Source organism: Aliiroseovarius crassostreae, assembly GCF_001307765.1.
In the GTDB taxonomy this organism is placed as follows: Bacteria; Pseudomonadota; Alphaproteobacteria; order Rhodobacterales; family Rhodobacteraceae; genus Aliiroseovarius; species Aliiroseovarius crassostreae.
In genome coordinates, this window is record NZ_LKBA01000006.1 from 453,958 (window position 1) to 568,437 (window position 114,480).

At 58.5% G+C, this 114,480-nt stretch carries 109 protein-coding genes, 4 pseudogenes and 1 riboswitch (2 of these 114 cut by a window edge); of the genes and pseudogenes, 54 read left to right on the plus strand and 59 right to left on the minus strand.

Annotation, left to right across the window (positions count from 1 at the left end; genetic code table 11):
• On the plus strand, window positions 1-284 hold the 3' portion of the coding sequence (locus AKJ29_RS08580) for an HPP family protein (RefSeq protein ID WP_055189865.1). Its footprint begins 862 nt before the window's first position; 284 of the gene's 1,146 nt are visible here — the last part of the coding sequence; the start codon falls outside the window, past its left edge; it ends in the stop codon at window positions 282-284.
• 175 nt (window positions 285-459) lie between these two features.
• Here the strand turns inward: AKJ29_RS08580 and AKJ29_RS20005 are convergent, their stop codons facing one another.
• Window positions 460-627, minus strand: coding sequence for a hypothetical protein (locus tag AKJ29_RS20005; RefSeq protein ID WP_235477370.1), 168 nt, complete (start codon window positions 625-627; stop codon window positions 460-462).
• 365 nt (window positions 628-992) lie between these two features.
• On the opposite strand from AKJ29_RS20005, the gene AKJ29_RS08590 reads away from it, so the two are divergent.
• From AKJ29_RS08590 to AKJ29_RS08600, 3 genes are all read left to right on the plus strand, one after another.
• Complete coding sequence (locus AKJ29_RS08590; protein WP_055189870.1) at window positions 993-1,457, plus strand: c-type cytochrome; 465 nt, start codon at window positions 993-995, stop codon at window positions 1,455-1,457.
• A gap of 202 nt (window positions 1,458-1,659) precedes the next feature.
• Complete coding sequence (locus AKJ29_RS08595; RefSeq protein WP_055189872.1) at window positions 1,660-3,333, plus strand: cytochrome c oxidase subunit I; 1,674 nt, start codon at window positions 1,660-1,662, stop codon at window positions 3,331-3,333.
• A 189-nt stretch (window positions 3,334-3,522) separates the two neighbouring features.
• Window positions 3,523-4,026: a DUF2244 domain-containing protein gene (locus tag AKJ29_RS08600; protein WP_055189874.1), complete on the plus strand. Its 504-nt coding sequence runs from the start codon at window positions 3,523-3,525 to the stop codon at window positions 4,024-4,026.
• 48 nt (window positions 4,027-4,074) lie between these two features.
• Here the strand turns inward: AKJ29_RS08600 and AKJ29_RS08605 are convergent, their stop codons facing one another.
• The gene (locus AKJ29_RS08605) at window positions 4,075-4,533 is read right to left on the minus strand and encodes a GatB/YqeY domain-containing protein (protein ID WP_055189876.1); all 459 of its coding nucleotides are present in this window, start codon (window positions 4,531-4,533) and stop codon (window positions 4,075-4,077) included.
• A gap of 190 nt (window positions 4,534-4,723) precedes the next feature.
• Between AKJ29_RS08605 and carA the strand changes: the two genes are divergently transcribed.
• Entirely contained in the window at window positions 4,724-5,887 is a 1,164-nt protein-coding gene (carA, locus tag AKJ29_RS08610) for a glutamine-hydrolyzing carbamoyl-phosphate synthase small subunit (RefSeq protein WP_055189878.1), read from the plus strand.
• Window positions 5,888-6,112: 225 nt separating this feature from the next.
• Complete coding sequence (locus tag AKJ29_RS08615; protein WP_055189880.1) at window positions 6,113-7,996, plus strand: glycosyltransferase family 2 protein; 1,884 nt, start codon at window positions 6,113-6,115, stop codon at window positions 7,994-7,996.
• A gap of 73 nt (window positions 7,997-8,069) precedes the next feature.
• Here AKJ29_RS08615 and AKJ29_RS08620 read toward each other — a convergent pair whose 3' ends face one another.
• Complete coding sequence (locus tag AKJ29_RS08620; protein ID WP_409360024.1) at window positions 8,070-8,708, minus strand: GntR family transcriptional regulator; 639 nt, start codon at window positions 8,706-8,708, stop codon at window positions 8,070-8,072.
• Between the two features lie 154 nt (window positions 8,709-8,862).
• On the opposite strand from AKJ29_RS08620, the gene AKJ29_RS08625 reads away from it, so the two are divergent.
• From AKJ29_RS08625 to AKJ29_RS08635, 3 genes are all read left to right on the plus strand, one after another.
• Entirely contained in the window at window positions 8,863-9,510 is a 648-nt protein-coding gene (locus AKJ29_RS08625) for a pyrimidine 5'-nucleotidase (protein ID WP_055189883.1), read from the plus strand.
• A gap of 7 nt (window positions 9,511-9,517) precedes the next feature.
• Complete coding sequence (locus tag AKJ29_RS08630) at window positions 9,518-10,717, plus strand: FAD-dependent monooxygenase (protein WP_055189885.1); 1,200 nt, start codon at window positions 9,518-9,520, stop codon at window positions 10,715-10,717.
• 161 nt (window positions 10,718-10,878) lie between these two features.
• Entirely contained in the window at window positions 10,879-11,079 is a 201-nt protein-coding gene (locus AKJ29_RS08635; protein WP_055189887.1) for a hypothetical protein, read from the plus strand.
• 234 nt (window positions 11,080-11,313) lie between these two features.
• On the opposite strand, the gene AKJ29_RS08640 is transcribed toward AKJ29_RS08635, so the two are convergent.
• On the minus strand, window positions 11,314-11,688 hold the full coding sequence (locus AKJ29_RS08640; RefSeq protein WP_409360025.1) for a hypothetical protein: 375 nt from the start codon (window positions 11,686-11,688) through the stop codon (window positions 11,314-11,316).
• A gap of 672 nt (window positions 11,689-12,360) precedes the next feature.
• Between AKJ29_RS08640 and AKJ29_RS19255 the strand changes: the two genes are divergently transcribed.
• Window positions 12,361-12,798, plus strand: coding sequence for a hypothetical protein (locus tag AKJ29_RS19255; protein ID WP_139231437.1), 438 nt, complete (start codon window positions 12,361-12,363; stop codon window positions 12,796-12,798).
• 143 nt (window positions 12,799-12,941) lie between these two features.
• Here the strand turns inward: AKJ29_RS19255 and AKJ29_RS18685 are convergent.
• Window positions 12,942-13,638 (minus strand): annotated as a pseudogene (locus AKJ29_RS18685) (IS5 family transposase).
• Window positions 13,639-13,865: 227 nt separating this feature from the next.
• On the opposite strand from AKJ29_RS18685, the gene AKJ29_RS08650 reads away from it, so the two are divergent.
• A complete protein-coding gene (locus AKJ29_RS08650) occupies window positions 13,866-14,192 on the plus strand; it encodes an ArsR/SmtB family transcription factor (protein ID WP_055189894.1) in 327 nt (108 codons plus the stop codon).
• On the opposite strand, the gene AKJ29_RS08655 is transcribed toward AKJ29_RS08650, so the two are convergent.
• Both AKJ29_RS08655 and AKJ29_RS08660 read right to left on the minus strand, forming a co-directional pair.
• On the minus strand, window positions 14,189-14,644 hold the full coding sequence (locus AKJ29_RS08655; RefSeq protein ID WP_055189896.1) for an Lrp/AsnC family transcriptional regulator: 456 nt from the start codon (window positions 14,642-14,644) through the stop codon (window positions 14,189-14,191). The genes AKJ29_RS08650 and AKJ29_RS08655 overlap by 4 nt on opposite strands.
• Window positions 14,641-15,096, minus strand: a complete 456-nt coding sequence (locus tag AKJ29_RS08660) for an Lrp/AsnC family transcriptional regulator (protein WP_055189898.1) — start codon at window positions 15,094-15,096, stop codon at window positions 14,641-14,643. Before AKJ29_RS08660 ends, AKJ29_RS08655 begins: the two co-directional genes overlap by 4 nt.
• Here AKJ29_RS08660 and ilvC point away from each other — a divergent pair.
• On the plus strand, window positions 15,095-16,261 hold the full coding sequence (ilvC, locus tag AKJ29_RS08665) for a ketol-acid reductoisomerase (protein WP_261172603.1): 1,167 nt from the start codon (window positions 15,095-15,097) through the stop codon (window positions 16,259-16,261). The genes AKJ29_RS08660 and ilvC overlap by 2 nt on opposite strands.
• A gap of 71 nt (window positions 16,262-16,332) precedes the next feature.
• Here ilvC and AKJ29_RS08670 read toward each other — a convergent pair whose 3' ends face one another.
• The gene (locus AKJ29_RS08670) at window positions 16,333-16,707 is read right to left on the minus strand and encodes an SRPBCC domain-containing protein (RefSeq protein WP_161805389.1); all 375 of its coding nucleotides are present in this window, start codon (window positions 16,705-16,707) and stop codon (window positions 16,333-16,335) included.
• Window positions 16,708-16,888: 181 nt separating this feature from the next.
• Here AKJ29_RS08670 and AKJ29_RS08675 point away from each other — a divergent pair, with 181 nt between their 5' ends.
• Window positions 16,889-17,809, plus strand: coding sequence for a DMT family transporter (locus AKJ29_RS08675; RefSeq protein WP_055189903.1), 921 nt, complete (start codon window positions 16,889-16,891; stop codon window positions 17,807-17,809).
• A gap of 92 nt (window positions 17,810-17,901) precedes the next feature.
• Here the strand turns inward: AKJ29_RS08675 and glmM are convergent, their stop codons facing one another.
• The 8 genes from glmM to AKJ29_RS08715 all read right to left on the minus strand — a co-directional run bounded on the left by glmM (window position 17,902) and on the right by AKJ29_RS08715 (window position 28,596).
• The gene (glmM, locus tag AKJ29_RS08680) at window positions 17,902-19,248 is read right to left on the minus strand and encodes a phosphoglucosamine mutase (RefSeq protein ID WP_055189905.1); all 1,347 of its coding nucleotides are present in this window, start codon (window positions 19,246-19,248) and stop codon (window positions 17,902-17,904) included.
• Window positions 19,245-20,225 carry a dihydropteroate synthase gene (folP, locus tag AKJ29_RS08685; RefSeq protein WP_055190525.1) on the minus strand — a complete coding sequence of 327 codons (981 nt, stop codon included), beginning with the start codon at window positions 20,223-20,225 and terminating at the stop codon, window positions 19,245-19,247. The genes glmM and folP overlap by 4 nt, the downstream gene beginning before the upstream one ends.
• A gap of 26 nt (window positions 20,226-20,251) precedes the next feature.
• On the minus strand, window positions 20,252-21,121 hold the full coding sequence (locus tag AKJ29_RS08690; protein WP_055189907.1) for a dihydroneopterin aldolase: 870 nt from the start codon (window positions 21,119-21,121) through the stop codon (window positions 20,252-20,254).
• Window positions 21,122-21,235: 114 nt separating this feature from the next.
• Window positions 21,236-21,979, minus strand: coding sequence for a cell wall hydrolase (locus AKJ29_RS08695; protein WP_409360021.1), 744 nt, complete (start codon window positions 21,977-21,979; stop codon window positions 21,236-21,238).
• Window positions 21,980-22,110: 131 nt separating this feature from the next.
• Entirely contained in the window at window positions 22,111-24,660 is a 2,550-nt protein-coding gene (gene ppdK, locus AKJ29_RS08700; RefSeq protein WP_055189909.1) for a pyruvate, phosphate dikinase, read from the minus strand.
• 172 nt (window positions 24,661-24,832) lie between these two features.
• A complete protein-coding gene (glyS, locus tag AKJ29_RS08705) occupies window positions 24,833-27,148 on the minus strand; it encodes a glycine--tRNA ligase subunit beta (RefSeq protein WP_055189911.1) in 2,316 nt (771 codons plus the stop codon).
• A gap of 14 nt (window positions 27,149-27,162) precedes the next feature.
• Window positions 27,163-27,630 carry a DUF6446 family protein gene (locus AKJ29_RS08710; RefSeq protein WP_055189912.1) on the minus strand — a complete coding sequence of 156 codons (468 nt, stop codon included), beginning with the start codon at window positions 27,628-27,630 and terminating at the stop codon, window positions 27,163-27,165.
• A 27-nt stretch (window positions 27,631-27,657) separates the two neighbouring features.
• The gene (locus tag AKJ29_RS08715; protein ID WP_055189914.1) at window positions 27,658-28,596 is read right to left on the minus strand and encodes a glycine--tRNA ligase subunit alpha; all 939 of its coding nucleotides are present in this window, start codon (window positions 28,594-28,596) and stop codon (window positions 27,658-27,660) included.
• 195 nt (window positions 28,597-28,791) lie between these two features.
• Between AKJ29_RS08715 and AKJ29_RS08720 the strand changes: the two genes are divergently transcribed.
• Window positions 28,792-30,609, plus strand: a complete 1,818-nt coding sequence (locus AKJ29_RS08720; RefSeq protein ID WP_074963780.1) for a serine protease — start codon at window positions 28,792-28,794, stop codon at window positions 30,607-30,609.
• Between the two features lie 191 nt (window positions 30,610-30,800).
• On the opposite strand, the gene AKJ29_RS08725 is transcribed toward AKJ29_RS08720, so the two are convergent.
• From AKJ29_RS08725 to ftsY, 7 genes are all read right to left on the minus strand, one after another.
• Entirely contained in the window at window positions 30,801-32,414 is a 1,614-nt protein-coding gene (locus tag AKJ29_RS08725) for a 5-guanidino-2-oxopentanoate decarboxylase (protein ID WP_074963779.1), read from the minus strand.
• A 33-nt stretch (window positions 32,415-32,447) separates the two neighbouring features.
• The gene (locus AKJ29_RS08730) at window positions 32,448-33,896 is read right to left on the minus strand and encodes a TrkH family potassium uptake protein (RefSeq protein ID WP_055189916.1); all 1,449 of its coding nucleotides are present in this window, start codon (window positions 33,894-33,896) and stop codon (window positions 32,448-32,450) included.
• 303 nt (window positions 33,897-34,199) lie between these two features.
• Window positions 34,200-35,306, minus strand: a complete 1,107-nt coding sequence (gene folE2, locus AKJ29_RS08735) for a GTP cyclohydrolase FolE2 (protein WP_055189918.1) — start codon at window positions 35,304-35,306, stop codon at window positions 34,200-34,202.
• A gap of 82 nt (window positions 35,307-35,388) precedes the next feature.
• The gene (gene metZ, locus AKJ29_RS08740) at window positions 35,389-36,567 is read right to left on the minus strand and encodes an O-succinylhomoserine sulfhydrylase (protein ID WP_055189920.1); all 1,179 of its coding nucleotides are present in this window, start codon (window positions 36,565-36,567) and stop codon (window positions 35,389-35,391) included.
• 64 nt (window positions 36,568-36,631) lie between these two features.
• Window positions 36,632-36,711: riboswitch (SAM riboswitch) on the minus strand.
• A 92-nt stretch (window positions 36,712-36,803) separates the two neighbouring features.
• Window positions 36,804-37,418 carry an inner membrane-spanning protein YciB gene (locus AKJ29_RS08745; protein ID WP_055189922.1) on the minus strand — a complete coding sequence of 205 codons (615 nt, stop codon included), beginning with the start codon at window positions 37,416-37,418 and terminating at the stop codon, window positions 36,804-36,806.
• Between the two features lie 102 nt (window positions 37,419-37,520).
• Window positions 37,521-38,423, minus strand: coding sequence for an EamA family transporter (locus AKJ29_RS08750; protein ID WP_055189924.1), 903 nt, complete (start codon window positions 38,421-38,423; stop codon window positions 37,521-37,523).
• Between the two features lie 57 nt (window positions 38,424-38,480).
• On the minus strand, window positions 38,481-39,674 hold the full coding sequence (ftsY, locus tag AKJ29_RS08755) for a signal recognition particle-docking protein FtsY (protein WP_055189926.1): 1,194 nt from the start codon (window positions 39,672-39,674) through the stop codon (window positions 38,481-38,483).
• A gap of 116 nt (window positions 39,675-39,790) precedes the next feature.
• On the opposite strand from ftsY, the gene AKJ29_RS08760 reads away from it, so the two are divergent.
• Complete coding sequence (locus AKJ29_RS08760) at window positions 39,791-40,540, plus strand: BUD32 family EKC/KEOPS complex subunit (RefSeq protein ID WP_055189928.1); 750 nt, start codon at window positions 39,791-39,793, stop codon at window positions 40,538-40,540.
• Between the two features lie 60 nt (window positions 40,541-40,600).
• On the opposite strand, the gene AKJ29_RS08765 is transcribed toward AKJ29_RS08760, so the two are convergent.
• Entirely contained in the window at window positions 40,601-41,236 is a 636-nt protein-coding gene (locus AKJ29_RS08765; RefSeq protein WP_139231459.1) for a lysoplasmalogenase family protein, read from the minus strand.
• 171 nt (window positions 41,237-41,407) lie between these two features.
• Window positions 41,408-43,093, minus strand: a complete 1,686-nt coding sequence (locus tag AKJ29_RS08770) for an NAD(P)H-dependent oxidoreductase subunit E (RefSeq protein ID WP_055189932.1) — start codon at window positions 43,091-43,093, stop codon at window positions 41,408-41,410.
• Between the two features lie 218 nt (window positions 43,094-43,311).
• Between AKJ29_RS08770 and AKJ29_RS08775 the strand changes: the two genes are divergently transcribed.
• From AKJ29_RS08775 to dtd, 8 genes are all read left to right on the plus strand, one after another.
• The gene (locus AKJ29_RS08775; RefSeq protein WP_055190534.1) at window positions 43,312-44,364 is read left to right on the plus strand and encodes an alkane 1-monooxygenase; all 1,053 of its coding nucleotides are present in this window, start codon (window positions 43,312-43,314) and stop codon (window positions 44,362-44,364) included.
• A gap of 504 nt (window positions 44,365-44,868) precedes the next feature.
• Entirely contained in the window at window positions 44,869-45,777 is a 909-nt protein-coding gene (locus AKJ29_RS08780) for a 5-bromo-4-chloroindolyl phosphate hydrolysis family protein (RefSeq protein ID WP_055189935.1), read from the plus strand.
• A 27-nt stretch (window positions 45,778-45,804) separates the two neighbouring features.
• Window positions 45,805-46,962, plus strand: coding sequence for a toxic anion resistance protein (locus tag AKJ29_RS08785; RefSeq protein WP_055189937.1), 1,158 nt, complete (start codon window positions 45,805-45,807; stop codon window positions 46,960-46,962).
• Window position 46,963: 1 nt separating this feature from the next.
• Window positions 46,964-47,998, plus strand: coding sequence for a DUF2927 domain-containing protein (locus tag AKJ29_RS08790; RefSeq protein ID WP_055189939.1), 1,035 nt, complete (start codon window positions 46,964-46,966; stop codon window positions 47,996-47,998).
• A gap of 70 nt (window positions 47,999-48,068) precedes the next feature.
• A complete protein-coding gene (locus tag AKJ29_RS08795; protein ID WP_055189942.1) occupies window positions 48,069-49,244 on the plus strand; it encodes an SPFH domain-containing protein in 1,176 nt (391 codons plus the stop codon).
• A gap of 197 nt (window positions 49,245-49,441) precedes the next feature.
• On the plus strand, window positions 49,442-50,569 hold the full coding sequence (locus AKJ29_RS08800; protein ID WP_055189943.1) for a TFIIB-type zinc ribbon-containing protein: 1,128 nt from the start codon (window positions 49,442-49,444) through the stop codon (window positions 50,567-50,569).
• Between the two features lie 7 nt (window positions 50,570-50,576).
• Entirely contained in the window at window positions 50,577-51,245 is a 669-nt protein-coding gene (locus AKJ29_RS08805; protein ID WP_055189945.1) for a nitroreductase, read from the plus strand.
• A gap of 133 nt (window positions 51,246-51,378) precedes the next feature.
• On the plus strand, window positions 51,379-51,816 hold the full coding sequence (gene dtd / locus AKJ29_RS08810; RefSeq protein ID WP_055189947.1) for a D-aminoacyl-tRNA deacylase: 438 nt from the start codon (window positions 51,379-51,381) through the stop codon (window positions 51,814-51,816).
• A 54-nt stretch (window positions 51,817-51,870) separates the two neighbouring features.
• Here the strand turns inward: dtd and AKJ29_RS08815 are convergent, their stop codons facing one another.
• Entirely contained in the window at window positions 51,871-52,272 is a 402-nt protein-coding gene (locus tag AKJ29_RS08815; RefSeq protein WP_235477402.1) for a hypothetical protein, read from the minus strand.
• Here AKJ29_RS08815 and AKJ29_RS18690 point away from each other — a divergent pair.
• Window positions 52,266-53,024: pseudogene (locus tag AKJ29_RS18690) on the plus strand (IS5 family transposase). The gene AKJ29_RS08815 and the pseudogene AKJ29_RS18690 overlap by 7 nt on opposite strands.
• 186 nt (window positions 53,025-53,210) lie before the next feature.
• Here AKJ29_RS18690 and AKJ29_RS18695 read toward each other — a convergent pair.
• From AKJ29_RS18695 to AKJ29_RS08845, 4 genes are all read right to left on the minus strand, one after another.
• On the minus strand, window positions 53,211-54,131 hold the full coding sequence (locus tag AKJ29_RS18695) for an extensin-like domain-containing protein (protein WP_074963824.1): 921 nt from the start codon (window positions 54,129-54,131) through the stop codon (window positions 53,211-53,213).
• Complete coding sequence (locus tag AKJ29_RS08835) at window positions 54,128-55,069, minus strand: prephenate/arogenate dehydrogenase family protein (protein WP_055189953.1); 942 nt, start codon at window positions 55,067-55,069, stop codon at window positions 54,128-54,130. Before AKJ29_RS08835 ends, AKJ29_RS18695 begins: the two co-directional genes overlap by 4 nt.
• Window positions 55,066-56,202 (minus strand): histidinol-phosphate transaminase, encoded by a 1,137-nt coding sequence (hisC, locus tag AKJ29_RS08840; protein ID WP_055189954.1) that lies wholly within the window; start codon window positions 56,200-56,202, stop codon window positions 55,066-55,068. Before hisC ends, AKJ29_RS08835 begins: the two co-directional genes overlap by 4 nt.
• 330 nt (window positions 56,203-56,532) lie before the next feature.
• The gene (locus tag AKJ29_RS08845; protein WP_074963825.1) at window positions 56,533-57,012 is read right to left on the minus strand and encodes a MarR family winged helix-turn-helix transcriptional regulator; all 480 of its coding nucleotides are present in this window, start codon (window positions 57,010-57,012) and stop codon (window positions 56,533-56,535) included.
• 87 nt (window positions 57,013-57,099) lie between these two features.
• On the opposite strand from AKJ29_RS08845, the gene AKJ29_RS08850 reads away from it, so the two are divergent.
• Window positions 57,100-57,414 (plus strand): DnaJ family domain-containing protein, encoded by a 315-nt coding sequence (locus AKJ29_RS08850; RefSeq protein WP_055189956.1) that lies wholly within the window; start codon window positions 57,100-57,102, stop codon window positions 57,412-57,414.
• A gap of 164 nt (window positions 57,415-57,578) precedes the next feature.
• On the opposite strand, the gene rpsD is transcribed toward AKJ29_RS08850, so the two are convergent.
• The 7 genes from rpsD to AKJ29_RS08885 form a co-directional block, all read right to left on the minus strand.
• Entirely contained in the window at window positions 57,579-58,199 is a 621-nt protein-coding gene (gene rpsD, locus AKJ29_RS08855; protein WP_055189957.1) for a 30S ribosomal protein S4, read from the minus strand.
• Between the two features lie 389 nt (window positions 58,200-58,588).
• A complete protein-coding gene (locus AKJ29_RS08860; protein WP_055189959.1) occupies window positions 58,589-59,023 on the minus strand; it encodes a hypothetical protein in 435 nt (144 codons plus the stop codon).
• A 134-nt stretch (window positions 59,024-59,157) separates the two neighbouring features.
• Window positions 59,158-60,219, minus strand: coding sequence for a Hint domain-containing protein (locus AKJ29_RS08865; protein ID WP_055189961.1), 1,062 nt, complete (start codon window positions 60,217-60,219; stop codon window positions 59,158-59,160).
• 197 nt (window positions 60,220-60,416) lie between these two features.
• Window positions 60,417-61,469 (minus strand): lipid A-modifier LpxR family protein, encoded by a 1,053-nt coding sequence (locus AKJ29_RS08870; RefSeq protein WP_055189963.1) that lies wholly within the window; start codon window positions 61,467-61,469, stop codon window positions 60,417-60,419.
• Between the two features lie 212 nt (window positions 61,470-61,681).
• Entirely contained in the window at window positions 61,682-62,488 is an 807-nt protein-coding gene (locus AKJ29_RS08875) for a metal ABC transporter permease (protein WP_055189965.1), read from the minus strand.
• Window positions 62,485-63,318, minus strand: coding sequence for an ATP-binding cassette domain-containing protein (locus AKJ29_RS08880; RefSeq protein WP_055189967.1), 834 nt, complete (start codon window positions 63,316-63,318; stop codon window positions 62,485-62,487). The genes AKJ29_RS08875 and AKJ29_RS08880 overlap by 4 nt, the downstream gene beginning before the upstream one ends.
• On the minus strand, window positions 63,315-63,794 hold the full coding sequence (locus AKJ29_RS08885; protein ID WP_055190540.1) for a transcriptional repressor: 480 nt from the start codon (window positions 63,792-63,794) through the stop codon (window positions 63,315-63,317). The genes AKJ29_RS08880 and AKJ29_RS08885 overlap by 4 nt, the downstream gene beginning before the upstream one ends.
• 149 nt (window positions 63,795-63,943) lie before the next feature.
• Between AKJ29_RS08885 and AKJ29_RS08890 the strand changes: the two genes are divergently transcribed.
• Entirely contained in the window at window positions 63,944-64,888 is a 945-nt protein-coding gene (locus AKJ29_RS08890; RefSeq protein WP_055189969.1) for a zinc ABC transporter substrate-binding protein, read from the plus strand.
• Window positions 64,889-65,003: 115 nt separating this feature from the next.
• Here the strand turns inward: AKJ29_RS08890 and AKJ29_RS08895 are convergent.
• Window positions 65,004-66,216 (minus strand): annotated as a pseudogene (locus AKJ29_RS08895) (IS5 family transposase).
• 355 nt (window positions 66,217-66,571) lie between these two features.
• Between AKJ29_RS08895 and AKJ29_RS08900 the strand changes: the two are divergent.
• Together AKJ29_RS08900 and AKJ29_RS08905 are read left to right on the plus strand one after the other, a co-directional pair.
• Window positions 66,572-67,039 carry an EF-hand domain-containing protein gene (locus AKJ29_RS08900; protein WP_055189974.1) on the plus strand — a complete coding sequence of 156 codons (468 nt, stop codon included), beginning with the start codon at window positions 66,572-66,574 and terminating at the stop codon, window positions 67,037-67,039.
• A 106-nt stretch (window positions 67,040-67,145) separates the two neighbouring features.
• A complete protein-coding gene (locus AKJ29_RS08905; RefSeq protein WP_055189976.1) occupies window positions 67,146-67,766 on the plus strand; it encodes a TIGR02466 family protein in 621 nt (206 codons plus the stop codon).
• An 86-nt stretch (window positions 67,767-67,852) separates the two neighbouring features.
• On the opposite strand, the gene AKJ29_RS08910 is transcribed toward AKJ29_RS08905, so the two are convergent.
• The 4 genes from AKJ29_RS08910 to AKJ29_RS08925 all read right to left on the minus strand — a co-directional run bounded on the left by AKJ29_RS08910 (window position 67,853) and on the right by AKJ29_RS08925 (window position 71,933).
• Window positions 67,853-68,491 (minus strand): response regulator, encoded by a 639-nt coding sequence (locus tag AKJ29_RS08910; protein ID WP_055189978.1) that lies wholly within the window; start codon window positions 68,489-68,491, stop codon window positions 67,853-67,855.
• Window positions 68,463-69,887 (minus strand): sensor histidine kinase, encoded by a 1,425-nt coding sequence (locus AKJ29_RS08915; protein ID WP_055189980.1) that lies wholly within the window; start codon window positions 69,885-69,887, stop codon window positions 68,463-68,465. Before AKJ29_RS08915 ends, AKJ29_RS08910 begins: the two co-directional genes overlap by 29 nt.
• A gap of 571 nt (window positions 69,888-70,458) precedes the next feature.
• Complete coding sequence (locus AKJ29_RS08920) at window positions 70,459-70,977, minus strand: VOC family protein (protein WP_217642141.1); 519 nt, start codon at window positions 70,975-70,977, stop codon at window positions 70,459-70,461.
• A 35-nt stretch (window positions 70,978-71,012) separates the two neighbouring features.
• Window positions 71,013-71,933, minus strand: coding sequence for a LysR family transcriptional regulator (locus AKJ29_RS08925; RefSeq protein WP_055189984.1), 921 nt, complete (start codon window positions 71,931-71,933; stop codon window positions 71,013-71,015).
• A gap of 169 nt (window positions 71,934-72,102) precedes the next feature.
• Between AKJ29_RS08925 and AKJ29_RS08930 the strand changes: the two genes are divergently transcribed.
• From AKJ29_RS08930 to AKJ29_RS09010, 17 genes are all read left to right on the plus strand, one after another.
• Complete coding sequence (locus tag AKJ29_RS08930; RefSeq protein WP_055189986.1) at window positions 72,103-73,116, plus strand: TRAP transporter substrate-binding protein; 1,014 nt, start codon at window positions 72,103-72,105, stop codon at window positions 73,114-73,116.
• Between the two features lie 74 nt (window positions 73,117-73,190).
• Window positions 73,191-73,739 carry a TRAP transporter small permease gene (locus AKJ29_RS08935; protein WP_055189988.1) on the plus strand — a complete coding sequence of 183 codons (549 nt, stop codon included), beginning with the start codon at window positions 73,191-73,193 and terminating at the stop codon, window positions 73,737-73,739.
• A 23-nt stretch (window positions 73,740-73,762) separates the two neighbouring features.
• Complete coding sequence (locus AKJ29_RS08940; RefSeq protein ID WP_055189990.1) at window positions 73,763-75,103, plus strand: TRAP transporter large permease; 1,341 nt, start codon at window positions 73,763-73,765, stop codon at window positions 75,101-75,103.
• 15 nt (window positions 75,104-75,118) lie between these two features.
• Window positions 75,119-75,628, plus strand: a complete 510-nt coding sequence (locus tag AKJ29_RS08945) for a universal stress protein (RefSeq protein WP_055189992.1) — start codon at window positions 75,119-75,121, stop codon at window positions 75,626-75,628.
• Window positions 75,629-75,640: 12 nt separating this feature from the next.
• Window positions 75,641-76,027 (plus strand): nuclear transport factor 2 family protein, encoded by a 387-nt coding sequence (locus tag AKJ29_RS08950; RefSeq protein WP_055189994.1) that lies wholly within the window; start codon window positions 75,641-75,643, stop codon window positions 76,025-76,027.
• 86 nt (window positions 76,028-76,113) lie between these two features.
• Window positions 76,114-77,520 carry an NAD(P)/FAD-dependent oxidoreductase gene (locus AKJ29_RS08955; protein WP_055190542.1) on the plus strand — a complete coding sequence of 469 codons (1,407 nt, stop codon included), beginning with the start codon at window positions 76,114-76,116 and terminating at the stop codon, window positions 77,518-77,520.
• A gap of 180 nt (window positions 77,521-77,700) precedes the next feature.
• Window positions 77,701-79,473 carry a sulfoacetaldehyde acetyltransferase gene (gene xsc / locus AKJ29_RS08960; RefSeq protein ID WP_055189996.1) on the plus strand — a complete coding sequence of 591 codons (1,773 nt, stop codon included), beginning with the start codon at window positions 77,701-77,703 and terminating at the stop codon, window positions 79,471-79,473.
• A gap of 107 nt (window positions 79,474-79,580) precedes the next feature.
• Entirely contained in the window at window positions 79,581-80,621 is a 1,041-nt protein-coding gene (locus AKJ29_RS08965) for a YeiH family protein (RefSeq protein ID WP_055190544.1), read from the plus strand.
• 26 nt (window positions 80,622-80,647) lie between these two features.
• Complete coding sequence (pta, locus tag AKJ29_RS08970) at window positions 80,648-81,679, plus strand: phosphate acetyltransferase (protein ID WP_055189998.1); 1,032 nt, start codon at window positions 80,648-80,650, stop codon at window positions 81,677-81,679.
• Window positions 81,676-82,041 carry a cupin domain-containing protein gene (locus tag AKJ29_RS08975; RefSeq protein ID WP_055190000.1) on the plus strand — a complete coding sequence of 122 codons (366 nt, stop codon included), beginning with the start codon at window positions 81,676-81,678 and terminating at the stop codon, window positions 82,039-82,041. Before pta ends, AKJ29_RS08975 begins: the two co-directional genes overlap by 4 nt.
• A gap of 1,266 nt (window positions 82,042-83,307) precedes the next feature.
• On the plus strand, window positions 83,308-84,027 hold the full coding sequence (locus AKJ29_RS08980; RefSeq protein ID WP_055190002.1) for an alanyl-tRNA editing protein: 720 nt from the start codon (window positions 83,308-83,310) through the stop codon (window positions 84,025-84,027).
• 46 nt (window positions 84,028-84,073) lie between these two features.
• On the plus strand, window positions 84,074-85,219 hold the full coding sequence (locus AKJ29_RS08985; protein WP_055190004.1) for a fatty acid desaturase: 1,146 nt from the start codon (window positions 84,074-84,076) through the stop codon (window positions 85,217-85,219).
• A complete protein-coding gene (locus AKJ29_RS08990) occupies window positions 85,216-86,952 on the plus strand; it encodes an alpha-isopropylmalate synthase regulatory domain-containing protein (RefSeq protein ID WP_055190006.1) in 1,737 nt (578 codons plus the stop codon). Before AKJ29_RS08985 ends, AKJ29_RS08990 begins: the two co-directional genes overlap by 4 nt.
• The gene (locus AKJ29_RS08995; protein WP_161805390.1) at window positions 86,945-87,685 is read left to right on the plus strand and encodes a 2OG-Fe dioxygenase family protein; all 741 of its coding nucleotides are present in this window, start codon (window positions 86,945-86,947) and stop codon (window positions 87,683-87,685) included. The genes AKJ29_RS08990 and AKJ29_RS08995 overlap by 8 nt, the downstream gene beginning before the upstream one ends.
• Window positions 87,686-87,717: 32 nt before the next feature.
• A complete protein-coding gene (locus AKJ29_RS09000) occupies window positions 87,718-88,614 on the plus strand; it encodes a DMT family transporter (protein ID WP_161805391.1) in 897 nt (298 codons plus the stop codon).
• A 297-nt stretch (window positions 88,615-88,911) separates the two neighbouring features.
• The gene (locus AKJ29_RS09005; RefSeq protein ID WP_055190012.1) at window positions 88,912-89,550 is read left to right on the plus strand and encodes an O-methyltransferase; all 639 of its coding nucleotides are present in this window, start codon (window positions 88,912-88,914) and stop codon (window positions 89,548-89,550) included.
• A 314-nt stretch (window positions 89,551-89,864) separates the two neighbouring features.
• Window positions 89,865-90,764, plus strand: a complete 900-nt coding sequence (locus tag AKJ29_RS09010; RefSeq protein WP_055190014.1) for a helix-turn-helix transcriptional regulator — start codon at window positions 89,865-89,867, stop codon at window positions 90,762-90,764.
• A 31-nt stretch (window positions 90,765-90,795) separates the two neighbouring features.
• On the opposite strand, the gene AKJ29_RS09015 is transcribed toward AKJ29_RS09010, so the two are convergent.
• Window positions 90,796-91,479 (minus strand): hypothetical protein, encoded by a 684-nt coding sequence (locus tag AKJ29_RS09015; protein ID WP_055190017.1) that lies wholly within the window; start codon window positions 91,477-91,479, stop codon window positions 90,796-90,798.
• Window positions 91,480-91,645: 166 nt separating this feature from the next.
• Between AKJ29_RS09015 and AKJ29_RS09020 the strand changes: the two genes are divergently transcribed.
• Window positions 91,646-91,822, plus strand: coding sequence for a helix-turn-helix domain-containing protein (locus tag AKJ29_RS09020; RefSeq protein ID WP_055190019.1), 177 nt, complete (start codon window positions 91,646-91,648; stop codon window positions 91,820-91,822).
• Between the two features lie 127 nt (window positions 91,823-91,949).
• On the opposite strand, the gene AKJ29_RS09025 is transcribed toward AKJ29_RS09020, so the two are convergent.
• Window positions 91,950-94,205 carry an adenosylcobalamin-dependent ribonucleoside-diphosphate reductase gene (locus tag AKJ29_RS09025; protein WP_055190021.1) on the minus strand — a complete coding sequence of 752 codons (2,256 nt, stop codon included), beginning with the start codon at window positions 94,203-94,205 and terminating at the stop codon, window positions 91,950-91,952.
• A gap of 206 nt (window positions 94,206-94,411) precedes the next feature.
• Between AKJ29_RS09025 and AKJ29_RS09035 the strand changes: the two genes are divergently transcribed.
• From AKJ29_RS09035 to AKJ29_RS19265, 4 genes are all read left to right on the plus strand, one after another.
• Complete coding sequence (locus AKJ29_RS09035) at window positions 94,412-94,840, plus strand: DUF1489 family protein (RefSeq protein ID WP_055190026.1); 429 nt, start codon at window positions 94,412-94,414, stop codon at window positions 94,838-94,840.
• A 140-nt stretch (window positions 94,841-94,980) separates the two neighbouring features.
• Window positions 94,981-95,856, plus strand: coding sequence for a branched-chain amino acid aminotransferase (locus AKJ29_RS09040; protein ID WP_055190028.1), 876 nt, complete (start codon window positions 94,981-94,983; stop codon window positions 95,854-95,856).
• A gap of 128 nt (window positions 95,857-95,984) precedes the next feature.
• Window positions 95,985-96,440 (plus strand): universal stress protein, encoded by a 456-nt coding sequence (locus AKJ29_RS09045; protein WP_055190029.1) that lies wholly within the window; start codon window positions 95,985-95,987, stop codon window positions 96,438-96,440.
• 104 nt (window positions 96,441-96,544) lie between these two features.
• Window positions 96,545-96,727 (plus strand): hypothetical protein, encoded by a 183-nt coding sequence (locus AKJ29_RS19265; protein ID WP_139231482.1) that lies wholly within the window; start codon window positions 96,545-96,547, stop codon window positions 96,725-96,727.
• Window positions 96,728-96,838: 111 nt separating this feature from the next.
• On the opposite strand, the pseudogene AKJ29_RS20545 reads toward AKJ29_RS19265, so the two are convergent.
• The 11 genes and pseudogenes from AKJ29_RS20545 to AKJ29_RS09105 all read right to left on the minus strand — a co-directional run bounded on the left by AKJ29_RS20545 (window position 96,839) and on the right by AKJ29_RS09105 (window position 106,840).
• Window positions 96,839-97,513: pseudogene (locus AKJ29_RS20545) on the minus strand (integrase core domain-containing protein).
• Between the two features lie 243 nt (window positions 97,514-97,756).
• Window positions 97,757-98,527, minus strand: a complete 771-nt coding sequence (locus AKJ29_RS09060) for a TIGR02186 family protein (RefSeq protein WP_055190034.1) — start codon at window positions 98,525-98,527, stop codon at window positions 97,757-97,759.
• Entirely contained in the window at window positions 98,524-99,441 is a 918-nt protein-coding gene (locus AKJ29_RS09065) for a sulfite exporter TauE/SafE family protein (protein WP_055190036.1), read from the minus strand. Before AKJ29_RS09065 ends, AKJ29_RS09060 begins: the two co-directional genes overlap by 4 nt.
• Window positions 99,442-99,481: 40 nt before the next feature.
• Complete coding sequence (locus AKJ29_RS09070) at window positions 99,482-100,306, minus strand: purine-nucleoside phosphorylase (RefSeq protein ID WP_055190038.1); 825 nt, start codon at window positions 100,304-100,306, stop codon at window positions 99,482-99,484.
• Complete coding sequence (locus AKJ29_RS09075) at window positions 100,290-101,255, minus strand: ABC transporter permease (RefSeq protein WP_055190040.1); 966 nt, start codon at window positions 101,253-101,255, stop codon at window positions 100,290-100,292. The genes AKJ29_RS09070 and AKJ29_RS09075 overlap by 17 nt, the downstream gene beginning before the upstream one ends.
• 3 nt (window positions 101,256-101,258) lie before the next feature.
• Window positions 101,259-102,356, minus strand: a complete 1,098-nt coding sequence (locus tag AKJ29_RS09080) for an ABC transporter permease (RefSeq protein WP_055190042.1) — start codon at window positions 102,354-102,356, stop codon at window positions 101,259-101,261.
• Between the two features lie 3 nt (window positions 102,357-102,359).
• Window positions 102,360-103,988: an ABC transporter ATP-binding protein gene (locus AKJ29_RS09085; protein WP_055190044.1), complete on the minus strand. Its 1,629-nt coding sequence runs from the start codon at window positions 103,986-103,988 to the stop codon at window positions 102,360-102,362.
• Window positions 103,989-103,990: 2 nt separating this feature from the next.
• The gene (locus AKJ29_RS09090) at window positions 103,991-105,004 is read right to left on the minus strand and encodes a BMP family lipoprotein (protein ID WP_055190046.1); all 1,014 of its coding nucleotides are present in this window, start codon (window positions 105,002-105,004) and stop codon (window positions 103,991-103,993) included.
• Window positions 105,005-105,195: 191 nt separating this feature from the next.
• Complete coding sequence (locus AKJ29_RS09095; RefSeq protein ID WP_055190048.1) at window positions 105,196-105,630, minus strand: GNAT family N-acetyltransferase; 435 nt, start codon at window positions 105,628-105,630, stop codon at window positions 105,196-105,198.
• Window positions 105,631-105,633: 3 nt separating this feature from the next.
• Complete coding sequence (gene tsaB, locus AKJ29_RS09100) at window positions 105,634-106,287, minus strand: tRNA (adenosine(37)-N6)-threonylcarbamoyltransferase complex dimerization subunit type 1 TsaB (protein ID WP_055190050.1); 654 nt, start codon at window positions 106,285-106,287, stop codon at window positions 105,634-105,636.
• A complete protein-coding gene (locus tag AKJ29_RS09105) occupies window positions 106,277-106,840 on the minus strand; it encodes a NifU family protein (protein ID WP_055190052.1) in 564 nt (187 codons plus the stop codon). Before AKJ29_RS09105 ends, tsaB begins: the two co-directional genes overlap by 11 nt.
• A gap of 461 nt (window positions 106,841-107,301) precedes the next feature.
• Here AKJ29_RS09105 and AKJ29_RS09110 point away from each other — a divergent pair, with 461 nt between their 5' ends.
• The 4 genes from AKJ29_RS09110 to AKJ29_RS09125 all read left to right on the plus strand — a co-directional run bounded on the left by AKJ29_RS09110 (window position 107,302) and on the right by AKJ29_RS09125 (window position 111,455).
• Entirely contained in the window at window positions 107,302-108,123 is an 822-nt protein-coding gene (locus AKJ29_RS09110) for a TIGR00282 family metallophosphoesterase (protein ID WP_055190054.1), read from the plus strand.
• Window positions 108,095-109,057, plus strand: a complete 963-nt coding sequence (locus AKJ29_RS09115) for a DMT family transporter (RefSeq protein WP_235477372.1) — start codon at window positions 108,095-108,097, stop codon at window positions 109,055-109,057. The genes AKJ29_RS09110 and AKJ29_RS09115 overlap by 29 nt, the downstream gene beginning before the upstream one ends.
• 80 nt (window positions 109,058-109,137) lie before the next feature.
• Window positions 109,138-110,919 (plus strand): SLC13 family permease, encoded by a 1,782-nt coding sequence (locus AKJ29_RS09120; RefSeq protein WP_055190058.1) that lies wholly within the window; start codon window positions 109,138-109,140, stop codon window positions 110,917-110,919.
• Window positions 110,919-111,455, plus strand: coding sequence for a hypothetical protein (locus AKJ29_RS09125; protein ID WP_055190060.1), 537 nt, complete (start codon window positions 110,919-110,921; stop codon window positions 111,453-111,455). Before AKJ29_RS09120 ends, AKJ29_RS09125 begins: the two co-directional genes overlap by 1 nt.
• 467 nt (window positions 111,456-111,922) lie before the next feature.
• On the opposite strand, the gene AKJ29_RS20550 is transcribed toward AKJ29_RS09125, so the two are convergent.
• The 4 genes from AKJ29_RS20550 to AKJ29_RS09145 all read right to left on the minus strand — a co-directional run.
• Window positions 111,923-112,165, minus strand: coding sequence for a transposase (locus AKJ29_RS20550; protein ID WP_161805392.1), 243 nt, complete (start codon window positions 112,163-112,165; stop codon window positions 111,923-111,925).
• A 68-nt stretch (window positions 112,166-112,233) separates the two neighbouring features.
• Window positions 112,234-112,506 (minus strand): SDR family NAD(P)-dependent oxidoreductase, encoded by a 273-nt coding sequence (locus AKJ29_RS09135; protein WP_055190062.1) that lies wholly within the window; start codon window positions 112,504-112,506, stop codon window positions 112,234-112,236.
• Window positions 112,507-112,569: 63 nt separating this feature from the next.
• Entirely contained in the window at window positions 112,570-114,108 is a 1,539-nt protein-coding gene (locus tag AKJ29_RS09140; RefSeq protein ID WP_055190063.1) for an ATP-dependent DNA helicase, read from the minus strand.
• Between the two features lie 113 nt (window positions 114,109-114,221).
• A protein-coding gene (locus AKJ29_RS09145; RefSeq protein ID WP_055190065.1) for an acyl-homoserine-lactone synthase crosses the window boundary here: on the minus strand, window positions 114,222-114,480 show its final stretch. Its footprint extends 392 nt past the window's final position; the window shows 259 of its 651 coding nt (coding positions 393-651); its start codon lies beyond the right edge, outside the window; it ends in the stop codon at window positions 114,222-114,224.

Below are 114,480 nucleotides of genomic sequence, written 5' to 3' on the forward strand. Positions count from 1 at the left end.
TCCACCAGGCACGGCAGGATGCGCTTCGACCCGATCACAGATATTTGCCAGCGCTCCGGCGTCTTTTGGATCGCAACCAGCCAAAACAGGTCCGGGCAAAGGACATCATGAGCGTCATCACCGCCAACGCAACCCCGGCGACACCTATCGGGGCGCTTCTTGCTTTGATGGCGGATGGGGACACCGATGCCGTTCCTGTGCTGGATCAGGGAAAAATTGTTGGAATTGTCACCCGGACAGACCTGATTTCCGCCTTGGCACGGTGTATCGTTCGCACAGCTTAACCCGCAACCTTTGACGTGTGTGTAGGGGGGGAGAGGCGAGCGGGAGCATATTCAGGAAAGAGCCGACAGAATCGGTTTGTTCCTTATTTTGATCCTTGGGCGGTTGGTCATCTTGCGGCTGCTCCCTGCGCGCCTGATCGCGTGTTTGGCCAGATCTTCCACCTCTCTTCTCATCTTATTTTTCGCCTTCCTCTTCGGCAAGTCCGCCTGCTTCACGGGTAACAGGATCAGCCGCAGTCACAATCTCGGGATCAATCACCTGAGGGAAAAGACACCGGCGGAAAACAATCGGCAGTGCCGCTGGCTCTGTAGGCAAATGAAACCCATCATCTTCTTTTCCCAAAAAAGAACGTAAGACTTTGTTTTAAAGCGTTTCGATTTATTATTGAGGCACAATAATGAGGTGAAACGCTCGAAGCCTACTGATGTTCGGGCGTTTCGAAATCAACTTGTGTTTCAAGTTAATCCGAAACGCTTTAATCTATTTTACTCCGCCGTAAACATTTCCATTCTTCCCGAGAAACATCCGCCGCTCAGCCCTGCAGGCCCCGTGGTGAATTTCCTTTGCGTGTTAAGGGCTTCGGCGAAAAGACACCATTACAATCAGTCATAGATCTGCCCCTTTCATTTCGGCCGAATTTGCGGCAAAATCTGCTTGGAAATAATGTCACGTGCAATAGCGTGGTTCTGTCAAACACGAGGACAAACATGAAAAAAGCTCTTACTTCCGCCGCTCTCCTTTTCGCTCTGACCGGAGCTGCCCAAGCCGAAGGTGATGCGGCCGCTGGCGAAAAAGACTTCAAGAAATGCAAAGCCTGTCACGCCATTGTCAGCCCAGAGGGCGACGTGATCTTCAAAGGCGGCAAAACCGGCCCGAACCTCTATGGTGTCGTGGGGCGTCAGGTCGCATCGGCAGAAGGCTTTAAATACAGCGCTTCAATCGCTGCTCTGGGTGAAACCGGCGCAGTCTGGACCGAAGAATTGCTGGTCACCTATGTCATGAATCCGAAAGGCTTCCTGCAAGAGCAACTGGGTGATGACAAAGCCAAGTCGAAAATGACCTTCAAGTGGAAAAAGCCGGAAAACATCATTGCTTACCTGGCAAGCGTGGCCCCGGCGATGGAAACCCCGGCTGGAGAAGCGGCCGAGGGCGAATCGACCGCCACCAACTAAGGCTGGCCCCTCAGACGGGCGCTGTTTGGCGCCGCCAACCGCACAGAATATGCGTCCCGGCAGGCTAATCCCCTGTCGGGACGTTTTTTTTACCCTGCCGCCTGCATCACATTGTTGCGCGCAGCCCCCTTCCTATACTAAACACGTTAAAAAACAGACGGGATGACTCCCCGTCAAAATCTAACCCGTAGGGAGGGTATCTATGGCGGACGCAGCCATTTCGAGCCATGACCACCACGATGATCGTGGGTTCTTTACCCGGTGGTTCATGTCCACCAACCACAAGGATATCGGCATCCTTTACCTGTTTCTGGCAGGTCTCACCGGCCTGATTTCGGTCAGCTTCACCGTTTACATGCGGATGGAACTGATGGAGCCGGGCGTTCAATACATGTGTATGGAAGGCGCGCGCTTCTTTGCTGACGCATCCGCCGAATGCACCCCGAACGGACACCTTTGGAACGTGATGATCACCTATCACGGCGTTCTGATGATGTTCTTTGTGGTGATCCCCGCCCTGTTCGGTGGTTTCGGCAACTACTTCATGCCGCTGCAGATTGGTGCACCGGACATGGCGTTCCCGCGGATGAACAACCTGTCCTTCTGGCTTTACGCGACCGGTGTGGCACTTGGCGTGGCCTCGCTGCTTGCGCCTGGTGGCAATGACCAGTTGGGGTCAGGCGTGGGCTGGGTGCTTTACCCGCCGCTGTCCACGACCGAGGGCGGATACTCGATGGATCTGGCCATTTTCGCGGTGCACGTTTCCGGTGCCTCCTCGATCCTTGGCGCGATCAACATCATCACCACCTTCCTCAATATGCGCGCACCGGGCATGACGCTTTTCAAAGTACCGCTGTTTGCCTGGTCGGTTTTTGTCACCGCCTGGCTGATCCTTCTGTCGCTGCCGGTTCTGGCGGGCGCGATCACCATGCTCTTGGTCGACCGCAACTTTGGCGGCACCTTCTTTGACCCGAGCGGTGGTGGAGACCCGATCCTTTACCAGCACATCCTGTGGTTCTTCGGTCACCCGGAAGTGTATATCGTGATCCTGCCCGGTTTTGGCCTGATCAGCCACGTCATCGGCACCTTCTCCCGCAAACCGATATTCGGCTATCTGCCGATGGTCTGGGCGCTGATTGCCATTGGCGTGATCGGGTTCGTGGTCTGGGCCCACCACATGTACACCGTCGGCTTGTCGCTGACACAGCAGAGCTACTTCATGCTGGCCACCATGGTGATCGCAGTTCCGACCGGCGTTAAGATCTTCTCGTGGATTGCGACCATGTGGGGTGGTTCGATTGAGTTCAAGACACCGATGCTGTTTGCCTTCGGCTTCCTGTTCCTGTTCACCATTGGCGGCGTGACCGGCGTGGTGCTGTCGCAGGCAGGTGTGGATCGTCTGTATCACGACACCTATTACGTGGTTGCCCACTTCCACTACACCATGTCGATGGGCGCGGCCTTCTGTATCTTTGCCGGTATCTATTACTGGATGGCAAAGATGTCGGGCCGTCAGTACCCGGAATGGGCTGGCAAGCTGCATTTCTGGCTGTTCTTCATCGGGGTGAACCTGACCTTCTTCCCGCAGCACTTCCTGGGTCGTCAGGGCATGCCGCGCCGCTATATCGACTATCCGGAGGCCTTCGCCTACTGGAACAAGATCAGCTCGATCGGCGCAATGATCTCATTCCTGTCCTTCCTGTTCTTCATCGGCATCGTGTTCTACACCCTGCTGGCGGGCCGTCGCGAAACGCGCCCGAACTACTGGAACGAATATGCGGATACGCTGGAATTCACCCTGCCCAGCCCGCCGCCGGAACACACCTTTGAAATCCTGCCGAAGCAGGAAGAGTGGGATAAGGGCCACTCGCACTAAGGTGAGAAACAAGAAAAGGCCCGGGCAAGTCCCGGGCCTTTTCTTTTGGGTCGGGGAGCAAGGGGGCGCTGCCCCCGTCCTTCGGACTCCCCCAGGGTATTTTCCACCAGAAAATAAGGAGGGGGGCTGTCTCCTGTCCCGGGTGAACACCGAAACACTGTCAAAGGGCATGAATGTCGAGGACCACAAATGCCATATGAGTGGATAAAGCCAAAGGAAATGGGCTCTCCGCGGGCAGAGCTGCATCTCTGGCCTTACCGGTCACTGTCACGGCGCGGGTTCGTCTGGGTGATCTCAGCGGTTTGTTTCGGGTTTGCGCTCCCGCTATTGGGGCTTCTGGGTCATCCCAGCCTATGGTTATTCCTGCCCATTTTGCTGGGCACGGTTGGTGGCCTTTGGTTTTTCATTGATCGTTCTTACCGGGACGGTGAGATTTTGGAGGAACTGAAGATCTGGCCCGACCGGATCACCCTGACCCGCGATGGGCCAGGTGGCGCCCATGCCGAATGGGAGGCCAACCCCTATTGGGTGACGGTAGAGATGCACCCCAAGGCGGGGCCGGTGAAGAATTATATCACCTTGAAGGGCAATGAGCGCGAGGTGGAGATTGGCGCGTTTTTGTCGGAGGGCGAACGGCCACAACTTTACACCGAACTGGTTCAGACCCTGCGGGGTGTGAAATCTGCGCAATAAAAAACCCCGCAAGACATGCGGGGTTTCCAAATGGGGTCGAACAGGTGCTCAGCCCAGCTTGTCTTTGACCATGGGGCCGACCCGACCGAAATCCATCTGGCCGGTGTATTTGGCCTTGAGTTCGCCCATCACCTTGCCCATGTCGCGGATGCTCTCGGCCCCCACGGCGGTAATGGCCGCAGCAACGGCGGCTTCGGTTTCTGCTGCATCCAATTGTTTTGGCAGGAAATCCTCGATGATCTCGATCTCGCCACGTTCTTTTTCAGCAAGTTCCAGCCGGCCGCCTTCTTCATAGGCGCGCGCGCTTTCCTGTCGCTGCTTCACCATCTTGCCGAGGATCGCCAGCACGTCAGCGTCCGAGGTCTGTCCCTCCTCGCCCCCTCCTCGCAGGGCAATATCACGATCTTTGATCGCTGCATTGATCAGGCGCAGGGTCGACAGCCGCACGGCGTCTTTGTCTTTCATCGCCGTTTTCAGGGCGTCATTGATACGGGCACGCATGTCCATGTCCTTTGGTCCGTTGTTGGTCCGAAGTCTGAATGTATCGAAAACCGCATTTTCAGGCAACACCCAACATATTGCGTCAGGCCTTTGAAATAAGGGAAAATATGTTTTTTCAAGACTCGGCATCTCCCCCTTGACCCATCCGGCTCCTCCCCTTAGGTTCGCGCCAATTTGGCCTGCCGGAGTCGAGAAAATGTCAGCTGCCCCCCAACCAGAAACCGCCACCCCCACCGCCTGTCTTGCCCTTGCCGATGGCACCATCTTTTACGGGATGGGCTTCGGGGCCACCGGCGTGACGACCGCCGAGCTGTGCTTCAACACCGCTATGACCGGGTATCAGGAAATCATGACCGACCCGTCTTATGCAGGCCAGGTTGTCACCTTTACCTTCCCGCATATCGGCAACACGGGCACCAATGTCGAAGATGACGAAACGGGCGATCCGGTTGCCGCTGGCATGGTGGTGAAGTGGGATCCCACCGATCCTTCGAACTGGCGCAACACCGAAGAGCTGACCCTGTGGCTGGAGAAACGCGGCCGCATTGGCATTGGTGGGGTGGATACCCGCCGCCTGACCCGCGCCATTCGTCAGCAGGGCGCACCGCATGTGGCCATCGCCCATGACCCCAACGGCACGTTTGACGCCGAAGCCCTTGTGGCCGAAGCGCGGGCTTTTTCGGGTCTTGAAGGGCTCGACCTGGCCAAGGATGTGACCTGTGCACAAAGCTACAAATGGGACGAAATGCGTTGGGCCTGGCCGGACGGTTTTCCCAAGCAGGAAAACCCGCGCCACAAGGTTGTGGCCCTCGACTTTGGCGCCAAACGCAACATTCTGCGCTGCCTTGCCTCGGCGGGCTGCGATGTGACCGTGCTGCCGGCCACCGCCACCGCTGAAGAGGTGCTGGCCCTCAATCCCGATGGGGTCTTCCTGTCAAACGGCCCCGGCGACCCCGCAGCCACCGGCGAATATGCGGTGCCCATGATCCGCGAAATCCTGGAAACCGACTTGCCGGTTTTCGGAATTTGCCTTGGACACCAGATGCTTGCACTGGCACTGGGCGCACAGACCATCAAGATGAACCACGGCCATCACGGTGCCAACCACCCGGTCAAGGAACATGAGACTGGCAAGGTAGAGATCACCTCGATGAACCACGGTTTTGCGGTCAACGCTGACACCCTGCCGGACGGGGTTGTGGAAACCCATGTCTCCCTGTTTGACGGGTCAAATTGCGGCATCAAGATCGAAGGCCGCCCGGTCTTTTCGGTGCAGCACCACCCCGAGGCCAGCCCCGGCCCAATGGACAGCTATTATCTGTTTGAACGGTTCGCATCGGCGATGGATGCCCGCAAATAAGCCAGCCGTTAAGTAAACGGCCGCGTTATAATTCCTAAAGCCCGCTCAGCAATGCGCGGGCTTTTTTGGTTAACGCCAATCAACTCGCCAATTATGGGTAAGGTTAACCGGGCGTTAACCATTTTCTACGCATGGTGACCGGATATACCTCCAAATCCGGCTCCCATGTCCGCAACACCGCTTCGCCTAATTCAGAACCATGACACATCGCCGCCAGCCCCGGCGATGACGGATGCACAGCACCCGCAGCGCAAGCAATTGGGACAGGTGCTGCTGGATATGGGCGCGCTTTCGAAAGAAAACCTCGAGATCGCAACCGCCTTGCAGCGCACGCAGGATGTGCGGCTGGGTGATATCCTGCTGGCTCACGGCTTCGTGCGCCGAGTCGACCTCTACGCGGCACTTGCGCGCCAGTATGGGTGCAGCATCGCCGATCTGCACCGGCACCCCCCGGATGTGCGGCTTATCGACGATCTCAGCGCAGATTTCTGCATTCGAAACCGCGTGGTGCCGTGGAAAAATGTTGGCGGTGGAACTGTCGTCATTTGTTCACGACCCGATGAATTTGAGGCCCTGCAGAAAGAGTTTCCCGCGCATTGGGGGCGCAGCTTTCTGGCCATTGCCCCGGAAGAGGACATCCTCGACAGCCTTGTGACCATGCGCCATCGCGCCCTGACCCAGCGCGCCGAAACCCGCGTGGCTGGACATGAAAGCTGCCGGGGCTGGAACCCCCGCACCGTTATCCGCTATGCAGCTCTCTTTCTGGCCATCCTGTGTGGCCTTTTCTTTTATTCCACCCTTGTTGGATTTTCGGTTCTGGTGAGCTGGGCCGTGTTCACCCTGCTGATGAATTCGGCGCTGAAACTGACCGCCAGCATTTTGTACTGGCGACGACAGAAAATCCCGGTGGATGATTTTGCTAGATCGGCAGATCTGCCCAGGCCTCATCGCCTGCCGATGATTTCGATCATGGTGCCGCTTTACAAGGAACGCGAAATCGCCGGACGGTTGGTTAAACGTCTGGAACGGATCATCTATCCCCGCGAATTGCTGGAAATCTGCCTGGTTGTCGAAGAAGATGACACCCTGACACAGAACACGCTGGCACAGGCAGATCTGCCGCGTTGGATGCGTCAGGTCATCGTGCCGCGTGGCGTGGTGAAAACCAAACCACGCGCCCTGAACTTTGCGCTCGATTTCTGTCGCGGGTCCGTCATTGGCGTCTATGACGCCGAGGATGCCCCCGCCGCAGATCAATTGCTGAAAGTGGCCCAGCGGTTTTCAGATCGTGGTCCGGAAGTGGCCTGCCTGCAGGGAAAGCTGGATTTCTACAATGCCCGCACAAACTGGCTAAGTCGTTGTTTTACTGTAGAGTATGCAAGCTGGTGGCGACTGGTCCTGCCGGGGATCGAACAAATCGGCTTTGCCATTCCCCTGGGCGGGACAACGTTGTTTTTCCGCAGACGCGCCCTGGAAGAGCTGGGCGGGTGGGATGCCCATAACGTCACCGAAGACGCGGATCTGGGCGTGCGCCTCGCACGTCATGGATATCGCACGGAACTGATTGATACCGTTACCGAAGAAGAGGCGAATTGCCGGGCCTGGCCCTGGATCAAACAACGCTCACGCTGGATCAAAGGGTATGCCATGACCTATGGGGTGCATATGCGCCATCCCGCGCGGCTCCTGTCTGATCTCGGGCTTTGGAAATTCATCGGCTTTCAATTGATTTTTCTCGGATCGCTGTCCGGGGTGTTGCTGGCCCCCCTGCTCTGGACCTTCTGGGCCTTCCCGCTGGGCCTGCCCCATCCCTTGCGCGACGTGATGCCCGATACCCTTCTGGCTCTGCTGGGGATCAGTTTTGCGGCTGCGGAACTCTTGACCATAGCCATCGGCATTCAGGCCGTGAGCGGCCCCAAACACAAATGGTTGCGAGGCTGGGTGCCCACCCTGCATTTCTACTATCCGCTTGCATCCATTGCCGCATTGAAAGGTTTTATCGAGATCGTCACCCACCCGTTTTACTGGGACAAGACCCAGCACGGGAAGTTTGACACGCCGGCCACAGCCACCATTTCAGAAAGTTCCGCAAAACCGGTTCGGGTTTGACCCGCGGCGGGACATTTCCAGCTGCACGACCAGGTTCAAAGCGGTGCTGCGCTTCAGGTTTGCCCTGTCCCCGTCATACGCCGTCTTGCGCGGAATCCAATTTGAGCCGGGTTTCAAACGCCTTGGAAATATGGGTTTTCAGCGCAGCACGGGCGGCCTCCCGGTCGCGGGCCTCTATTGCGGTCACAATCGCATCATGCTCAGCAATTGCCACTTCGCTGCGCCCCTCTGCCGCCAGAGACGTGGTGGCCAGCAGCGCCATGGTGCGATGCACGAGGTCAAGCTGTTGCACGAGATAGCGATTATGGGACGCGAGGTGCAGGCGCTTGTGGAACCGGCGATTGGAGCGAGCCAGGGCCGCCGGATCATCCAGACGCGCCCGATCGTCCTCAACCATTTCGCGCAACACGCGGATTTCTTCCGGTGCGGCGTGCTGGGCGGCAAGTGATGCGGCCAGGCCCTCAAGCTCGGCCCGCACAACATAGAGTTCAGCCAGTTGGTTATGCGTGAGGGACGCGACAATCAGGCTGCGCCCATCACGGGTCAGAAGCGATTGTGTTTCAAGCCGTTGCAAGGCTTCGCGAATGGGGGTGCGGGACACGCCGAACCGATCCGCCAGTTCGCTTTCAACCAGCCGATCGCCGGGTTTGTAAACCCCGACATCAATTGCCTCAAGGATCAGCTCGTAGGCATCTTTGTGCCCTGATTTCACGTCTGCCACCTGTTCCTCCCGGATCCATCTTCGCGCAAGTTATGCACAGCGAAGCGCCACAAAGCAAACCCCAAGCCGTCACATCTCGTCGCAGATGCGTCCTGATCGCGTTTCCCACCTTTCCCCCATCGGACCGAGAGGATAGATTTGCACCATGGTAGCTGATCAGTTTTCGCATATCTCGGAGTGGGTGTTCGACCTCGACAACACGCTCTACCCCCCTTCGGTCCGGCTGTTTGACCAGATCGAGCAGCGGATGACGGATTGGGTCATGCGAGAGCTTGGCGTGTCCCGCGACAAGGCCAACCACCTGCGGCAGACCTATTGGCGCGATCACGGAACAACCCTTGCGGGCCTGATGAGAGAGCATGATGTGGACCCGGCCCCCTATCTGACCGAAGTGCATGATATCTCCTTCGACGCGCTGGAGCCGGACCCGGCGCTGGCGGCTCGGATCAAATCACTGCCCGGGCGGCGAATTGTCTATACCAACGGTTCAGCCCCCTACGCAGAACGTGTGCTTGAGGCGCGCGGCCTGTCCGGGCTGTTTGACGCAATCTATGGGGTGGAGCATGCGGATTTCCATCCAAAGCCGGACCGTGCCGCATTCGAGGCAGTGTTTGCACGGGATGGGATCACACCTCGACAGGCGGCTATGTTCGAGGATGATCCTCGCAATCTGGCAGTGCCACATGATCTGGGAATGCGCACCGTGCATGTGGCGCCCGACGCAGTCCCCGCCCAGCATATCCACCATCACACCCATGATCTTGCGGGATTTCTATCCCACCTGACAAGTTGAGGCTCTTATGACCGATTACAACGTGGATCTTTTCATTTCCGGCGGTGGGATCGCCGGGCAGGTCACGGCCTGCGCCTTTGCCGCAGCCGGATTTTCAGTGCTGCTTGCGGATCCTTTTGTGCCGGTCACTACGGCAGATGAAGAAAAATCCGACCTGCGCTCCACCGCGTTTTTACAGCCGGCACGTGGGCTGTTTGACCGGATCGGCCTGTGGGACGTGCTTGCGCCGCATGCCAAACCGCTGGACCAACTGGCCGTGATCGACACGGTGGGGTGGCCTCCGGAAATTCGGGACCGCCGTGTGTTTCAGTCCGCGGATATGAGCAACGACCCTTTCGGATGGAACCTGATGAACTGGGTCGTGCGGCGCGAAATCTGGGGATATCTGCAGGATCAGCCTGATATCACCGCGCTTTATGGTCACGGGTTCAAATCAATCGTGAACCGTTCGGAGGAGGCGATTGTCACGCTGGACAATGGCGCGCGGGTGCGTGCCCGGATGGCGGTGGCGGCCGATGGCAAATTCTCTCCCCTACGAGAGACCGCCGGGATCACCGTCAGCACCACACGTTATGGTCAGAAATCCCTCGCCTTCACGGTTACGCATGACGTGCCGCATGACAATATCTCAACCGAAATCTACAACGAGGGCGGCCCTTTCACGATTGTGCCATTGCCTGACATAGACGGGCGCAATGCCTCGGCCATTGTCTGGATGAACAAGGGGCCGCGTGCGGTCGAACTGATGCAGATGCCGGTGCAGGAGTTTGAAGAGGTGATGTTTCATCGCTCCACCGGGCTGCTGGGGCGCATGCGGCTTGAGGGGAACCGCTCAGTCTGGCCGATCATTACACAGACCGCTGATCAACTGACTGCGGGGCGGGTAGCAGTGATCGCCGAAGCCGCACATGCATTGCCGCCGATCGGAGCTCAGGGGTTGAATACATCGCTGAATGATGTGATCGCCCTGCTGGATCTGGCACAAGCCCGCCCGACGGGGCTGGGTGATTCCGCAATGATGGCGGCCTATGACAAGGCAAGGAGCGCTGACATTGCCAGACGCGCCCGCGCCATTGACCTGTTCAACCGCGTCACCCGTTCTGGAGACGGGACCATGCAGGCGGTTCGCCTGATGGGCCTCAAGGCAGTGCACGATGTCGCTCCGATGCGAAAAACCATTATGAGAGCGGGGCTTGGCCCGAGATAGAAGCCCTCTTTTCGACATCCCCCTGTTGAACCTTCACCGGGGAAGCATCGAAGGACGGGCTACCAGCCATGCGACCATATGGCACAATTTGAAAATACAGCATTCCCTTTCGTGAACAGCTGCAGCATAAGGCGGCAAGCAAAATTCTAGGAGAAACGCACATGGCTGCCGAACTGACCCCCGAACAAAAAGCTGCCGATGCCAAGGCAGAAAAAATGGCCTGGGGTATCTGCGCCCTGGTCATTGTTGCGCTTGCAGGGGGGTTCCTGACCCTTGGCCTGCCCGGTGTAGGTCTGGTTGCGCTTGGGTTGGTTGCCGTGATCTATGTCCTGCTGATCATGATGGCTGGTGGCAAAGGCTGACCAACCGGAAATGGCATTAAGAAAGGCGCGCTCACCCGACGCAAGCCTCTTACCAAAAGTGTTGCAAGATGTCCGTTCTCGGGAGAATGTCAGGCCCCCGACGAAAAATGTTGAAACTTCACTTCGGTTGGTCGGCATACGGCCAACCCACCTATTAGAACCCTATATTGAGGACCTTACAGTCTTGGAGTGATGCAACAAGCTGCATCCCTTCTCGAATATATTTTCGATATATTACCAGCCACTATTTCTCCAGTGGAAGGGATCGTGCGCATCATCGGGAATGTCGATGCGATAGCTCTCTTGGTTTTCAATGAGGTAATCCCAAACCTCTTGTCGAACGATGTATGGCCACGCCAATACGCTATTGGTGCCACCAAGCTTCACCAGTAGGCCTTTCGAAACTAAGGGCGACAACTTTTGATCGTTAAACTCGGACGCAAATGCTTTGCGACCCGAGGTTACCAGATAAGCCAAAATTGCCTTTTCTGAATTTGGTGCAGCCTCGACCTCTCGCACAAGCTTTTTCCGAAGTTCTTTTTTGCTTTTGCGTCTTTTAATTGCCTTCCAGATGGTGATTGGGAGGTAAACAATATTTGCAACAAGAATACTGAAGGAAAACCCCTATCACGACAGCTATGGTCAGGAGAAGAACGGGGCTGCTTTCAAGGTAAGCAACCTTGAAATAGTCTCCTACTACGATGATTGAGCAGCCAACGAATGCCGCCAAGGCCGGAACCACCCGACTTGGAGCGCAGCAACAAAATCTTTCAAACTGGGCATAATTTCATCCAAAATGTAGTGGAGTTTCTTCAAAGATATAGATCACCTTTCGCATTTGCGAAAGCTCCGCAGAATACTTCCTGCGGAGCTTCAACATTTGCCCTAAGGGACAGACCGAAAAGGATACTTTTTTGTTTGGCATGAGATATTCACAGAGCTATCCCGGCGGCCTGAAACTGTTGGCGAATTAGGTTGGCCAGCTGGGTGAGACCGCGTTTTTCGACTTCTGCGACGAAAACGGACCACGGTGGAATATTGCTCATGTATGGCGGTTCGTCTGGGCCTGAATAAAGGCCGCCACCCGGGCCGGAATAGGCTCCGCCATCTGGACCTGTGTAGAGCCCACCATCTACGCCGGTGTAACGCCCACCTCCAACTCCACTATATTGATTTTTTGGCCACATTATTGATTTCTTGGCCACATTCTTTTGAATCCTTTTCTTTGAAAATCTCCCAGTAAATATGATGACTTATTGCCAATTTTGAAAGGGGTTTCAGGTGATCACATTCTATTTTCGCCAAAGTCACTTATTCTCCGAAGAGGTCCCTTTCGTAGATTTTTCCCTTGGCAATGCCCAGCTTCATTGCTGGCGTTTGTTTTGTTTTTCTCGTTCCCATCCAGTTATGGTGGAAACGGTAAATCTCGACGAGATTGACCATCATCTCCGGCTTGTACAGGTGATGACGATCCCAAAAGCGTCCATTCCCGCTGGGCGTGGCAACAGGACGCTCAGCCGCCTAGATGTTGCTCCTGATCTTGTGGAAATACGAGGCGACGCTGCGCAGGGTTGCCAAACGCATCAACCCGGCACTCCGTTCAACGGACATCGTCGCGCGATCTGTTCTCAAATGGACAACGCGGCTTCTCGACTGCCGCCGGTGGTTTCTTGCCGGGTGTCCAATGGTGAAGGTCGAACCACACCGTTTGCAACATAGGCGTTGGCTCCCTGCCTTGGTCTGCCCCGATTTTCGATACAGTTCCGGCCGCACACGGAACAATTTTCCATGAGAAGGGCAGTCTTCGTTCTTGCAGGATTGCCCTTTTCCATCAGGGCGTTGCAATCGCCTAGGCAGCGGCCTCATAAGACCCAGATGACTGTTGCGGCGATGTGGGCTGCTGCCAAGAAGGTTTGTTGGCATCGAAATGTTCGCAGGCTGAGTTGTCGCCAGTCCTTCAGTCGGTTGAACATGCGCTCGACGATGTTGCGGGTTTTGTAGAGGTCTGCGTCATATTCGAATTGCATTTTGCGGTTCTTGCGCGGTGGGATGCAGGCGGTTGCCTTGGCGTCGCTCAGCCAGTCGCGCAGGTGATTTGCGTCGTAACCTCGGTCTGCAATGACGGTGGTTCCCCTGGCAATATATGGCTCAAGGCATTGATTCGCATGGGTAATATCGGCTCGATGCCTGCGGTCAGATGCAGCTTTGAATTCAACCCGCCTTTTGTCTTGCCGATATCCCGTCCTTCGCCGGTGTTTTTTTGGCACCATTGGCTGCGATGCGATGGGTTTTGACATGGCTGGCGTCGATCATCAGCGTGGAAAGATCTGCCGTCTCCCGCGCCAAAGTTTCGAACACATGCTCGAAAACGCCTGCTTCAGACCAGCGTTTGTAGCGATTGCAGAGCGTCTTGGCGGGGCCATATTCCGGCGGCACACCCGACCAGCGATAGCCTCGCTGAATGCAGAAAATGATGCCCGATAACACGCGCCGGTCGTCGACACGCGGAACACCACGCGGCGTATTGGCGCGCGGCGTATTGGGCAGAAAGGGCCTGATTTTACTGTACTGTTCTTCGGTGAGCCAGAAATGTCAAAGATATGGAACCCTCCTAAGTCCACATCTTGAATCACATCAACGTTTATAGGTCTACGCCCTAGTTTTCTTCGAAAGGCGCTGCCTTCAATCCAGTCAAGCTTTGTGAGCATACTTCATCACACATTAACCATTCATCCTCATGCTGAAAGCACATTTCAAGAACACACTCTGAACGACAAGGGTTTACCATGATCGACAGCACAAATGAGGATATTTCCGCCAGCCTGACTGCTCTCTCGCACCCGCGGCGTATGGCCATTTTCCGCCTGCTCGCCGCCCAGCCCAAAGCAGAAATGTCCTTTCAGACCCTTCAGGCCGCCACCAAAATCCGAACCACTCCCCTGGTGCACCACCTGCGAGAGATGGAAAAAGCCTGGCTGCTTTCACGCCAACGCAAGGGGCAGGAAACCTACTACTCCCTCACCCCGGAAAGCCTCATGAGTTCGATGGACTGCCTGTTCGAAATTCTCAACATGCGATATCGGCGGGCCATAGATCTTGGTGTTGCTGCCTAAAGGGGGCCCGGCCTTCGCTCCTCAGACAAAAGCACATTGGCCTCAACATCCCCAACCCCAGGCAAAGTCATGATACGGCGACGCAAAACCCGTTCAAAATCGGCAAGGTCGCGCGCCACAACGCGCAGGCGATAGTCGTAAAGCCCAAGCACATGCTCAACCGTCTGCACTTCAGGAATGGCAGAAACGGCGCGTTCAAAATCTTCAAGGCTGACACGGCCTTTGGTGGCAAGTTTCACGCCGAGAAACACCGCCACCCCAAATCCAAGCGCCTCTCGGTCAAGATCCAACCGCCGGCCAGCCAGCACCCCCTCTTCAGTCAGGCGCCTGATCCGCCGCCAGGTGGCGGGTTGCGACAGCCCCACCTCGCGCCCCAGCGCCCCCGCGGATTTCGTTGCATCCTCTTCCAAGGCCCGAAGAAGCGTACGGTCGATGTCATCAAGCTCCATCATAGCGGCAAACCGTCATCATTCTTGATCCGCGCAACATGCATCAGGGCTTCAATATCGGCAATATGCGGAAGGGCGAGGATCTGGTTGCGATAAATCGACTGATAATGTGGCATATCACGCGCAATCACGGAGAGGCGCACATCCACCCGACCAAGGAATGTCTGGATCTCAATCACTTCGGAAATCGTGCGCGCCGCTTCGATGAAGTCATCAAATGCGCGCGGTTGGGTTTTGTCCAGCGTCACCCGCAGACTGACTTCTACCGCATATCCCAAAGCTTGCCAGTTGATCACCGCGCGCGGTCCACGCAGCACTTTGCGGTCACGCAGCCGCTCGATCCGCCGCGAGAGCCGGGCAGGTGAAAGCCCCAGCCGGTCCGCAAGGTCCGGTGTTGACATCATCGGATCCGCCTGCATCTGTCGCAGAATGCGTCGATCAAGATCATCGAGCATGATTTTTCCAGATTTTTCTATTCTTGCGCATGAACTATATCAACTATTCCAATTTTTCCAACCATTCTCATCTCGCATCCCAGATTGCACTGCCTATGATGCCCTCAGACACATTCCGCAACACGAACCGCGAGGGAAAATCATGCGCGTTTATTACGATCGCGATTGCGACATCAACCTGATCAAAGACAAGAAAGTGGCCATTCTGGGCTACGGTTCGCAAGGCCACGCCCACGCGCTGAACCTGCGCGATTCGGGTGCCAAGAACCTTGTGGTTGCCCTGCGCGAAGGCTCGGCCTCGGCCAAGAAAGCACAGGCCGAAGGTCTGGAAGTTATGGGCATCGCCGAAGCCGCTGCCTGGTGTGACCTGATCATGTTCACCATGCCCGATGAACTGCAGGCTGAAACCTACAAGAAATACGTTCACGACAACATCAAACCGGGCGCAGCCATCGCGTTTGCCCACGGTCTGAACGTCCACTTTGGCCTGATCGAGCCGAAAGAAGGCGTTGACGTGATCATGATGGCGCCGAAAGGCCCGGGTCACACCGTACGCGGCGAATACGTCAAAGGCGGCGGCGTTCCCTGCCTTGTTGCTGTTGACACCGACTCGACCGGCAAAGCGCTGGAAATCGGCCTGTCCTACTGCTCGGCCATCGGTGGTGGTCGTTCGGGCATCATCGAGACCAACTTCCGCGAAGAGTGCGAAACCGACCTCTTTGGCGAGCAGGCCGTTCTGTGCGGCGGCATCGTTGAGCTGATCCGTTGCGGCTTTGAGACCCTGGTTGAAGCCGGCTACGCTCCGGAAATGGCTTACTTCGAGTGTCTGCACGAAACCAAGCTGATCGTTGACCTGATCTATGAAGGCGGCATCGCAAACATGGATTACTCGATCTCGAACACTGCAGAATACGGCCAGTATGTGACCGGCCCGCGCATCCTGCCCTATGCGGCCACCAAGAAAGCCATGAAGGAATCGCTGGAAGACATCCAGACCGGTAAATTCGTGCGCGACTTCATGCTGGAAAACGCTGTTGGTCAGCCGACCATCAAAGCCGCCCGTCGCCACAATGACGAGCATCAGATCGAAGTTGTCGGCAAGAAGCTGCGCGACATGATGCCGTGGATCTCGGCCGGCAAGCTGGTTGACCAGGAAAAGAACTAAGACAGAGCGCGGGCTTTCCCCGCACTGTTGAAAGGCGTCCCAATTGGGGCGCCTTTTTTCATTCCCCACCGTTAGGTCAGCTTCTCCATAAAACACTGGCCCAACACGTAATACCAGCCGGGATCATACCCGGCATGTTGTGTTGACGCCTCATCGCCGAGGGCCTCCCATCCATCATGGATCAGATCAATCTCGGTCTGGGTGGCCAGTTGAACAAACCGCAGCTGAACCCGAGTGGCCTGCCCCGGATCGCGGCCGGGATGCCAGGAAAATACGACCCTGGATGGCGCATCCCAATGCAGCACCCGCCCCCAAAGTGCCTCGCCCCCCTTTGGCAGGACCTCATATATCCGGCCCCCTTCCCGGGTTTCGAAATGCACCTCTTGCGGTAGGCCCCCCATATTTGCCGAGACGGAATGGGTCGCGACAGGCCACCCAATTGCCAAGCCCAAGCGTAAAGAACTCAAACAGTTCTTCGCGCGGCAGGGGGGAGCGGACAGTTTTGATGATCGGCGGCAACATAGCAGTCTCCTGCCCCATCTTACGCCATTTTCGCCCATTGGTCACTTGCACCCCGGCGGACGAATTCGCTTTTACAAGAAATACCAATATGCCAGATGTCGGGGCATGACACATCCTACCCGCCTCGACTGGTTCATCCTTGCCATACTTGGCCTGTTTTTTGGGGCAAGCTTCATGGGGGTTTCCGTCGCCCTTCAAGGGTTTGGCCCGCTCAGCATCGCAGCCTATCGCATCGCTCTAGGGGCGTTTTTGCTGGTTGTGTTCGCAAAAGCAAGCGGACGACGCATGCCGGCCCTCTCTGCTCCAAATGGTGTTGCCATCTGGGCGGCGGCGATCGCGATGGGGGCCTTTTCCAATGCCATTCCGTTTTTCCTGCTGGGCTGGGCGCAGGCCTATGTCGCGTCAGGATTTGCCGGGGTGTCGATGGCGGCTATGCCTCTGATCACCCTTATTCTGGCCCATTTCCTTGTGTCAGGAGAACGCATCACGCTGCGCCGCCTGATTGGCATCCTGATCGGGCTTGCCGGGGTTTTGGTGCTAATCGGCCCGTCTGCCTTTGAAAGCACAGGGCTGGCGCTGGAAAACACCGCCCGTCTTGTCTGTCTGGCGGCCGGGACCTGTTATGCAATCGGCTCCATCATCGCACGCCTCTGCCCAGATGTGGATCGCCGCGCATTTGCAGCCACGACCCTTGTGGCAGCGACCGTAATGATTGTGCCCGTGGCCCTGTGGCAAGAGGGGATACCGCGCGAATTGCCCCCCGCCCTACCGGTGCTTTCCGTGATCCTTCTGGGGATTTTTCCAACGGCACTTACCCAGATTCTGCTGGTGATCCTTGTGCGGCGGGCAGGCCCCACTTTTCTCAGCCTGGTCAATTACCAAGTGCCGCTCTGGGCTCTTTTCCTGGGGGCGGTCCTGTTGGGGGAGGCGCTGCCCTCCAGCCTGATCTGGGCAATGATCCTGATCCTGATCGGTGTGGCGATCAGTCAACTCGGCGCCCTGACCCGATTGTTTGCGCGCGGCTGACACTTAAACATTTTCAATCTTTACAAAGAAATAAGGCGACGTATTTGGCGCCGCCTTTACATTTTCGAACATATACACGGATACCCCCAAGATCAGGACACCGCGGCCTCAACCTCGGCAACAATCCCTTCGACCACCTCAGACAACAGCCTTTCATCCTCGCATTCCACCATCACGCGGATCAGGGGTTCGGTCCCGGACTTGCGGATCAACAGCCGTCCCTTGCCCTCAAGCAGCCCTTCCGCGTCCGAGATCGCGGCCTGAACGCTGGAGATTTCAAGGGGGGGCTGCCCGGCACCGTAGCGCACGTTTTTCAACAGCTGCGGCACGGTTTCAAACATCTGGCACAGCTCAGACGCAGGGCGCCCAGTCTCAACCATCGCGGCCAGAAACTGGATCCCGGCCAGCAGGCCGTCGCCGGTGGTGGCATAATCGCTCATCACGATATGGCCGGATTGTTCGCCGCCCAGATTATACCCACCCGCGCGCATCGCCTCAACCACGTGCCGGTCCCCGACCTTGGTGCGCAGAAGATCCAACCCTTGCCCCTGCAAAAACCGCTCCAGCCCAAGATTGGACATGACCGTCGCCACCAAAGTGCCCCCTTTGAGCATTCCCTGGCGCGCCCAATGACTGGCAAACATGGCCATGATCTGATCGCCATCTGCCACCCGGCCCGTCTCGTCGATGATCATGATCCGATCGGCATCTCCGTCCAGGCAGATCCCCAGATCCGCACCCGTCTCAACTACGGTTTTCGCCGCAAGCGCCGTGTCGGTCGATCCACAGCCCTTGTTGATGTTGGTCCCGTCAGGGGATACACCGACCGTCACGATATCGGCCCCCAGCTCCCAAAGCGCGTCTGGCGCGGTGCGATAGGCCGCCCCGTTGGCGCAATCCACCACGACCTTGATCCCGCTCAGGCGTTTCTGCGCGGGGAAGGTGGTTTTCAGATATTCGGTATAGCGCTGGCGCGCTTCTTCGATCCGCTTGGCCCGCCCGATATTCTGCGGCTGCACCGGGTCAACACTAGCCTGCACCAGCCGCTCAATCTCGGCCTCATCCGCATCAGACAGTTTGAAGCCGTCGGGGCCGAAAAACTTGATCCCATTGTCGTGAAACGGGTTATGCGAGGCCGAGATCATGATCCCCAGATCTGCCCGCATCGAATGCGTCATGCGTCCAACCGCCGGTGTCGGCACCGGCCCCAGCAGCAGCACGTTCATACCGGTTGAGGTCAGCCCAGCGGTCAGGGCGTTTTCGATCATATACCCCGACAGGCGCGTGTCCTTACCGATGACAACCCGATGCCCGTTGGATCCGTCCCGACGAAAATGTCGCCCGGCCGCGGCCCCCAGTTTCAGCGCCATTTCCGCCGTCATCGGCCAGCTATTGGCCAATCCACGCACCCCATCCGTGCCAAACAGTTTTTCCGTCACAACGCGTCCCTCGTCATCAATACGTTTTGCAATCGCAATGCCTGTGCCGTTTCCCGTACATCATGCACGCGAAGAATATGTGCCCCCTGCCGGACCCCATCCAGGGCCACGGCGATAGAGCCGGGCGCGCGGTCTTTTGCCTCATCCGCACGGCCCAGCGCCCCGATGAAGCGCTTGCGCGATACACCCAGCAGGATCGGCAGTCCCAGATCATGTAGCAAGGCCAGCGCGCGCAGCAAAATCACATTGTGCTGCAGTGTTTTACCAAACCCAATTCCCGGATCGGTGATAATGCGATCCCGGCGGATCCCCGCTGCCTCAGCCAGGGCAATCCGAGCTTCGAGATGTTCCAGCACCTCAAACGTGACATCCTCATACCGCGGGTCATCCTGCATGTTTTCAGGCAGCCCCTTGGCATGCATCAGGCACACGGGCACATCGCGTTCCGCAACGAGATGGGCAAGCTCCGGGTCAAATTCGAACGCCGAGACATCGTTCACCATATCCGCCCCCGCCTCCAGCGCCGCCTCAGCCACTGCGGATTTGCGGGTATCGATTGAGATCGGCGTCGTGATGCCAGCATCCCGCAGGGCACGGATCACAGGCGCGGTGCGGCGGATTTCTTCCGCCACATCAACTTCCAGAGCGCCGGGTCGGGTGCTTTCCCCTCCGATATCGAGGATATCCACATCCCCCTCCATCGCCCGCGCCCGTGCCACGGCGGCACTGACCGTGGCCAGATCCCCCCCGTCGGAAAAGCTGTCTGGGGTAACGTTCAGGATCCCCATCACACGCGGTTGATCCAGCGACAGTCCGGCGATTGCGACACGCGGCGACGAGAGCCGGGCAAGCACCTCTTGCGGGCAATCGTCAAGCATCATCACCCCCGATGCCCCCGTGCGGTCACGCCACATCACCTGATCAAACCAGAGATCCGCAGACCCAGCGAGCGAGCGCCCGGAATACGGCGCGCCCATGCGCGGGATCGGTTGGTAGCGCCGGGTCACAGCGCGCGCTCCAGCCCGTCTGCGTCTGAAATCTGGCAAGCGGATGCCGCTCCCAGCTCCTGCCCGAGCCATTCGAGCAGGGTTTCGGGCCTCAGCTCCGCTGGGCCATCAACCGCATCCATAACCATCTTGGTTGGCGCCCAGACAGAGATCTGTCCGTTTTTCATCCCCCAATCCAGCTCTGTTCGCGTCCCCACCGCCTTCATGCGCGGATCACGGGCCGCGAGCACGCAGGCGTTTTGCTCAATGGCCAGCAGGTCGATGCGGCGCTGGCTGGATGGGTCCTGAACCTGCGGGACAGGCCCCTCGCCGGGGCCAACCAGCAGCACAACCGGGGCTGCCTCCTGTTCCCAGAGATCAAGGGCATTGGTCAGCCCGGGGGCGACGATGGCCCCTGCCCCCAGATGGATCAGGCGCGGGCGGGGCGCCTCAGTCGGAGACACGGCCTGTTGCCCGGTTCGGCCACGCACAATCTCAACCCCGAGATTACCTGGCCCCCGGTCGAGCTTTTCGATCCGCACAAAGACGCGCAGCGGCTGCGGTTCGCGCAAAATCCGCTCAGCAATGCGTTCCGCAAGGGTTTCCAGCAGGTTCAGCCGCTCCGCGGCAAGCTCAGCCGTGATGGCTTCGGTCACCGCGTCATAGGACAGGATGTCATCCACATCATCGGTTTGCGCGCCCGTGCTGGGCCCCACCTCGACCACAACCGAAAATCGAAGCCTCTGGGTGACGTCACGCTCCGCCTGAAAGGCACCAATTTCAACCTCAACCGTATGATCCCGCACCGAGATCCGGTCTGGCGGGTTGGGGCCGCCCATCTCGATGGCGCGCGCTTCAAGCGGCTGAAAGGCTGTGCTGTTGTCCATAGCGGTGCTGATCCCATACTGCGCAAATGATTTGCGCAATAATGCCTGAAAACGCCACCAAAAGACCAGCCGGTTCCGACAGGCCAAGGCGGGAAAGCGCACCCAGAAAAGGGATCAGTTGGACGACACGCGCACCGGCATCTTGTAAAAACGGTGCACGCCGATATTTGCGGTGCGCTCAAACCGTTTGGCCCATTTCGGGTTCACCGCCGTGGTATGGTAATGGGTGGCGCCTTTGGTCAGGCTGCGCGGTGCGCCGTCAATCATTGCCCGGGCCACTTTTCCGACATTTTCATAGGCTTTGGGTTCGCGGATCACCTCGGCCCGCCCGTCGCAGGTATAGGTGAACTGGCATTGGTATTTCCGGCCGGTCCCCTGATTGACAACGCCGCAGATCGAATTCGGGAAACGGGCATTATCCACACGGTTCAGGATCACCTCAGCCACCGCAAACTGACCTTTCACGCTTTCCCCACGCGCCTCAAAATATAGCGCCTCGGTCAGGCATTGCCATTGCTCTCCACCGCGCGCCTTGGGCTGGGCTGCCAGCCATTTGCGACTATAGAGGTTGGCCGCGCCGCTCTCGGATGGATCTGCGTCCAGACTGGCCAGTTTCTCAATTTGGTCTTCCGGCATGGCTTCCAGGCCCGCGCGCTCTTTCTGAAACAGCTTGGTGAACAGCAGGACCATCGGGTTTTCATCCCCGGTCGCAGCTACAGTCTCGCGTCCGGCACCATCGGCATCGGCAACAAGGGACAAAGGCGCGGCGGCCAGAACCGATCCGAGTGCGATCGCACGCAACAGGGTCGTTACATTGGTTTTCAGCATTTCGCCCACTCCAGTTCCACTAAGATCCATCCAGGATGGCCAGTTGACGAGGCGATCTACGCGAAAAACCCCTTCACGTCCAGTGCGACGAAATATCCCGCCCTACTGGTCGCTGTTTCATGCCGAGAAATTTATGCTGCACCGCAACATATTGTGGGTGGTCAGCCCCCTCCCCCCAGTTTGGCGGCAACCGCCAAATGCGCGGCCGCCAGCCGGGCGACGGGCACACGGAAGGGGGAACAGGACACATAAGAGAAGCCTTTGTCGCGGCAAAAGCGGATTGATTCGGGGTTACCGCCATGTTCACCACAAATCGAAAGGGTCAGATCCGGATCTTCTTCACGCCCCCTCTGCGCCCCGATTTCCAGAAGTTCACCCACCCCGTCCGTGTCGAGAACATGAAACGGATCCTCTTCAAAAACGCCTTGCCTGACATATTCCCCCATGAACCGCCCCGCATCATCGCGCGACAGACCATAGGTCATCTGGGTCAGGTCGTTGGTCCCGAAGGACAGGAAATGCACATGTTTGGCGATTTCCCCCGCCTGCAGCGCAGCACGGGGCGTTTCAACCATCACCCCGAGCCGATAGGTGAATTCTTCGCCGCGTTCGATCCGAACCGCCGCCGCAACCGCATCAATGCGCGCCTTGACGATTTCCACCTCACGTTTCGCAGATACCAGCGGGATCATGATTTCCGGCACCACCGGCTTTCCAGATTTGGAGGCATCCAGCGTGGCTTCAAAGATGGCGCGGGCCTGCATGTCATAGATTTCCGGCACAGTGACCCCAAGGCGCACGCCACGCATCCCCAGCATCGGGTTGAATTCGCGCAGGCCAGCCACGCGACGTTCCACCGCTGACATGCCAAGACCCAAAGCCTCCGCCAGTTCACGGATCCCTTCACGACCATGCGGCAGGAACTCGTGCAGCGGCGGGTCGAACAGGCGGATGCAGACCGGCAGCCCCTGCATGATCTCAAACAGTTCGGTGAAATCCGCCCGCTGCATCGGCAGCAGACGGGCGAGGGCCGCGCGCCGGTCTTCGGATTGGTCCGCAAAGATCATCTCGCGCATGGCCAGCAGACGATCATCGTCAAAAAACATGTGTTCCGTCCGGCAAAGACCGATGCCCTCTGCCGCGAACATCCGTGCATTGCGCGCATCTGGCGGCGTGTCCGCATTGGTGCGCACACCGATGTCCCGAAACTCATCCGCCCAGGACATCAGGGTCTGAAAACTCTCGCCCAATTCGGGTGGCAACATGCCAACCGCCCCGAACAAGACCTCGCCCTTGGCGCCATCAATGGTGATCACATCCCCTTCGCGCAGCTCGCGCCCCTGGGCGGAAATGATCTTTTTATTCTTCTTTTCCAACGTCATACCGTTGGCCCCCACCACACAGGGCAGACCGAGGCCGCGGGCGATCACCGCGGCATGGCTGGTGATGCCACCACGGATGGTCAGGATCCCCCGGGCGGCATGCATACCGCGAATATCCTCGGGGCTGGTTTCCCGGCGCACCAAGATACAATCCTCGCCCTGCGCGGCCATGGCCTGGGCGTCGCGGGCGGAAAAGACGATCTTACCGGTTGCAGCACCCGGGCTTGCAGCGATGCCCGACACAAACACGTCGCGCGCGCCTTCGGGATCGACCTGACTGTGCAGGAGTTCGGTCAGGGCGCGGGGTGGGATACGCATCACCGCCTCTTCACGGGTGATGATCCCCTCTTTTGCCATCTGCACCGCGATACGCACATTGGCACGTTCACTGCGGGCAACTCTCACCGCATCGAGGATAAACAACTCCTCATTGTCGATGGTAAACTCGACCTCCATCTCCTCGCGCAACCGGGTCCGGCACAGGTCGCCACAATCCAGAAGCGCCTGGAACATGTCCGGCAAGACCTCTTCGATCGAGCGCCCGCGCGGATCACGGGTCAGATACATCACATCGCGGTCATCCGCATCCGTCAGCGCATCGCGCCCCTGGCTTTTGCACAGGTAGCGCCCGCGCAGCTCTCGGTGGCCGGTCTGGCCGTTCACGAACTGGATCACGCCAGAGCCACAGATATCACGCCCAACCCCAAGCGCCATCTGCTGCACAACAAGGCCAAGCCCCGCATCCGCAGGCGCGCCTTTGGCTTCGCGCAAAAGCCGCGCCGTGGTGCCCTGCCAGGCCCGCGACATGGAGCGCAGCACCTCGGTCAGTTGCACTTTGGGGTCTTGCGGAAAATAGCTGTCCGTTTCTTCTTCATAAAGGTCGAGTGCTGCCTGAACCGTGTCAGCCGTGGGCTGCGAAAACTCATCAAATTCGTCCGGGTCCAGCCGCCAGACATGCACCGCATAGGCCTGGATAAAGCGCAGGTAAAGCGCGTGTGCAGCCATTTCCCCGTGTGTTTCCATGAGCTTGGCGTGAACCACGTCATTCATCCCGATATTCAGGATCGCACCGGGCCCGCCCCAGTCGGAATCTTCCGATGACGGCCGCACCGAGACCAGAGGGTCGGAACCAAAGCGCGCCAGCATCGCATCCAGATCGGGCATTTCCCCGGCGGACACCGCCCGCACCGCATCGAAAGACAGCGCCATGGTGCGCGGCACCGGCATATCGAGCCGGATCAGCCGTTGCAGGCATTTCGCCCGGCCACCATGTTGTGACACATGGATATCCGCCGTTGGGGTAATTTCCGTAAATCCGAGATCGCTCATAATTCTGCACCGCAGCAAGGGGTTTTGCTCAGCATAGCAAGGGCTGTGCATCACACAAGGGGCGTGGGTGTGGAAAAGGAGGAAAGGGGCGCTGCCCCTCGCGCTACGCGCTCACCCCGAGGTATTTGGGGCAAGAAAAAGGGCGCCGGAATTTGCGGCGCCCCTTGTGGTTTTACCCTTCGACCTTGGTGAGATCGGCCACCGAAAGGCAGATTTGTCGGATCCGCGACAGGAGGTTCAGGCGGTTGCGGCGGATAATTTCATTCTCGGTGTTGATCTGCACCGCCTCGAAGAAAGCATCAATGGGCGCGCGCAGGGCGGCCATCGAGGTCATGGCGGCGGCGAAATCTTCGGTCTGCATGGCCGGTTGTATCGCGGCCTCGGCGGTATCAAGGGCTGCGAAGAGGGCTTTTTCGCTGTCATCCTCAGCAAATTTCACATCCGCGCCGTAGGAATACTCCACCCCGTCTTTTTCCTCGGCCTGGGTCAGGATGTTGTTGGCACGTTTGAAGCCTTGCAGCAGGTTTTCCCCATCATCGGTCTTGAGCAGCCCCGACAGCGCCTCGGCCCGTTTGACCAGCAAGGTAAGGTCATCATTTCCGGGCATGGCAAGGCAGGCGTCGATCACGTCGTGGCGGATGCCTTGGTCCTTCAAGTAGACCTTGAGGCGGTCATGGAAGAAGGAGAGGAGATTGCTGCGTTGGGGGTCAAAACTATTCAGCCATTTTTCGACTTTATCCTTCTCAGCGTACAGATCTGCCAACTCATCAGCTTGTTGAGCTATATGCCTAAACTTTGCCGCAGGTCTGATTGGATAACCCTCGCTAATGCGTTTAACTAGATCGCTCCCATCTTCTCCCACTTTAATAACAATATGTTCTGGAAGGCTGTCGCCATACTCCCAACTATTATGGATTTCAGAATAGACAGAGTTCTTGAGCCTTTCGACCCTCGGCATATCGCTGATCGCTTGGCTCTCTTTCGCCAGACCTGATAGCCCCACACGATGACCATTCTCCAGCACCAGACGAATAACCCCCAGCGCGGCGCGGCGGAGCGCAAAGGGGTCTTTTGATCCGGTGGGTTTCTCGTCGATGGCCCAGAAGCCGGTCAGCGTGTCGAGCTTATCGGCCAGTGCGACAGCCACCGAGGTGGGGGCCGAGGGCACATCATCGGACGGGCCAAGCGGTGAATAATGTTCGGTTGCGGCATTGGCGACCTCAACCGGGTGGCCTGCGGGGCCTGCGTAATACTTGCCCATCAGGCCTTGCAGTTCCGGGAATTCATAGACCATTTCCGAGCTGAGATCGGCCTTGGCCCAGCGCGCGGCGCGCTCGGACAGGTCGGGATCAGCCCCGATGGAGGGGGCGATGGCACGAGCGAGGCTCGCGATCCGGTCGATCCGCGCGGCCTGTGTGCCCAGCTTGTTGTGGAAGGTCACGTTGGTCAGGCTATCAAGCCATTTCTGCCCACCGGCCTCGGCTTCGCGAATGTCGTTTTCCCAGAAGAATTTCGCGTCTGCCAGGCGGGCAAACAGCACTTTTTGATTGCCGGCCAGAATGGTTGCGCCATTGTCGGCGGTCTCCACATTGGCGACGGTGATGAACTTCTCGATCCGGTCGGTTTTCGGGTTCTTGACCGAGAAGAATTTCTGGTGTTCACGCATCGACGTTTGCAGCACTTCGGGCGGCAGGGGGATGAAATCATCGGCAATATCGCCCATCAGCACGACGGGCCATTCCACCAGACCGGCCACTTCACGCAAAAGAGCGGTGTCTTCCACGATCTCCAACCCCTGTGCGAAAGCTGCGTTCTTGGCATCTTCCCAGATATGATCTGCACGCTCCTGCGGGTCGAGAACCACCTTGGCGGATTTCAGCTTGGTGGCGTAATCTTCAAACCCGGAGACGGTGATTGTGCCCGGCGCCATGAAGCGATGCCCCTGGGTCGTGTCCCCCGAGCGGATCCCGTCAACCTCCATCGGCACCACCTCGGCCCCGGCCTCATCGCTGAGGATACAAAGGATCGAATGCAGCGGGCGCACCCATTTCAAGCTGCCACTGCCCCAGCGCATCGACTTGGGCCAGGGGAAGTTGCGAATGGTTTTTTCCAGCACTTCGGCAATGATCTCAGCCGCCGGGCGGCCCTTGTTTTCGATCATTGCAAAATAGACCGGCCCTTTCGGCGTGTCGCGTTCCACCAGCTGATCACGGGTCAGGCCCGCGCCGCGCAGGAAGCCCTCAATCGCCTTGTCCGGTGCGCCCACCTTGGGGCCCTTGCGTTCTTCGCGCGTGTCAGGCGAGGCGGCAAGCAGACCGTCAATCGCCAGCGTCAGGCGACGCGGCGTGGACAGCGCATGGGCACCAGCATAGGTCAGACCGGCCTCGACCAGACCGTCAGTCACGAGTTTCTTCAGATCCTGGGCCGCGCGGGTTTGCATCCGGGCGGGGATTTCTTCGGAGAAGAGTTCAATCAGCAGGTCAGGCATTGGGTCTCGCCCTTTTAGTCGTCATATTTTTCATTCAGTTGATGCCAAGCATAGCCCCGGCCATCGGGAAAGATGGCAATCACGCGATCAACGCCATCCTTGATATTTTTCTCACCCAGAAAGGCGATGGCTTCGCCCTCTTCCAAGGCATAACCAATGGCCTGGGCATCGAAACAGTCAAACCAGCCGGGGGCCACAAGCGGCGTCGCACGGTCGTAAACCTCGAAGGTTTCGGTCAGCATGGCCAGCGACATTGTGGTGGTGAAACAGCCCCGAAAGCGCAGCGGAGAGCTGTCGCTGTCAATCCCGTCAAACTGGTCATAAATCACCGTTTCAGGTTGGCCGGTGACCACATTGGTCATCCGCAATTCCGTATCCGCCGCGGCAGGTTCATAGAACGCGTAAAGCTGGGTGTAATAGACCACAGCCCCAAAAATGAGGGAGGATGCGATAATCATGATACCAAGAAGTTTTCCGCTCATTTGCCTTTTGCCGCCTGTCTTGCTGGATTACGCCTGATCCGCCACATATCCACCGGCGCCGGTCTGCACAAAGGCATCAGCGCAAAGTTTTGCCAGCGCACGGACGCGGCCAATGTAAGCCTGACGTTCGGTGACCGAGATCACCCCGCGCGCGTCGAGCAGGTTAAAGAGGTGCGAGGCCTTGATGCATTGGTCATAAGCCGGGTGGGCCATGATGATGCGCTTGCCGGTCTTGGGGTCGATATGGTCTTGGTCGAGGATCTTCTGGCACTCGACCTCGGCCTCTTCGAATTGCTTGAGCAGCACATCCGTATTGGCAATATCAAAGTTCCAGCGTGCGTATTCTTCTTCGGTCTGCTTGAACACGTCGCCATAGCTCAGCGGGATCAGCGCATCGGGGGCGTTGAACGGCATGTCCATCACGTGATCGACGCCCAGAATATACATGGCCAGACGCTCCAGACCATAGGTCAGCTCACCCGAGACGGGTTTGCAATCATGCCCGCCGACCTGCTGGAAATAGGTGAACTGGCTGACTTCCATCCCGTCGCACCAGACTTCCCAGCCCAGCCCCCAGGCGCCCAGCGTCGGGCTTTCCCAGTCATCCTCGACAAAGCGGATGTCATGCATCGCCATATCAACGCCGATTGCCTCAAGGCTGCCCAGATAGAGCTCTTGCAGATTGGGCGGGCTGGGTTTGATCAGCACCTGATACTGATAGTAATGCTGCAACCGGTTCGGGTTTTCACCATACCGCCCATCGGTCGGACGGCGGGAAGGCTGCACATAGGCGGCCGCCCAGGGTTTTGATCCCAACGAGCGCAGCGTGGTCGCCGGGTGAAACGTGCCCGCGCCAACTTCCATGTCATAAGGCTGCATCACCGCACAGCCCTTTTGCGCCCAGTAATTCTGAAGCCGCAGGATGATTTCCTGAAAGCTCTGCGGTTTCGTGTCAGCTTGGCCCATATCCGTCGCCCATCAGATCAATTCAACTTGGCCCCTCAATAGGCATTGGGCCACACAGGGTCAATCTTGCATCGGACATTGCATCCCGGTTATTGACCTATCCCCGCCGGGTTGTGTTACTTGCCACAAGCAAATTCAATAAAGCCGTTTGCGACCGCCCCAAACACAGCGGCGCCCCAAGGCCAACGAGGACCCATGAAAACTCTTTTCACTTCAGTCATGATTGCCGGCAGTACAGCCCTGACAACCCTTCCCCTTGCCCCGACCATTGCCCAGGCCCAGGCCCTTTCCCAGGCCACGCAGAACCAGAACGCGATATGGATCCAGATCGAAGCCCATCCCAGCCTGCGCGAAGCCAAAGAGCGGGTGCGCGGTTATGCCGGTCAGATTGACGGGGTGAACGGATTTCGTGTGGGCGGCAACTGGTACGCAATTGTTCTGGGGCCCTACACGCAGGCAGCGGCAGATCTTCAACTGCGCAACCTGCGGCGCCAGGGGGTCATCCCCAGCGACAGTTTCCTTGTGCGGTCGCGCGATCTGCGCCAACAATTCTGGCCGGTCGGCCTGAGCGCCACCTCGCAAACCCCTCCTGCCAGCCTGCCCACACCAGACACCGCCCCCACAACCGAGGCCACCGCCCCGGCAACCCCGGCCCCACCCTCCCCCCTGCCTTCAACCCTTCCCGATGAAACAAAGCGCGAAGCACAGGTGAGCGAACAACGTCTGACCCGGGACGAGCGGATGGATCTGCAACGGGCGTTGCAATTTGCGGGGTTCTATTCCTCGGGCATTGATGGCGCATTTGGCCGCGGGACCCGTCGCTCGATGGCCGCATGGCAGGAGGCGCGCGGGTATGAACCCACAGGTATCCTGACCACCCGACAACGCGCCGCCGTGATGGCCGAACGCCAGACCGTGCTCGACAGCATCGGCCTTGCCGACCATGAAGACAAGGAAGCCGGCATCAGCATCTCGCTGCCAAAGGCGGTGGTGGATTTTGACCGCTATGAAGCCCCTTTTGTCCATTTCAAATCCCGCGACGGAAGTGCTGCAAAAGTGGTTCTGATCAGCCAGTCCGGCAATCAGGACACGCTGTTTGGCCTATACGATATCCTGCAAACCCTTGAAATCGTGCCCGAAGATGGGCCGCGAAACCGCAAGGACGGTGAATTCACCTTGCAAGGGGAAAACGCCGAGATCATCTCGCACACCTATGCGAAACTGCTTGATGGAAGTGTAAAAGGCTTTACGCTGGTCTGGCCCAAAGGGGATGAGAAACGCCGTCAGCTGGTGTTGAACGAAATGCTGCAGAGCTTCCGTTCGCTCGGGGAAACGGCGCTTGCTGACAATGCCGGTCTGGAGGCCGCGGTGCAGGATATCGACCTGCTGTCCGGGCTGGAAATCCGACGCGCCGACACATCCCGGTCGGGATTTTTCGTGGATAAAACCGGCATGATCGTGACCACTGCCGACGCGGTTGCAGGGTGCCGCAGGATCTCGGTCGATGACACCTATGATGCCACCGTTCTGGCACAGGATACGGCCGCCGGGCTGGCCCTTCTGAAACCCGAAAGTGCACAGGCCCCGCAGGCCGTGGCTACGTTTCTGACCTCACAACCGCGTCTGGGCAGCGATATTGCCGTGGCGGGTTACTCCTATGAAGGGCGGCTGGGCAGCCCAAGCACAAGCTTTGGCACCCTGTCGGACCTCGCTGGGCTGAACGGGCAGCCCCACCTGAACCGTCTGGCCGTCCGCACCCTTCCCGGAGACACCGGAGGACCCGTTCTTGACGCAGGGGGCGCGGTGATGGGAATGCTGCTTGCGCGCGATGACAGCACGGGGCGCAGCCTTCCTGAGGATGTTCAGTTTGCGCTGGATGCCGGTTCCGTAGCTGAGTTCCTGGCCGCCAACGGCGTGATCCCGCAGGCCACCGACGCGCTGGCGTCCATGGATCCGGTCGACATCTCCGCGCTTGCGTCAGATATGACGGTTCTGGTCAGCTGTTGGAAATAACCCCAGATACCTGACCAACATGAAACCCCCGGCCAGTTGGTGCGGGGGTTTCATGTTGGTGAGGCCGCAAATTCGGCAGGGATTTCTGGTGGCACACGTCGCGCACCTGACACGGCCCCTCGCCTTTTCAAAGCTGGGCGGCACCCGGCCTTCCTCGACCCCCGCAATATCTGTGACCAGAAAAAGGGAGGTCAGCCCCGGAGCACCTCGGGGGTCACATGGATCAGGGTCGGACCATCCGCAGTGAAGGCGGCGTTTACGGTTTCAATCAAGGCCGCCAGAGAGCCGGGCTTTTCGGCAAACGCACCATAGGCCCGCGCAAGGGCGCAGAAATCGGGGTTGCGGACACGCACCGAACCGGGGGCAATCTGGCGCCCGACCATGCAATCCTCGATTTCATTCAGCTTGCCGTTGTCCCAAAGCAGAATTGGCAATGCGAGCCCCAGCTCAACCGCGACCCCAAGTTCCTGCAGGGTGAACTGGAACCCGTAATCCCCAGCAATCGCCAGCACAGGCAGATCCGGTCGCCCGATTTTACCCCCAATCGCGGCGGGCAGCGCATAGCCCAGCGCCCCAAAGCCCGACGGGTGATGCCAATGACCGGGACGGTCCAGCGGCCAGACCTCATTGGCGACATAGGCAAACTGGGTCATATCCGAAAAGATCATGGTCTCGTCGGGGATGGCGGGACCAAGCCGTTCACAGATGGGCAGGATATCCGGTCGCTCCTGATCCGCTTCGAGATGAAACCGCGCCCGGGCCTGAATCACTTCGGCCTGGCTCCATCCTGTCGAGCATTTGGCATGTCCATCCAAAAGCGCCCGCAGATCTTCGAGAAACGGGCCCGCATCCCCCAGGATCGGCAGGTCGGCGCGATGGTCATCCGCCAGCACCATGGGATCCAGATCCACCCGGATCATCGGGGCCTCATGGCCCAGCCTGTCCCGCCACAGATCCGTTTCACTAAGTTCCGTGCCAATCGCCACAATCAGATCTGCCTTGGCGATCTCCTGCACACTGTCCGGGCGCGGCAGGATCGGACCATAGGCAAGAGGGGCATTGTCCGCGATCACCCCATGCCCCGCAACGGTGCAGATGCTGGCCGCCCCGGTCAGCTCTACCAATGTGCGCGCCGCATCGGCACCTTCGATGGCCCCGCCACCAAAGATGAAAAGCGGGCGCTGCGCCCCCAGCAGCCATTCCGCTACGGCGGCAACCTGTTCAGGAGAGGCCAGTGGCCGGGCGGGCAGAACCCCGCTTTCAGGGGCCTGGGCGGATCTTTGGGCCAGGGCGTTCACCGGGATCTGAATATGTTTCGGTCTGGGTCGGCGGGTGGCAAACTCCATCATCGCGCGATCAATCAGGCGATAGGCAGAGGGGGCATCCATTGCCGTATGTGACCAGTCGCAGACGGTGGCGGCGGCGGCCTCCTGATCCTTCATTTCATGCAGACGCCCGCGCCCCATCCCCAGATCCTCAGGGTTCAGGCAGGACGAGATTGCCAGCACCGGCACACTATCGGAATAGGACTGTCCCAAAGCCGTCATCGCATTGCACAGCCCCGGCCCGGTGATCAGGTAACAGACCCCCGGCTGGCCCGTCGCACGCGCATAGCCATCTGCCATGAAGCCTGCGCCCTGTTCGTGGCAGGCCAGAACAGGGGTAATGCCAGCCTCATCAAGCCCCCGGTACATCTCGATATTATGCACCCCCGGAATGGCAAAGATCACCTCGACCCCACGTGATTTCAACATGTGGGAGATCTGCGCACCCAGTGGTTTCTCAAGGGTTGAGTTGTGACTCATGCGGTATCCTCCGGCCGGTCCACACGTGGGACCTCAGCCTCTCCAGAATTGCGGTGTAAACAAGACAAAAACGGCCAGCAGTTCCAGCCGGCCAATCAGCATCGTGATTGCCAGCACCCATTTTGCGACATCATTCAGGCCCGAGAAATTGCCCGACGGCCCGATCTGGTCGCCCAGCCCCGGCCCGATATTGGCCACGGCGGTGGCCGCACCGGAAACCGATGTGATGAAATCCAGCCCGGTCAAGCCTAGCAGGATCGACACGATCCCCAAGGTCACGACGAAAAAGACAAAAAAGCTCATCACTGACGAAAGCACCTCTTCATCCACGCGTTTGCCCGCGTAACGCGGGGAAAACAGCCCGTGGGGGGAGTGGATGGACCGGATCTGGGCCTTGATCGAGGAAATCAGCAACTGGTAGCGGAAGATCTTGACCGAACAGGCGGTGGACCCCGCACATCCCCCGATCAGCCCCAGAAAGAAAAACGCCACCACGGGGAAGGTGCCCCAGAGCTGATAATCCACCGAGGCATAGCCCGTGCCGCTGATGATCGAGGTCACATTGAAGATCCCTTCACGAAAGCCGTGCTCCATATGGTCGCCATTGGCAAACAGGCGGTAAAGCGTCATCACGATGGTGATCAGAAAAATCGTGGCAAGATAGGCGCGGACCTGCGTGTCGCGCAGGATCGGTTTAGCGGTGCCGGACACCAGCTGGATGTAGCGCACAAAGGGCAGGCTCGCGAGGATCATGAAAACCGAGGCCACATATTCCGCCACCCCCTGAAACGCCCCGAAAGACGCATCGCGGGTCGAGAACCCACCGGTCGAAATCGTGGTCATTGCGTGGACAACCGCATCAAAGGTGTCCATCCCCACCGCCAGGTAACTTAATACGCAGGCAATGGTCAGACTGATGTAGATCCATGAGATCCGACCGGAGATTTCCGCTGCGCGGGGCAGGACTTTTCCCATTGTGTCAAAGGCTTCAGAGCGGAAGATCTGCATTCCCCCCACGCGCAGCTCGGGCAGGAACACCATGGCCACAACAATGATGCCGATGCCGCCGAACCATTGCAGCAGCCCCCGCCAGAACAGGATCCCGCGCGGCATGTCATCAAGACCGGAAAACACCGTCGCCCCGGTTGTGGTCAGGCCCGACATTGCCTCAAAAAACGCATCCACGGGCCGCGCGTCCAGTTCGGACAACATGAAGGGAAGCGCCCCGAACATGGGCAGGGCCAGCCAGACACCGGTGGTCAGCAGAAAGGTCTGCTGGATCGACAGCCCGCGCCCCACCCCATTGGCCGAGGCCAGCGCCATCGAGCCGCCCACAAGCATGGTCAGAAGGGCGCTTTCCAGAAACACAAGCCAGTCAGCACTGCCATAATGCAGGTCAATCCCCATCGGGATCAGCATGGAAAAGCCAAGCGCCAGAAGCAAAAGGCCGGTCACATAGGCCACGGGACGAAGGTCAAACATGGGCGCAGGGTTGGCCTTGCGACGCCCGGGTGTCAAGCGCGAAGCGCAGGGCAGGACCTGACAAACGGCACCACACCCTTACTGCAGTCCGCATAAAGCGTTTCAGGATAAACTTGAACCACATGCCTATGCCGAAACGCCCACGACATGGATATCCCTTGCGGCGCTTCGCCTTTCCCTGTCTCAGGGGAACGTCGCCCCACTCAAAGCGGGGAAAATAGGTCAGATCGCCCGACACGCCCCCCCACAGCATCGCACCTCCGCCCTGCAAGCGGGCGCAATCTTGTGCAAAGATCGGATAATTCAGCCGACGTGGAACAGGGTGGAAAAGAGTTTAGGATCCAGCGATTGCGCCTCGAACGTCTCTCCTTCTGTCAGGATCGAGACAGCATCATGACTGTGCAGGCTTTCCTGGTGACTGGCCACAACGCGGAAATCACCGATCCGGGGATCAAGCTGCAACTGCTCACAAAACAACCGGGTCGCATCCTCGACAAAAATCGGGTTGGCCGCGTTCAGCTCGGCAAAGGCCTGTTCATCTTCGCGCTTCACCATCACCTGTGTCTCGGTCGGCACCGCAATACGACACATGTCGATCAGATCCTCGAACCAGAGCGTATTGCCCGGCTGATGGATTTTCTCGACCGAAATCCGCGCCACGGATCGCTGCGAATGCGGCGTGGCGAGCTGACCGCGCGACTGGCGCGCATGTTCGGACAGTTCCAGCGAACAGGGGCAGGTCGAGGAATAGACATAATCGAGATGCAGGAACTTGCGACGCTTGCCGTGATGTTCAAACAGCTCCAGCGCAATGTCGTAATATTGGTATCCCATCAGGCCAGAACGCAGGCTTTCCACCTTGGCAGGATAGGAAAATCGCATCTCGATCCGCGCATCCAGGCTTTCCAGATCCGCCTTGTAGTCATCCAGCGCATGTTCGATCACGTCAAAGCTGAACGTCTTTTCCGCATGGGCATAGAAGCTGCGCATGATGCGCGACATGTTGATGCCCTTCTTGCCGGCCTCAAGGCTGACCGTGCCGGTCACCGAGGTTTCCAGCGTGAGGTCAGAACCGTCGCGGGTGTGATAGCGGATTGGCAGGCGGAAATTGGAAATGCCCACATGCTGAATATGCCGTTTGGCGCCCTGAATCAGGCTGGCCGGTCCGTTCTGCAGGTCGGGCATGGACGCCTTGTAATCCGCATCCGGGGTGAATTCGTCCGGGTATGTGCGTCTGAGAGCGGGATAGTTTGACACCTCGCCCCCCGGCAGAAGACGGGCAATCGAGGGGTCAAGTGCGGCAACCTCAACCGGATCCGCAGCCTCGGCCCACGCGCGTAAAGTGGCCAGCGCCTCTTCGGCGCTCGCCCTATCAACATTGTTTTTCGATCCGCGTTTCATCTGATTCATCGCGGCCCCCGCATCTATCGCACGCCTAAGTCTAACCGTTTTGCCACTAAAATGCCAAACCGGCAGGGCAGGATGCGACAAATCAGACCGCGTTTAAGCCACGTTCAAGGTCGGCAATCAGGTCGTCCACGTCTTCCAGACCGATGGACAGGCGCACCAGCCCATCGGAAATGCCCAGCATATCCTTTTGTTCCTGCGGCAGACGCTGGTGGGTTGTTGTGGCCGGATGGGTGGCGATGGATTTGGCGTCCGCAAAGTTGTTCGAGATGATGAAGATCTCCAATGCGTTGAGGAAGCGGAAACACGCCTCTTTGCCGCCTTTCACCTCAATCGCCAGCACGGTACCGCCCGAAGGGGATTGTTCCATCGCAATTGCGTGTTGCGGGTGCGAGGGGTGCTGCGGATAGCTCATCCGGCTGAGTTTCGGATGATCCGCAAGCGCCTCGGCCACCTGCATGGCGGCGGCGGCCTGTGCGCGCACGCGCAGGTCCAGCGTCTCAAGCGCCTTCAGATGGGTCCAGGCGGCAAACGGGTTGATCGCGCCCCCGGTGTGTTTCACGTAGGTCTCAATCGGGCCACGGATCAGTTCGCGCGAGCCGCAAATGGCCCCGCCGAGCATCCGCCCCTGCCCGTCCACATGTTTCGTGGTGGAATAAACCACCAGATCCGCCCCCAGTTTGGCGGCGTAGGAGAAGACCGGGGTGGGCATGGCATTGTCCACCACAACCAGCGCGCCATTCGCGTGGGCCAGCTTGATCACATGGGCGAGATCAATCACTTCCAGGGTTGGGTTGGAAATGGCTTCAAGGAACACCACCTTGGTGTCGGGACGAATGGCGGCCTCCCATTCGGCATTATCCGTGCCGTCGACCAGCGTGATCTCGACCCCAAAGCGGCCCAGCACCTCTTCGAGCACATAAAGGCAGGCCCCAAACAGTGCGCGCGAGGACACCACGTGGTCGCCCGCCTTGGTCAGCGCCATCAGCGCAGCATTGACGGCAGCCATGCCGGACGCACAGGCGAAGGCGTCTTCCGTGCCTTCGATCGCTGCGATCCGGTCTTCGAACATGCGGTTGGTGGGGTTGCCGTAGCGGGCATAGATGAATTCGTCCGGGCCACTTTCGATAAAACGCGCCTCGGCGGCCTCGGCGGTGTCATAGACGAAGGCCTGGGTCATGAACATCGCCTCGGACAGTTCGTTATACTGGCTGCGACGGGTGCCGCCATGCACGGCCTCGGTGCGTTTTCCCCATTTTGTCATCGCGTGTTCCTTTCACACAATAAAGCCCCCACCGCTGATGAGCGTCGGGGGCTGACACGGCATTCGCCTTCATTCCCTGACCTCTTTAGCAGAATTATTTTACGTGGCCCGCAATCCGGTGAACAAATCGCCACGCAGGTTCCCTAACGGCTGGGGCATTTTTCGTCAAGGGGCTCTGCCCCTCGCGCGTTGCGCTCACCCCGGGATATTTAGGGCAAGAGGAAGAGGGCGGCAGGTCATGTGCCGCTGTTTTCCTCATCCGTGCCGTAGCGTTTGAACAACCCGCTTTGGGTGGCGAAAAAGGCGATGGTGCCCAGGGGCAGGCCAAAGGTTTTGAAATTGACCCAGGCATCGGTGGACATCATGCGCCAGATCACCTCATTGGCGACGGCAAGCCCGAGGAAAAACAGGGCCAGACGTTTGGTGAGGATCATCCACCCCTCGCGCTCCAGTGGCAGGGCGGCATCAAGCACGCTTTCCAGATAGCTTTGCCCGCGCATCAGGCCAAATCCGAGGATACCGGCAAAGAGCAGGTAGATGATGGTAGGTTTCATCTTGAAGAACCGTTCATCATTGAACCAGATCGACAGGCCCCCGAAGACAACCACCAGCACCAGCGTCACGATCTGCATCTTTGACAGGTGACCGGTGAGTTTCCACATGGCGAGCGTGGCCGCGATCAGAACCGGAATGAACAGGGCCGTTACGGCGACAAAGCCGGAATACTCGGTGCCCGCGACCAGAAAGCTTTGGTCCTTGAGGAAGGTATAGGCCACGAAGAACAGAACAATCGGCCCGTATTCCAACGCGGTTTTCAGGGTTGGGTTCACGGGGGGCGTCGGGTCGGTCATGGGGCCTGGTCCTATTTGTGGTCTTTGGGGGAATGTGAGGGGCGGTGGCGCGGAAGGCAAGTGGTGGGAGGGTACTTTCCCGTGATCCGAGGGATTAGACCTTTATCCGCCCATTTCCACCAACACGGCGCCCGCGGCAATCAAAGCCATCATGAACACGCGGCGCGGGCCAACCTTTTCTTTGAGAACCACCCATCCGATCAGCGCGGCAAAGACGGTGGAGGTTTCGCGCAGCACCGCCGCTTCGCCCACCTTGTCCAGCCGCGTGGCCAGCATGATTGATCCGAAGCTGGCATAGGCAATGAAGGCGCCCAGCACACCTCTCCCCATAAGCGGGGCCAGCGCGGGGCGATTTGGCATGTTCCACCAGCGGATCCCGGCAATCACCGGCATGAAGAACCCATCGATAAAGAAGAACCAGGCGAGGAAGGTAAACGGATCGGCGGTGGCGCGGATCCCGTAGGCGTCGATTGTGGTATAGCCCGCCACGAACAACCCGGTCACCACGGCCATCGCAAGTGCCGGTTTGAGCTGCGCACGGCCCAATTGCCAATGTCTGAGATTATACCAGCCCAGCGCATAGATCCCGGCCAGAAGGACAAACACGCCGAGCCATTGCATCGCCGAGTAGCTTTCCCCGAACACAATCCCCGCCCCCAGCACGGTAAAGAGCGGCCCGGTGCCACGCACCACCGGGTAGACAACGGTATAGGAGCCCAGCACATAGGTGTAGCTTTGCGCGAGCTTATAGCCCACATGGACAAGCCAGATCACGGCAAAGAGCGGCCACATATGCGGCTCAGGCCAAGGCACGACAAAAAGAGCGAAGGGGGCGGCGATCAGGCCATAAGACAGGTCAATTGCGCCGCGCGAAAGCCAGGGGTCATGGCGCCCCTTCTGCAATGCGCCAAAGAGCGCGTGCAGGAACGCAGCCATCAGCGCAAGCCCCAAGGCAAGATTGTGCCCGGCCTGCGTTCCTTCGAGAGAGATCAGCCAGTTGCTCATGTTCTGCACTGGGGGCGCTGCCCCCATACCCCCGGGATATTTAAGGCAAGAGGAAGATCAGTTGCGAATACCGATCAGGGCGTTTGCGAACTCTTCCGGATCAAACGGGGCGAGGTCGTCGATCTGTTCCCCCACGCCAATCGCGTGAATTGGCAGGGCAAATTTATCCGCCAGCGCCACGAGCACGCCCCCTTTTGCAGTGCCGTCCAGTTTGGTCATGACAAGGCCCGAGACATCGGCGAGCTTTTGGAACGTTTCGACCTGGCTGAGCGCGTTTTGCCCGGTGGTCGCGTCGAGCACAAGCAGGGTGTTATGCGGTGCAGTCTCGTCTTTTTTCTTGATCACCCGCACGATCTTGGCCAGCTCCTCCATCAGGTCGGTGCGGTTTTGCAAACGCCCCGCCGTGTCGATCATCAGAAGGTCGGCGCCGTCGGCTTCGGCTTTGGTCATCGCGTCAAATGCCAAGGAGGCGGGATCAGAGCCTTCGGGCGCGGTCAGCACGGGAACGCCAGCGCGATCGCCCCAGACCTGGAGCTGTTCGACCGCGGCTGCGCGGAACGTGTCACCTGCGGCAATCACCACCTTTTTGCCGGCTGCGGTAAACTGGCTGGCAAGTTTGCCGATTGTGGTGGTTTTGCCGGCGCCATTCACCCCCACCACCAGCACCACCTGCGGGCGTTTAGGGTAAATCGGCAGCGGCACGGCGACCGGATCCATGATCCGGGCGACTTCACCAGCCAGCACGGATTTGATCTCGTCCACCGACAGTTTCTTGCCGAAATGAGAGGCGGAAATATTGGCCGTTACACGCATGGCGGTGTCGACGCCCATATCAGACGTGATCATCAGGTCTTCAAGCTCTTCCAGCATGTCATCATCCACCATGCGGCGGGTGACGGTGCCTGCGGCAGAGGAGGAGCGGCCCAGCATCCGACCGATGAGGCCGGGTTTATTGGTGGGTTCGTTGGCGGGTTTCGCCCCGCTCTCCGGCTGGGCAGTCGAGGCGGTCCCGGAGGGGTCCGGGTTCGCGTCAACCACCGGGTCCGGCGTTGCTTCCAGGGTCTTTTCCGGGGGGAGCTGATCCGGTTCGGGGGCGGGGTCTGGGGTGGCGTCTGTTTGAACCGGCAGTTCTGCGGCAACATCCGCAACCACATCTTCCTCGCCGCCCTCATCTACAATGGCTTCCAACCCCTGTTCCAGTTTGGACGAGGATTTGAACAACCGATCCTTGAGCTTTGAGAAAAACGCCATGACTGCCTCCGCTTGCTTTCCCTCACCTAAGCCAGAATGCACCGATTTGAAAGGGGTATGGCGCGGCGCGGATCGGGGTGATTTGCTTTTCGCCAAAGAATTGCTACACGAGGCGCATGAAAACCCATGTGCACCCTTTCTCCAATCCCCTTCTGAACGAAGATCTGGACGCCTTTCTTGCGGATGAGAACGCCCGCGTGCAGCGGTTGCAACGGGGCGATGAGGTGTACTGGGCCAAGAAATGCGAGACCCTGTCGCTGAAATGGCGCCTGCAAAAGGGTGACCCGGCGGCGGCTTTCAAAGCGGATCTCATGGGGCTTCGGGCCTTGCGGGACGCGGGGATTTCCGTGCCGTACGTGATTGCAGAGGGCGAGGATTTTCTGGTGATGAGAGACAGCGGCCCGGCCCTGTCAGGGTTGCTGCGCCACCAAAAAAGCACATTGGAAGACCGCACCCGCGCAATGAAAGCCGCCGGGCGCGAACTCGCCCTGCTGCATGGCAAGGGATTGTCGCATGGCCGGCCAGCCATCAAGGATATGTGCTGGGATGGGCACCGGCTGACGCTGCTGGATTTTGAACGGTTCTCGCCCCGGCGCAACACGCCCAAGGGGCATATGCAGGACCTGATCATCTGGACCCATAGCTGCTTTGCCTTCACCCAAAAGAACCTGCCGGAAATCGACGCTGGCCTGGCCGCCTATCGTGACGGCGATCAGGCCGGGATCTGGGACATGGCCGCCAAATGGGCGCGGCGTCATCGCTGGGTCGATCTGGCGACAAAGCCGCTGCAATGGGGTTCACGCCGCGGCACAAGAGAGTTCAAGGCGATCCCCCTGACCCTGCAGGCGTTCGGCGTCTCGCGCTGAGCCGGGCCGCGCTGAAGCTGAGCTTAGCTCGCACCGCGATTTTCAAAGCGCGGCAGGGTCTTATGCAGGCAGCCCGCCCATGAGGATCAAAGCCTGCCCGGCAATATAGAACCCCCAGATCAGGATACCGGCCAGCCTGCGGCGGGGATCTGTGTCGGTCATGCGAAACAGTTCCACCGCCAGGATCAGATCCGACAGGATAAAAAGCGCAGCCCCCAGGGTGCTGGCTCCAAGCGGCACCAGCAGCACCGACAGGCCCATGACACCGATCACCAAGACATAAAGGCGCACGGGCCAGGTCAGCGGGCCCGTATGCGGGGTCAGCCACAGCTCGGTCGAGAGGACCAGAGCGATGAGAGCGATGGCGGGAATGGGGGCCACCGAGAAAACCTCCCACAAAGGGACATTCGCCAGCGCGAGGAAATGCAGGATGTAAAGCACATGGGCCAGCGCAAACGCGGACAACCCGTAAAGGAAGGCGCTATCCCCGTCGCGCGACAGCCCGAAATCCCCCAGCGCCGACAGGAACAGCCCCGCCACCAGAAAGGCAGGCACGCCGGTCAGAAACCCGGCCAAGGCAAACAGCAACAGCGGCAGTGTCTTGTGGATCGAGCGGCGCCAACTGGGTGCGCCATTGGTGTAGGGCAGATAGGCCAGCGCGATGGCCAGGCCAAGATAAAGCGGTGCAAGTGTCATGGCCCCAGCGATGCGCAACCGATGGGTGTGGGTCAAGTGGAACGTGAGGGAAAGATGAGGGCTTTGCCCACCAGTCCGAAGTGTTTGCCCCCCGGAATGTTTGGAACAAGAAAAAAGGGGCGCCGGACATGGCACCCCTTAAATGGCGTTTGACTGCATTTGCCCGCGGGATCAGACCTCGTCCGGGAAATGCTTCATCGTCAGACGGATCGGGTTCGGTGCGGCCTGGCCCAGACCACAGATGGAGGCATCCACCATGGTGGCGCTCAGCTCTTCCAGCAGGGCCTGATCCCATTTCTCCGCCTGCATCAGCTTCACGGCCTTTTCACAGCCCACACGACAGGGGGTGCATTGACCGCAGCTTTCATCCTCGAAAAAGCGCAGCATATTAAGCGCGGCATCCCGAGCACTGTCCTGATCGGACAGGACCACCACCGCCGCAGAGCCGATAAAACTGCCATGCGGCTGCAGCATATCAAAATCGAGCGGGATATCCGCCATCGACGCAGGCAGCAGGCCAGAGGACGGGCCACCCGGCTGATACGCCTTGAAACTATGCCCATCAAGCATGCCACCGGCGGCCTCGATGATATCGGTGATGGTGGAGCCTGCCGGCAGAAGATGCACACCGGGGGCCTTGACCCGACCGGACACGGAGTAGGACCGCAATCCTTTGCGGCCGTTCTTTTCCACCGATGTCAGGATCTCTGGCCCTTCACGCAGGATGCGGGCAACCCAAAGCAGGGTTTCGACGTTATGCACAAGGGTCGGACGGTTGAAGATCCCCACCTGCGCCACAAAAGGCGGACGGTGGCGCGGCTCGCCGCGTTTGCCCTCGATCGATTCGATCATCGCGCTTTCTTCGCCGCAGATATAGGCCCCTGCCCCGCGGCGCAGCTCGATATAACCGGGGTCAACCAGCCCGGCATCTTCCAACGCCTTGATTTCATTTGCGAGAATTTTGAGAACCGCCGGGTATTCGTCGCGCATATAGATGAAACAGGTCTCAGCCTCGACCGCCCATGCGGAGATCAGCATGCCTTCCAGCATCAGATGCGGGGTGCGTTCGAGATAATACCGGTCCTTGAAGGTGCCGGGCTCCCCCTCATCGCCGTTGACAGCAAGATAGCGCGGCCCTTCATTGGCGCGCACAAAGCCCCATTTGGTGCCGGACGGAAAGCCCGCCCCACCAAGGCCGCGCAGCCCGGCAGAAAGCACCGTGTCCTGCACGTCTTTCCAGTCGCCGCCGGCGCGCAGCTTGGCAAGCTCGGCATATCCACCTTCAGCCTGATAGGCGCTAAGTGTTTGATAATCCGGGATATGAGCGTGAGTATCCCCGGCTTCAATCGCCGCCAGCACCTTTTCCGGTGTCGCGTGGTCAATATGGTTGTGGCCCAGTTCCAGAACCGGTGCGGTGTCGCAACGCCCCATGCAGGGCGCGCGCAGAACCCGCACCTCCTCAGCCTTCAGGCCCTCCTCAAGCGCCTTTTGCAACTGTTCGGCCCCGGCCAGTTCACAGGCCAGTGAATCACAGACGCGGATGGTCAGCGCGGGCGGAGGGGTCTCGCCTTCTTTCACGACATCGAAATGGGCATAGAAGCTGGCCACTTCGTAAATCTCGGCCTGACCGGTGCCAATCTCCTGCGCAAGGGCGCGGATATGGGCGGCGGAAAGATGGCCATATTGATCCTGGATGAGGTGCAGAAACTCGATCAACAGGTCACGACGACGCGGCCTATCCCCAAGTAATTCCTGAATTTCTTCCCATGCGACCGGGTCGATCTGGCGCCCCTTGGGCATCTTACGCCCCTTGCCGCGCGCATTCTTCCAGATCCCTTTTTTCTCATCCAAGGCCATTGCCCACTCCTAAAACCGTTCCGGGCAATCCTACCCTGCACGGTTCAGTGGACACATGTCAAAAACGACATAGACATAACGGATTGCGCACCGATCACCGCAAGGCGGGTTGCGTATTAAGCTCGTGGGATGGATTGCCTCGGCCGTGAAATTTCCCGATAGTCCCCCCGATTATCCCACTTGGGGGAGTCGAACGTGCATAGTCCGAGGACATGATGATGGGTTACAAGCTACGTTATTTTGCCATGGCGGCCCTGACGCCGGTGGCGCTGTTGCTCTTGGGGGGGGTCCTTGGCGGGTGGTTCGCGGTATCAGCCCTTATCTATATGACTTTATTGTCTTTTGTCTTGGATGAGTGGATCGGAAAACTGGCCGGAACCGCCGACCCGGAGGCGGATTTCACCGCCGCGAACCAGCTTTCGATCCTGCTTGCAACCGCGCATTTCATCCTGCTGCTGCTGGTGGTTTTCGCCCTGTCCGGCGGCACCGGGATCGGGATCTTTCCCGGCATTGCCCTGGCGCTTGCGGCGGGACTTTTCTTTGGACAAGTGTCCAATTCCAACGCGCATGAGCTGATCCACAGATCAGATAAGCGCCTGTTTATACTCGGAAAACTCGTCTATATCTCGCTCCTTTTTGGTCATCACACCTCAGCCCATAACAAGGTGCACCACCGGTTTGTCGCCACAGAAGATGATCCAAACTCCGCCCGTGAGGGGGAAAGCTTCTATGCCTTTGCGCCACGCGCCTGGATCGGGTCTTTCACCGCGGGATATGCGATGGAAAAAGCCGATATCGCCCGCGCCAAACAGGCCGGAAAATGGCGGGTTAACCCCTATGCGGGCTATCTGGCCGGGGCGGCAATCATGCTTATTCTGGTCGGGACAATCTTTGGAGCCAAAGGCTTGGCCGCCTATCTATTCCTTTGTTTTTACGCACAAATTCAGCTTCTTCTGTCGGATTACGTGCAGCATTACGGGTTGATGCGGGCCCGCGTTGAAAATGGCGGATACGAACCTGTGGGGGACCATCACAGTTGGAACTCTCCTCATTGGTTCACCTCGCATCTGATGATGAATGCGCCACGTCATTCCGATCACCACGCCCATCCGATGCGCCCCTACCCGGCGCTGCGCCTGCCGGATGCAACCCGGGCACCGATGCTGCCCTATCCCTTGCCGACAATGGCGACACTTGCGCTGTTTCCACCGGTCTGGAAACGCGTGATGCGGCGGTCGCTGGCGAAATGGGAGATGATCCGCAAACTTTAATCTTTTGCCCAGCCCGAAAGGCCAAAGTTTAAACTTTCCACGGCGCAGATCAGCGAAGTTTAAACTTTTTCGCCCGGAAATGACGCGGGAAAGGACACGGGAAGGCCGGGTGCGAGGGCAGGTTTCGGTAAAGCTTATCGGCCCCTCGGAAGCTGACCCTGCGTCACCCGCCATCCCAACCCTCATCCTGAGCACAAACCTGAGCTCGATCCTGAGCACTGCGCCCCGGTTTTCCCCCTTGTTCCCGACCGGAACATGCGGGCAATTAGGGAGGGAGAGGCACCGCAGGCTTCCGGCATCCGCTGCACCGCCCGGCTGCGATCACGGATACCCCAAGCGGCAGCTTGCCCAAACCCGGCGACCCCGTGGTAATGCAGCGGATCCGCGCCTATATTGAAATGCACGTGACAGGAGGGAAGGCATGAGTGGCAATGGCTTACAGAAAACCGCCTATTTCGCATTGGTGGCGCTGATCCTCTATGTCTCGCTGACAGGGGGGGCGTGATGGCGCAACGATACGGGGGCGACTACAGTCCGAACGGATCCAAACGCCCTGAAAGCGACGGGCAGAACGCGCCACTCCGGCAGCGCTCTCCGTTTGAAGGGACCCAGCCTGCACGGGCCGGCGCGCGGGTAAACCTGCTGTTCCTGGCGCCCCTTCCGCTGGTGGGGCTGGCCTTTTTCCGCGACCCCGCGCCAATGGCCCTGTCACTGGTCGGGGCCGGGCTTTTGCTGGCGGCGGCCTGGCTGACCCGCGAAGGGGTGGCCGCGCATGAGGCCTATGACGCGCGCAAGGTGGCGCGCCGCCCGGCCTTTCCGCGCAAGATCTTTGCCGCCATCCTGACCGGTGCGGGCCTTGCGGCCGCGGGTCTGGTGCAGGGCAGCGCGATCGAGGCGGCGCTTTATGCCATTCTGGGGGCTGGGCTGCACCTGTTTTCCTTTGGCCCGGACCCGTTGAAAAACAAGGCCGCCGAGGGGGTGGACACCTTCCAGACCGACCGGGTGGCCCGGGTGGTGGAAGAGGCCGAAGCGCAGCTGGGCGCCATGAGCCGCGCGGTTGATGCGCTGCGTGATCGCCACCTGACGGCCCGGGTCGAGACCTTTCAGCTGACCGCGCGCGACATGTTCCGGGTGGTCGAGGACGACCCGCGCGACCTGACCGCTGCCCGCAAGTTCCTGTCGGTCTATCTGCGCGGGGCGCGTGATGCGACGGTGAAATTCACCGAGCTTTACACCCGCAGTCACGATGCCATCGCGCGCCGCGACTATGAGGCGCTGCTGGATGATCTGGAACAGAATTTCGCCGCCAAGACCCAGGCGCTTTTAAGTGACAACCGCACCGATCTTGAGGTCGAGATCGAGGTGCTTCGCGACCGTCTCGCACGTGAAGGCGTGCGGATGGACAAAGATTGATGGACAGAAATTAAAGAGGAACTGGTCATGTCGACATTGCCTACCGAAACCCAGCTGAAGGAATTGCAGGACGTCACCGCCGTGACCCTGCCCGAACCGGCCGGTGCCCTTTTGCCGCTGTCTGAGACCAAGGGGGAAAACCGCGCCGAGATCGAGAAGCGCATGGATGAAATCGACATGAGCGACAGCCAGTCGATCATCGAATTTGGCTCTGCCGCGCAGGCGGAATTGCAGGTGATCAGCCAGGACATGCTGCAAGGGGTGCGCAACAAGGATCTGGGGCCTGCAGGGGACGGGCTGCGCGACATGGTCACCACCATTCGCGGTTTTTCGGTCTCGGAACTGGATATGCGGCGCAAGCAGTCCTGGTGGGAAAAGCTGCTTGGCCGGGCCGCGCCTGCGGCGAAATTCCTGGCGCGGTTTGAAGATGTGCAGGGCCAGATCGACAAGATCACCGACAATCTGCTGACCCATGAGCACACGCTGCTCAAGGACATCAAATCGCTCGACAAGCTTTATGAAAAGACTCTGGAGTTCTACGACGAGCTGGCGCTTTACATCGCGGCGGGGGAAGCGAAGATTGACCAGCTGGATGCCGATGTGATCCCGGCGAAAGAGGTGGAACTGGCGGATGCCCCCGAGGAGCAAGGGGTGCTGAAAGCGCAGGAGTTGCGCGACCTGCGGGCGGCGCGCGATGATCTGGAACGCCGGGTGCATGACCTGAAACTCACCCGTCAGGTGACGATGCAATCGCTGCCGTCGATCCGTCTGGTGCAGGAAAACGACAAGTCGCTGGTGACAAAGATCAATTCGACCCTGGTGAACACCGTGCCGCTGTGGGAAACCCAGCTGGCGCAGGCGGTGACCATCCAGCGCTCGACCGAGGCGGCAGCCGCCGTCAAGGACGCCACCGATCTGACCAATGAACTGCTCAAAGCCAACGCCTCCAACCTGCGCGAAGCCAATGAACTGGTGCGCGAACAGATGGAACGCGGCGTGTTCGACATCGAGGCGATCAAGGCGGCAAATGCCGATCTGATCGGCACGATCGAAGACAGCCTGCGCATTGCCGATGAAGGCAAGGCCAAACGCGCCGAGGCCGAGGAAGAGCTGATCAAGATGGAAGCGGAGCTGAAGGCAACCCTGGCAGCCGCGCGGGCCAGCGCCCCCGCCAAAGCAGGGTAAGATGACACGGCGCGCGGCCTTTTCTCGCGTGGCCGGACGGGCCGGATGGCAGGGCGCGCTCCTTGCCAGCAGCCTGTTGTTGTCCGGCTGTCTGGCGTTTCAGGGCGGGGTCCGAACCTCGCCCGTGCCACAGCCCCGCCCCGCCCCCGCAATCTACACCCCCTCCGCCGAAAGCGTCGAACTGGCGGGCTATTACGAACGGGTTCAGCGCGGGCTGCTGGTGCAGGGTCTTTTGCGCGGTGATGACGGCGGTGTCGACACGCCTTTTACGGATGAGATGCTTGCGCGCAACTTCATGCGCCTGGCCTTTTCCAGTGAATATGCCCTGCCCGGCCGGGCCGGCCAATCCGGTCAGTCGCCTGCGCAATTCCTCAACCGATGGGACGGGCCGGTGCGCCTGTCGCTGTCTTTCGGCGCGTCGGTGGATCCCGACGCCCGGAAGCAAGTCACCGCGATCACGCGCCGCTATGCCTCGCGGCTGGCGCGGATCACCGGTCTGTCGATTTCGGTCCTGAAACCGGACCACCCCCGCGCCAATATGCGCATCTTCATCGTTGATGAACGTGAACGGCGCGCGCTGGAGGCCCGCCTGTCGCGGGGGGATGGCACGCTTTCTGCCGCCGCCATCCGAGCGCTGATCAGCCTTGATCGCCGCAATTATTGCCATGTTCTGGCCCGCGCACCACAGGGCACAGCCACCCTGACCAAGGCCGATGTGGTGATCCGCACCGAAATCCCACCGCGCATGATGGGCGCCTGCCTGCATGAGGAGATTGCGCAGGGGCTGGGCATCGGCAATGACAGCCCGCAGGCCCGCCCGTCGATTTTCAATGATGATGAGGAGTTTGGCCGCCTCACCACCCATGACGAGATGCTGTTGCGGATCTTATATGACGCGCGGCTGCGCCCCGGCATGAGCGCAGATGAGGCCCGCCCGATTGTGACCGAGATTGCCCGCGAGCTGGTGCCCCCCGCACATCGCAGCGCGCGCCCGGATCAAACACCCCACACATCCCCAACAGATGACGAGGTCTGAGCAGACATGCTATCCCCTGCACGGCCCCATATCCCACCACATTCCCCCCAACACTCCGAAGGAGGACATCATGGGTATTTTTGATTTTCTGACCGGCGAATTCATTGACGTGATCCATTGGGTGGATGATACCCGTGACACGATGGTCTGGCGGTTCGAACGCGAAGGGCATGAGATCAAATATGGCGCCAAGCTGACCGTGCGCAAAGGCCAGTCGGCGGTGTTCATCCACGAAGGCCAGCTGGCCGATGTGTTCACCCCCGGGCTTTATATGTTGGAGACCAACAACATGCCGGTGCTGACCACGCTGAACCACTGGGATCACGGGTTCAAATCCCCCTTCAAATCCGAGATCTATTTCGTCAACACGACGCGCTTTGCCGACCTGAAATGGGGCACCAAGAACCCGATCATGATCCGCGATCCCGAGTTTGGCCCCACCCGCATTCGCGCCTTTGGCACCTATGCGGTGCGCGTCACCGATCCGGCACGGTTCCTTGTGGAAATCGTCGGAACCGATGGCGAGTTCACCATGGACGAGATCTCCTTCCAGATCCGCAATATCATCGTGCAGGCCTTTTCGCGCGTGATCGCCAGCGCCGGCATCCCGGTGCTGGATATGGCGGCCAACACCCATGATCTGGGCCAGATCGTGGCGCGTGAAATCACTGCCATCGTGGGGGAATACGGCCTCTCCATCCCCGAATTCTACATCGAAAACATCTCGCTGCCGCCCGCGGTGGAAGCGGTGCTGGACAAGCGTACGTCGATGGGGATTGCGGGCAATCTCGACAATTACATGAAATTCAATGCAGCCGAAGCCATGGGCGCGGAAAACAGCGCCATGGCAAGCTCGATGGGGGCGGGCATGGGCGCCGGCATGGGCATGGCAATGGCCCAGGGTATGGCGCAGGGAATGGCCCAAAATGGGGATCGTGCACAGACCGGCCCCCAGAACAGCCAGCAGGCCGGACCATGGGGCGCGCCCCTCCCTCGGACTGTCTCGGCCACCCGCACCATGCCCCCACCCCCGCCTCCGGTCGAAAAACTCTGGCACCTGGCCGAAAACGGCAAAACCACCGGCCCGTTTTCCAAGGCAAAACTGGGCCGGATGGCCGCCGAGGGAAGCCTCTCGCGCCAGACCCATGTCTGGACACCGGGGCAGGATGGCTGGCTTTTCGCCGAAGACGTGCCGGAACTGGCCCAGCTCTTCACCGTTGCCCCGCCGCCGCCACCCGGCGCATGATCGACACCTGATCTGATCGGGGCGGATGGGACCGCCGCCCCTTTTTTCTTGTCTTAAAGCGTTTCGACTTATTATTGAGCCACAATAATGAGGCGAAACGCTCGAAACCTACTGATGTTGCGGGCGTTTCGAAATCAACTTGTGTCTCAAGTTACTCTCGAAACGCTTTAAATATCCTCGCCGAAGGCATAAATCCCATGTCCACCCCTCCCCAAAGGCCCCCAGCCCCCGCGCCGCAAGAGGCCGAACACCGTTTCCCCTGCGACCAATGCGGGGCGGATCTGCGGTTTGACCCCGAAACGGAGGATCTGAGCTGCGATCACTGCGGGTTTCATTCCCCTTTGACCCGAACCCGCGAGGCGGGGGTGAAAGCGATTGTCGAGCTGGATTACCGCGCCGCCCTCACCCATGCCCTGCCCGAGGCAGACAGTATCGAAGCCCGCGCCACGACCTGCCCCAACTGCGCCGCGATCTTCGAGTTCGACCCCAATCGCCATGCCGCCGAATGCCCATTCTGCGCCACCCCGGTGGTGGCCGACAGCGGCACCTACCGACAGATCAAACCCAGGGGGGTGGTGCCTTTTGCCCTTGGCGAAACCGCCGCGCGCGACGCCATGACCCGCTGGCTGGGCGGACTGTGGTTTGCACCAAACGGCCTTCAGGACTATGCCCGCAAGGGGCGGAAACTGAACGGGATTTATGTGCCCTACTGGACATATGACGCCCAGACCGACACGCGGTATCTGGGGCAGCGCGGTGACGATTATTATGTCGACCGCGTGGTGATCGTGGATGGAAAACGCCAGACCAGACGCGTGCGCAAAACCCGCTGGTCGTCGCGGTCCGGCCGGGTTGCACGGTTTTTCGACGATGTGCTGGTGCTGGCCTCACGGGGGTTGCCGAAACGCTATACCGATGCGCTGGCGCCTTGGGATCTGTCCCGCCTGACCCCCTACAGCCCGGATTACCTCGCCGGGTTTCAGGCCGAAGGATACACGGTGGAACTGGCCGAGGGGTTTGCCGAAGCGCGGGCGCATATGGACCGGGTGATCCTGCGCGATGTGAAATTTGACATTGGCGGGGATCGGCAGCGGGTGACATCGCTTGACACGGAAGTGTCCGATGTGCGGTTCAAACACATCCTGCTACCGGTCTGGCTGGCGGCCTATAAATATCGCGGCAAGACCTATCGCTTTGTGGTCAATGGTCAGACCGGCCGGGTGCAGGGCGAACGTCCGTGGTCTGCCGCCAAGATTACGGTTGCGGTTCTGTTCGGGCTGATCCTCGCCGCAGGGATCGGTTACCTGATCGCCATCAATCAATGAGGCCCAGATGGATTACGACGCGTTCAACGCCCTGCTCAGCACCCGCCATTCCTGTCGCGCCTTCCTGCCGGCCCCATTGTCCGACCGCGAGATTGCCCAGATCCTGACCGCCGCCCAGAAAGTGCCGAGCTGGTGCAACGCCCAGCCCTGGCAGGTTGAGATCACCCGCGCGGAGGAAACCCATCGCCTGCGTGCAGCCCTTTACAACCATGCCTTACATAACAGCCACGCCCCGGATCTCGACTGGCCTTCCGCCTATAGTGGCGCGCATCAGGATCGGCGCCGAGCCTGTGGCCTCCAGCTTTATGAAAGTGTCGGGATCGCGCGCGGAGACCGGGTGGCATCGGGGCAGCAGATGCTGGAAAACTTCCGGTTTTTCGGCGCGCCGCACATGGCCCTGATCTCGGCCCCGCGTGAACTGGGCCCATATGCCTATCTTGATTGCGGCGGGTTTGTCACCGGTTTTGCGCTTGCGGCACAATCGCTGGGGCTGGGCAGCATTCCGCAGGCCGCCGTCGCCGCATTTGCCCCTTTTCTGCGTGACTGGTTTGGCATCAGCGAGGAGAGGGTGATCCTGTGCGGCATCGCCTTTGGCCGCCCTGACCCGCAGGCCCCGGTGAACCAGTTCCGCACCACCCGCGCGCCTTTGGGCGAATGGGTGCGCTGGCACGGCTGAGCCGGGTCTGGAAGATATGTGCGGGCCTGTCTCAGCGAAGGATGGGCTCAGCAATGGACAGGCTAAGCGATGGACAGGCACGGGGCTGAGCGCTAAAGCAACGCAGAAGATTAAACCCGCAGAGAGGACCCCCATGCGCGCTCTTATCCAACGTGTCTCAGAAGCTGCCGTCCGGGTGGATGGCGACGTGATCGGCGAAATCGGCCCCGGGCTGTTGATCCTTATCTGCGCGATGGAAGGCGACAGCGACGCCAACGCGGATCAGCTTGCGGCCAAGATTTCCAAACTACGGATTTTCAAGGACGAAAACGACAAGATGAACAGGTCGGTCCGCGATATTGGCGGCGCCGCACTTGTGGTCAGCCAGTTCACCCTGGCTGCTGACACGTCGCGCGGGAACCGACCGGGGTTTTCCACGGCCGCCAAACCGGAGGAAGGCAACCGTCTGTATGAATATTTCGCCGATCAGCTACGCGCCCTGGGCATGAAGGTTGCACAGGGGCAGTTTGGCGCAGATATGAAAGTGTCGCTGGTCAACGATGGGCCCGTCACGATCTGGATGGAGATCTGAGACCGGGATCTGCTGGAGAAAACTAGAAAGCTAGGGTCAGGACCTATTAATCTGTCAAAAATAGAAGTGAATTGAGTTTTTTCGGCTTACCGCCACACCAGCGAGTTCTGCCAGCTTTCTGAATATTTTTTCGCCCGTGTTCTCAGCGAACACCTCTGAAAGCGTGATTAGATCGAGCAACTTTTCCCGATCTTCTATTCGCTCATCTTCATAGTCGTCGATAAGTATTCCCAACCTGTCATTGACGGCTCTGGCCCAACCTGATGAGAACAACAGGCCGAAGTCGCGGGTATTCAGGTTCAGCTCAGTCAAATCTCCGTCTCGCTCCTCGCCAGAATTGAGGCGCGAAGCAGCAGGCGCATCAACAGGTACGCAAATATTCTTCATCGGTGCAAACAGGATTCCATGATCAGTCTTCTTGTGCTTCATAGTGGCAAGGAGGAGCATCCATGTCACGACTATTTTGGCTTACAGAAGAACAGGTTGAGCGGATCAGACCGTTCTTTCCAAAGGTGCGCGGCGTTGACCGCGCCGATGATCGCAAGGTTCTGAGCGGCATCATCTACGTCATTAAGAACGGATTGCAATGGGCCGACGCCCCCGCTGAATACGGTCCGCACAAAACGCTCTACAACCGCTTCAGGCGATGGTCGGAGAATGGTGTGTTCGAACAGGTTTTTGATGAATTGGCCAAGCCACAAGGCGACGCCGGAAACGTTTTGATGATTGATGCCACTCACCTGAAGGCCCATCGCACCGCCTCTAGCCTCAAAAAGGGGGCGACGAGCCAAGACTGATTGGGCGGACCAAGGGGGGGGCTGAACACAAAGCTGCATGCCCTGTGTGATAACCTCGGGCGGCCCGTCCGGCTTCACCTGACCGAAGGACAGCGCAGCGACTTCAAGGGTGCGGATGTCTTGCTCAAGGACTTGCCCAAGGCAGAAACCCTGATTGGTGATCGCGGCTATGACAGCAACAAAATCCGAACCTTGCTGGCCGACCAGAAGATCAAACCATGCATCCCGCTGAAGAAAAACCGCAAAGAAACAATCGATTACTGCAAGACCATATACAAAACTCGACATCGTGTGGAAAACCTATTTGCCAGGCTCAAGGACTGGCGACGGATCGCAACACGCTATGACAGATGTGCCCATACATTCAGATCGGCCATCTATCTCGCAGCAACAATCATCTTCTGGTTATGAGTCCTGACCCTAGAAAACTAGAAAACTAGAAAACTAGAAAACTAGAAAACTAGAAAACTAGAAAACTAGAAAACTAGAAAACTAGAAAACTAGAAAACTAGAAAACTAGAAAACTAGAAAACTAGAAAACTAGAAAACTAGAAAACGGGACCAGAGCGGCCCCTTGTTGGCAAGAGACATTCCGCCTCAACGGCAATAAGATCCGCTCCGATAGCGCGCCGTATCCAGATGCAGGTGATCCTTGTGATAGCGATCCGCATCCGGGCCCAGCACCGTGCCAAACGGGCCACAGGCCGAGGCGTGCATGGCGCGCAGCACCTTGCCCTGCACCGGGTCTTTCCACCCTTTCAGGACCGAAATTCGGGCACCGTTTTTCAAGGTCAGGCCCGCGATATCCACCGCCTTGCCCTTGCCATGTTCCGACACTTTCCCCCCCGGTTTGTTGTTGCGGGTGCGGCAGGCATAATGGGCGATGACCTTAAGTTCTGCCGGGCCGCCGCCCAGGCGCCCCACTGCGGGCACCACCCCTTTGCGCACCCAGCTGTCCAGCGCCTTGGCGGTATCGCAATCCATCACCGCAGGGGTGGACAGGCGGATACCGGACACTTCGCTGACCTTCACGCCCCCGCGCAGCCCGCAGCCTGGCAGGGTGCCGGAAATGGTGGAAACTTTCTGTCCCCGGATCCGGCGAGAGCCGCAAATCGCCCCGAATGTCCCGGTAGATTGCGGCAGGGAAACCGGTGTTTTCTGCGGCGTGGCGACCCGTGCCTGCCCCACAAGGCTGCGGGGACGCAGCTGCGGGCGGGGAGAGCGGGCAACCGCATAGGGGCTGGTCGGAGAGGCCGCGATCACGGCCGGCTGGCCTGCGCTGACCGGAGCGGTTGCGGGGATCGCTGTGCCCGGGGTCGCTGTGCCAGGACGCAGGCGCGGGCGAATATCCGCGTGATACCGCACAACCACGTTAAACTGCGGCTTTGCGGGAAGCGCCAAAACCGGGGTGCCCGGTCGCAACAGGGGGCGCTCAGATCGTTCGGGCGCGTAGGCGAGGGCCGCCTGCCCGCACAATGCGGTCACCAGCAAGAGCGCCCCGAGCCCCCGCCCGATCATTTCCGCTTGGCCTCGTGCTGGCCAACGCGACCGAAATCCGGGGCATCCGTATCCTGTCCGGCCTCGATGATACCGCGACGGATCGCACGGGTATGGGTGAAATAGTCAAAAAGCTGTTCCCCATCCCCGGTGCGGATGGCCCGTTGCAGGGCAAACAGCTCTTCGGTGAACCGGCCGAGGATTTCCAGTGTCGCGTCCTTGTTGGTCAGGAACACGTCCCGCCACATGGTCGGGTCGGAGGCCGCAATCCGGGTGAAATCACGAAACCCCGCAGCGGAGTATTTGATCACCTCGCTATCGGTCACCCGGCGCAAATCATCCGCCACCCCGACCATTGTATAGGCGATCAGGTGCGGGGTGTGGCTGGTCACCGCCAGCACGAGGTCGTGATGGTCGGGCTCCATTTCTTCCACATTGGCCCCCATCCCTTCCCAAAGCGCCCGCAGCCGGGCCACCGCCGCCGGATCAGAGCCATTGGGCACAAGGATGCACCAGCGGTTGTCAAACAGCTCGGCAAATCCGGCGCGCGGACCGGAATGTTCGGTGCCCGCCAGCGGATGGCCGGGGATGAAGTGAATACCCGTGGGCAGGTGCGGCCCGACAGCCTCGATCACGGCCTGTTTCACAGACCCGACATCGGTCACAGTGGCGCCTTGCATCAGATGCGGTGCGATCTCTTCGGCCACACGCCCCATCGCCCCCACCGGCACGGCCAGCACAACCAGGTCAGCCTCTTTCACCGCCTCGGCGGCGCTGTCCACCACCCGATCGCAAAACCCGATCTCTCGGGTGATATCGCGGGTTTCAGCAGAGCGCGCGGTGCCGACAATCTCAGCCGCCAGACCGGCGCGGCGCATGGCATGGGCCATGGAGGAGGCGATCAGGCCAAGACCGATCAGGGCGACGCGGTTGTAAACGGGTTGGCCCGGAGTGCTCATACCTGCCCCTCCTTCGTCGCAGCATTTGCCTTGCCGGCCTGTTTCGGATCCGGGATCACCCCTTTGAACCGCCCCACCAGATGGGCGATGCGGCGACAGGAGGGTTCGTCCCCCACGGTGATCCGCAGGCAATTGGGCAGGCCATAGCCCGCCACCCGGCGCACGATGATCCCTTCGGATTGCAGATATTCATCCACCGCGTTGGCTTCGTCTTCCGTGGCAAACCGCGCGAGGATGAAATTGGCGCAGGACGTATCGGAGGGCACACCGATTTCCGCCAGCGCCTCGGCCATCCAGCCGCGCAACCGGGTGTTTTCCGACAGGCATTTCGCCACATGGTCACGGTCGCGCAAGGCGGCCTCGGCGGCGGCGAGTTGCGGCATCGACAGGTTGAACGGCCCGCGGACACGGTTCAGCACATCAATCGCCTCGGCCGTGCCATAGCCCCAGCCAATGCGCAGTCCGCCAAGCCCATACATCTTGGAAAAGGTCCGGGTCATGAACACGTTTGAGCGCATGCTGACCAGCGACGCGCCACCATCGAACCCTTCGACATATTCGGCATAAGCCCCATCCAGCACCAAAAGCACCTGTGGCGGCAGGTTTTCCGCCAGACGGGCCAGTTCACCCATCCCCACCATGGTGCCGGTCGGGTTGCCGGGGTTGGCAATGAACACAAGCCGCGTGTTTTGGGTCACGCCTGCAAGGATTGCATCCACATCCACCATGCGTTCCCGCTCTGGCACCTCAACCGGGGTTGCCCCGGCAGCCAGGGTGGAAATCTTATACATCGAGAAACCATGTTCGGTGTGAATCACCTCGTCCCCCGGCCCGGCATAGGCCTGGCAGAGGAAGGTGATGATCTCATCCGAGCCGACACCGCAGATGATACGCTCGGGGTCCAGCCCGTGCAGATCTCCGATGGCCTTGCGCAGGGCCGCATGGTCGGTATTGGGGTAACGATGCAGATCATGGCCCGCGCGCTTGAACGCTTCAACCGCGTCCGGGCTGGGGCCAAACGGGTTCTCGTTTGAGCTAAGTTTCACCACATTCTGAACGCCCGCCACTTTCGCGGCCCCGCCCACATAGGGTTTGATTGTCATGATCCCTGGTTGGGGCTCAATCTTCGCCATCACCGTATCTCCTTCAAAAGCGTTTTGCCTTTGTTCGCAGGTTGGGGAAAGACAAAACGCTGCGTGACACATCCATGACCCGCAGGTTTCGCCCTATTTCCACCCCTGGTCGAACGCGAAACGCCTGAGGCGGTTGTAGAGGGGGGCACGGGGAGGGGAAAGGGGGAAAGCGCCAACAGGGGGTTTAGCTGGGGATGTGTGGCTTTGCGGTGCGGGGTTAATGCCTGCAAATGCGGCCTTACTCTTCCAGGTCTTGCAGAAGTCAGAGCAGTGCCATGGAGCGATTGAATGTCCGCTTCGAGCCCGTTTTAACTGATGCTGCACTTTGCATCAATGTCCGCTGCCCGTCTTGTGATGGTTAACTCGATGTTCATCGACCAGCATGGCACCGTACAACGCCTCCATGATCTTGCGGAAAGAAGCGACCTCCCCAACGGTGAATTGATCAGCGAACGCCTCGAAAGCCTGTTTTTCACGCTCGCGAACGGCGCCAATCAGGTCGGCACTTTCGTGGGTCAAAACATAAAAAGGCGATCTAGCATGATCGGGATTTGCTGACTTCTCGACCATGCCGGATTTCAGTAGGACCTTGAGCTCGCGCGCCACGAACTGCCGCTTCATGTCGAGCCATTCGGTTAGCATAGGCGCAGTGGCACGCTTCGTTTCGTGGAGCGCTTCAAGGATCGCTCTTTGTCCGACGGAAATATCCGTACCCTGCAAGTCCCGTTCGACGCGCGCGGTAATGCGGCGCAGCAGCGGTCGCACAAGTCGTACGCCAGCGTAAAGGTCTTCTCCGGAGGCAGATTTCATATGGCCCTCATCATTGTCAACTGAGTTGACATTATCTCGGCGTTTGCGTATTCCAAGTGGACTTTAGATTCAATAACGGATGACAACATGTCTTCTGGCAACCTCGCGGAACAGCAGATACTGAAGGCGCAAGCCGAAGGAAAGCTCAACGATCTCGAGGGTGCGGGAAAGCCTTTGCCCAATCGTCCGAGCGAAGATGCAATTGGTGTCGGAATGCGTATCATGGCGCAGGCTGGGTTTGTTCCTCGCGAGTTCGAGCTGAAAAAGGCAGTGGACGCGCAACTTTTGGTTTTGCAAGGGACGACCGACCCGCTGCAAAGGAAGCAGGAAATGAAGAAGTTGGCCGATCTTCAGTTGCGCCACGCAATAGAACGAGAAGCACGGCGAAAGTTCTTTAGCTGATAAGCCGTCAACTCGGCGAAGCGGACCTCGCATCACCGAGGGCGAACGTCAGCTCCGTCCGCATGACCGACATTCATGTCACCTGGCCACACACCAGAAAAAAAGGGCCGCGATAAACGCAGCCCTTTCGTAATTCTGTGGATCGGCGAAGCCTAAGCGGGTGCTTAGTTCTTCGCGTAGAATTCAACCACGAGGTTGGGTTCCATCATCACCGGGTACGGCACGTCCGACAGGCCGGGGGTGCGGGTGAAGGTGGCGGTCATTTTCGAGTGGTCGGCTTCGATGTAGTCCGGAACATCACGTTCGGCCAGAGCCACAGCTTCCAGAACCAGCGCAATTTGCTTGGACTTCTGGCGCACTTCGATCACGTCGCCTTCTTTCACACGGTAGGAAGGGATGTTCACTTTTTTGCCGTTCACGGTCACGTGGCCGTGGTTCACGAACTGGCGGGCGGCAAAGACGGTCGGCACAAACTTGGCGCGGTAGACAACGGCGTCCAGGCGGCGCTCCAGCAGACCGATCAGGTTTTCACCGGTGTCGCCCTTCACACGCTCGGCTTCGCCGTAGATGCGACGGAACTGTTTCTCGGTCAGGTCGCCGTAGTAGCCTTTCAGCTTCTGCTTGGCGCGCAGCTGCAGACCGAAGTCCGACAGTTTGCCCTTGCGACGCTGGCCGTGCTGGCCGGGGCCATATTCACGACGGTTCACCGGGGATTTCGGACGGCCCCAGATGTTTTCGCCCATGCGGCGGTCAATTTTATACTTGGCAGCGGTACGTTTCGTCACAGCTGATATCCTTTTTAGTGGCTTCGCAATCTGATCCGAAAACCGGTTCCCACTTTTCGGATTGCAAAAGCGGACCTTCGCACCCGTTAAGTATTCCCCGCCCCGGCCAAACCGCGACTATAAAGGGCGTTGTCCTCTCGCCTTTGAACCGGGTCCGGCAAATTAAGGGGCCTTGCGGCACACCCTAAAATGATCGGGGCTCTCGAGCTTGACAGGCATCCTCTTGCGAGGGCCACCAACACCAAATGATTGCGGCCCCTGAACGGGACCGACTGGGCGCTTATAGCGGGGTGGAGGGGCGTGTCAACGGGGAAGTGGTAAAAGAGCAAGCACAATTACCAGTCAAAGCAATACCGATACGTGGGTAAGATTTAAACATCTGAGGCAATCTACTTTGCCCCCCCTAAAATCTTTGGCATCTTAACATTGACAAGATTGTCCAGCGCTTCCGTCATTGCCATGAAGTCAGTCATGATCGACCCATCACCCAAGAACAGACATATACTCTGGGCCACTGTGAGAACATCCACCTCATCTCCAGTACTACTATCAATCTCCCGATATGCTTCGGTTAATGCTGTATAACATCCACTAATATTCTTAGGATCCGCGTCGGCAACAGCATTTCGCAGATCATTCAGGCGTTGCAAAACGCTGCAAATTTTGTCTGCCTGTTCAGGTTCGCGCTCCCAAACGGCTCTTAACAAATTCACCTTGTGACCGAATGACAGTCTTGGAGACGTAGTAAACAATCCATCTGGCCTTTTAACCAACGAGGCAATTACCCGCTCAAGCTCACTTTCCACTGCTTCGGTGACCCGCAAAAGGCCCGAGATCGCGTCGTAGTTTTTTCAGTCACGAGGTCGCACCTGCCACTAATTATCTCGAAGACGTTCTGCGATGGGCGAAAAGAGCCAACTTCAATACTCGCTGCGAACTCCAACAACACGAAATCACCCTACGCCACTCCGCGCAAGATCGCCGCCTCGGCCTTTGTCAATGTGCGTCGGGCATAATCCCCATAGCTCATCGGGTTCAGGCCCAGTGCCGGGAACATCTCAAACAGGCGCGCGCGCTGCGCGTCTTCCACGGTTTCAAGCGCCGTGCCCGCAGGGTGGAAACTCTCCGCGGCAACCCCGTTGGCCCAGACCACCTGATGGCGCTCCAGAAGCAGGTGGTAATAGGTCACCTCCCGCACGGATCCATCCACGATCACCCGGCGTTCATCCACCAGATCCTGCGCACGCACCAGCACTTCGTCACTGTTGAACAGGTCGCGGGCCCGGTCCCCGCGCAAAAGAAGCTGGTGTTGCGGGCTGACCAGCAGGTCCTCATCCGGCTGCCCGCTGGACAGGGCACCGGCCCGCACCCGGATCGGCCGCAGCTCCGGCATCGCAAACAGCCGCGCCCCGGAAATCCGGCGCTGGCCAATCCACAAAAGCGTCTGCGCGCCATTGTCACGGGTCTGGATCTGGTCCCCTTCGCGCAGGTCTTCGACCAGGACCTCGCCCTCGGGGGTGCGGATACGTGTGCCGGGGGTGAAACAGATCACGCCAGTCGGCTGATCGGTCAGGCGGTTCACCGTGCTGGGTTCCAGACGGGCCTCAACCACCCAAAGATCGGTATCAGCCGGCGGCACATCATCCACAAACATCAGAAGCGGCGTCTTGCCGGGACCGACCTCGATCAGGGTAATGGTGAAACTCCGGTGCCCGTCCGTGACCTTGAACCCCATATTAAGCAGGGGATCCTCAACCGGTGCAGCCTCAATCGAGAGGCCCGGAACCAGCGCGGCCCCCACCAGTTTATGCACCATTTTCGCGGCCCGCCTGCGCAGATCCGCCTCGCCCGAGGCTTCGGTCAGCCTCAGCACATCCTGTGGTCCGTCCACCCGCAACGGCGCGCCGGTCCAGCGCCAGATGGCGCCCATACCCAATACGGATTTGGCAGCATTCGCCAAACCGTCAATTTCCGTCTGCGCCCAAGAGATGACAAACGTGCCACGATAGCCCGTCTTCATGCCTGTACCTGCCATTTTCTTTTTTATTGCAGGCACATTAGCAGAGGTGATTCGGCCTGTGAAGCGGCTTGTTAACCTTTCCACATCTTTTGGACAGGTCCTCTTGCGAAAAGGACACAGGGCGCAAGACAGGTTCAGAACAGGCGCTGTAGATAGGGGCCTGTCGAAACAGCGATCAGCGGGCCTTTTCCACGCCCTCAGAAGGCCATCCGCAGGCTGACCGAGCCGACCAGCTGCCCCTCGGGCTGGCTGTCAAATTCGCGTCCCAGCCAGGTCAGGCCGTAAAACATTCCCCATCGCCGCCCCTGCCGCTGCACCCCGGCGCGGGCACGGGCGCGCAGGTCCGTCAGATCCAGCCCCCGGTCCTGCGGCAACAACGCGCTGTCAAACACATGGGCCAGGTCAGCACCGATCAGGAAAGACCAACCGGGGTCGGAGGCCTGTTGCAGGCCGGGATAAAGCTGTCCCGTGGTCACGTCCCGCAGCAGCACCGGGTTGCGATAGGCCGGGCCGAACAACAGATCCCCGCCAATCCGCGCATAGCTTTCAACCCCGGCCTGTGCCGACAGGAACGGGCGCAGCGTGGCCACGCCGAAGCGCATCGGGCGGGCAATTTCAAACGAGGCTGTGGGGAAAATCCTGTTGCCGATCTGTGCCTGCTGCACGCTGTCCGAGGGGGGCACCATGTCGAAACGCTCATGAAACCACTGTTGGAAATTGCCCACCCCTGTCGACGGACCGGTGGCGACCAGATCCAGACCGACGCGCAGCTCGGCCCGGCCCCGTTGGAAATAACTGTGCAGCCCTGCAGAAATCACCCCCGCATAGGGCCGGTCCTCCGACCCACCCTCAGTCAGATTGGCAGGAGCGATCATCTGCACCCCAAAGCGCAGCTCATACAGCACACCGATCCGGTCCGGCAGGGACAGGGTGCCCCTGGGGCCACGCAGATTTGACAGGACATAGGCACCGGTGCGCCAGCGGTCATCGCCATCCCCGATAATATCATTGGTGAACACGCGCCCGTAGCCAAGGCTGGCAAAGCCCGACCCATCGCTGTGTGCCTGCACTTCTGCCCCCCCTTCCGCCTGTGCCGGGACAGTGCCAAGCAGCACCGTCAGCAGCACCAGAAACCAGATGGAAATGCCCCGTGCCGCGCGTAGGCAAGGGCTGCCCAAACGTCGCCGTGGGGCAAGGACCGCGCGGGTCGGGATCGCTTTGCGGGGGAGGTTTGAAATCAAATTGCGCATGTCAAATCCAAGTTCAGGGCCCCCACCCTTTGCGCTTCGACATTAACCTTAACTGGATGATTCGAACAATCTTTCGAAATTTCCCGCTATTTTTGGGCGAAAAATATGACTTTTCCTGCATATACGGTACGCAAACCAGAAAGCGGCATTGGATGCCAATACAGCAGAAATTTCGGGGCCGGCACGCAAGCCCGATTGGTCCCGGGGACGCTTTAGGACCGGATCACCGCGCGCAGCGCATCGCCCAGCGCCACCAGGGCAAACAGGCTCGCCGCCACGCAGACAATGGTCGGCCCGGTGGGGGTGTTGATCCAGAACGAGAGTTGCAATCCGGCCAGCGCAGACAGCCCCCCCAACCCCACCGCCCCAAGCACCATCCGCTCGGGCGTGGCGGCAAAGGGACGGGCCGCCGCCGCCGGGATCACCAGCATGGCACCGATCAGCAGGACCCCAACCACCTTGATCGCCACCGCCACCACAAGGGCCAGCGCCAGGGTCAGGACCAACTGCTCGCGTCGGGGATCAATCCCCGAAGCCGCCGCCAGATCCGGGTTCAGCGTTGCCATCAAAAGCGCAGACCAGCGCCACCAGAGCAGGCCAAGCACCGCAAGCGCGCCGCCCCAGATCACCAGAAGATCCATCCGGCTGACCGCCAGAATGTCGCCAAACAGATAGGCCATCAAATCAACCCGCACACCGGACAGGAAGGACACCGCCACGAGGCCAAAGGCGATGGCGGAATGGGACAGCACGCCCAGCAGCGTATCCATCGCATGTCCGCGCACACTCAGGGTCGAGACCGCATAGCCCATCCCCAGCGCGGCGATCAGCACCCCGACAAAAACCGGCGCTTCGAAACTGAGCGACAACGCCACGCCAAGGATCGCCGCATGGGCGGTGGCATCGCCAAAAAACGCCATTCGTCGCCATACGACAAAACACCCCAAGGGGGCAGCGGCCAGCGCCACGCCCAGCCCGGCCAGGGCGGCGCGCACCATAAACGCATCCAGAAAACTCATACCGCACCTTTCTGATCTGCACGGGTCTGATCTGCACGGGTCTGATCTTCACCGGCCTGATCTGCCTGCGCGCGTGAGGGCGCAGGACCCTGATCGTGGTTGCACCCGTCATGGCTGTGCCCGTCATGACTATGATTATGTTCATGCCGGTAAAGGGCCAGCGCCCCATGGGTGCCCGATCCGAACAGCGCGCGGTATTCCGGGGCCGACGCCACCTGTTCCGGCGCGCCCTGACAGCAGACATGCCCATTGAGGCACAGCACCCGGTCCGAGGTTGCCATCACCACATGCAGCTCATGGCTGACCATCAGCACCGCGCAGCCCAGCTCCTGACGCAGCTCTTCAATCAGCTGGTAAAAGGCCGCAGAACCGGGTTGATCCAGCCCTTGCGTGGCCTCATCCAGCACCAGAAGGTCCGGCTCCATCAGCAGCGCACGGGCAAGCAGGACACGCTGAAACTGGCCCCCGGACAGGTCGGTCATCTGGCGCTGCTCAAGCCCTGACGCGCCCACCCGTTCCAGGGCCGCCTGCGCCTGCCCCCTGTCGACCGGCTGCGGCAGGTTGAGAAACCGGGCAACGGTCAGCGGCAGGGTCGGGTCGATATGCAGCTTTTGCGGCACATAGCCGATGCGCAGCCCCTTTTGTCGGTGGACTTTGCCGGCGCTGGGGCGTTCTGCCCCGATCAGCAGTTTCAGCAGGGTGGATTTGCCCGACCCGTTGGGACCGACAATGGTGACAATCTCGCCTTTGCTCAGCGAAAAATCCACACCGGTCAGGATTGGTTTGCCCCCCCGGCGCACGGAGAGGGCTTCGGTCTGGATCAGGGTCATGCGGCCGCGTCCTGACAATTGGGGCAAAGCCCCTCGACCTCAACCACCATGCGTTCAATGGCAAACCCCACCGCCCCGGCCGCCTGCCCCAGCCGCCCCACGGTCAGGTCGGTATGGGTCTCGGCCACGGCCTGACAGGCGCGGCAGATCAGAAAGACGGGGGCATGTTCGGTGTCGGGATGGGCACAGGCGATAAAGGCGTTCAGGCGCTCGATCTTATGGGCGAACCCGTGGGTAACAAGGAAATCCAGCGCGCGATAGGCCACCGGGGGCTGCGAGCCGAGCTTCTCTGCGCGCAGCATATCGAGGATTTCATAGGCGCCCAGCGCGGTATGACGATCGAGCAGGATTTCCAGAACCCGTTTGCGCACCGGCGTCAGCTGCAACCCTTCGCGGGCGCAATGGGCCTGAGCGGCCTCAAGGGCAGTATGAATGCAGGAATGGTGATCATGCTTGGCAAAGCCCAGCGTGGCCATGTCGTCCCGGCTGTGGGGGTCTGCAACGGATTGGGTCATTGAAAGTCCATCGAATTAGGGGCGCTCTGAGACACCGGATTTTTCACTTGATATGATATAGTATTACATATAGCAAGCGAGCAGCGATGTTATAAAGTAACAGGAACCCGATGCGACTCTCCCCCCTTCTTGCGTTCACCTCAATTCTGTCCAGCCCCCTCCTGCTTGCCCTGCCCGCGCTGGCAGAGGTCCCGAAAGTGGCCGCCGATATCGCCCCGGTGCATTCCCTGGTGGCGCAGGTGATGCAGGGGGTGGGCACGCCCGAGCTGATCCTGCCGCCCGGCGCCTCTCCGCATGGCTATGCGATGCGCCCCTCGGAGGCGGCCAGCCTTGCGCAGGCGGATCTGGTGGTCTGGATGGGCCATGACCTTGTGCCCTGGCTGCAAAAACCGCTGGAGACCATCGCGTCACAGGCAACCCAGCTTGAGCTTCTGACCCTGCCCGGCACCCGGCGTCTGGCCCTGCGCGACACGCCGGTCTTTGACGGAAAGACGGACCATGAGGACCATGAGGACCATGGCGGGCATGACCACCGCCCCGGCGGCTCGGATCCACATGCCTGGCTTGCCCCGGAAAATGCGGATCTCTGGCTGACGCGGATTGCCGAAACCCTGGCCCATCTCGACCCCGAGCACGCGGCCACCTATCAACGCAACGCGGATCAGGCCCGCGCAGAGCTGACCGCGCTGGAAGGTGAGCTTCGCACCCAGCTGGCCCCGGTTCAGTCCACCCCTTTCGTGGTGTTCCATGACGCCTATCAGTATTTTGAAAGCCATTTCGGCCTTGCCGCTGCGGGGGCAATTTCTCTGGGTGATGCCAGTCGGCCCAGCCCGGCCCGGCTGATCGCGCTGCAAGAGGTGGTGCGTGAAAACGGCATCCGCTGCGCGCTTGCGGAACCGCAGTTTGATCCGGGCCTGTTTGCCACCGTGTTTGACAGCACCGGCGTTGAGGTCCGGGTGATTGATCCGCTGGGCACCCGCCTGACACCGGGGCCCGCGCTCTATGGCGATCTTTTGCGCAACATGGGCAACAGCCTTGCCGGGTGCCTTCCCTAACAGGTCGCTGAAATAGTCGCTGAGCCGGAACGCTTTCCCGTCGTCAGGTCCGGTTCGACTGAAGTGTCATGTCTGTCGGCGCGCCCACGGCTCGCTTCTGGGGCCATCTTTCCCTTCATACCGCCAGCAACCTCGGCAGCCGGGCAAGGTTGTTGGCGGCCATGGTCAGGATGAAGCGGGATCGGATGCGTTCGACGCCCCGATACATGGTCTGCGCCATGTCGCCGACGGTTTTGGCCCATCCGAACGGCTCTTCGATCTTCTTTCGGTGCTGCTGGGATAGAGCGTAGCCCTCGTGCCGGGTGGTTCGGCCATCGATTGCTGAAAATCTCGTTTTCTGGGCGACATGGGGCGTGACGCAGGCTTGGCGCAGGTCGGACACGAACCCGGCCGCGTCATATCCCTTGTCGGCACCCAGCGTCAGCTGCCGCGTCGATCCGGGGGAATGTCGATGGATCATGTCCAGTGCCGCCTTGCGCTCGGCATGACCGTCCATTGCCCGGCAGGCGATTGCGCAGCAATCTGCCGAGAGGGGCCTGGGTCAGATCACCCTGCACGACCAGCCCGTTGCGGTTCTCCATCAGAGTATGCCCCATGAAGCACAGCATGGCACCCGTGCCGGGGGATTTCTTGTAAAGGCGCGCATCCGGATCGGTGGTCGAGGCATGCGTCGCGTTCGAGCGCTTCTCGCCCTTGAAGTCGACCTCGGCATTGCGGTGGTGGCGTTTGTTGCGGGGCATCGGGTCTGTCTCGGCTGGGGTCTCGGAAGGCGCGGTCTCAAGGGGGCCAACAGGCGCGGGCGGATCATCGGGTCCTTCATCGTCAGGCGGAGCGGCTTCAGCCTTGGGCTGGAAACTTTTCATCGATGCCCAAGCCTTGATGAGCGTTCCATCGACCGAGAAATGTTCGTCCGACAGCAGCGGCGCGACCTCGCGGTGCGCCAGGATCGCCGCCATTACCTTGCGCGACATTTCCGTGGTCAGAAGCCGGTCGCGGTTCTTGGTGAATACCGTGGGGACCCATACCGGATCGTCGATCCCGAGGCCCACAAACCAGCGAAACATCAGGTTGTAATCCATCTGTTCCATCAACTGCCGTTCGGAGCGGATCGAGAACAGGATCTGGAGCAAGCTCGCCCGGATCAGCCGTTCCGGCGGGATCGAGGGGCGGCCGAAATCCGTGTAAAGCACTTCGAATTCGCCATCGAGGCTGGCAAGCGCGTCATTCACCACCTGCCGGATCTTGCGCAGCGGGTGTCGCGGCGGGATGCGCTCCTCAAGATCGACATAGCTGAACAGCGACCCGCTCGTCTCGTCCGTTCCGCGCATCATACCCCCCCCGCCGTAACCATCCCGGATGGTGAATCATGTTCTCAAACCGCTGTCGAGGCAGGACTATTTCAGCAGCCTGCTAAGTGTTGTCCGGGCCTAAGTGTTGTCCGGGCCTAAGTCATGGCAGGGCCTGAGCGGTGACGGGGGCATGGCCCCCTCATCGGCCCACCATGGCCCGCCCTGGCAGGTCCGGGGCAATCTGGACTGACCTGGGCTGACCTGGGCCCGACCTTGGTCTGAAAAAGTGCCGGACATAGGTGCGTTCCCACCCCTGTCCCGCAATGTCAGGATGGGGGCAGACGCCAAACCGGCACTGAACTGCCAAACCGGCACTGGACCAAGGAGATCCAAGATGAAACTCAAACACCTGCTGCTGACAACCTCCCTTTGCGCCATGGTCGCCGCACCCGGATGGGCAAAATCGCGTAATTTCAGCGAGATCGACCAGAACAAGGACGGCACCCTGTCTTTGGAAGAGCTGGAAGCCGCGTTCAGCGCCCGAGGGGCCAGTGCGATCATGAAGCGCAGCGATCTGAACGGGGACGGGCTGATCACCCCCTCTGAAATTCAGGTCTCGCAGGATGACGAGCATGATGACGACGAAAACGACGACGAAAATGATGATGACGAGAACGATGACGAGCGCGATGATCATGAAGATGACGAACATGATGAACGCGACGATGACGAGCGTGACGATGATCGTGATGACGATGAACGGGATGATGACGAACGGGATCGGGATGATGAAAGCTCGGATCGCGATGATCGTGACGACCGCGATGATGGCGAAGGTGGCAGCGACGAAAGCGACGATTGATTGATCGTCGCGGCCAGCACAGTCTGACCCTTCCAAACCGGGTGCGCGCGATCAAAAACAAAGCTGCGCACCCGCCCTCCTGTTCTTACACCGCGGAACCCCCCGAATGATCGAAGCACAGAAATACGAAAAGCTGTTCTCCAGCCCCTTCTTTTCATTTCAGGTCGACGGGCATGAGGCCCTCAACGCAGAGCTTCTGGCGTTCGGACAGGCACTGGAGCGGCAAAACAAAGGGTCGGCCAAGTCGAACCGGGGGGGCTGGCATTCAAAAGGCAACCTGTTTGACGAAGAGGCCCCCTGTATCTCGCTGCTGTCTGTCTTGTGTGAAACGGCCGTCAAACAGGCCACCCGCCGCATTGGCGGCACGGATCCCGACCAGCTTGACCTGAAGCTATTTGCCTGGATGAACCGCAACCCCACCGGCGCGTTCAACGCCCCGCACACCCATCCGGGCGCCCATTGGAGCGGCGTCTACTACGTGGCCCAGCCAAAGGCGGACGACCCGGATAGTGGCCGGATCGAATTTCTGGATCCCCGCAGCGACCTGCCGAACTGGCGCATCCTGAACGCCAAGGCTTTCAAGGTGAAAAAAAGCCTGAAACCGAAGCCAGGTGAGATGATCCTGTTCCCCTCCTACCTGATGCATTGGGTGTTTCCCAACAGCTCAGCCGAAGATCGGGTCAGCATCGCCTTCAACGCCACCTTCTCGGCCCGCGAGAAAAGTTGACCAGCCCCCACTGACCAGCCTGTCCCGTCCAGCCTGCCCTGTCGCGGGGATCTGCGCGGGGGGCAGAGGGACAGGCGGTTTCCCGGTCAGCTGCGCCAGGCCTCATGGGCAATGATCGCGGCTTCGACCCGGTTGCGGGCATGAAGTTTTTCCATGATGGCCGTCATGTAATGTTTGACCGTCTTTTCCTGAAGCCCAAGCGCCTCTGCCACCTCGCGGTTGCTCTGACCGCGGGCCACCAGCCGCAGGATTTCCTCTTCCCGCGCGCTCAGATCGCGCAGCGGGGAGGGCTCCGGCCTGCCCTGCCCCTGTGACATCAGCGACAGCACCTTTTGCGCCAATGCAGGCGAGACATGGGTCTCTCCCTCTGCGACCTGTTTGAGGATCTGCCGCAGCTCGCGGGCGGACACCCCCTTGAGCACATAGCCATTTGCCCCCAGCTGAAGCGCCTCGGTGACATGCTCCCCCTCTTCCGACACGGTCAGCATGACAATCCTGCCGGACAGGTTATCAGCAGAAATGCGGGCAATGGCCTGCATCCCGCCCCCCGGCATGGACAGGTCTACAAGGGCAAGATCCGGCTGGTGCTGTCGTGCCAGTTCAACCGCCTCATCCGCAGTCGAGGCAAGCGCCACCACCTGAAACTCGCCGGTTTCCTCAAGGCTGGTGACCAGCCCGTCGCGAAAAATCGGGTGGTCATCCGCGACCAGAATGCGCAGTGTCATCTGTCTTCCCTACCTCTTTTCCTTCAAGCGGCAAATGGAACCAGGCGCGGGTTCCCGCACCGATCCGCGATTGAACCGTGAGCGTGCCGCCAAGCGGGGCCAGCCGGTCTTCAAGCCCGATCAACCCCTGCCCACCATCTTCGCGCAGCCGGGTTGCCTGATCCACGTCAAACCCGATCCCATCATCAGCCACCTCAACCACGATCCCGGCCGAACCTTGCGACAGGCGCACGGTGATATTCTGCGCCCTGGCGTGTTTTTCCGCATTGGCCAGCAGTTCCTGAATGACACGGTAGAGGCAAAGCTTGGTGGCTTCCTCCGGGCGTAGCTCCTCTTTCACCTCATCCACCAACCGGACTTCGGCTGCAAAGGCGTTGTTGTGATCCTGCACAGCCCGCGCGGCAATCTCGCTCAGGGTCAGCTTTTCGATATCCGGCAGCGCAAGCCCGCGCGAAATCGCCCGCAACTCCGCCATGGCATTTGACAGCGAGCGGCGCACCGTTTCGCCATCCGCCGTGTCAGCCAGCCCGGCCCCCTCCAGCCTGAGCGCCAGCAGCGACAGGTGCTGCGCCACTCCGTCATGCAGATCAAGACCAATCCGCTGCATGATGCGATCGGCCTGAGAGGAGGACCGCCGCGCCGCCAGCGCCATGCGCTCTCTGAGCTCGGTATTGAGCCGAAGCAGCTCGCTTGTCGCCTCCAGCTGCGCGGCAAGATCGGCACGCTGCCGTTCGATCAGGCGACTGGCCGACAGCACAATGCCGTAAAGCGCAAGCCCGCTGGCACAGAAAATCGCGGCCACCACATACCATGTGTCGCGCCGGGCTTTCTGCAGATCCTCCACGAGCCTCTCCGCCCGCTCATAGAACTCGACCACCAGCACCACCTCACCACTGGCCGGGTCACGAATTGGCACATAGACCTCAAGCAGCGGCAGGCCGACAATGGCCTGTTCGGTCTCTGCATGCACCTCCAGCGGGCTGAAACTTGCGGCCACGTCCCCGTTCAGGGCGGTCAAAAGCGCTTCGGACGGCGCAAAACGGCTCCCTTCCAGGGCTTTGTTATTGCTTTCCAAAATCATGGCACTGCGGTCCCAGATTTTATAGGTCACCACCCGCTCGCTCAGGGCACCTGCTGTGAAAACCGTGTGAAGCGCCCCATGGGGATCTGCCGCGTCCTCTTCATGAAAGATGCGCTGCAACGCCCGCGAGGACACCAGGCTTTCAATGTAAAGCGCGGCAGTCGAGCCGTAATTCTGCACCACCCCGTTTTCAATCTTGCGCACCACCCATGTCCCCAGCACATAGGCGGCAAAAGACATCACGATACAGGCGGCAAACAGGAACCGCACCGAGATGGACGCGCGGGACAGGATGTTTCGGGCCGGGGTCAACATGATACGGCGATCTTATGGGATTTCGGGCAATACACTATCGACTTTGGTCCTATCAATTGACGGAAAAAGGGCGGGAATCGCTTGCGTGCTGGCCCCGTGTTGGCCCCTTGGCCGGGATCAGCATAGCAGGGCTGGCCCAAGCTGGCATCTGGCCGAAAGGCGCCCTTCCGTGACCACGCCATGGGGAGAAGATCCCTCCCCATGCCAGGAACCGGGACTTCCGCGCGGATCGGCCAATCAGAAATGGGCCGCCCCCTCTCGGGACATTTTCTTCGACAATACCTTGCCGGGCAATGGACATCAGCTATGCCTGAACGCGGGAGGCTGGCTCTATCTGGCGGTCATTCTTGACCTGCATTCCAGACGTGTCATCAGCAGGGTCGTCAGCAACAGGCGGGTAGACCCGGGCGAAATACGCCGGGTCGGCCCTGGTGCTTGATATCGCCATGCTTGATCCCATCTGCTACCAGGCTGTCAAATAGATGAGGCAATACCTATGCCGGGGCGGGCGGGCTATGTAAAAGATGAACAGCTAAATGGACGATGTCAGCACAATGGCGCATTCACTGGCTCAGCGCGGGTCGAAGGACACTTCCAGACGGGTGCCACCTGGTTCGTAAACCATGAAATGTTCCTTAGGCCCCTTGCCAGAAAATTCCGGAGCAAATTCCACCTCTACACCTGGCCAGTTTTGCACCGCTTCAAACACAGAATATAACTCTTCCGCACTTGTCACTTTCAATGCCAGATGATGTAGTCCGATATTGGCGTGCCGGTCAAACTCGTTGAATGCATCTGTCTTGCATTCCCACAACGTGAGCTTGGCATTGCCATCGGTCATATAGGCACTGGGGTAATCCGGGTTGCCACCGAATTGTTCCCAGCCAAGGGCACCTACGAAAAAGGCCTTGCTGGCCGCCAGATCCCTGACCGTCAAACCGATGTGATCGATGCCTTTTGTTGCTGGTGATGCCATCATACCCTGCTCCTTCAATACCCCAATAGGGTGATCCAAATTATCGTCGATAACACCAAAGCGTTTCGAGATTAGCTTGAGACACAAGTTGATTTCGAAACGCTTTAGGATCACGAACTGCCAACCGCATACTCTACATACTCAATACGCTAATTTGAGTGCAAACGCTCAAGTGTTTGCAAGAAGAGAGATGTGATCCGATTGGGATTTGGCCTGCGCCGCGTGACGGCGCAAAATGTTGTGCGATAGTACAGTTGGTCAGGCAGAACCGCTTTCATTCGGCCGCGCTGCACGAACTCCTTGGCAAGGTGATCCGGAAGAAAACCGACATAACGCCCCGACAAGATCAGAATGGACAGCGCATGTTCGCTTTGAACTTTGGCCGAGCGACGCAGCCCAAGCTGCTGTCCCACATGCAGGTTGGGAGAGTTCACGCTGATACCCGCATAGTTGGTCTGGCGCACGTCAGCCAATGAAAGCTCAGCATCATTACGCTCGAAGAACTCGTGTTCCTGGCCGCAATACACATACATGTTCTCGCCATAGATCGGCACATAGTTCAGGCTGGGCGACGACCTGTGCTGCGCGATAATGCCGATATCCAGCCCCCCACCAATCACCTTGGTTTCGATGGCGGTCGGCGGCTCGATCGACAGGTCGATTTCCACATTCGGTGCGGCTTGGTTAAACGCCGCGATTGACTTCGCCAGCTTCACCTCGGGGTTCGAGGCGCATTGGTCAAAAAATGCGATGCGAATGGTGCCAACCAGCCTCTTCTTGATCTCATTCACCTCGGCGCGGAAATCCGATACGCTACTTAATAGGCTGCCGGCGGCCTCAAGAACCTTCGCGCCATCTTCGGTCAGCGCGAATCCCGCGGGTCCCCGGTTGCACAACCGCAGGTCCAAACGGTGCTCAAGGTCTGAAAGATGCTTCGAAATGGTCGATCGGCCGATGTTCAGTTCGGTCTCAGCTGCGGCCAACCCCCCGCAATCAACCACTGATTTGAAGATCCGCAGCAACCTCAGATCGGCGTCGCCTATATTATTAACAAGTGAATTCAGCGCCATAGTCATGTTCGCAATATGTGAAACTTTGCGCGCACAAGTATATATTTTTGAAACGTTAATGGCAACCTACCCTCTTCGCACCGAGGCGAACGGAGCATTTGTAAAGCGCATGAGGAGAGCGCGCTCCGCAACGCCCGATCATCCAAGATGACAAACCGGGAGGACATCCATGTCATTTTTCAAGAAAGTCTGCACCCTGACCGCAGCCGTATCTGTCACCGCTCTGCTTGCCACTGGCGCGGCCCAAGCGAAAGACTTCAAGATCGCAGTTGGTGACGGCGCTGGCGGCACTCAAGAAGCGCTGGGCAAGGCATTTGTTGCGGCTCTGGAAGAAAACACCGGCGGCAAGCACACCGCATCCCTATTCCTGAACGGTCAGCTGGGCTCGGAACAAGACACCGTGAACGAAGCTGCGATCGGCACGCTGGATTTCTCGATCCTGGCCATCAACAACGTCACCCCGTTCTCGCCAACCGTTGGCACCCTGACGCTGCCCTATATGATCCTGAGCCTGGAAGACGCTGAAAAGCTGACCCAAGGCCCGGTAGGTCAGGAACTGGTCGAAAACACCATTCGTGACGCCGGCGTTCGCATCATCGGCTGGGCCTATTCGGGCTTCCGCGTTCTGACCAACTCGAAGCACCCGGTGACCACCGTGGCCGACCTGTCGGACCTGGTTATCCGGACGCCGAAGAACGAAATCATGATCGCCACCTACCAGTCCTGGGGCGTGAACCCGACCCCGATGGCGTGGTCGGAAACCTTCGCTGGTCTGCAGACCAAAGTTGTTGACGGTCAGGACAACCCCTACATCACCAACTACGCGATGAAGTTTGATGAAGTTCAGAAATACATCACCAACCTTCGTTACCTCTTCTCGATCGAGCCGCTGATCGTATCGGAAGCCGTGTTCCAGGACATGTCGGCTGAAGATCAGGCTGCCGTTCTGGCCGCTGGCGAAGCCGCGACCGCTTTCTCAGCACAGTACCTGCGCGACGAAGAAGCCAAGATCAAAGACGTGCTGCAAGAGCGCGGCATGGAGATCTCGGACCCCGCAGATGGCGAAGCCGAGTTCATCAAGTTGGCGACCGAAGCCGTTTGGCCGAAGTTCTACGACTCGGTTGGTGGCATCGAAAAGCTGAACGCAGCCCTGGCCGAAATCGGCCGTGACCCGGTCCAGTAAGCACCCCCAGTATCACTAAAAAAAGATAACGAGGAAGCGCCACGGCGCTTCTTCGACCACGGGAGGAGACTGCAATGTTCTGGAAATTTCTAGACAACATCGAAAGCATCATTTGCCGCTTTCTGTTGTCGGGCTTTGTCTTACTACTGTTCGTGCAGATCGTATCGCGCGAATTCTTTGGATATTCATTCAGCTGGATCGAAGAGCTTTCGGTCTACATGTTTGTCTGGTTCGTCTTTTTCGGCGCCAGCTATGCCGCCCTCAAAAGCGCGCATAACCGGGTCACGTTCCAGTTTAAATTCCTTCCCGCCCGCTACATCAAGTGGGTCGAGGCCTTTGCGGACCTTTTCTGGATCTTCTTCAACGTCTACTTCATCTGGCTGGCCTACGACTTCGTCTTCAACCGCATGAACAAGTTCTGGAAATCCCAGACCTTGGGCGTCGAAATGAAGTATATCTACATGGTTTTGCCGGTCGCCTTCACGCTGATGACGATCCGCATCCTGCAGGTGAATTACAAGAAACTCGTCCTTGGTGATGACATCGCCGACCCCGACCAGATCGACCTTGATGAAATCAAGTCGGGCGCGGGCGGTGCGACGGACGTGGACGAAAGCCGTTAACGGCGGCTCGAAGGGGAAATTCAATGGAAACTCAAATCGTTACACTCCTGTTCGGGTCGTTTCTTGGACTGCTTTTACTGGGCGCTCCGATCACCGTGGCGCTGGGCGTCTCGTCGCTGATCTCGTTCCTGTATCTGGATGAGAACCCGATCAAATTCGTGCAGATCGCGTTCACCTCGGTGGGGTCCTTCCCGCTGATGGCGCTGCCTGCCTTCATTCTGGCCGGTGCGCTGATGGAAGCGGCTGGCATTTCGAAACGTCTGATCAATGTGGCTGAAAGCCTTGCCGGGCCATTCACCGGCGGCATCTCGGCCGCCACCGTCATGGCCTGCCTGTTCTTCGGGGCGATCTCGGGCTCGGGTCCGGCCACCACCGCTGCTGTCGGGATGCTGATGATCCCGGCCATGATCGAGCGCGGCTATGGACGCGGATACGCATCCGCCATCACCGCATCATCCGGTGGCCTTGGCATCATCATTCCGCCCTCGATCCCAATGGTGATCTTTGGCATCGCAGCTCTTGGCATGGCGCCCCCGCCGGAAGCGGTCGAGAAATTCGGCACTTTCCAATCGGTCTCGATCTCGAAACTGTTCATCGCCGGGTTTGTCCCTGCCTTCCTGATCGCCTCAAGCCTTCTGATCATGAACTACATCATGTCGAAGAAGCGCGGTTTCAAAGGCTCAGCCGATGGATGGTCACCGCGCCTCGTCCTGTGCGAAATGTATCGCGGCTTCTGGTCGCTGATGGCCCCGCTGGTCATCCTTGGCGGCATCTATTCCGGCTTCTTCACCCCGACCGAGGCCGCAATCGTCGCGATCTTCTATACCCTCGTCGTGGGCGTGTTCATCTATCGAGAGCTGACATGGTCGTCGCTGTTCCAGTCGCTTGAAAGCACCACCTGGCTGACCGGTCGCGTGCTGCTGATCCTGTTCACCGCAACGGTATTTGGCCGCCTGCTGGTGGAAAACAAGATCCCTGCGATCATCGCGGACAACATGCTTAGCTTCACCGACAACCTGTATATCATCTGGGCGCTGATCATCTTCTTCCTGCTCTTCGTGGGCATGTTCATGGAGACCCTGGCAACCATCCTGATCCTGGTGCCGGTGATGCTGCCGGTTGCCTATTCGGTAGGCATCGACCCGATCCACTTTGGTGTGGTGATGGTCTGTACGCTGGGTATCGGCTTCCAGACACCTCCGCTGGGCGAGAACCTGTTCATCGCATCAGGGATATCCAACATCTCGATCGAAAAGATCTCGATCCGCGCGCTGCCCTTCGCCGCCGTGAACACGATCGCGATCTTCATCATCGCGTTCTTCCCCGAGCTTTCGCTCTGGCTACCGCGCCTCTTTGGCTACTGATGAAAGGATAACATCATGCAACAGCTGATCACCAATATCCTCTTTGCCACCGACCTGTCGCGCAACTCTCCCTACGCCATGCGCCATGCCGCCAGCATCGCGCAGGCCACCCGGGCGGAAATCCACGTTCTGCACGTGAATGAACCGATGTCAGATGACGCACGTATCGCGATGGAAATGTTTGTCCTGAACGAGGAAACCCGCAAAACCGCGCAAAAGCGCCGCCATGACATGATGAAAAAGGTGCTGGCGGAACGGCAGGCCCGGTTCTGGGCAAGCTTTGAAGGCGAAGATGCAAAGATCCGCGATCTGGTGACATCGGTTGAAGTGACCGATGGGCATCCGGCCGAAGTGATCCTGCGGCGCTCCAAGGAAATGAGCTGCGACCTCATTGTCCTTGGTGCCCATGACCACGGGTTCTCGCACACTTTCCTTGGCACGGTTGCCAAGCGGGTGCTGCGCCGATCCCAAATTCCAACCCTGATTGTCCCCTATCTGGGCGACCACGATCCTCTCAAAGACTGAAAGACCTCACCAATGACCAAGACCCTGACTGCCAAAGATCTGGCGGACACTTTTGACGCGTTCAACCGCCACGATGTGGATGCGGTAATGACCCATTTCGCCGATGACTGCGTGTTTTACACCGTGGCTGGCGACGAGAAATACGGCAACAAGATCGAAGGGGCCGACGCCATCGCCAACGCCTTCTCCGCCGTCTGGGCGGGCATGAAAGATGCCCATTGGGATCACCATTCACATTTCGTGCATGGCGACCGCGCCGTCAGTGAATGGACTTTTTCCGGAACAGACGCAAACGGCATGCGGATCGAAGCAGAGGGGGCGGATCTTTTCACCCTGCGCGATGGGGAGATCATCGTGAAACAGGCGCTCCGCAAGACGCGCCCCATGTTCAAAGCCTAAGCCCGGAGCGCGAATATCGCCTCTACCATCCGGGCCCTGAAAACGGCCCGGATTTTTCTTTTACCCCTATTTCGGGAGTGTCCCTCATGGTTGACCATACCCTTCCGCGTCACTGGCCCAAGTCCAGCTATGACCCGAAATACGACCCGATCATCGACGCGGGTCCCGGCCACAATCGTGACCACGCGCCGACCTATTGGATCGGTACTGCGGGCGAGCCGCCTGCAGATGACGGGCCTGTCTCGTCGGATATGGATGTGGATGTCGCCGTTGTCGGCTCGGGCTATACTGGCCTGTCCACCGCGATCCATCTGGCCAAAGAATACGGCATTCAAGCAGTCGTGCTCGAAGCCAACACGGTGTCCTGGGGATGCTCCACCCGCAATGGTGGGCAGGCTCAAATCTCATCCGGTCGCTTGAAGCGGTCGCAGTGGATCCAGCGTTGGGGCGTGGATGTCGCCAAAGGCATGCACCGCGAAGTGGCCGAGGCATTCGAGCTGTTCGACGACTTGATCGCACAGGATGACATTGATTGTGATCCGCAGACCGGTGGCCACTATTATATCGCACACCGCGAGAAGGTGTTGCCGAAGCTGGCCAAGGAAGCGGCACTGCTGAACGAAACCTTCGGCTATGGCGCACGCATGATCAGCCGTGAAGAGCTGCACGAGAAACACGTGAAAGATCAGGAAGCGGCGGGTGCCATGTGGGAACCCGACGGGACCTGTATTCACGCGGGTAAGCTTGCCTTTGGTTACGCGAAAATGGCCCGTCGTCTGGGCGTGAAGATCCATACTGGTAGCCCGGTCATGGGCTGGGAAACCAAAGGGAACGTGCATCACCTGCGCACCCCTGGTGGGATCGTGCGCGCCAAGTCGGTTGCGCTGGCTACAGCGGGCTATACGCCCCCCGGCCTGAACAGGAAAACCAAGCACCGTTTGATGCCGATTCTGTCCAACTCCATGGTGACCCGACCGCTGACTGAAAGCGAGTTGAAAGAGTGTGGAATTCAGACAAAATCGCCACTGACGGACACCCGCACCTTGCGCCACTATTATCGCCTTCTGCCTGACAACCGGATGCAGATCGGATCGCGCAGTGCTGTGACGGGGCGCGACGCCGAGAACGAAAGACACCTTACACTTCTCAAGGCCGGTCTGGCCCGCAAGTTCCCCGCGCTCGAGGACATCAATCTCGATTACTCCTGGTGGGGGTGGGTCGATGTCAGTCACGACATGATGCCGCGCATCTTCCAGCCGAATCCAGATGAAAAGATTTTCTACGCAATGGGTTATGGCGGAAATGGCGTGATGTATTCGGCGCAGGCCGGACGCCGCATGGCACAGCTGGTTGCGGGCGATAAATCGGACAAGGCGTTCGACCTGCCGATCTTTACATCCCCCCTTCCCAGCCACGGCTTGCTAACCCCGTTCCGCCGTTTGGGGCAGAGATTTGCCTATGTTTGGTACTATCTAAACGACGAGGTTCTGTAATTGCATCGCAACAACAGGTGTCGGCCGCGTCGCGTGGCCTCACCTGCGCATCACTCCAATCTGGATATAAGTTGAAATTCTGTTTGGCCCTACTTTTAGGCGCGAAACTACCCCCTTAACAGACACAAGAAACACTCACGCTGTCGCCAGCTGGCAACAACCAACAAAAGGATCAGAACAATGAAAATGACGACGGAAGAAGCTTTTGTAAAAGTTCTGCAGATGCATGGGATTGAGCATGCCTTTGGGATTATTGGGTCGGCAATGATGCCGATTTCGGACATTTTTGAAGATGCGGGCATCACGTTCTGGGACTGTGCCCATGAAGGATCTGGCGGCTTTATGGCCGATGGTTACACCCGTGCCACAGGCAAGATGTCGATGATGATTGCCCAGAACGGCCCCGGCATCACCAACTTCGTGACTGCGGTTAAAACGGCCTATTGGAACCACACCCCGCTGCTTCTGGTGACGCCGCAGGCGGCCAACAAGACCATGGGCCAGGGCGGTTTTCAGGAAATGGAGCAGATGCGCGCCTTTGCCGATTGCGTCTGCTATCAGGAGGAGGTCCGTGACCCATCGCGTATGGCCGAAGTCCTGAACCGGGTGATCATGCAGGCCAAGCGCAACTCGGCCCCCGCACAGATCAACGTGCCGCGCGACTATTTCACCCAGGTGATTGATATCGACCTGCCTGCCATTGTGGATTTCGAACTGCCGCAAGGGGGCGCTGAGGCGCTGGATCAGGCTGCTGCGCTGTTGTCAGAGGCCAAGTTCCCGGTCATTTTGAATGGTGCAGGCGTTGTAATTGGCGGCGCGATCGAAGCGTCCAAAGCCTTGGCCGAGCGTCTTTCTGCTCCGGTTTGCTGTGGCTATCAGCACAACGACGCTTTCCCGGGTTCACACCCCCTGCATGCTGGCCCTCTCGGCTACAACGGATCCAAAGCCGCGATGGAGCTGATCTCGAAAGCTGACGTCGTGCTGGCGCTTGGCACCCGGCTGAACCCGTTCTCAACCCTGCCCGGCTATGGCATTGACTACTGGCCCTCTGCCGCCAAAATCATTCAGATCGACATCAACCCTGACCGGATCGGCCTGACCAAACCGGTAACCGTGGGAATCGTGGGCGACGCCAAGAAAGTCGCGACGACACTGCTGGAAAAACTGTCAGATACGGCTGGTGATGCTGGCCGCGAAGATCGCCTGAACATGATCGCCACCACTAAATCTGCCTGGGCTCAGGAACTGACGTCGATGGATCATGAGCAAGACGATCCGGGCACCACCTGGAATGAACGCGCCCGTGCAGCCAAGCCTGATTGGCTTTCCCCGCGCAAAGCCTGGCGTGCCATTCAGGCCGCTTTGCCGAAGGAGGCGATCATCTCGTCCGATATCGGTAACAACTGCGCCATCGGCAATGCCTATCCGTCCTTCGAAGAAGGGCGCAAATACTTGGCTCCGGGCCTGTTCGGCCCCTGCGGGTATGGCCTGCCTTCAGTTGTGGGCGCCAAGATCGGCCGTCCGGACGTGCCGGTTGTGGGTTTCTCGGGTGATGGCGCCTTTGGTATCGCGGTGACAGAGCTGACAGCCATCGGTCGCGAGGAATGGCCTGCGGTCACGCAAATTGTCTTCCGCAACTATCAATGGGGCGCGGAAAAGCGCAACTCGACCCTGTGGTTTGACGATAATTTCGTCGGCACCGAGCTGGACACCCAAGTCTCATACGCCGGTATAGCCAATGCCTGCGGGCTGAAAGGCGTCGTCGCCCGCACCCAGGACGAGCTGACCGCCGCCCTGAACCAAGCGATTGAAGATCAGAAAAACGGTGTAACCACCCTGATCGAGGCCATGATCAACCAGGAACTCGGCGAGCCATTCCGCCGCGACGCAATGAAAAATCCAGTCAAGGTCGCCGGCATCAACAAGAATGATATGCGCCCGCAACAGGTTTGATGAAAGCTCCCTTGCCGGGGCTGGCCTACGCCCCGGCATTCCCTGCGCCCTCTCTTCATCCCCCTTGAAGAAGAGGGGGCGCGTTTTTCTTTTACAGGATGAAAGTGATGATGCAGGACAGAACAGCCCCCGCATTTGCACCCCGTATAGTGGCGTTTCTGCAGGACAATTGGCGCGGATTTCTGGTGTCGGTCGTCGTGGCTGCGGCGGCACAGTTTTTGTCGGAACATTACGGCGCGCCTGCAATGCTGATGGCGCTGCTTCTGGGCATTGCTTTTCATTTCCTGGCCGAAGACAGCGGCGGAGCGTGTAAAGCGGGGATTGAGTTCACCGCCCGCACCGTACTGCGCTTTGGTGTAGCGCTTTTAGGGGCCCGGATCAGCGTTGAGCTGATGGTGGGCCTTGGCCCGAAACTGATCGCGGTTGTTGTTCTCGGCGTGATCCTGACCATCCTGTTTGGCCTTCTGGTGGCGCGTATCCTTGGACGAGGGTGGCGTTTTGGTCTTTTGACCGGCGGTTCGGTGGCGATCTGTGGTGCATCCGCTGCGATGGCGATTGCCGCAGTCTTGCCCAAGAACGAACATTCTGAGCGCAACTTGATCTTTACCGTGTTGTCGGTCACGGTGTTGTCAACCATCGCAATGATCGCCTATCCGATCCTGACCGAGGCGTTTAACTTCAACGACGAAGTATCAGGCGTCTTCCTTGGCGGCACGATCCATGACGTGGCACAAGTTGTCGGCGCGGGTTTCTCGGTGTCGGATCAGGCAGGCGAAGTGGCCACGATGGTCAAACTGATCCGCGTGGCGATGCTGGCCCCGGTGGTGCTAATCATTTCGGTCTTGGTGCGCCGCTTTGCCGAAGACAATGCGGCTAAAGGCAAACGTCCGCCAATTCTGCCATCCTTCGTCATCGGCTTCCTCATTTTCGCCACCCTGAACTCGCTTGGCCTGATCCCGGCTGCTTTGGTCGACGCGATGTCGTCGCTCAGCCGTTGGGCGCTGTTGGTGTCGATTGCCGCTGTAGGCATGAAAACCTCGCTCAAACGCATTCTGGAAGTGGGCGGGCAGGCGATCGCGATGATCGTGGTCGAGACGATCTTTATCGCACTCTTTGTCCTCGCTGGCGTCCTGATGCTGGGCCACTAAGCAAATCCGTCGAGAAGGATCACACGATGAAACCGCTTGAAATGCTTTTGAAAAATGCAGCGCGCTCGCAAAAGAAGATCGTGCTGAGCGAAGGCGCTGATCCCCGTGCCGTAGCGGCGGCCATTGAGGCCCGCGCGCAAGGGATCGCCCGGATTGTGCTGGTGGGGCCAAAGGCCGCCGTGCAGGCGGAACTTGCCCGTGCTGGGGCCACGTCAGGCGACGGGATCGACATTCAGGATCCAGCGACGTCACCCTTGTTGGATGATCTGGCTGCACTGTATCACAAGCTGCGCCAGCATAAGGGTGTTACCCCGGACATGGCCCGTGAAGCCGCACAATCACCGTATGTTTTCGCGGCTCTAATGGTCAAGTCAGGCCATGCTGACGGAACCGTCGGCGGTGCCGTTGCCACCACAGCCGAGATCGTGCGCACGGCCATTCAGGTGATTGGCCCCAAGCCCGGTTCCAAGCTTATCTCAAGCTTCTTTCTTATGCTGTTCTGCAAAGAGCATCACACGAAGAAAGGCGCGCATATTTTCACCGACAGCGGACTGATCATAGACCCTTCGGCCGAAGAAATGGCGCAGATTGCACAGGCATCCGCCAAATCCTTCGTGGCCCTGACCGGCGACACGCCGCGGGTTGCGATGCTGTCGTTCTCGACGCGCGGAAGTGCCTCGCATGACAAAGTGTCGAAAGTGGTTAAGGCCACGGAACTGGCACGGGCAGCCAACCCCGATCTGCTGATTGATGGCGAGCTTCAGTTTGACGCGGCATTTGTCCCGGATGTGGCGGCCTCCAAGGCCAGTGGATCGCCATTGGGGGGCGACGCGAACATCTTTGTCTTCCCCAATCTGGAAGCCGGTAACATCGCCTACAAAATCGCCCAGCGCGTGGGCGGAGCCGCGGCCATCGGCCCGATCCTTCAGGGGCTCGCGCGCCCCGCCAACGACCTGTCGCGCGGGTGCTCTGCTGAGGACATCCTGCACATGATCGCCGTCACCGCCGCCCAGGCCGATGCCGCAGATATCTTGAAAGCTGAAGGAGAAGACGTATGATCCCTCACGTTGTCGACCTTAGCAAAACGTCCGACGCCAAAACCTCGCGCCGTCTTGCAGACATCCCGAATTGCGTGGTCGAGGGCGACCCCCATCAGGATATCTGGGTTCATTCGACAAGCCCGGATGGGAAGCTGACCGTTGGGGTTTGGACCTCGACCCCCGGCAAATGGCACGCCTTCGCGGGCAAGGAAGAGTATTGCTATATCGTGTCCGGCCGATGCGCCTTGATCCATGAAGACGGGACCCGGCAGGAATTCACTGCAGGTGGTTCGTTCTTCATTCCAGACGGCTTCAAAGGCTTCTGGGAAGTTATAGAAACCACCACAAAACATTTTGTCATTCGGGATACGAAGCCCTAAAGCTTTGCTTCCCTCCCCAGCAGCCTCCCAAGTTTCCACTGAGAATTGCCTCATGTGAACACGTTTCCCTGACGGATTCGGGCGGGGATATCCCGAAACGCTTTAAGAGGCCTGTGCCGAAACTTGCTTCACAATTCGCGCTGACGCAACAGCACAACCGCATAGTAAAAGCGAGTTGGGCCGGACGTTAAATTCTGTAGTCGGGGCGGACAACATGGCCAAGCGCTTTATCTGGCTTGAGACAGTATCCTAAAATTTTAATGCCACCGCCCGATAGGGCGATGGCAAAATTTTAGTGGTCAGAGTTGCAATTTAAGCTGGTCAAATTGCAAACTGTTGTGGGCTTTCACAACAAAAACATGTGGCGCTCCATCTGACATTACCTATCCGCACATGAAAAACCTTTTTGTATCAACACACTCATATCACATTGGCGCGGTATACTGACCAAAAAATTCAGAATGAATTACCTTCATTTAGTGAAGCGAACGAAGGCCTCGCCGCCCCTCCTTGAACAGCAAATCGTCACTCGGTTGCTCTAGGTTTTGCTAGAGTCCGAACCAACAATCTGAATAGAAGCGGCGTATCAATGATCCGGCGAGCCGCCGTTCGCCGCAGCGTTCTTGAAAGTTGGTAGTGCAGGACTTTGCCGCCCATTGCCCTTGCGGGTGCTTGCTGACGCAGCATTTACTCGCATGTGCAGCGCGCAATTTGCGGCAACACAGCGGATTTCACTAAACCAGACATTCACCCGCGCTGATCCTGTTGGATTTCAAACTGCCCTTTCGCCGCAACTAGGACCAGCCACCGAAGAGCCAGACATTCCCGCTTTTTGACAAACCGGTTCGGGTGTCCACTACCTGTGAAGATCTGGGGTCGCTTAAGGCTCAGGGCTAGATAGTATGCTTAAATTGTTTATCAAGATGCCTTCATTCCGCTGGCGAAAGAGCGGCTACAGGCGCTCAAACCGGGATTTGGCATCAAAGTCTTCACCCAAAATCGCCTGCACCATTACGCCTTCATGTGCTGTAAATACGAGATCGATACAGGACCACGGTCGCGTACAGATCAAGCCACAGCACCAGCTTTGCTTAAATCGCCACCACATAAAAACTGCTTTTTGAGCGGCGTGTCCGATCCGTTTCGAATCAAAAAAGTCAAGAACATTGCGTTGTCAAAAATCACCAAAGACAGGCTCAATTTAGACCAATATGCCTATCCCAAAAGTAAATATTGATATGTGTTAAACGAACAGCCGAGACCCACATGCAAAGAGAATTTTACATCGAGAACCCGGAGACTTTTGTCATTGAGACAGCCGTCCAGGATGCGCTGCCAGGGCGGGTTTTGCTGGCCAACTCGCCTTTTTATCCAGGTGGCGGCGGACAGCTTCCTGATCAAGGTTGGCTGGATTTTGGAACAGCCAGAGTGAAAGTTAACGGGTTTTCCAGAGCCGGTGCGGGATGGTGGGTCAATCTGGAAGATGAAAACTATTTGGCCAGCGGTGATTTGATTGCAGAAGTGGACACTCACTTTCGTGAGAGTATGAGGCAGGTGCACACCGCAACGCATGTATTGAATGCCGTAATCTTCCGTGAATTTGAAAATGCCTTGGTGACAGGGGTGCAAATGTATGCCGACAAAACCGCAAGAATGGATTTCAACCTTCCAGACGTCGATAATAACAAAATTCGAGCGTTGGAGCCAACAGTAAACAACATTTTGGCGCAAGATCACAAAATTACCGACGAGTACATCGACTATGACGCGGCAGAACTTGAACCCGGGTTGATCCGCTCACAATCGGCGGTACCACCTCGTACGCCAGACAACAAGCTTCGGATTGTCAATATCAATGAGGTTGACCGCCAAGCCTGTGGCGGCACGCATCTTCGAAACACAAGCGACTGCCCTCCAATTTCAATTGTGAAAATTGAAAATAAGGGTCGTCAAAACCGGCGTGTCAAAATCTCGATCGCTAAATAGCGCTTGGCCTTTCTCTAATCAGAACGACAATTTCCAAGGAGGTGTTATGTTATCCATTCGTGAGAAATATCTGGTCTTTCCGAACTTCACTCAAAATTTCTGGACTTGGCTAACAGGTAAGGCGTTGCCGAACCAAAAACCAATGTTTGTTTTTTCGCCACTGGCCCATTTCGTGACCGCTACCGCGTTGTGTTTTGGAGGCTTCGGCCTCAGCCTTGCAGCTTTCTATGGGCAGGTCAACATTCTCTGGTTGTTTGCAGGTTGGGCTATGGTAATTGCAGGCGGTCGCAAACTGGCCGCAGTTATTCTACACCAGTGTGTGCATCGTATGTTTAGCGGCAACATCAAGCTCGACAATTTCACAGGAGAGCTCGTTACCACGCTTTTGTGTACTCAGGATGCCATGAGCTATCGCAGCGATCACTTCGGATTGCACCACCGTGCGCTTACATTTGCTACCCAAAATGATCCAATTGTGAAGTTTTTGTCGGGGCACGGCATGACCCATGACATGACGAAGAAAGAACTCTATGCGAAGTTCTTCACACGTATCCTTTCGCCAGTCTTTCATGCAAAATTCTTCTATTGCCGGTTAGTTTTCAATTTTGTCACCTGCGGACCGTGGAGACGCGCAGCATCTGTTGCCTTTTGGACGGCCATGATTTCGGCAGCTGTGCTGGCGCCGAACGGTTTGTTGGCATTCGTGCTGGTTTACGCAGTACCAGTTACTTTACTGTACCAGATCAGCGCGTTCGTTGAAATCTGTAGCGAACACGCATGGCTGGTGCCCGACGATCCCAACCAGAAAGTCGAAAAGAAATACTATCACGTCTTCAAATCCTGGGGTCGGTTCTGTGGTTCGGTACCGCCAACCGATATCGAGAAACCATTGTTACGTGCAATTCGTTGGGTTGGGTTCTGGATAGCAACAGTTTTTTACCATCTACCGGTTCGGCTATTCATTCTGATCGGGGATCTCCCACAACACGACTTTCATCATCGCCATCCATCCGAGAAAGATTGGGTTATTTCGGCTTACGCCCGTCAGCGTGACATCGACAACGGGCATGAAGGGTGGCCACCTTATCGCGAGTTCTGGGGTCTGCACAATGCCATTGAGCATGTGTTTTCGGGCATGACCGATGCCATCCAGAAAAACAAGATTTCTGACGATGAAGGTTTGGCTGCATGATACCTCGAATTGAAACCCCAGCAATTGAATTCTACGATACAACGCTTCGTGACGGCGCACAGACCGTTGGAGTAAAATACACGGTAGCCGAAAAGAGGTCGATTATAGCGTCTCTGGATCGGCTTGGTGTGGATTTTATTGAGTGCGGTTGGCCAGGGGCAAATCCTACGGACAATGTGTTGCTTCAAGATCCGCCGATGGTTCACCGCAGCGAGCTTGTTGCATTTGGAATGACACGGCGAAAGGGAAACACGGCAGCAAACGATCCCACGATCCGGGCCTTGACCGAAGCAAAAGTCCCGAATGTGTGTTTGGTAGGCAAATCTTCGTCGTGCCATGTACAGCATGCCTTGAATGGAACCAGCCGTCAGGACAATTTGGACATGATCGTGGATAGCATTGGTTATCTAAAACAAAGGAAAAAGAAGGTGTTTCTCGACGCAGAACACTTCTTTGATGGTTACAAACAAGATCGCGATTTTACTTTAAGCTGTGCGCTCAAGGCCTACGAGGCAGGTGCGGAAAAAGTTGTACTTTGCGACACGAACGGCGGCATTTTGCCCTCGGAAGTGTCCGAGATTCTGGTGGACGTAGCCCGGGTTCTACCGCTGGAAGCGGTCGGGGTCCATTTCCACAACGATCTTGGTCTTGCCGACGCCGCTAGCCTTCTGGCAGCTCAGGCGGGAGTAGGTCAAATCCAGGGCACGATTGCCGGGCTGGGAGAGCGATGCGGCAATGCGAATCTGTCTACGTTGCTACCGCTTGTAGCGTTCAAGTCGCGTGTGCCAACAAACGTCAGGAAAGAAATGCTCACTGTGTTGCCCGAAATCACGAACGATGTCGCCTTGAAAGCAGGCGTCAAGGTCGGCCAAAGCGCCCCATTTGTCGGCGAGAATGCATTCACCCATAAAGCTGGATTGCATGCATCTGCGGTAGGGAAGGATGGTAGCTTGTACGAGCACATTGATCCAAGGAATGTAGGGCGAAGCTCAAAAACCACACTTTCGTCACAGGCTGGGTTATCGAATCTGCGCATCTATCTAAAAAGACTGGGGGTTTCAGCATGTCAAAATGACGGGCGCCTGCAGGTCATCCTTGACGAAATCAAACAACGTGAATGTGATGGCGAGAATGTCGAGTTGAATACCGGAAGTATTGACTTGTTGATTGCTCAGAATCTGTTCGACGTTGATCTGCCTCTCACACCCAAAGTTTTCGATGTTCGCGATACCGCTGATGCGTCCGGTCGGGATAGCCGGGCCAACGTTGAATTGTTTGTTGGTAAGTGTCGGAGAACAGTGCGTGCAAGCGCATCAGGTATCGGATCTGTTGATGCCTTGAGCAATGCAATGGAATCGGCCTTGGCACAAGAATTTCCGGATATACCAAAGTTTTCACTTTTGGATTACTCGGCGGATATTGGCGCTGAGGCGATGGGGTCGCGGTCACGGGTGCAGGTTCAACTGAAGGCCTTGAGCACAGGGACAGATACTTGGCAGGTCGTAGCAACATCGAGCGACATTCTAACCGCCACGTGGGACGCATTTATCATCTGTGCCAATCGCCACCTCGTGTTTCAACAACTCAGGAAGAGTGCTGCGCAAGTTGGAGCACAGAAGGCCGAAAGTGCCTTTTTGCGGGCACCGTGTTCAGGCGGCTGCAATGAGCTGTTGGCTTCGAAGTTTGAAGACAAGACTAAACGTGCAATGGAGAAGGGAACTGTCAATGCTTAATACTATGGAAAAAGCCCATTCGGCGATGCCGACAAAGGTCAATGACCCTATCAATATGGTTGGTGGCTTTCGACTGGTGCCGGGCCAATACTACAATCAGGGGCTGGATGAAACGGTGGTTTCTGATTTCCAGGGCCTGTTCGACGCCTCTATTGAACTGGATCCGTATTCGCCGGTTCGTGTGCGCGGCATGTTGAAGATTGCCTACGATGTTGACAGCGATCAAATCACGATTAAGAAGGATCAGTTCTACCTTCAATCTGCCTCTGCCAATTCAACCGATGGGGGAGTTGTCCGGCGTTTTAAAGTTCTGCCGGAACAAATTCTGGAACACGCCTTCTTTCAGGCGGTTTGGTTCAAGGATAAAGAACTTTTGAAAGACTATGCAGATCAAACCGGAATGACCAAGTTGGACCTCAGCATTCATTTCATACGTTATAGGGTGGAACCCGGCGGAGCGTCCTATAGTTCACCGGTCTGGCTGCATCAGGACGACGAGCCGCTCGTGTTCATTCATCTTGTCAAGCTCACTGAGAACGCAATTGGTGCCGACAGTGTGGTCTCAGGAATGGACGACATGCCAACTGGTGTATATCGTCTGAGCGAACCGTTTGATACGTTGATCGTCGATCCCACAATGAAACATGCTGTTACGCCACTCGGCTCGACGGGCGGCGAAGCCCACCGTGACGTCATGCTGGTCAATCTAGAACACAGCATTCAGCAGAACTGAACTCAAGCAACATGGCCAGGGGACTTGCAAGCATGTCGGTAATCGCAAAGATAAATGCATTTGATGATGAGTACGTTGGCCGAATTGCTATGGTGATAGCGATGGCGTTGTCGGGAACTATCGGGCTTTTTGTGGTCTGGTCTGGTCATCCCGCCTACAACGCCATCGCCTATCGATGCACCATTGGCCTGGCAGTCCTGTTCTTGTATTGTCGATTTTTCGGCATCCTCAAATTCAGGAATATCCCCAATAAAGAAAAAATATACATCATTGCAGGTGGGGTAACATTGGTGCTGAATTGGTTTTTCCTGTTTTCAGCTTTTAACAAATCGACCATCGGGATCACGACAGTAGTATACAATATTCAACCGTTTCTCCTTGTCTTATTGGGGTTCCTCATTTTTCGTGAAAAGCTGACTTCGACGGCCGCCATTTGTCTAGGAGTTTCATTCGCAGGCCTTGTCGTCATTGTTAATCCGGACTTGGAGTTCTCCGGAGAGTCAATCAGCTTCTTAACCGGCCTGTTCTTTGCCTTTGTTGCCGCTGCTCTGTATGCAGTTTCAACGATTTTTACCAAAATGGTAAAATCAGTTCGGCCTGAGATGGTCGCAGTTTATCACATGATCATTGGATCCGCGTTGTTCTTGCCATTCTATACAGCGGATTTTGCAAATGCTGCGAATGCGGAAGCAGTGTATTTGGTGATACTTGGCCTCCTTCATACAGGTGTCATGTATATTTTTCTCTATACTGCCTTTTCCAAAGCAACGACCGCGAGCATCTCGGTTCTGTCATTTATTTACCCACTAGTTGCGGTCGCGGCGGATTTCATTTTCTTCGGAACACCTTTGACTCTACCCCAGCTTGTTGGATCCGCAATGATTATAGGTTCGAGCTATGTGTATAATACGCAGAAAGCAAAATCATAGAATATGGAATGCCGTTACTTGGAGAACCATTAACGATTATCATTACAGCGGCGAGGATCTAAACCTTAGGGTGTTTGATACGCCGTTACTTGAATCGTGGCATGTATCAGTAAAGAGCAACAGATGGAAAAGCGGAATTTACAAGGCAGAAAACCAAATCAAGTCGACAGTACCCTCCAACACACGCTGCGCATTCGTTGTGCGATTTCGCGCAATATCGCAAGATTAGATTGAGTTAATATGCGTCCTTGTAGCAGTTTAGACCCAGATGCCCTCCTCGAAGGCACTAATGTTTCTATGTTCTTTTCGATTTTCTCGAACGCCTTGGTCGGTGCATCGGTACCCGGCACGTTGACAAAAATACGAAAGAATTCGTCCAAGATTGCCAACAACGCTTCGCCGGATGAGCTTACCGGCTGTCTGCTTGCCACGCTAGCCGCAAGCAAGCCTGCCGGCCAGATGCTGGAATTGGGAACTGGCACCGGTGTGTCTGCTTCCTGGCTCTTGTCGGGAATGGATGCACAGTCGAGTTTGCATTCGGTAGAACTTGATAACGAATTGGCAGAATTTGCCCAGCAGGAACTGGCAAACGACAAGCGTTTCTCGCGTATCGTCAGCGATGCAGCTCAATATTTCGAAACTATACCTTCAGGGTATTTTGACTTGATTTTTGCAGCCAATTGTCCCGACAAGCCTATTCATCTTAACCTTGCCGTGCGCGGCTTGAAGCCCGGCGGGTTTTACATTCTAGACAACTTACTGCCGCAGGCAAACCGACTGGACGCGCACAACGCAAAGCTTCCGGGCTTGTTGACATCATTGATGGGAAACCCAGAGTTAATCATATTGCCGTTGGACTGGTCCACAGGCGTCGTAATCGCCGTGAAAATCCCGAGCGTCTGCAATCCGACAGTCAACTTGACGAAGGCGCAATAATATGCGTTTCAAACCCTTTGTCTAAGTTACCAAGCATCAGGAAACCAGTCATCATCTAGTCTCGAGTTATGCGACGGGCGGCAGACCCCTGAATTGGTTTAGTGTCGGAGGTCAAGGTTTGGGCTGTGCAATCCGCCTAGTAGATTATGGAGGCGTCGTAGGAAACAGGCACATTGCAGTCATGCTTCGACTGCACGTGCGATCAGAATATGAAACACAATTTACACTAACTTTGGGCCTCAAACTAAGCCGCGAACGCTGGATTAGTGACCGAATAGGCAGAAAAACGCTGACGGATTCACTGCTGTCTTCTTATGCGCTGTACGCTGCAATCGGTACACGCTAAGAGCGATTTGCATCATCTTAAAAGTGACCACTGCCTGAAACAAATTTTCAACATGCCTCGCACTGAAGTAAAAGACACGGTCAAATTTTGGCAAGATCCCCAAACTAAGGGGATGGATTTCATGTCTGCGCAATTCACTTCGAAACGCTTTCCTATGCACGCTCATGACTCTTTTGTGATTGCGTTCACAGATGGCGGTGGATCTTGTTTTCGGAGCAATAGATCGTCAGGCGAGGTAAAAAGAAAGCAATTTCTAGTATTCAACCCTTGGGAAGCACATGCTGGCTGGTTGGGGCGCAGTAAGGATTGGTCTTATAGAGCAATTTATGTGTACGACGACGCCGTCGAACAACTCAAGCAGAGATTAAGGATCAACGGTTCGGTGAGTTTTTCGAACAACTTAATCTTAGACGACCAACTGCATGAAGAGTTTTCGCGGCTGCACCACTCGTTTGAAATGAATACAGATTTCTTTGCCCAACGAGAAAACCTGTATGCTGCCTTCAACAGTCTATTTTTGCGGTATGGTCACGTCAAAACTAGTGAAACAATTGCACAGGCTGATGAATATCGACTTCGTCTCGCTAAGGAATTCATTCACGATCGCTATGCAGAAAAGCTGACCATTGAAGAGGTGGCTGCTGAAATTGACCTTTCGTGCTTTCAAATGATCAAACTTTTTCAGAAGAGTATGGGAATCACTCCCTATGCCTATTTAACACAAGTTCGCCTTTGCCGAGCGATTCAGTTGATCAAACAAGGCGTCTCTCTTTCCAGCGCCGCTCTGGACACTGGGTTTTATGATCAGAGCGCACTGACAAACCATTTAAAGCGCTGCTATGCGATTACGCCTTCCCAGTTGAGATAGATTTAATCCATTAAGTGAGCCAGTCGGTTGCTTAATGAGGTAAATTCGCCTGACCGATCGCCGTGACGCAAGGTGTTTCGTTGTCAAACTGGCCGCCCGCCATGCCAGTCGAAGAGCGAAGATTGCCCTGACCAGATTGGGCTACGATCTGAGTGTCCAGGTCTCTTAAATTTGAAATGAACCCATCCGAACTAATCAGATACAGGAGATGAGATTCAAAACTATCGAACTTCTCATAAGACGGTGGACCGAAAGTCTCTTTGACTTGGGCAAACACCGTTTCTGCTGAGGGGCGATCATTTCCAACTGCAACAATGGTTCTCTGAACACCCAAGACACGCCCTTCGAGAACACCAGTCGCCAGAGACAGGATCACTTCCTCATATGGTTCCTGGCCCATGCGCATAAACGGCGTTACCCATGGCGATAGCATCCGCTGGGCATACTCGTATCGGAATTCACGCCCTTTCGAACTACGCACATTAAGAGTCACCAGTTCGTCGACAAGTTGTTGATCGAAATGTGCCAGAAGCGCTTCAATCGCTTCAAAAGCCATATCACCCGGGCTGACATCCAAGACCGAAAATGTGGTCGCCTTACGCTCAGGTTTTGATGTCAGTGGTTGCAGTTTTGTTTCTGCAAATGCCTCGATCGGGCAGAGGCCAAAAACCAGGACCACAGAAAAGATTTTGGGCCAAAGACGAGCAGAGCTCATTGCTCCGCAACAAGATTGGATAAGTGTTTTCACAAATGCACCCTCTCGGCGTAACACAACTACGAATGTATGTTAAAACAGGTAGAGTTAAAACCGGCGTTGCTCAATAGACTTGTGTGTGAAAAGAACGCCGAAAAGCCCCCTCAGAGACACTGTCGCCCGGAACATGCGCAAGTTTCGGGCTGAGCGCGGTTGGTCTCAGGAGCGTCTCGCGGAAGAGGCTGGTTTGAATAGAACCTACCTTAGCGCAGTCGAGCGTTCTGAACAGAATATATCCATTGATAATCTGTACCGGGTTGCGGTTGGATTGGGTGTCGAAAGCTGGGTTCTCTTAAAAGACTGAACATGCCTTGTGCGATTGGGAATTCATATCGCCACAGCGCTGATCTTTTAACGACGGGGTATCGGCCATTTAGTGACTAAAATGGCCGTGTCACCTGACGCACCACAACAGCGCCCCACCCGTCAGGTCAGCCGCATTTCGAATGGCCGCAGCTACCGCAGGTCATGCAGCCTTCAACCATGCGCATGTCATATTGGCCACAGCTTGGGCAGGCGGGGCCACGCGGGGCTTCGCCGATGGCCATGACCTCGGCCTGCGGATCCGATTTCGGGGCCATGCCTTCCGCTTCGAGGAAGCCGGTATTGACCATGTGGCGTTCGATAACGCCGCCGATCGCGGCCAGGATCGACGGGATGTATTTCCCTTCCATCCAGGCACCGCCACGCGGGTCGAACACGGCTTTCAGCTCTTCGACCACAAAGCTCACCTCACCGCCACGACGGAACACCGCCGAAATCATCCGGGTCAGCGCCACGGTCCAGGCGAAATGTTCCATGTTCTTCGAGTTGATGAACACTTCAAACGGGCGGCGATGGCCGTTGATCAGAAGGTCATTGATGGTGATGTAAAGCGCGTGTTCGCTGTCGGGCCATTTCACCTTGTAGGTATGCCCTTCGAGCGATTGCGGACGGCCCAGCGGCTCGGACAGGTAGACCACATCGGCACCGGTTTCGATCTCGGGCGTCTTTTCGCTTTCCTCGCTCACCGACAGAACCGACCCGGTCACATCGTTCGGGCGATAGGTGGTGCAGCCTTTGCAACCCAGTTCCCACGCCTGCATGTAAACCGACTGGAACGCGTCAAAGCTGATGTCTTCCGGGCAGTTGATGGTTTTCGAAATCGAGCTGTCGATCCATTTCTGCGCAGCGGCCTGCATTTTCACGTGATCCGCGGGCGCAAGCGTCTGCGCGTTCACGAAATAATCCGGCAGCGGCTTGTCCCCGAATTTGTCACGCCACATCTGCACCGCGTAATCGACCACTTCTTCCTCGGTGCGGGTGCCGTCGGGTTGCAGCACCTTACGGGTGTAAGCATAGGCAAAGACCGGCTCGATGCCCGAGCTGACATTGCCGGCGTAAAGCGAAATGGTGCCGGTGGGGGCAATCGAGGTCAGCAGCGCGTTGCGGATGCCGTGTTCACGGATTGCTTCGCGCACGTCATCATCCATCTGCAGCATATTGCCGGAATTCAGATAGGCCTCGGCGTCGAACAGCGGGAACGGGCCTTTCTCTTTCGCCAGATCCACGGATGCCAGGTAAGACGCGCGGGCGATGAGTTTCATCCAGGCTTCGGTCTGGGCCGCGGCCTCATCCGAGCCATAACGCAGGCCGAGCATCAGCAGCGCATCGGCCAGACCGGTCACACCAAGACCCACACGGCGCTTGGCCTGGGCTTCCTGACGCTGTGCTTCAAGCGGGAAGCGCGACACATCCACCACATTGTCCATCATGCGGATCGCGGTGCGCACCAGTTTATCGAGCGCCTTCGGATCCAGCTTTGCGTTTTTCTCAAACGGGTTTTTCACAAGGCGGGCCAGGTTGACCGACCCGAGCAGGCAGGCGCCATAAGGCGGCAGGGGTTGTTCGCCGCACGGGTTGGTCGCGGCAATCTGCTCGCAGTAATTCAGGTTGTTCATCTGGTTGATGCGGTCGATGAAAATCACACCCGGTTCGGCGTAATCATAGGTGGCGCGCATGATCTTGTTCCACAGATCGCGGGCCTCAACCGTGTGATAGATCTTGTCGCCAAACTTCAGATCCCAGCTGCCATCGTCCTTGACCGCTTTCATGAAATCATCGGTCACCAGCACCGACATGTTGAACATGCGCAGACGGGCCGCATCCGATTTGGCGGTGATGAAATCTTCGATATCCGGGTGGTCGCAACGCATGGTCGCCATCATCGCCCCCCGGCGCGAGCCTGCCGACATGATGGTGCGGCACATCGCATCCCACACATCCATGAACGAGAGCGGCCCGGAAGCATCCGCCGCCACGCCTTTCACATCGGCGCCACGCGGACGGATGGTCGAGAAATCATAGCCGATCCCCCCACCCTGCTGCATGGTCAGCGCGGCCTCTTTCAACATGTCGAAAATGCCCGACATGCTGTCCGGGATCGTGCCCATCACAAAGCAGTTGAAAAGCGTCACGGACCGGCCGGTGCCGGCACCCGCGGTGATGCGCCCGGCGGGCAGGTATTTGAAATCTTCCAGAGCTTCGAAAAACTCACCCTCACGCTCCGGCTCATTTTCCGCAAGCGAACGGGCAATGCGCCGCCAGGTATCTTCGACCGTCTTGTCTTCAGCCTCCCCACCCGACTTTTTCAGTCGGTATTTCATGTCCCAGATCTGTTCGGCAATAGGGGCGGCAAAACGAGTCATTGAAGCTTTCTTTCGGCTATCTTGTTGAAATCTTTCGGGGCGCACGCACACAGCATCCGCTTGCCCCATCCTGTCAGGGATGACATTTATACCAGAGAGGGGCAGGCTGTCACCAGCTATGTTCAAAAAATATCAACATTTAGTGTGGCGCGGCAGAAGGGCCACATAGATATAGTGATCTATCAGATCTTAGTCCGGTGGAATAAATGGGCCATATAAACCTGCTAAAGCTCTGCGTCGGCGCAGAAAAAGTCGAAGACCTTGAGGCCTGGCAGGCGATGCGCCGGGGGGAAAGCGGTCGTCCCAATCCGATGCATGTGACCCGGATGTGGCCCAAACGCGAATCTGAACTGATCAACGGCGGGTCACTCTACTGGGTCTTTAAGGGGCAGGTGCTGGCCCGGCAAGAGGTGATCCGACTGGAAGAGGTGATCGGACAGGATGGGATCCGCCGCTGCGGGATCGTCCTGTCAAACGACGTCATCCGAACCGAAGCCCAGCCACGGCGGGCCTTTCAGGGCTGGCGCTATCTGAAACCCGAAGACGCCCCACGCGACCTGCCCGAAGCGCGTGCTGGCGATGATGAATTGCCTGCCGAACTTGCATCGGCACTGGCAGATATCGGCATTCGCTGACAGGTTGCGCGCGCCCTGCGGCAATTTCCGAACTGGACAGCAAACATGTCGCTGCTAGACCGTTTCGGAATAAACATATGTTTCAAGTTTGTCCCGAAACGCTTTAGAATCACGCAACCAACAGACTGCTAGGACCTCCCATGACACTCGGCACCCATATCCGCACCTATTTCAACGGAAGCTGGCATGAGGGAGATCTGCCGGTGATGAAGGCCGCGGACCATGGCAGCTGGCTGGGCAGCACCGTGTTTGACGGCGCCCGGTTTGCCCATGGGCTTGCCCCGGATCTGCGCGCCCATTGCGACCGGGTGAACCGCTCGGCCAAGGCCCTGATGATCACCCCAACCGTGCCAACCGATGAGATGGTTGCCATCGTGCGCGACGGCCTGTCCGCCTTCACCCCGGAACAGGCGGTCTATATCCGTCCGATGTATTGGGGTCTGGATTGCGGACCGCTGGGGATCATGCCGAAAAAGAACTCGACCGGGTTTGCGATCAGCCTCGAACAGGTGCCGCTGCCCCCCGAGGACGCCACGACCACCCTCACCACCACCCGGTTCCGCCGCCCGGTGCTGGAAAGCGCGGTGGTGAATGCCAAGGCCGGCTGCCTTTATCCCAATAACGGGCGCATGATTGCCGAAGCACAGGCAAAAGGCTACGGCAATGCGCTTGTGGCCGATGCGCTGGGAAACGTGGCCGAAACCGCCTCTTCGAACGTGTTCATGGTGCGCGATGGTGCGGTGTTCACCCCGGTTCCCAATGGCACTTTCCTGGCGGGCATCACCCGCGCCCGACACATCAGAAACCTGCGCGCCGATGGGGTCACAGTGCATGAATGCACGCTGACCTTCGACGATTTCCGCGCCGCCGATGAGGTGTTTTTGACCGGGAACATGCACAAGATCACCCCCGTGACCGAATTCGACGGCACCCATTATCAGCTTGGCCCAATCACCCAACGCGCCCGCAAGCTTTACTGGGACTGGGCACATTCTGAGGATGGTCGCGCCAGTTAAGCGTCAAGGGGGCCGCACCGCTCTCACACCCAAACCCGGCAAAAGCAATGGACAGAGCCGCGCCCCTCGGGCAGACTGGCCCCGGTTGAAGGCCCGCCCACCGAGGGTGCGCCGCAAAAGGGACAAAAATGCGTAAGTTTCTCGTGATCCTCGACGACAGCCGTGAATGCCTGAACGCCATGCGCTTTGCCGCCATGCGCGCCGCAAAAACCGGTGGCGGGGTCGAAGTGCTCTCGATCATCCCACCGGATGAATTCAATCATTGGATCGGCGTGGGCAACATCATGCGCGAGGAAAGCCGCGAACGGATCACCGTGCATTTCGAGGTCTTCGCCAAATGGATGCGCGACCGGCAGGGCGTTGATCCCGAACTGGTGATCCGCGAAGGCGAAATCGTGCCCGAGATCATGGCGCAGATTCGCGAAGACCCTGAAATCGGCGTCCTTGTGCTGGGCGCCGGGTCGGGCAAATCCGGCCCCGGACCGATTATCACCCAGATGATGCGCGCCTCGGCAGAGCTGCCGGTGCCCATGACCATCGTTCCGGGCGAAATGTCCAAAGACCGGTTGGAAGAAATCACCTGATCCCCCCTCCCGCGCCCTTACGCCCTGTCGGGCGACAGGCTTGGGCGTGGCCTCGCTGCGCTCGGTTCATTCCTACCTGCACCACCCCGCGCCGCACGGGGGCTTTGCGTCGTCGCCGGGGGGAGCTGGCAAAGATCATACAGGGGGAGCAGAACCGGCTTGAACATGCGGCGGTCAATACAGTGCGCCTGTCGCTGCAACCGCATGTCCGATCCATGACGCGCGAGATGGCTGGGCTGGACAAACCGGAGCTGGTCACAGCCAGCATACGGAGTGTTGAGGGGTGATTAAGGCGCTAGTTTTGGGTCTGTGCTGGCTCTACTACTGTGCAGGAAACTATAGCGAACACAAATTTACTGGACTTGTCCCGGTTTAGTTCCGGACCAGGAGCTCTCATGTTAAGCGGCTTTCCGTTCGAAAGTCACGGGGCTTTTGTATCCAAGGGCTGAGTGCCGTCGGCGTGGGTTGTAAAAACCGTTGATGTACTGGAACAGCGCCAGTTCGTATTGCCGGCGAATGTACCAGGGTTGCGGCCAGGCCAGCTCGGCCCTCAGTGTTTTGAAGCAGGTCTCAAGGGCAGCGTTGTCATAGCAATTTCCCTTGCCGCCCATCGAGACCTTGAAGCCGCGCTGTTTCAGCGGCTTCTGGTCCTCATGCGAACAATATTGGCTGCCGCGGTCGGTGTGATGGATGCAGCCTTTCGGGGGGGCAGATTGATCGCCGTGAACGGTATACTCCAGGCAGGCCGCAGAGCTGGCGCTGGCTGAGTTTACCGTCGCACTGGTCGATGAATGCGACCCTCACGTCTTTTGCCTCGCGAAAAGGCCGTGGCCTTTTTTAGCACGCCCCTCTCCTCCTTCAGGATGCGGTTCTCCCGTCGAAGCCGTTCACTCTCCCGTGCCAGATCCTGATCGGGCCCGGAAACAACCGCTTCTTCGTCAAAGGATGTGATCCATTTGTTCAGCGTTGAAAGGCCCCCCCAAATCCGCAGAAACCTGTCGCCGCGTCAGGCCGCGCGTCAGCGCGATACGCACCGCATCCCGCTTGAACTCTTCACTGTGTCCGTTTGCCATAGTTCAAGGCAATATTGCTCTCAAAGGGCCGGAACTGAACCGCGACAAGTCCAGAAGACTGGACTGAAACGGACGTTGAAGAGGTGCTCAAGGCAAGCCTCGTCATTCGGGAACTGCTGGAAAAACTGGCGGACGTTTGTCTGTTTCATACATATGATATGGGAAACCGACTACCGTATGCCAGGGGTTAAATCCCAACTAGTTTTCTGGTTTTGATTTCCCCGCAGGCCCCGTCCCCGGGGGTCAGCCGCGTTGAATAAAGCGGAAGATCGACGAGGCACCCCATCCTGCGACAATGGCGATAAACAGCGACAACAGGCCATAGATCAGGGGCTGGTTGCGGGCAAGGTTGAAGATCCAGCGTTCAAGCCCAACCTTCTGCACATTGATCACGGTCTCATAACTCGCCGCGACATAGCCGCCACGGGTCAGCAGGATCCGCGTGCGATACTGCCCCTCGGTCAGGTTCGAGGGCAAGGCAATCCGTGTGTCAAACAACGTGTCTTCCCGAACGGTGACATTGTTTTCCAAAAGCCGGTAGGTGCCCTTGTTTTCACGAATACGGATCAGCGCGCGGGTGAATTCCGTCGGATCCTCGTTGGTGAACGGGCTTTCGCTGATCTGGATCGCGCGACTGACCGAAACCAGATGGCGCAGGTCATCCAGAACGCTGATGGATCCGTCCAGTGTGGACGAGGTGGACACGGCATAAAAGCTTGGGGCGGATGCGATTTCCAGAGCATCGGTATTGACCCAGATCCCAAAGCGCTTGTCCTTCTTGCGCACGGTCACGGGGTGGTTTGGACCTTCGACCACCACCACCACTTCCAGCGGTTCATCGGTCGGTGCGGGGCTTTCACGTTTAACCGCGCCGAAGATCAGGATTTCGGATCCCACGAAGGTTGCGTTGATCGACACCATATTCTGGCTCAGGCCAGCGACGATATCCTCTTTTGCCTGCACAGGAAGGGCGGCACATATCAGGGCGAAAAGCGGGGCGAGGAAACGTCTCAATGGCCCGCCCCCGTGCCGATCTCGAACAGTTCTTCCGGCTGGATCAACAGATCCAGGGCCAGCTTGCCGCAGACGACCAGCACCATCAGCGCCAGAAGAATACGCAACTGCTCGGCTTTCAGCTTCACCCCGATCCGCGCCCCGATCTGCGCGCCCACGACCCCGCCGATCAACAGCAATACCGCCAGCGCCATATCCACCGTATAGTTGGTTGTGGCATGCAAAAGAGTGGTGAAAGCGGTGACAAAAATGATCTGGAACAGGGACGTGCCCACAACCACTTTGGTCGGCATCCCCAACAGGTAAATCATCGCGGGCACCATGATGAACCCGCCGCCGACCCCCATGATGGCGGCCAGCACACCCACCAGCACGCCCACCAGGATCGGTGGAATGACGGAAATATACAGCCCCGACGTGCGGAATTTCATTTTGAAGGGCAGGTTATGCACCCAGTAATGCTTGCGCCGGGTGGACACCACCTTGCCGCCGCGGGTCTTCACAATGGCGCTCAGGCTTTCCAGAAACATCAGCCCGCCAATGATCCCCAGAAACAGCACGTAGGAGAGCTTGACCAGAAGATCCACCTGTCCAATCGCCTTGAGCGCATTGAAAAGCTGCACACCAAGGGCTGCGCCGATCAATCCCCCGACCAGCAGCACCAGCCCCATCCTCAGATCCACGGTCTTTCGCTTGAAATGCGCCAGCACCCCGGAAAAGGAGGAGGCCACGATCTGATTGGCCTCGGTCGCCACCGCCACTGCCGGGGGAATGCCGATAAAGAACAGAAGCGGCGTCATCAGAAACCCCCCTCCGACACCAAACATGCCTGACAGGATCCCGACGATCCCGCCAAGCCCAAGGAGCAAAAAGGCATTCACCGAAACTTCGGCGATCGGAAGATAGATTTGCATCAGCAGACCGAGTTGTATCGAATTGGAGCGTTAACCCAATTTATTGCGCAATTTCAGCTCTCTCGTCACGGGCTAAATAGCGGCGAACCAGTTTTTCCAGCTTTTTTGCTCCGAGTGGCGCCATGGCTTTGGTATGTTCGTGGCTGATCGCTTCGTCCGACAGGCCCTGTGCCATGTTGGTGATGGTTGAAATCCCCATTACGCGCAATCCCAGGAACCGGGAAAGAATCACCTCCGGCACCGTGGACATGCCCACCGCATCCGCCCCCAGCGTGCGGATCGCACGGATTTCGGCCGGGGTTTCAAACGAGGGGCCGGAATACCAGGCATAGATGCCCGGCTTCAGGGCGATGCCCTCATCATGTGCAATGCCCTCAAATGCGCGGCGCATATCCGCGTCATAGGCCCCGCCCATCGGCACGAAACGCGCGTCTGTCGGCTCGCCGATCAGCGGGTTGAGGCCTGAGAAGTTGATGTGATCCTCGATCAGCATCAGATCCCCCGGCGGGATGTCACGGCGCAATGACCCGGCGGCGTTGGTCAGGATCAGCCGGTCAGCACCAAGCGCCTTCAGCACCTCCAGCGGCAGGCGCATCACATCCGCCCGCCCGCTCTCATAATAATGCGCCCGCCCGCCAAAAACGGCGACGCGGGTGCCTTCGAGCTGGCCGATCACGAGGTGCGGATTGTGGCCGGACACGCCTGCATGGGGAAAACCGGGAAGCTCACTGTAGGGGATCGCCACCCCCTCAACCGCATCCGCAAGATGCCCTAGGCCGGACCCCAGAACCAGGCCAAGCTCGACCGGTTCATGGCCCGCCAGATCGCGAATTTTCGCGGCAAGGGTGTCAGCGTTCCTTGACATAAGGTTCCCCCCCGGCTTTGGGCGGCACCGCCTTGCCGATAAAGCCTGCCAGAATGATCACGGTCAGGATATAAGGCAGGGCCTCCATGAATTGTGAAGGCAGGGTGATCGGCCCGATTTCCAGTTTCGGATAGCGGATCGAGATCGCCTGAAGCAGGCCAAAAAGCAGCGTGGCGCCCAGTGCGGGCACCGGCTTCCACTTGGCAAAGATCAGGGCGGCCAGGGCGATGAACCCGCGTCCCGCGCTCATTTCCTTGCCAAAGCCCGAGCTGAGACCGGTGGCCAGATAGATCCCGGCCAATCCGCACAGCGCCCCGGCAATCACCATCGCGATATAGCGCAGGCGGATCACCGAAACACCTGCCGTATCCACGGCCGCCGGGTTCTCGCCCACCGCGCGCAGGCGCAGGCCAAACCGGGTGCGGTAAAGCCCATACCAGGTGACCGGCACCAAAAGCAGCGCCACATAGACCAGCAAAGTATGGCCGGACAGAAGATCGGAATAGATCGGCCCGAGGTAAGGCACATCCTTCACCGCATCTGCAAATGGCAGGGGGATCGGGTCAAACCGCTCTGGCCCTTCAAGCGTGGGCGTACGTCCGCCCAGCCCGAACCAGCCGTTGCCAATCAGCACGGTCAGGCCTGAGGCGAGGAAGTTCAGCGCGACCCCTGAGATCAGCTGATTGCCGCGGAAGGTGATCGACGCCACGCCATGCACCAGCGAAAACCCGATCGAGACCATGATGCCCGCCAGCATCCCCCACCAGACCGAGTCGTAATGGGCCGCCACGGCCGCCGAGAAGAAGGCTGCCACAAGGATCTTGCCCTCAAGCCCGATGTCAAACACCCCGGACCGTTCCGAGATCAGCCCCGCGAGGCAGGCCAGCAAAAGCGGGGTTGCCATGCGCAGGGCTGAATCGAGGATTTGAATGATGGTCAGAAAATCCATGACTTATGCCCCCTTTCGCTTGGCGGCGCGGATGAAGGCGCGCTCTACCGGGATGCGGATCATATTGTCGAGTGCGCCGGTGAACAGGATCACCAGACCCTGAATGACCAGAACCAGCTCACGCGGGATCGACATCCACAGGGCAAGCTCGCCGCCACCCTGATACAGGAACCCAAAAAGAAGTGCGGCCAGCAACACCCCAAACGGGTGGTTGCGCCCCATCAACGCCACGGCGATGCCAATGAAACCTGCCCCTTCGACCGAGTTCAGGATCAGCCGCTCGCTTTCGCCCATCGTGTTGTTGATCGACATCATGCCCGCCAGTCCACCGGACAAGAGCATCGCGATCATGGTGATCTTGACCGGTGAGATCCCGGCATAGACAGACGCGCTCTGGCTTTGGCCAAAGGACCGGATCTCATACCCCAGGCGCGACCTGAACAGCAGCAGATAGACCGCCACGCAGGCGATCAGGGCGATCAGGAAAGAGACGTTGACCGGGGCGGATTTCGAAAAGGCGATGCCCAAGGGCGACAGAATGTCGTGGAAAGTGGGCAGGTGGGTGGCTTCGGGGAAGCGGGCGGAAGCCGGATCCATCGCGCCTTTTGGGCGCAGCAGGTTTACCAGCACATAATTCAGAAGTGAGGCGGCGATAAAGTTAAACATGATGGTGGTGATCACCACATGGCTGCCACGCTTTGCCTGCAGATAGGCCGGGATCACCGCCCAGAGCGCACCGAACAGCGCGCCCCCCAGTATGGCAAACAGGATCGCAATCGACCAATGCGGGAAGGGGATGTAAAGGCACACCAGCGCCACGCCCAACCCGCCAAGCGCCGCTTGCCCTTCGCCGCCGATGTTGAACAGTGCGGCCTTGAACGCAATCGACACCGCAAGCCCGGTGAAGATGAAATTGGTGGCATAGTAAAGCGTATAGCCCCAGCCATAGCTTGACCCCAGCGCCCCGGTGATCATCAGTTTGACCGCCTCAAACGGATCTTGCCCAATGGTGGCAATCACCGCCATGGACAGGGCAAAGGCCAGGGTCAGGTTCAGGGCGGGGATCAGGGCCACATCTGCCCATTTCGGCATTTTTTCCATGTCCTAGTCCTCAGCCTCAGCGTATTTAGTGATGGTCCAGCCGGTCATTGCACGGGTATCCTTACCACCCAACCCCGCCATTAGACATCCAAGACCTGTTTCGGTCGCGGTCTGGGCGGGGCCTTCCCCCATGATATGTCCGTCAAACATCACGGCAATGCGGTCTGAGAGTGACAGGATTTCCTCAAGCTCCACCGACACCAGCAAGATCGCCTTGCCCTGATCGCGCAGCGCGACGATCTGTTGGTGAATGAACTCGATCGCGCCAATATCCACACCGCGGGTCGGCTGACCGACCAGAAGCAGGTCCGGGTTGCGCTCGATCTCTCGTGCCACGATGATTTTTTGCTGGTTGCCGCCGGAAAAGCTCTTGGCCGCCAGATTGGAGTGCAGCGGGCGCACGTCAAACCGGCCCATCTTGTCCCGCGTGACTTCAATCATCTTCGCATTGTCCATCAGGACCGCGTTTTTCTGGTATTCCGGGTCATCGTGATAACCGAACACCATGTTCTGCCAGGCCGGAAACTCCATGATCAAACCGCGCGCCTGCCGGTCCTCCGGCACATGGGCAATACCCCGCTGCCTGCGCGAGCGGGCATCGGATTTCTTGCCGGTCAGGTTCAGTTCCTGCCCGTTGAGGCGCACGGATCCGGTCGCCTGCGCATAGCCACCCAGAACTTCCATCAGCTCTGATTGGCCATTGCCGGACACACCTGCGATGCCAAGGATTTCGCCCGCGCGGATCGTCAGGTCAATGCCCTTGACGCGTTCGACCCCCTGCTCGTCCACCACGCGCAAGTTTTCGATTTCAAGGATCGGTTTACCCGGTTGCGCGGGGGTTTTATCCACTGACAACAGCACCTTGCGGCCGACCATCATCTCGGCCAGCTTCTCGGGCGTGGTGTCCTTTGTTTTGACCGTATCGGTCATCTGTCCGCGCCGCATCACAGATACGGTGTCGGTATATTCCATGATTTCGCGCAGCTTGTGGGTGATCAGGATGATCGTCTTGCCCTGCGCACGCAGCCCGTCGAGGATGCGGAACAGGTGGTCCGCCTCGGCGGGGGTCAAAACCCCGGTGGGTTCGTCCAGAATAAGAATGTCAGCCCGGCGATAAAGCGCCTTGAGGATCTCGACCCGCTGTTGCTTGCCCACGCCCAGATCTTCGATCAACGCATCCGGGTCCACCCGCAGTTCATATTCCTCGGCCAGTGCCGTCAACTCGCGGCGGGCCTTGGCCAGTGACGGGCGCAAAAGCGGACCATCCTCGCCCCCAAGGACCACATTTTCCAGAACCGAGAAGTTTTCGACCAGTTTGAAATGCTGAAACACCATGCCGATGCCAGCGCGAATGGCGGCCTGGCTGTCCGGGATCTGGGTCTCAACCCCGTTGATGAAGATCTGCCCCTCGTCGGCCTTGTAAAACCCGTAAAGGATGGACATCAGGGTGGATTTGCCCGCGCCGTTTTCGCCGATGATCCCGTGGATCGTGCCCGGCTGGACGGAAATCGAGATGTCCTTGTTCGCCTGCACCGGTCCGAACGCCTTGGAAATACCACGGAGTTCAATGGCCGGGGAACCTGAGGGGGCAGCAGTTGCCTGCTGCCCCGGTTCGTTTCGCTGTTCGCTCATGATCAGAAATCAAGCACCGGGCAGCTGTCATTGGTGTAGTAGCTGACCACGTCGATTTCGCCCGAAATGATTTTGGCCTTGGAGTTTTCCACCGCGTTTTTCATTTCAACAGTCACCAGCGACGAGTTATTTTCGTCCACCGAGTAGCCAACGCCGTCTTCGGCCAGGCCCAGACGAATCTGAGTGCCGGTTTCAAGCTCATCACCTGCTTTCATGGCTTCATAAACAGCCACGTCCACGCGTTTCAGCATCGAGGTCAGAACCTTGCCCGGATGCAGGTGGTTTTGGTTCGAGTCAACGCCGATCGACAGAACCCCCTCAGCGTCTGCAGCCGCTTGCAGAACACCGATGCCGGTGCCGCCCGCTGCGGCGTAGATGACGTCAGCGCCCTGGGCAATCTGTGCTTTCGCAAGCTCGCCGCCGCGCACCGGGTCATTCCATGCGGTCGGCGCGTTGCCGGTCATGTTGGCGACAATCTTGATGTCCGGATTGGTGGCCAGCGCGCCCTGGGCATAGCCACAGGCAAAGTGACGGATCAGCGGAACATCCATCCCACCGATAAAGCCGACAGTCCCGGATTTCGATGCCATGGCGGCCAGTTGCCCCACCAGATAGCTGCCCTGATGCTCTTCAAAGGCGATCATCTGAACGTTGGCCGGAATTTCCGGCATGAACCCGTCGATATTGACGAATTTGGTGTCAGGATAATCGGCCGCCACATTGGCAACCGGATCTGCCATGGCAAAGCCAGTGGTCACAATCGGGTTGGCACCCGCTTCGGCAAACCGGCGCAGGGCCTGTTCGCGCTGCGCTTCGGACTGCAGTTCGATTTCCAGATACTTGCCGCCGGTTTCATTTGCCCAGCGCTTGGCGCCGCGGAACGCCGCTTCGTTGAAGGATTTATCGAATTTACCGCCCAGGTCGAAGATGACGGCCGGATCGGCCAGAGCCGCGCCAGCGGTCACGGCAACTGCAGCTGCAGCTGCAGCGCCTAGAAGGGTCTTCATCAGGGTCATGTGGTTCTCCCGTTATCAGTGTTGGGTCGCCCCCGGTCATTTTTTGACCAATTGGTGTGATTCCCATTTTCAGAGCGAGAAAGTCGCTGCGCAAGATCATCCGGTTTTTGGGTCAGAGGGCAAGGGGAAGGCAACGGAATGACTGGGGAAAGCCGTGATTTGCGCTGTTTTTCGCGGCGGTTAACGTTGGGTCAATCGTTTCGCAATTGTTTCAGCATCCCGATGGCATCCTGTTTTTGACCATTTGGTCTGTCGTAATAACCGACCCGGCGACCGGATTCGCGCCACCCCACACCTCGATAGAGTGATAGCGCTGACACGTTATCAGCGGCAACTTCCAGGAACAGGTCTTGCGCCCCCCGCACCGCACTTGTCGCCTCGAACCGGGCCAAAAGTGCGCGGCCCAGCCCCTGACCACGTGCCTCGGGCAGCACCGCGATGGCCAAAAGCTCGCTTTCGCCCGCAATTTCCCGGCCAAGGGCAAACCCCTGCTCGGCCACCTCGGCAAAGACAAAAGGCGAGGCGAGCAGCTCTTCAAACTCCTGAGCGGACCAGTGTCGCATGTTGTCAAAACTGGCCGCATGGATCCGGGCAAGTACGGTGGGGTCAGGAACGATGCCGGACATCGCTCAGTCCAGAACAACCGGGGCCGGATCGCGTGGCGGGGCGGCATCGGCGGGGCGGATATAAAGCGGGGCGGGGCGGGCTTCGGGCATTTGCCAGCGCGTGGCGGCAATCCGGGCGATGGCCGATGCAGGGGAAAAGGCCGCGGGAGCATGGGGCAGGCCGGTCATTTCGGCGACTTCATCTGCCCGCTGGCCAATGCAGCAAAGGCCGGGCAGCGCCCAGTCTGATGCGTCCCCAATTGGCACCAGTTCCGGCCCCCGGTTATTGCCCATCGCAAAACGCTGAAGATACAGGTGATCGCGCCGGGCATCGAGGCAGGCCAGAACCGGCCCCTCCGCCCCGAAGGCCAGACATTCAAGCAAGGAAACCCCGATGGCCGGTTTGCCCAAAGAAAGCGCAAGCCCGCGCGCGGCAGCCACGGAAATGCGAATGCCGGTGAAATTGCCAGGTCCAATGCCCACCCCAATCGCCTGCAGCTCGCGCCAGCTTACCCCGCCGTCCTGCAGGACCTCGTCCAGCAGTGGCATCAGCCGTTCTGCCTGGCCCTTGGCCATTTCTTCATGACGGCTGGCAACAACCACGTCCCCGCGCAGCAAAGCGGCCGCGCAATGCGCGGCCGATGTGTCAAACGCAAGGATCAATGGTTCAGGCGGCAACAGGGCGTACCTCGACCACTTCCGGGATGTAATGCTTGAGCAGGTTCTCGATGCCCATTTTCAGGGTCAGGGTCGAGGAGGGGCAACCCGCACAGGCCCCTTGCATGTGGAGATAAACAATGCCGCGCTCAAAACCGTGGAAGGTGATGTCCCCTCCATCCTGGGCCACGGCGGGACGAACACGGGTGTCCAGAAGCTCTTTGATCTGCTCCACGATCTCGGCATCCTCACCCGTGTGCTCCGCATGTCCGGACGCGGCCTGACCATCCGCCTCCATGACGGCAGCACCGGATTGGAAATGCTCCATGATCGCCCCGAGAATGGCGGGCTTCACATGGTCCCAATCGACCGCATCCGCTTTGGTGACGGTCACGAAATCTGCTCCGAAGAAGACGCCGGTCACCCCGTTCACGGCAAAGATACGGCGCGCAAGCGGCGAGGCTTCGGCCGCGTCTTTCGAAGGGAAATCAGCCGTGCCCGCACCCAGAACATCCTGTCCGGGAAGGAATTTCAGCGTGGCGGGGTTCGGTGTGGATTCGGTCTGGATAAACATGGCGCACCTTTCGGAAACGTTCCGGGCTGTACAGATCGGACAGAGCCGGAACATAAGAGTTGCAATGGATATGCGCCTGAGGGGCAAAACTGTCAAGGTTTGGTGCTGCTACGCACTGACACGGCGCACCTGCCGTGTCGCTCCGCCGCGCGACCGGTGGCTCACGTTGTGAGCCTGCCAGGGGCGCTGCCCCTCGCGAGGCAAGCTCGCTCACCCCGGGATATTTTCGGCAAGAGGAAAAGAGCACCTGCCATCTTCCTCTTGCCGAAAATATCCTGGGGGAGAGCCGCAGGCTCGGGGGCAAAGCCCCAGCAGGGCGCGCAGCGGCGCAGGCAGGAATGAACCGAGCGTAGCGAGGCCACGCCCAAGCCTGTCGCCCGCAAGGGCGTAAGGGCGCGGGAGCACCTCACCTGCCTCTTCACCCTTGCCCTTTGCGGCCAACAGGCCTAGGGCTATCCGTCATGAAAATACTCTTTCTTGGCGATATTATGGGCCGTGCGGGACGTCGGGCGGTTACGGAGCGATTGGCGAAGCTGCGCGAGGCGTGGAAGCTGGATTTTGTTGTGGTGAATGGCGAAAACGCCACTTCGGGCCACGGGCTGTCCGGGACGCATGCAAAAGCGATGTTCGAGGCGGGTGTCGACGTGCTCACACTTGGGGACCACGCTTTTGACCAGCGCGACATGCTGACCTTCTGCGAGCAGGAAAAACGTATCATCCGTCCGCTCAACTTTGCCAAGGGCGCACCGGGTGCGGGCGCACGGGTGTTCAGTGACCGGAGGGGTCGCAAAATTCTCGTGACGCAGGTTCTGGGGCAGGTGTTCATGAAGCGTGCCTTTGATGATCCCTTTTCGGCCATTGATCAGGTGTTGCGCAAATACCCGTTGGGGGGCGCGGTGCAGGCCGCGCTGGTGGATATCCATTGCGAGGCAACGTCCGAGAAAATGGGGATGGGGCATTGGTGTGACGGTCGCGCCAGCGTGGTGGTTGGCACCCATACTCATGTGCCCACCGGGGACGCGCAGATCCTTCCCAAAGGCACGGCTTTCCAGTCGGACGCGGGCATGTGCGGGGATTACAATTCCGTCATTGGCATGAAGAAAGACGAGCCGATGAACCGTTTCATCACCGGCATGGTGAAAGGGCGGTTTGAACCTGCGGGCGGCGAGGCGACCCTGTCGGGGCTTTATGTCGAGACGGACGACCGCACCGGGCTTGCCGTCAAGGTCAGGATGGTGCGTGAGGGGGGGCGTCTTGCCCAATCCACCCCGCTGGATGAGTGAGATGCCGTTTCGGCTGATCGGTGTGCTGGTGCTGCTTGGCGCGGGCTGGGGACTGGTCGGAGTGCTGTCAAAGCCGATTGTTCAGGCGGGTCACGGGATTTATGGCATTATCCTGTGGCAGATGGTTGTCGGGGCTGTGATCCTCTCCTTGCTGACGGTGCTGCGCGGGCGGCGGGTGCCGATGTTTGATCGGTCGTTTGGCCCGTCCGCGCGCCGCCACCTGCCACTTTACGTTTTCGTCGCACTGTGCGGGACGATCCTGCCCAATGCTGCCAGTTACCTTGCGCTGGATCACCTGCCTGCAGGCATTATGGCGATCATCATCGCCGCCGTGCCGATGTTCGCCTTTCCGATTGCACTCGCCCTGAAAAGCGAAAGTTTTGATCTGAAGCGGCTGTTTGGCCTGCTGGTCGGGCTGGTCGGGGTTGCGATCCTGGCCGGGCCTCAGGCCTCCTTGCCCGAAGGGGCGACGTTCTGGATTGCCATCGCCTTGATTGCGCCCGCGCTTTACGGTGTCGAAGGCAATGTGGTTGCGAAATACGGCACGGATGGGCTTGATCCCGTGCAGGTGCTGGCCGGGGCGTCGATCATCGGCATTCCGTTTGCCGCCGCGATGTGCCTGGTCACCGGCGGGTGGGTCAGCCCGTTTTCCGGCTGGGATCACACCAAGACCCTGATCGTCACAAACTCGATCATCCACGCCTTTGTCTATTCCGGTTATGTCTGGCTGGTGGGGCGTGCCGGGCCATCTTTTGCCGCGCAGGTGAGTTACCTTGTCACCGGATTTGGGGTGCTCTGGGCGATGCTTTTGCTGGATGAGCGCTATGGTCCCGCAGTCTGGGGGGCGCTGGCGGTGATGTTCCTGGGGCTGTTTCTGGTCCAGCCCCGTGCAGAGCGTCCATCACATAGCGCAGGCGAAACGACCGGAATTTGAAAACTGAAGCTTGCCCACAGGGGCGCAATTGGCAAAACTGGTGGGCAGACGCCTGATAAGAACCAAGATAAGGACAGGGTATGGGGTTTTTCGAGTTGAGCCAGAGCACGCAGGCCGTGATATCTCTCGTTGTGGTGCTGGGCATGTTTGTCTTGTTCGTCCGCGAGACTTTCCCCACCGAAGTGGTGGCGATTGCCGGGGTGGCGGTGATGCTGATCACCGGGATCCTGCCCTATGAAACTGCGCTGAAAGTCCTGTCCAACCCGGCCCCCTGGACCATTGCGGGCATGTTCATCGTGATGGGGGCGCTGGTGCGCACCGGTGCGCTGCAATGGTTCACCCATATTGCGGAAAGGCAGGCCGAAGGCAGCCCGATGAAGGCGCTGGGTGCGCTGATGGCCTTTGTGGTTGTGGCGTCGGCTTTCGTGTCCAACACCCCGGTGGTGGTGGTGATGATCCCGGTCTTTGTGCAATTGTCGAAAAAGATCGGTATGTCGGCGTCGAAACTGCTGATCCCACTCAGCTATGGGGCCATCCTGGGCGGCACGCTGACGCTGATTGGCACCTCGACCAACCTGCTGGTGGACGGGGTTGCGCGCGCCCATGGGCTTGCACCGTTCTCGATTTTCGAGGTGACCCCGCTGGGGCTGATACTGGTCGTCTGGGGGATGGTGTATCTTTATTTCGTGGCGCCCAATATCCTGCCGGACCGGACGTCGCTGGCAACCATGCTGGGCGGGGACAAGTCGCGCAAGAAGTTCTTTACCGAAGCGGTGATCCCACCGGAATCGAACCTGATCGGGCGTGAAGTGACCGGTGTGCAGCTGTTCAAGCGCGAAGGGGTGCGGCTGGTGGACGTGATCCGCGGCGATGCCTCGCTGCGCCGTGACCTGACCGGTGTTACGTTACAGCTCGGGGATCGGGTGGTGTTGCGCACAGCGATGACGGAACTGCTGAGCCTGCAACGAGATAAGAGCCTGAAACGGGTGGACCAGGTGTCGGCGGTGGAAACCACCACGGTTGAGGTGCTGATCACGCCGGGCTGCAAGATGGTTGGCAAGATGCTGGGCAAGATGCGCCTGCGCCGCCGCTACGGGGTCTATCCGCTGGCCGTGCACCGCAAGAACCAGAATATTGGCCGCCAGCTGGACAGTCTGGTGGTGAAAGTGGGGGATACGCTGCTTTTGGAAGGGGCCCCCGAAGACCTGACGCGTCTGGCACAGGATATGGATCTGGCGGATGTCTCGCACCCGTCCGAACGTGAATACCGGCGCGGCCAGGCGCCACTGGCGATTGCAGCCCTGCTGGGGCTTGTGGTGTTGGCAGGGCTTGGCGTGGCGCCGATTTTCCTCTTGGCGGTTCTGGCCGTGGCGCTGGTTCTGGTGACACGCTGCATTGATGCGGACGAGGCGTTCGGAGCGGTGGATGGGCGCCTGCTGGTGCTGATCTTTGCAATGCTTGGGATTGGGGCCGCGCTTGAACACTCCGGCGCGGTGGCCCTGATCGCCAATGCAGTGGCCCCAGCACTGGGCAAGCTGCCGCCTTTCTTGATTGTCTGGGCCATTTATCTTCTGACCTCGGTGCTGACCGAACTGGTGTCAAACAATGCGGTGGCCGTGGTGGTGACACCGATTGCGATTGGTCTGGCAGATGCGCTGGGCCTGGATGCGCGCCCGCTTGTGGTGGCGGTGATGGTTGCGGCCTCGGCCAGCTTTGCCACCCCGATCGGCTACCAGACAAATACGCTGGTTTATGGCCCCGGTGGATATAAGTTTGCCGATTTCCTCAAGGTTGGCATCCCGCTGAACCTGTCGATTGGGGTGCTGGCCTCGGCCATCATCCCGCTGATCTGGCCGCTGTGATGGCAGCAAGCGGGGTCGCATCGTCCCTTGCCCGCAGGACGGCTGAGGTCCTCGCCAAGCGGCAGCTCAATTTCGAAATGAGCACAGAGGCGCTGGATTGGGGCTGGGCAATGATAGATGCGGGGGCAGAGAGTGACACCCTTTATGCGCTGACCGCCCTGACCCCACCGCTGCACTGGGGGGAGCTCAACAGGTTGATCGACCAGATCGCGCGGGATCTGGAACTCCCACAGCCAGGGAATGATCAGGATGCCACCCGTTGGCTCGCCCACGGGCATCTGAGCGATATCGCACTGGCAAACGGAGATGACTTCGCCGCGCTCAAGAAAGTGTCACGCCTCTGGTTTGATCATGAGACCCCGGACCTCGCGCCGTTCTATCGGCTGAAACATGCGATCCGGGAGGTGGAAACAACCGGCCAGCAGGGCCATGTGCCGGGGCTGACCCTGGGCAATTGGAAAGAGCAGCTGGCGGATGCGGCACAGGAGTGGCTGACTCGTCACCCCTTACCTGCGGGGTTCTGCGGATTGGAGTAGACTTGGGCAGGGGGCGCCGCCGCGTCGCTCCGCCGCGCGACCGGTGGCTCACGTTGCGAGCCTGACAGGGGCGCTGCCCCTCGCGAGACATGCTCGCTCACCCCGGGATATTTTCGGCAAGAGGAAGATGGCAGGTGCTTTTTTCCTCTTGCCCCAATATCTGTCGTGTTGCTTCGGTCAACACTTGGCACTGCCGAAAGCATAGGCAAGAGCGCATAGGCACCAAATATCGGAACACTATTTGTCCATGCGTTTTTTCAGCAGTGCAGCCGTTTGTCCTTCGCGCGGCGGCTTCAAAGTCAGAGCCCACACCACTTGATGCTGTGGACTGCACGAACAGCCGTAAGCGTTTCGACTTCTTATTGAGACACAATAATGAGGCGAAACACTCGAAACCTACTGATGTTGCGGGCGTTTCGAGATTAACTTGAGTCACAAGTTGATTTCGAAACGCTTCAAAACTCGATCTACCGCCGGACGGAAGCCAATTTGATCATAGCCATGAAGTTGCGAGAGGTTTTCGCGTAGCGCGTTGCGACACCTCGGAACGACACCTTGAGGCGCCCAAAGAAACGCTCGATTTTGTTGCGCTCTTTGTAGAGACCGGCGCGAATTCCCTGGGCTGCTTGCGGTTTGATTTGGACGGGATCACGTTGATTGCACCCTGCTCCCAGATCATTTCCCTCATCATATGCCTTGTCCGCGAACACATGCAGGCCAGGCTGCAGACCCTACAAAAGATGTTTGCAGGGTGGTGCGTCATGGGCCTGGCCCGGTATCAGCTCAAACCGGATCGGCAAACCGTCCTGGTTGCCATCACCGTCATCAACTGGACATCCGCCTCCAGCGACACTTCGTCAATCGGCGCGGCGCGGGTAAACAGACCCGCATTGTTAAAGAGCACATCCAGCCGCCCCGCCCACGACACAAACTGCTGAAATGCCTCTTCCACCGCATCAGGATCCGAGACATCCGCCGGCAGGACAATGACTGTTTCCCTAGCGGCTACCAGCCGCCTCCAGCATTTCGGCCCGCCGTACAAGCAGGCCAACGGGCCAACCTTCCGCCAGAAACCGCCCGGCCAATCCCGGCGCTGGCCCCAGTGATCAGGATGCTAGACATCCTCGCCCCCTTCCCCCTGCAGCTGTAGCGCTACCGCTGGCGCTCTCAAATCATCGGTTCCCAACCCCTCAAGCGGGCGCGCCATCGCATATCGCGTCACCCAATGCAGCCGATGCTCTGCCCGCGTGATCGCCACATATGCCAGCCGTTTCCACAGTGGAATACCTGCCTCATTCCGCCCCATCTGGGCCGCCGCATAAATATCCGGAGCAAAGACCTGCACATCGGGCCATTGGCTGCCCTGCGCCTTGTGGATGGTCACCGCGGCCCCATGCAAAAAAGCCGCCCCCATCCGGGCTGCGAAGGGAATGAACGGCTCTTCCTCGTCCGGAAGCTCAATCTTTACAATTGATGCGGCAGAAACCTGCGGATCTTCTGCTCCAATCACATGCAGGCGCGAAAATCCCGGCTTTTTCCCCGGCCCAAGATAGACACATTGCGCCCCTTTGATCAGCCCACGCGCCTCCAGATCAATGCGTTTCTTGCGGTGCTTCAGCGGCAACTCGATCCCATCACAAATCAATGGTTCACCGGGCAAAAGCTCCTCTGCCGGCGCACCAAACGCCCCGCGAAACGCCGAAATCAGCCGCACCCGCGTCTTGTTGCGCCAGACCAGAACCGGAGAGCGCGCCATCAGGTCCGCATTCACCCGCGGCGCCATCCGCACCCGGTCATCGCGCGCAGCTGCCTCTTCAATCATGCGTTCGAAGCTATGAAAACTCAGCCCATCATCCGCCAACGCATGGGCAAGATCCAAAATCGGATTGTCATCTTTTTGGCGGTGAATGCGGTGCAACTCCATCTTCCGCATCTCACCCAGTTTATCAAACACCATCGTGCCCGATTGCCCAACAGGCGCCAGCTGCGCCGGATCGCCAAACAGGATCAGCGTCGGGAAAATCTCGCGCAGGTCATCGAACTGCTTGTCATCCAGCATCGAACTTTCATCAATAAACCCGATATCTAGCGGATCATCACGCCGTTTCCATCCGGTGATAAAGTCCGACCCCCGCAGCCCAGCTGCAGCCAAAGCCCCTGGGATCGACTTGTTGGTCTGAAAAAACGCGAAAGCGCGGTCCAGCGCCTCTTCTGTCAGCCCCTCAATCTCGGGCCGCTCGCCCTCGCCGTTCAGCCATTCGGCGATTTTCTCATATTCCGGGTCATAAACCGGTGTGTATAGAATTCGGTGAATGGTGGTGGCGGGCACACCCCGCATCCGCAAAACGGATGCCGCCTTGTTGGTCGGGGCAAGAATGGCCAATGTGCGGCGATCCTTCTTTTTCTTGCCCTCATAATCGCCAGAAACAACCTCGACCCCGGCGGCCTCAAGCGCCTTGTAAAGCTCGGCCAACAGCATGGTTTTCCCCGACCCGGCCTTGCCCATCACCGCAAAGACCTGCGCTTTCCCATCCGCCATCGGTGTCAGCAACGCATCGTCCAGGTTGACCCCTGCCCCCCGCAGAATATCTGCCACGCGGTCATGGGCCTCTGCCTGGTCCTCGGAAAACGTGATCGGGGTCTGTTCGCTCATGACGCGACCCTATCCGCTGCATCAATACGCGAAAAGGCGAAACTCCCACTTCGCCTTTTTTCTTGTCTCAAATATCCTGGGGTGAGCGCACAGCGCGAGGTGCAAAGCCCCTGTTACGCAGAATGGGCCACGTGCTCGGTCAGAGCAGGTCCCGGCTTGCCCGATAGCGAATAGCGCAACCAGCCACGACTCATCTCTCGTGACACACCAACCCGCTTCAGGGTCGGTTCAAAAGCTGTTTCATCCATCGACCACAGCCCCACACCAATCTCATCACGCCCTTCCCCAGCGGAGCCGATCACCTCAGGCTCCAGTCCCATCAGGCGATAGATACGCTGCATGCGCGGATCAAAAACGCCAATATAATGCTTC

Excerpts from the sequence above, each read along its gene's own strand:
- AKJ29_RS09015 (WP_055190017.1), bottom strand. The coding sequence starts at position 91,479 with ATGAGCTCTGCTCGTCTTTGGCCCAAAATCTTTTCTGTGGTCCTGGTT.
- AKJ29_RS09110 (WP_055190054.1), top strand. The coding sequence starts at position 107,302 with ATGAAAATACTCTTTCTTGGCGATATTATGGGCCGTGCGGGACGTCGG.
- AKJ29_RS08785 (WP_055189937.1), top strand. The coding sequence starts at position 45,805 with ATGTCGACATTGCCTACCGAAACCCAGCTGAAGGAATTGCAGGACGTC.
- AKJ29_RS09005 (WP_055190012.1), top strand. The coding sequence starts at position 88,912 with ATGTTCTTTTCGATTTTCTCGAACGCCTTGGTCGGTGCATCGGTACCC.
- AKJ29_RS09140 (WP_055190063.1), bottom strand. The coding sequence starts at position 114,108 with ATGAGCGAACAGACCCCGATCACGTTTTCCGAGGACCAGGCAGAGGCC.
- folE2 (WP_055189918.1), bottom strand. The coding sequence starts at position 35,306 with ATGAATCAGATGAAACGCGGATCGAAAAACAATGTTGATAGGGCGAGC.
- AKJ29_RS08955 (WP_055190542.1), top strand. The coding sequence starts at position 76,114 with ATGGTTGACCATACCCTTCCGCGTCACTGGCCCAAGTCCAGCTATGAC.
- dtd (WP_055189947.1), top strand. The coding sequence starts at position 51,379 with ATGCGCGCTCTTATCCAACGTGTCTCAGAAGCTGCCGTCCGGGTGGAT.
- AKJ29_RS08930 (WP_055189986.1), top strand. The coding sequence starts at position 72,103 with ATGTCATTTTTCAAGAAAGTCTGCACCCTGACCGCAGCCGTATCTGTC.
- AKJ29_RS08910 (WP_055189978.1), bottom strand. The coding sequence starts at position 68,491 with ATGACACTGCGCATTCTGGTCGCGGATGACCACCCGATTTTTCGCGAC.
- AKJ29_RS09085 (WP_055190044.1), bottom strand. The coding sequence starts at position 103,988 with ATGAGCGAACAGCGAAACGAACCGGGGCAGCAGGCAACTGCTGCCCCC.
- AKJ29_RS08885 (WP_055190540.1), bottom strand. The coding sequence starts at position 63,794 with ATGGCCACGCTGGGCTTTGCCAAGCATGATCACCATTCCTGCATTCAT.
- AKJ29_RS08845 (WP_074963825.1), bottom strand. The coding sequence starts at position 57,012 with ATGAAATCTGCCTCCGGAGAAGACCTTTACGCTGGCGTACGACTTGTG.
- AKJ29_RS08615 (WP_055189880.1), top strand. The coding sequence starts at position 6,113 with ATGACGGATGCACAGCACCCGCAGCGCAAGCAATTGGGACAGGTGCTG.
- AKJ29_RS08935 (WP_055189988.1), top strand. The coding sequence starts at position 73,191 with ATGTTCTGGAAATTTCTAGACAACATCGAAAGCATCATTTGCCGCTTT.
- AKJ29_RS08870 (WP_055189963.1), bottom strand. The coding sequence starts at position 61,469 with ATGCGCAATTTGATTTCAAACCTCCCCCGCAAAGCGATCCCGACCCGC.
- AKJ29_RS08710 (WP_055189912.1), bottom strand. The coding sequence starts at position 27,630 with ATGAGCGGAAAACTTCTTGGTATCATGATTATCGCATCCTCCCTCATT.
- carA (WP_055189878.1), top strand. The coding sequence starts at position 4,724 with ATGTCAGCTGCCCCCCAACCAGAAACCGCCACCCCCACCGCCTGTCTT.
- ppdK (WP_055189909.1), bottom strand. The coding sequence starts at position 24,660 with ATGAGCGATCTCGGATTTACGGAAATTACCCCAACGGCGGATATCCAT.
- AKJ29_RS08715 (WP_055189914.1), bottom strand. The coding sequence starts at position 28,596 with ATGGGCCAAGCTGACACGAAACCGCAGAGCTTTCAGGAAATCATCCTG.
- AKJ29_RS08880 (WP_055189967.1), bottom strand. The coding sequence starts at position 63,318 with ATGACCCTGATCCAGACCGAAGCCCTCTCCGTGCGCCGGGGGGGCAAA.
- AKJ29_RS09120 (WP_055190058.1), top strand. The coding sequence starts at position 109,138 with ATGGGGTTTTTCGAGTTGAGCCAGAGCACGCAGGCCGTGATATCTCTC.
- AKJ29_RS08675 (WP_055189903.1), top strand. The coding sequence starts at position 16,889 with ATGACACATCCTACCCGCCTCGACTGGTTCATCCTTGCCATACTTGGC.
- AKJ29_RS18695 (WP_074963824.1), bottom strand. The coding sequence starts at position 54,131 with ATGATCGGGCGGGGGCTCGGGGCGCTCTTGCTGGTGACCGCATTGTGC.
- AKJ29_RS08750 (WP_055189924.1), bottom strand. The coding sequence starts at position 38,423 with ATGAGCAACTGGCTGATCTCTCTCGAAGGAACGCAGGCCGGGCACAAT.
- AKJ29_RS08590 (WP_055189870.1), top strand. The coding sequence starts at position 993 with ATGAAAAAAGCTCTTACTTCCGCCGCTCTCCTTTTCGCTCTGACCGGA.
- AKJ29_RS09065 (WP_055190036.1), bottom strand. The coding sequence starts at position 99,441 with ATGCAAATCTATCTTCCGATCGCCGAAGTTTCGGTGAATGCCTTTTTG.
- AKJ29_RS08760 (WP_055189928.1), top strand. The coding sequence starts at position 39,791 with ATGAAAACCCATGTGCACCCTTTCTCCAATCCCCTTCTGAACGAAGAT.
- AKJ29_RS08630 (WP_055189885.1), top strand. The coding sequence starts at position 9,518 with ATGACCGATTACAACGTGGATCTTTTCATTTCCGGCGGTGGGATCGCC.
- AKJ29_RS08965 (WP_055190544.1), top strand. The coding sequence starts at position 79,581 with ATGATGCAGGACAGAACAGCCCCCGCATTTGCACCCCGTATAGTGGCG.
- AKJ29_RS08660 (WP_055189898.1), bottom strand. The coding sequence starts at position 15,096 with ATGCTCGATGATCTTGATCGACGCATTCTGCGACAGATGCAGGCGGAT.
- AKJ29_RS09020 (WP_055190019.1), top strand. The coding sequence starts at position 91,646 with ATGCGCAAGTTTCGGGCTGAGCGCGGTTGGTCTCAGGAGCGTCTCGCG.
- xsc (WP_055189996.1), top strand. The coding sequence starts at position 77,701 with ATGAAAATGACGACGGAAGAAGCTTTTGTAAAAGTTCTGCAGATGCAT.
- AKJ29_RS08975 (WP_055190000.1), top strand. The coding sequence starts at position 81,676 with ATGATCCCTCACGTTGTCGACCTTAGCAAAACGTCCGACGCCAAAACC.
- hisC (WP_055189954.1), bottom strand. The coding sequence starts at position 56,202 with ATGGCGAAGATTGAGCCCCAACCAGGGATCATGACAATCAAACCCTAT.
- AKJ29_RS08915 (WP_055189980.1), bottom strand. The coding sequence starts at position 69,887 with ATGTTGACCCCGGCCCGAAACATCCTGTCCCGCGCGTCCATCTCGGTG.
- AKJ29_RS08875 (WP_055189965.1), bottom strand. The coding sequence starts at position 62,488 with ATGAGTTTTCTGGATGCGTTTATGGTGCGCGCCGCCCTGGCCGGGCTG.
- folP (WP_055190525.1), bottom strand. The coding sequence starts at position 20,225 with ATGGGCGCGCCGTATTCCGGGCGCTCGCTCGCTGGGTCTGCGGATCTC.
- AKJ29_RS09010 (WP_055190014.1), top strand. The coding sequence starts at position 89,865 with ATGCGCTGTACGCTGCAATCGGTACACGCTAAGAGCGATTTGCATCAT.
- AKJ29_RS09070 (WP_055190038.1), bottom strand. The coding sequence starts at position 100,306 with ATGTCAAGGAACGCTGACACCCTTGCCGCGAAAATTCGCGATCTGGCG.
- AKJ29_RS08900 (WP_055189974.1), top strand. The coding sequence starts at position 66,572 with ATGAAACTCAAACACCTGCTGCTGACAACCTCCCTTTGCGCCATGGTC.
- AKJ29_RS09090 (WP_055190046.1), bottom strand. The coding sequence starts at position 105,004 with ATGACCCTGATGAAGACCCTTCTAGGCGCTGCAGCTGCAGCTGCAGTT.
- AKJ29_RS08775 (WP_055190534.1), top strand. The coding sequence starts at position 43,312 with ATGGGTTACAAGCTACGTTATTTTGCCATGGCGGCCCTGACGCCGGTG.
- AKJ29_RS08745 (WP_055189922.1), bottom strand. The coding sequence starts at position 37,418 with ATGACCGACCCGACGCCCCCCGTGAACCCAACCCTGAAAACCGCGTTG.
- AKJ29_RS08950 (WP_055189994.1), top strand. The coding sequence starts at position 75,641 with ATGACCAAGACCCTGACTGCCAAAGATCTGGCGGACACTTTTGACGCG.
- AKJ29_RS09000 (WP_161805391.1), top strand. The coding sequence starts at position 87,718 with ATGTCGGTAATCGCAAAGATAAATGCATTTGATGATGAGTACGTTGGC.
- AKJ29_RS08635 (WP_055189887.1), top strand. The coding sequence starts at position 10,879 with ATGGCTGCCGAACTGACCCCCGAACAAAAAGCTGCCGATGCCAAGGCA.
- AKJ29_RS08805 (WP_055189945.1), top strand. The coding sequence starts at position 50,577 with ATGGATTACGACGCGTTCAACGCCCTGCTCAGCACCCGCCATTCCTGT.
- AKJ29_RS09105 (WP_055190052.1), bottom strand. The coding sequence starts at position 106,840 with ATGTTTATCCAGACCGAATCCACACCGAACCCCGCCACGCTGAAATTC.
- AKJ29_RS08940 (WP_055189990.1), top strand. The coding sequence starts at position 73,763 with ATGGAAACTCAAATCGTTACACTCCTGTTCGGGTCGTTTCTTGGACTG.
- AKJ29_RS08985 (WP_055190004.1), top strand. The coding sequence starts at position 84,074 with ATGTTATCCATTCGTGAGAAATATCTGGTCTTTCCGAACTTCACTCAA.
- AKJ29_RS09045 (WP_055190029.1), top strand. The coding sequence starts at position 95,985 with ATGCGTAAGTTTCTCGTGATCCTCGACGACAGCCGTGAATGCCTGAAC.
- ftsY (WP_055189926.1), bottom strand. The coding sequence starts at position 39,674 with ATGGCGTTTTTCTCAAAGCTCAAGGATCGGTTGTTCAAATCCTCGTCC.
- AKJ29_RS09095 (WP_055190048.1), bottom strand. The coding sequence starts at position 105,630 with ATGTCCGGCATCGTTCCTGACCCCACCGTACTTGCCCGGATCCATGCG.
- AKJ29_RS08600 (WP_055189874.1), top strand. The coding sequence starts at position 3,523 with ATGCCATATGAGTGGATAAAGCCAAAGGAAATGGGCTCTCCGCGGGCA.
- AKJ29_RS08780 (WP_055189935.1), top strand. The coding sequence starts at position 44,869 with ATGGCGCAACGATACGGGGGCGACTACAGTCCGAACGGATCCAAACGC.
- AKJ29_RS08850 (WP_055189956.1), top strand. The coding sequence starts at position 57,100 with ATGTCTTCTGGCAACCTCGCGGAACAGCAGATACTGAAGGCGCAAGCC.
- pta (WP_055189998.1), top strand. The coding sequence starts at position 80,648 with ATGAAACCGCTTGAAATGCTTTTGAAAAATGCAGCGCGCTCGCAAAAG.
- AKJ29_RS08990 (WP_055190006.1), top strand. The coding sequence starts at position 85,216 with ATGATACCTCGAATTGAAACCCCAGCAATTGAATTCTACGATACAACG.
- AKJ29_RS08770 (WP_055189932.1), bottom strand. The coding sequence starts at position 43,093 with ATGGCCTTGGATGAGAAAAAAGGGATCTGGAAGAATGCGCGCGGCAAG.
- AKJ29_RS08595 (WP_055189872.1), top strand. The coding sequence starts at position 1,660 with ATGGCGGACGCAGCCATTTCGAGCCATGACCACCACGATGATCGTGGG.
- AKJ29_RS08690 (WP_055189907.1), bottom strand. The coding sequence starts at position 21,121 with ATGGACAACAGCACAGCCTTTCAGCCGCTTGAAGCGCGCGCCATCGAG.
- AKJ29_RS09075 (WP_055190040.1), bottom strand. The coding sequence starts at position 101,255 with ATGGATTTTCTGACCATCATTCAAATCCTCGATTCAGCCCTGCGCATG.
- AKJ29_RS09040 (WP_055190028.1), top strand. The coding sequence starts at position 94,981 with ATGACACTCGGCACCCATATCCGCACCTATTTCAACGGAAGCTGGCAT.
- AKJ29_RS08865 (WP_055189961.1), bottom strand. The coding sequence starts at position 60,219 with ATGAAGACGGGCTATCGTGGCACGTTTGTCATCTCTTGGGCGCAGACG.
- AKJ29_RS08725 (WP_074963779.1), bottom strand. The coding sequence starts at position 32,414 with ATGAGTCACAACTCAACCCTTGAGAAACCACTGGGTGCGCAGATCTCC.
- AKJ29_RS08995 (WP_161805390.1), top strand. The coding sequence starts at position 86,945 with ATGCTTAATACTATGGAAAAAGCCCATTCGGCGATGCCGACAAAGGTC.
- AKJ29_RS08945 (WP_055189992.1), top strand. The coding sequence starts at position 75,119 with ATGCAACAGCTGATCACCAATATCCTCTTTGCCACCGACCTGTCGCGC.
- metZ (WP_055189920.1), bottom strand. The coding sequence starts at position 36,567 with ATGACAAAATGGGGAAAACGCACCGAGGCCGTGCATGGCGGCACCCGT.
- AKJ29_RS08905 (WP_055189976.1), top strand. The coding sequence starts at position 67,146 with ATGATCGAAGCACAGAAATACGAAAAGCTGTTCTCCAGCCCCTTCTTT.
- AKJ29_RS08795 (WP_055189942.1), top strand. The coding sequence starts at position 48,069 with ATGGGTATTTTTGATTTTCTGACCGGCGAATTCATTGACGTGATCCAT.
- AKJ29_RS08790 (WP_055189939.1), top strand. The coding sequence starts at position 46,964 with ATGACACGGCGCGCGGCCTTTTCTCGCGTGGCCGGACGGGCCGGATGG.
- AKJ29_RS08765 (WP_139231459.1), bottom strand. The coding sequence starts at position 41,236 with ATGACACTTGCACCGCTTTATCTTGGCCTGGCCATCGCGCTGGCCTAT.
- AKJ29_RS08730 (WP_055189916.1), bottom strand. The coding sequence starts at position 33,896 with ATGTTTGACCTTCGTCCCGTGGCCTATGTGACCGGCCTTTTGCTTCTG.
- AKJ29_RS08650 (WP_055189894.1), top strand. The coding sequence starts at position 13,866 with ATGATCGACAGCACAAATGAGGATATTTCCGCCAGCCTGACTGCTCTC.
- AKJ29_RS09025 (WP_055190021.1), bottom strand. The coding sequence starts at position 94,205 with ATGACTCGTTTTGCCGCCCCTATTGCCGAACAGATCTGGGACATGAAA.
- ilvC (WP_261172603.1), top strand. The coding sequence starts at position 15,095 with ATGATTTTTCCAGATTTTTCTATTCTTGCGCATGAACTATATCAACTA.
- AKJ29_RS08800 (WP_055189943.1), top strand. The coding sequence starts at position 49,442 with ATGTCCACCCCTCCCCAAAGGCCCCCAGCCCCCGCGCCGCAAGAGGCC.
- AKJ29_RS08720 (WP_074963780.1), top strand. The coding sequence starts at position 28,792 with ATGAAAACTCTTTTCACTTCAGTCATGATTGCCGGCAGTACAGCCCTG.
- AKJ29_RS08925 (WP_055189984.1), bottom strand. The coding sequence starts at position 71,933 with ATGGCGCTGAATTCACTTGTTAATAATATAGGCGACGCCGATCTGAGG.
- glyS (WP_055189911.1), bottom strand. The coding sequence starts at position 27,148 with ATGCCTGACCTGCTGATTGAACTCTTCTCCGAAGAAATCCCCGCCCGG.
- AKJ29_RS08625 (WP_055189883.1), top strand. The coding sequence starts at position 8,863 with ATGGTAGCTGATCAGTTTTCGCATATCTCGGAGTGGGTGTTCGACCTC.
- AKJ29_RS08605 (WP_055189876.1), bottom strand. The coding sequence starts at position 4,533 with ATGGACATGCGTGCCCGTATCAATGACGCCCTGAAAACGGCGATGAAA.
- AKJ29_RS09125 (WP_055190060.1), top strand. The coding sequence starts at position 110,919 with ATGGCAGCAAGCGGGGTCGCATCGTCCCTTGCCCGCAGGACGGCTGAG.
- AKJ29_RS08980 (WP_055190002.1), top strand. The coding sequence starts at position 83,308 with ATGCAAAGAGAATTTTACATCGAGAACCCGGAGACTTTTGTCATTGAG.
- AKJ29_RS08835 (WP_055189953.1), bottom strand. The coding sequence starts at position 55,069 with ATGAGCACTCCGGGCCAACCCGTTTACAACCGCGTCGCCCTGATCGGT.
- AKJ29_RS08655 (WP_055189896.1), bottom strand. The coding sequence starts at position 14,644 with ATGATGGAGCTTGATGACATCGACCGTACGCTTCTTCGGGCCTTGGAA.
- AKJ29_RS08890 (WP_055189969.1), top strand. The coding sequence starts at position 63,944 with ATGCGACTCTCCCCCCTTCTTGCGTTCACCTCAATTCTGTCCAGCCCC.
- AKJ29_RS08695 (WP_409360021.1), bottom strand. The coding sequence starts at position 21,979 with ATGGATCTTAGTGGAACTGGAGTGGGCGAAATGCTGAAAACCAATGTA.
- AKJ29_RS09035 (WP_055190026.1), top strand. The coding sequence starts at position 94,412 with ATGGGCCATATAAACCTGCTAAAGCTCTGCGTCGGCGCAGAAAAAGTC.
- AKJ29_RS09080 (WP_055190042.1), bottom strand. The coding sequence starts at position 102,356 with ATGGAAAAAATGCCGAAATGGGCAGATGTGGCCCTGATCCCCGCCCTG.